Origin of the sequence: Halomicrobium zhouii (assembly GCF_900114435.1) — an archaeon.
GTDB classification, from domain to species: domain Archaea; phylum Halobacteriota; class Halobacteria; order Halobacteriales; family Haloarculaceae; genus Halomicrobium; species Halomicrobium zhouii.
Genome location: NZ_FOZK01000001.1, coordinates 221455 through 333987, shown reverse-complemented (window position 1 = coordinate 333987; position 112533 = coordinate 221455). Strand labels below are relative to the sequence as shown.

Annotated in this window: 105 protein-coding genes (2 of these 105 cut by a window edge); 44 read left to right on the top strand and 61 right to left on the bottom strand. The window is 69.0% G+C overall.

Going from position 1 to position 112533, the window contains the following annotated elements; all coding sequences use genetic code 11:
* The 27 genes from BM337_RS01660 to nikR form a co-directional block, all read right to left on the bottom strand.
* On the bottom strand, nucleotides 1-425 hold the 5' portion of the coding sequence (locus BM337_RS01660; RefSeq protein WP_089813288.1) for a DoxX family protein. Its footprint begins 130 nt before the window's first position; the window shows 425 of its 555 coding nt (coding positions 1-425); the start codon lies at nucleotides 423-425; its stop codon lies off the left edge, out of view.
* A gap of 249 nt (nucleotides 426-674) precedes the next feature.
* The gene (locus BM337_RS01655) at nucleotides 675-3437 is read right to left on the bottom strand and encodes an aconitate hydratase (RefSeq protein WP_394327761.1); all 2763 of its coding nucleotides are present in this window, start codon (nucleotides 3435-3437) and stop codon (nucleotides 675-677) included.
* Between the two features lie 184 nt (nucleotides 3438-3621).
* Nucleotides 3622-4242 (bottom strand): universal stress protein, encoded by a 621-nt coding sequence (locus BM337_RS01650; protein ID WP_089813286.1) that lies wholly within the window; start codon nucleotides 4240-4242, stop codon nucleotides 3622-3624.
* Between the two features lie 81 nt (nucleotides 4243-4323).
* A complete protein-coding gene (locus BM337_RS01645) occupies nucleotides 4324-6618 on the bottom strand; it encodes a heavy metal translocating P-type ATPase (protein ID WP_089813283.1) in 2295 nt (764 codons plus the stop codon).
* A 129-nt stretch (nucleotides 6619-6747) separates the two neighbouring features.
* Nucleotides 6748-7761 (bottom strand): potassium channel family protein, encoded by a 1014-nt coding sequence (locus tag BM337_RS01640; protein ID WP_089813281.1) that lies wholly within the window; start codon nucleotides 7759-7761, stop codon nucleotides 6748-6750.
* Nucleotides 7762-8060: 299 nt separating this feature from the next.
* Nucleotides 8061-9080, bottom strand: coding sequence for an SGNH/GDSL hydrolase family protein (locus BM337_RS01635; RefSeq protein WP_089813279.1), 1020 nt, complete (start codon nucleotides 9078-9080; stop codon nucleotides 8061-8063).
* Nucleotides 9081-9532: 452 nt separating this feature from the next.
* Nucleotides 9533-10183, bottom strand: coding sequence for a molybdenum cofactor guanylyltransferase (mobA, locus tag BM337_RS01630; protein WP_177227103.1), 651 nt, complete (start codon nucleotides 10181-10183; stop codon nucleotides 9533-9535).
* Nucleotides 10180-11433 (bottom strand): P-loop NTPase, encoded by a 1254-nt coding sequence (locus tag BM337_RS01625; RefSeq protein WP_089813275.1) that lies wholly within the window; start codon nucleotides 11431-11433, stop codon nucleotides 10180-10182. The genes mobA and BM337_RS01625 overlap by 4 nt, the downstream gene beginning before the upstream one ends.
* A gap of 1 nt (nucleotide 11434) precedes the next feature.
* Nucleotides 11435-12289 (bottom strand): HEAT repeat domain-containing protein, encoded by an 855-nt coding sequence (locus BM337_RS01620; protein WP_089813272.1) that lies wholly within the window; start codon nucleotides 12287-12289, stop codon nucleotides 11435-11437.
* Complete coding sequence (locus BM337_RS01615) at nucleotides 12279-13163, bottom strand: DUF8068 family protein (protein ID WP_089813270.1); 885 nt, start codon at nucleotides 13161-13163, stop codon at nucleotides 12279-12281. Before BM337_RS01615 ends, BM337_RS01620 begins: the two co-directional genes overlap by 11 nt.
* 1 nt (nucleotide 13164) lies before the next feature.
* The gene (locus tag BM337_RS01610; RefSeq protein WP_089813268.1) at nucleotides 13165-13923 is read right to left on the bottom strand and encodes a molecular chaperone TorD family protein; all 759 of its coding nucleotides are present in this window, start codon (nucleotides 13921-13923) and stop codon (nucleotides 13165-13167) included.
* Between the two features lie 14 nt (nucleotides 13924-13937).
* Nucleotides 13938-14783, bottom strand: coding sequence for an ethylbenzene dehydrogenase-related protein (locus tag BM337_RS01605; protein WP_089813266.1), 846 nt, complete (start codon nucleotides 14781-14783; stop codon nucleotides 13938-13940).
* 238 nt (nucleotides 14784-15021) lie between these two features.
* The gene (gene narH / locus BM337_RS01600) at nucleotides 15022-16128 is read right to left on the bottom strand and encodes a nitrate reductase subunit beta (protein WP_394327757.1); all 1107 of its coding nucleotides are present in this window, start codon (nucleotides 16126-16128) and stop codon (nucleotides 15022-15024) included.
* Nucleotides 16125-19436: a molybdopterin-dependent oxidoreductase gene (locus BM337_RS01590; RefSeq protein WP_245778580.1), complete on the bottom strand. Its 3312-nt coding sequence runs from the start codon at nucleotides 19434-19436 to the stop codon at nucleotides 16125-16127. Before BM337_RS01590 ends, narH begins: the two co-directional genes overlap by 4 nt.
* Nucleotides 19429-19638 (bottom strand): DUF8120 family protein, encoded by a 210-nt coding sequence (locus tag BM337_RS01585; RefSeq protein WP_089815495.1) that lies wholly within the window; start codon nucleotides 19636-19638, stop codon nucleotides 19429-19431. The genes BM337_RS01590 and BM337_RS01585 overlap by 8 nt, the downstream gene beginning before the upstream one ends.
* Nucleotides 19631-21100: a cytochrome b gene (locus BM337_RS01580; RefSeq protein WP_089813264.1), complete on the bottom strand. Its 1470-nt coding sequence runs from the start codon at nucleotides 21098-21100 to the stop codon at nucleotides 19631-19633. Before BM337_RS01580 ends, BM337_RS01585 begins: the two co-directional genes overlap by 8 nt.
* A 2-nt stretch (nucleotides 21101-21102) precedes the next feature.
* Entirely contained in the window at nucleotides 21103-21882 is a 780-nt protein-coding gene (locus BM337_RS01575) for a Rieske (2Fe-2S) protein (protein WP_143117612.1), read from the bottom strand.
* Nucleotides 21879-22457 carry a hypothetical protein gene (locus BM337_RS01570; RefSeq protein ID WP_089813262.1) on the bottom strand — a complete coding sequence of 193 codons (579 nt, stop codon included), beginning with the start codon at nucleotides 22455-22457 and terminating at the stop codon, nucleotides 21879-21881. The genes BM337_RS01575 and BM337_RS01570 overlap by 4 nt, the downstream gene beginning before the upstream one ends.
* Before the next feature lie 271 nt (nucleotides 22458-22728).
* Nucleotides 22729-23958, bottom strand: coding sequence for an ABC transporter permease (locus tag BM337_RS01565; protein WP_089813260.1), 1230 nt, complete (start codon nucleotides 23956-23958; stop codon nucleotides 22729-22731).
* Nucleotides 23955-25199 carry an FtsX-like permease family protein gene (locus tag BM337_RS01560; RefSeq protein ID WP_089813258.1) on the bottom strand — a complete coding sequence of 415 codons (1245 nt, stop codon included), beginning with the start codon at nucleotides 25197-25199 and terminating at the stop codon, nucleotides 23955-23957. Before BM337_RS01560 ends, BM337_RS01565 begins: the two co-directional genes overlap by 4 nt.
* Nucleotides 25196-25954 carry an ABC transporter ATP-binding protein gene (locus tag BM337_RS01555; RefSeq protein ID WP_089813256.1) on the bottom strand — a complete coding sequence of 253 codons (759 nt, stop codon included), beginning with the start codon at nucleotides 25952-25954 and terminating at the stop codon, nucleotides 25196-25198. The genes BM337_RS01560 and BM337_RS01555 overlap by 4 nt, the downstream gene beginning before the upstream one ends.
* Before the next feature lie 108 nt (nucleotides 25955-26062).
* On the bottom strand, nucleotides 26063-26767 hold the full coding sequence (locus BM337_RS01550) for an ABC transporter ATP-binding protein (protein ID WP_089813254.1): 705 nt from the start codon (nucleotides 26765-26767) through the stop codon (nucleotides 26063-26065).
* Nucleotides 26764-27582 carry an ABC transporter ATP-binding protein gene (locus BM337_RS01545; protein ID WP_089813252.1) on the bottom strand — a complete coding sequence of 273 codons (819 nt, stop codon included), beginning with the start codon at nucleotides 27580-27582 and terminating at the stop codon, nucleotides 26764-26766. Before BM337_RS01545 ends, BM337_RS01550 begins: the two co-directional genes overlap by 4 nt.
* Nucleotides 27579-28874 (bottom strand): ABC transporter permease subunit, encoded by a 1296-nt coding sequence (locus tag BM337_RS01540; RefSeq protein ID WP_089813250.1) that lies wholly within the window; start codon nucleotides 28872-28874, stop codon nucleotides 27579-27581. Before BM337_RS01540 ends, BM337_RS01545 begins: the two co-directional genes overlap by 4 nt.
* A complete protein-coding gene (urtB, locus tag BM337_RS01535) occupies nucleotides 28875-29876 on the bottom strand; it encodes an urea ABC transporter, permease protein UrtB (protein WP_245778579.1) in 1002 nt (333 codons plus the stop codon).
* A 96-nt stretch (nucleotides 29877-29972) separates the two neighbouring features.
* Nucleotides 29973-31286, bottom strand: coding sequence for an urea ABC transporter substrate-binding protein (locus BM337_RS01530; RefSeq protein ID WP_089813248.1), 1314 nt, complete (start codon nucleotides 31284-31286; stop codon nucleotides 29973-29975).
* 388 nt (nucleotides 31287-31674) lie between these two features.
* Nucleotides 31675-32085, bottom strand: coding sequence for a nickel-responsive transcriptional regulator NikR (gene nikR / locus BM337_RS01525; protein WP_089813247.1), 411 nt, complete (start codon nucleotides 32083-32085; stop codon nucleotides 31675-31677).
* A 99-nt stretch (nucleotides 32086-32184) separates the two neighbouring features.
* On the opposite strand from nikR, the gene BM337_RS01520 reads away from it, so the two are divergent.
* The 12 genes from BM337_RS01520 (at nucleotide 32185) to sod (ending at nucleotide 41162) form a co-directional block, all read left to right on the top strand.
* Nucleotides 32185-32826 carry an energy-coupling factor ABC transporter permease gene (locus BM337_RS01520; RefSeq protein ID WP_089813245.1) on the top strand — a complete coding sequence of 214 codons (642 nt, stop codon included), beginning with the start codon at nucleotides 32185-32187 and terminating at the stop codon, nucleotides 32824-32826.
* On the top strand, nucleotides 32823-33119 hold the full coding sequence (locus tag BM337_RS01515) for a PDGLE domain-containing protein (RefSeq protein ID WP_089813243.1): 297 nt from the start codon (nucleotides 32823-32825) through the stop codon (nucleotides 33117-33119). The genes BM337_RS01520 and BM337_RS01515 overlap by 4 nt, the downstream gene beginning before the upstream one ends.
* Nucleotide 33120: 1 nt before the next feature.
* Nucleotides 33121-33936, top strand: a complete 816-nt coding sequence (cbiQ, locus tag BM337_RS01510; RefSeq protein ID WP_089813241.1) for a cobalt ECF transporter T component CbiQ — start codon at nucleotides 33121-33123, stop codon at nucleotides 33934-33936.
* A complete protein-coding gene (locus tag BM337_RS01505) occupies nucleotides 33933-34736 on the top strand; it encodes an energy-coupling factor ABC transporter ATP-binding protein (RefSeq protein WP_089813239.1) in 804 nt (267 codons plus the stop codon). The genes cbiQ and BM337_RS01505 overlap by 4 nt, the downstream gene beginning before the upstream one ends.
* Nucleotides 34737-34875: 139 nt before the next feature.
* The gene (locus BM337_RS01500; RefSeq protein WP_089813237.1) at nucleotides 34876-35364 is read left to right on the top strand and encodes an urease subunit beta; all 489 of its coding nucleotides are present in this window, start codon (nucleotides 34876-34878) and stop codon (nucleotides 35362-35364) included.
* Nucleotides 35361-37079, top strand: coding sequence for an urease subunit alpha (gene ureC, locus BM337_RS01495; protein ID WP_089813235.1), 1719 nt, complete (start codon nucleotides 35361-35363; stop codon nucleotides 37077-37079). The genes BM337_RS01500 and ureC overlap by 4 nt, the downstream gene beginning before the upstream one ends.
* 12 nt (nucleotides 37080-37091) lie before the next feature.
* Nucleotides 37092-37484, top strand: coding sequence for an urease subunit gamma (locus tag BM337_RS01490; RefSeq protein WP_089813233.1), 393 nt, complete (start codon nucleotides 37092-37094; stop codon nucleotides 37482-37484).
* On the top strand, nucleotides 37481-38104 hold the full coding sequence (gene ureG, locus BM337_RS01485) for an urease accessory protein UreG (RefSeq protein ID WP_089813231.1): 624 nt from the start codon (nucleotides 37481-37483) through the stop codon (nucleotides 38102-38104). Before BM337_RS01490 ends, ureG begins: the two co-directional genes overlap by 4 nt.
* On the top strand, nucleotides 38105-39025 hold the full coding sequence (locus BM337_RS01480) for an urease accessory protein UreD (protein WP_089813228.1): 921 nt from the start codon (nucleotides 38105-38107) through the stop codon (nucleotides 39023-39025).
* Complete coding sequence (locus BM337_RS01475; protein WP_089813226.1) at nucleotides 39025-39633, top strand: urease accessory protein UreE; 609 nt, start codon at nucleotides 39025-39027, stop codon at nucleotides 39631-39633. The genes BM337_RS01480 and BM337_RS01475 overlap by 1 nt, the downstream gene beginning before the upstream one ends.
* Nucleotides 39630-40340: an urease accessory protein UreF gene (locus tag BM337_RS01470; RefSeq protein ID WP_089813224.1), complete on the top strand. Its 711-nt coding sequence runs from the start codon at nucleotides 39630-39632 to the stop codon at nucleotides 40338-40340. The genes BM337_RS01475 and BM337_RS01470 overlap by 4 nt, the downstream gene beginning before the upstream one ends.
* A 210-nt stretch (nucleotides 40341-40550) precedes the next feature.
* Nucleotides 40551-41162, top strand: coding sequence for a superoxide dismutase (gene sod / locus BM337_RS01465; protein ID WP_089815488.1), 612 nt, complete (start codon nucleotides 40551-40553; stop codon nucleotides 41160-41162).
* Between the two features lie 98 nt (nucleotides 41163-41260).
* On the opposite strand, the gene nadE is transcribed toward sod, so the two are convergent.
* The 3 genes from nadE to BM337_RS01450 form a co-directional block, all read right to left on the bottom strand.
* On the bottom strand, nucleotides 41261-42112 hold the full coding sequence (gene nadE / locus BM337_RS01460) for an NAD(+) synthase (protein WP_245778578.1): 852 nt from the start codon (nucleotides 42110-42112) through the stop codon (nucleotides 41261-41263).
* A gap of 839 nt (nucleotides 42113-42951) precedes the next feature.
* Nucleotides 42952-43251 (bottom strand): hypothetical protein, encoded by a 300-nt coding sequence (locus BM337_RS01455; RefSeq protein ID WP_089813222.1) that lies wholly within the window; start codon nucleotides 43249-43251, stop codon nucleotides 42952-42954.
* 15 nt (nucleotides 43252-43266) lie between these two features.
* Nucleotides 43267-43791: a DoxX family protein gene (locus tag BM337_RS01450; RefSeq protein ID WP_089813220.1), complete on the bottom strand. Its 525-nt coding sequence runs from the start codon at nucleotides 43789-43791 to the stop codon at nucleotides 43267-43269.
* A 339-nt stretch (nucleotides 43792-44130) separates the two neighbouring features.
* Here BM337_RS01450 and BM337_RS01445 point away from each other — a divergent pair, with 339 nt between their 5' ends.
* A complete protein-coding gene (locus tag BM337_RS01445) occupies nucleotides 44131-44433 on the top strand; it encodes a DUF7521 family protein (protein WP_089813218.1) in 303 nt (100 codons plus the stop codon).
* 111 nt (nucleotides 44434-44544) lie between these two features.
* Here the strand turns inward: BM337_RS01445 and BM337_RS01440 are convergent, their stop codons facing one another.
* Together BM337_RS01440 and BM337_RS01435 are read right to left on the bottom strand one after the other, a co-directional pair.
* A complete protein-coding gene (locus BM337_RS01440; protein WP_089813216.1) occupies nucleotides 44545-45300 on the bottom strand; it encodes a sugar phosphate isomerase/epimerase family protein in 756 nt (251 codons plus the stop codon).
* Nucleotides 45301-45407: 107 nt separating this feature from the next.
* A complete protein-coding gene (locus tag BM337_RS01435; protein ID WP_089813214.1) occupies nucleotides 45408-46544 on the bottom strand; it encodes a DUF1616 domain-containing protein in 1137 nt (378 codons plus the stop codon).
* A 362-nt stretch (nucleotides 46545-46906) separates the two neighbouring features.
* Here BM337_RS01435 and BM337_RS01430 point away from each other — a divergent pair, with 362 nt between their 5' ends.
* Together BM337_RS01430 and BM337_RS01425 are read left to right on the top strand one after the other, a co-directional pair.
* Entirely contained in the window at nucleotides 46907-48811 is a 1905-nt protein-coding gene (locus BM337_RS01430; protein ID WP_143117611.1) for a CARDB domain-containing protein, read from the top strand.
* Nucleotides 48812-48931: 120 nt separating this feature from the next.
* Nucleotides 48932-50065, top strand: a complete 1134-nt coding sequence (locus BM337_RS01425; protein WP_089813210.1) for a hypothetical protein — start codon at nucleotides 48932-48934, stop codon at nucleotides 50063-50065.
* Between the two features lie 145 nt (nucleotides 50066-50210).
* Here BM337_RS01425 and BM337_RS01420 read toward each other — a convergent pair whose 3' ends face one another.
* Both BM337_RS01420 and BM337_RS01415 read right to left on the bottom strand, forming a co-directional pair.
* The gene (locus tag BM337_RS01420) at nucleotides 50211-51470 is read right to left on the bottom strand and encodes a PGF-CTERM sorting domain-containing protein (RefSeq protein ID WP_143117610.1); all 1260 of its coding nucleotides are present in this window, start codon (nucleotides 51468-51470) and stop codon (nucleotides 50211-50213) included.
* 210 nt (nucleotides 51471-51680) lie between these two features.
* The gene (locus BM337_RS01415; RefSeq protein WP_089813206.1) at nucleotides 51681-52211 is read right to left on the bottom strand and encodes a metal-dependent hydrolase; all 531 of its coding nucleotides are present in this window, start codon (nucleotides 52209-52211) and stop codon (nucleotides 51681-51683) included.
* 124 nt (nucleotides 52212-52335) lie between these two features.
* Between BM337_RS01415 and BM337_RS01410 the strand changes: the two genes are divergently transcribed.
* Genes BM337_RS01410 through BM337_RS01400 form a run of 3 tightly spaced genes read left to right on the top strand, consistent with a single transcriptional unit; the run spans nucleotide 52336 to nucleotide 54774 of the window.
* Entirely contained in the window at nucleotides 52336-52611 is a 276-nt protein-coding gene (locus tag BM337_RS01410) for a DUF8044 family membrane protein (RefSeq protein WP_089813204.1), read from the top strand.
* Nucleotides 52612-52613: 2 nt separating this feature from the next.
* Nucleotides 52614-53726: a DUF4350 domain-containing protein gene (locus BM337_RS01405; RefSeq protein ID WP_245778577.1), complete on the top strand. Its 1113-nt coding sequence runs from the start codon at nucleotides 52614-52616 to the stop codon at nucleotides 53724-53726.
* Nucleotides 53719-54774 carry an AAA family ATPase gene (locus tag BM337_RS01400; protein ID WP_089813202.1) on the top strand — a complete coding sequence of 352 codons (1056 nt, stop codon included), beginning with the start codon at nucleotides 53719-53721 and terminating at the stop codon, nucleotides 54772-54774. The genes BM337_RS01405 and BM337_RS01400 overlap by 8 nt, the downstream gene beginning before the upstream one ends.
* Before the next feature lie 21 nt (nucleotides 54775-54795).
* Here the strand turns inward: BM337_RS01400 and BM337_RS01395 are convergent, their stop codons facing one another.
* From BM337_RS01395 to BM337_RS01385, 3 genes are read right to left on the bottom strand one after another with little or no spacing between them, the layout of a single operon-like run.
* Nucleotides 54796-55764, bottom strand: coding sequence for a DUF7982 domain-containing protein (locus tag BM337_RS01395; RefSeq protein WP_089813200.1), 969 nt, complete (start codon nucleotides 55762-55764; stop codon nucleotides 54796-54798).
* Nucleotides 55754-56224 (bottom strand): DUF8163 family membrane protein, encoded by a 471-nt coding sequence (locus BM337_RS01390; RefSeq protein WP_143117609.1) that lies wholly within the window; start codon nucleotides 56222-56224, stop codon nucleotides 55754-55756. Before BM337_RS01390 ends, BM337_RS01395 begins: the two co-directional genes overlap by 11 nt.
* Nucleotides 56221-57648, bottom strand: a complete 1428-nt coding sequence (locus tag BM337_RS01385; protein ID WP_089813196.1) for a DUF58 domain-containing protein — start codon at nucleotides 57646-57648, stop codon at nucleotides 56221-56223. The genes BM337_RS01390 and BM337_RS01385 overlap by 4 nt, the downstream gene beginning before the upstream one ends.
* 254 nt (nucleotides 57649-57902) lie before the next feature.
* Between BM337_RS01385 and BM337_RS20370 the strand changes: the two genes are divergently transcribed.
* Together BM337_RS20370 and BM337_RS01375 are read left to right on the top strand one after the other, a co-directional pair.
* Nucleotides 57903-59063, top strand: coding sequence for a zinc metalloprotease (locus BM337_RS20370; RefSeq protein WP_143117608.1), 1161 nt, complete (start codon nucleotides 57903-57905; stop codon nucleotides 59061-59063).
* A 95-nt stretch (nucleotides 59064-59158) separates the two neighbouring features.
* Nucleotides 59159-59818, top strand: a complete 660-nt coding sequence (locus tag BM337_RS01375) for a ThuA domain-containing protein (RefSeq protein ID WP_089813194.1) — start codon at nucleotides 59159-59161, stop codon at nucleotides 59816-59818.
* Nucleotides 59819-59854: 36 nt separating this feature from the next.
* Here BM337_RS01375 and BM337_RS01370 read toward each other — a convergent pair whose 3' ends face one another.
* Together BM337_RS01370 and BM337_RS01365 are read right to left on the bottom strand one after the other, a co-directional pair.
* Entirely contained in the window at nucleotides 59855-60949 is a 1095-nt protein-coding gene (locus BM337_RS01370; protein ID WP_089813192.1) for a Gfo/Idh/MocA family protein, read from the bottom strand.
* Nucleotides 60950-61029: 80 nt separating this feature from the next.
* Nucleotides 61030-61548 (bottom strand): hypothetical protein, encoded by a 519-nt coding sequence (locus tag BM337_RS01365; RefSeq protein WP_089813190.1) that lies wholly within the window; start codon nucleotides 61546-61548, stop codon nucleotides 61030-61032.
* 235 nt (nucleotides 61549-61783) lie between these two features.
* On the opposite strand from BM337_RS01365, the gene BM337_RS01360 reads away from it, so the two are divergent.
* The 7 genes from BM337_RS01360 (at nucleotide 61784) to BM337_RS01330 (ending at nucleotide 69502) form a co-directional block, all read left to right on the top strand.
* Complete coding sequence (locus tag BM337_RS01360; protein ID WP_089813189.1) at nucleotides 61784-65794, top strand: LAGLIDADG family homing endonuclease; 4011 nt, start codon at nucleotides 61784-61786, stop codon at nucleotides 65792-65794.
* A gap of 1 nt (nucleotide 65795) precedes the next feature.
* Entirely contained in the window at nucleotides 65796-66065 is a 270-nt protein-coding gene (locus tag BM337_RS01355) for a DUF7854 family protein (RefSeq protein ID WP_089813187.1), read from the top strand.
* 48 nt (nucleotides 66066-66113) lie between these two features.
* Entirely contained in the window at nucleotides 66114-66698 is a 585-nt protein-coding gene (locus tag BM337_RS01350; RefSeq protein ID WP_089813185.1) for a DUF7504 family protein, read from the top strand.
* Nucleotides 66699-66812: 114 nt separating this feature from the next.
* Nucleotides 66813-67148 carry a DUF7855 family protein gene (locus BM337_RS01345; protein ID WP_089813183.1) on the top strand — a complete coding sequence of 112 codons (336 nt, stop codon included), beginning with the start codon at nucleotides 66813-66815 and terminating at the stop codon, nucleotides 67146-67148.
* The gene (locus BM337_RS01340; protein ID WP_089813181.1) at nucleotides 67145-67978 is read left to right on the top strand and encodes a DUF7856 family protein; all 834 of its coding nucleotides are present in this window, start codon (nucleotides 67145-67147) and stop codon (nucleotides 67976-67978) included. Before BM337_RS01345 ends, BM337_RS01340 begins: the two co-directional genes overlap by 4 nt.
* Before the next feature lie 40 nt (nucleotides 67979-68018).
* On the top strand, nucleotides 68019-68840 hold the full coding sequence (locus BM337_RS01335) for a DUF7857 domain-containing protein (protein WP_089813179.1): 822 nt from the start codon (nucleotides 68019-68021) through the stop codon (nucleotides 68838-68840).
* Entirely contained in the window at nucleotides 68837-69502 is a 666-nt protein-coding gene (locus BM337_RS01330; RefSeq protein ID WP_089813177.1) for a MinD/ParA family ATP-binding protein, read from the top strand. Before BM337_RS01335 ends, BM337_RS01330 begins: the two co-directional genes overlap by 4 nt.
* On the opposite strand, the gene BM337_RS01325 is transcribed toward BM337_RS01330, so the two are convergent.
* Nucleotides 69484-70344, bottom strand: a complete 861-nt coding sequence (locus BM337_RS01325; RefSeq protein ID WP_089813174.1) for a transcription initiation factor IIB — start codon at nucleotides 70342-70344, stop codon at nucleotides 69484-69486. The two genes, BM337_RS01330 and BM337_RS01325, sit on opposite strands and share 19 nt — an antisense overlap.
* A 171-nt stretch (nucleotides 70345-70515) precedes the next feature.
* Between BM337_RS01325 and BM337_RS01320 the strand changes: the two genes are divergently transcribed.
* Entirely contained in the window at nucleotides 70516-71025 is a 510-nt protein-coding gene (locus tag BM337_RS01320) for a DUF7858 family protein (protein ID WP_089813172.1), read from the top strand.
* Nucleotide 71026: 1 nt separating this feature from the next.
* Here BM337_RS01320 and BM337_RS01315 read toward each other — a convergent pair whose 3' ends face one another.
* From BM337_RS01315 to BM337_RS01300, 4 genes are all read right to left on the bottom strand, one after another.
* A complete protein-coding gene (locus tag BM337_RS01315; RefSeq protein ID WP_089813170.1) occupies nucleotides 71027-71851 on the bottom strand; it encodes a M48 family metalloprotease in 825 nt (274 codons plus the stop codon).
* Nucleotides 71852-71972: 121 nt separating this feature from the next.
* Nucleotides 71973-72695 carry a cellulose synthase operon protein YhjQ/BcsQ gene (locus BM337_RS01310; RefSeq protein WP_089813168.1) on the bottom strand — a complete coding sequence of 241 codons (723 nt, stop codon included), beginning with the start codon at nucleotides 72693-72695 and terminating at the stop codon, nucleotides 71973-71975.
* Nucleotides 72696-72935: 240 nt separating this feature from the next.
* The gene (locus BM337_RS01305) at nucleotides 72936-73655 is read right to left on the bottom strand and encodes a profilin-fold protein (protein WP_089813166.1); all 720 of its coding nucleotides are present in this window, start codon (nucleotides 73653-73655) and stop codon (nucleotides 72936-72938) included.
* A 110-nt stretch (nucleotides 73656-73765) separates the two neighbouring features.
* Entirely contained in the window at nucleotides 73766-73957 is a 192-nt protein-coding gene (locus tag BM337_RS01300; protein ID WP_089813164.1) for a hypothetical protein, read from the bottom strand.
* A gap of 532 nt (nucleotides 73958-74489) precedes the next feature.
* On the opposite strand from BM337_RS01300, the gene BM337_RS01295 reads away from it, so the two are divergent.
* From BM337_RS01295 to BM337_RS20875, 5 genes are all read left to right on the top strand, one after another.
* A complete protein-coding gene (locus tag BM337_RS01295) occupies nucleotides 74490-76442 on the top strand; it encodes a hypothetical protein (RefSeq protein WP_089813162.1) in 1953 nt (650 codons plus the stop codon).
* Nucleotides 76443-76446: 4 nt separating this feature from the next.
* A complete protein-coding gene (locus BM337_RS01290) occupies nucleotides 76447-77424 on the top strand; it encodes a DUF1616 domain-containing protein (protein WP_089813160.1) in 978 nt (325 codons plus the stop codon).
* Between the two features lie 152 nt (nucleotides 77425-77576).
* Nucleotides 77577-78713, top strand: coding sequence for a glycosyltransferase family 2 protein (locus tag BM337_RS01285; RefSeq protein ID WP_143117607.1), 1137 nt, complete (start codon nucleotides 77577-77579; stop codon nucleotides 78711-78713).
* A gap of 196 nt (nucleotides 78714-78909) precedes the next feature.
* The gene (locus BM337_RS01280) at nucleotides 78910-80349 is read left to right on the top strand and encodes a hypothetical protein (RefSeq protein ID WP_089813156.1); all 1440 of its coding nucleotides are present in this window, start codon (nucleotides 78910-78912) and stop codon (nucleotides 80347-80349) included.
* Nucleotides 80350-80453: 104 nt separating this feature from the next.
* Nucleotides 80454-81851, top strand: coding sequence for a hypothetical protein (locus BM337_RS20875; protein WP_089813154.1), 1398 nt, complete (start codon nucleotides 80454-80456; stop codon nucleotides 81849-81851).
* Between the two features lie 63 nt (nucleotides 81852-81914).
* On the opposite strand, the gene BM337_RS01270 is transcribed toward BM337_RS20875, so the two are convergent.
* The 6 genes from BM337_RS01270 to BM337_RS01245 form a co-directional block, all read right to left on the bottom strand.
* The gene (locus tag BM337_RS01270; RefSeq protein ID WP_089813152.1) at nucleotides 81915-83786 is read right to left on the bottom strand and encodes a right-handed parallel beta-helix repeat-containing protein; all 1872 of its coding nucleotides are present in this window, start codon (nucleotides 83784-83786) and stop codon (nucleotides 81915-81917) included.
* Nucleotides 83787-84099: 313 nt separating this feature from the next.
* Nucleotides 84100-85602 (bottom strand): oligosaccharide flippase family protein, encoded by a 1503-nt coding sequence (locus BM337_RS01265; RefSeq protein WP_089813150.1) that lies wholly within the window; start codon nucleotides 85600-85602, stop codon nucleotides 84100-84102.
* 180 nt (nucleotides 85603-85782) lie between these two features.
* Nucleotides 85783-86040, bottom strand: a complete 258-nt coding sequence (locus tag BM337_RS01260) for a DdfA family disk-determining factor (RefSeq protein WP_089813148.1) — start codon at nucleotides 86038-86040, stop codon at nucleotides 85783-85785.
* 108 nt (nucleotides 86041-86148) lie between these two features.
* Nucleotides 86149-88092, bottom strand: coding sequence for an MEDS domain-containing protein (locus tag BM337_RS01255; RefSeq protein WP_089813146.1), 1944 nt, complete (start codon nucleotides 88090-88092; stop codon nucleotides 86149-86151).
* 311 nt (nucleotides 88093-88403) lie between these two features.
* Nucleotides 88404-88988 carry a HalX domain-containing protein gene (locus tag BM337_RS01250; protein ID WP_089813144.1) on the bottom strand — a complete coding sequence of 195 codons (585 nt, stop codon included), beginning with the start codon at nucleotides 88986-88988 and terminating at the stop codon, nucleotides 88404-88406.
* Between the two features lie 53 nt (nucleotides 88989-89041).
* A complete protein-coding gene (locus BM337_RS01245; protein ID WP_089813141.1) occupies nucleotides 89042-89671 on the bottom strand; it encodes a DUF7504 family protein in 630 nt (209 codons plus the stop codon).
* Nucleotides 89672-89893: 222 nt separating this feature from the next.
* Here BM337_RS01245 and BM337_RS20870 point away from each other — a divergent pair, with 222 nt between their 5' ends.
* Nucleotides 89894-90034, top strand: a complete 141-nt coding sequence (locus BM337_RS20870; RefSeq protein WP_177227102.1) for a DUF7503 family protein — start codon at nucleotides 89894-89896, stop codon at nucleotides 90032-90034.
* On the opposite strand, the gene BM337_RS01240 is transcribed toward BM337_RS20870, so the two are convergent.
* From BM337_RS01240 to BM337_RS01215, 6 genes are all read right to left on the bottom strand, one after another.
* Nucleotides 90031-92196: a hypothetical protein gene (locus BM337_RS01240; RefSeq protein WP_089813139.1), complete on the bottom strand. Its 2166-nt coding sequence runs from the start codon at nucleotides 92194-92196 to the stop codon at nucleotides 90031-90033. The genes BM337_RS20870 and BM337_RS01240 overlap by 4 nt on opposite strands.
* A 326-nt stretch (nucleotides 92197-92522) precedes the next feature.
* Nucleotides 92523-92948, bottom strand: a complete 426-nt coding sequence (locus tag BM337_RS01235; RefSeq protein ID WP_089813137.1) for an HIT family protein — start codon at nucleotides 92946-92948, stop codon at nucleotides 92523-92525.
* A gap of 768 nt (nucleotides 92949-93716) precedes the next feature.
* Nucleotides 93717-94565 (bottom strand): DUF7089 family protein, encoded by an 849-nt coding sequence (locus BM337_RS01230; protein ID WP_089813135.1) that lies wholly within the window; start codon nucleotides 94563-94565, stop codon nucleotides 93717-93719.
* On the bottom strand, nucleotides 94565-94660 hold the full coding sequence (locus BM337_RS21945; protein WP_449271691.1) for a hypothetical protein: 96 nt from the start codon (nucleotides 94658-94660) through the stop codon (nucleotides 94565-94567). The genes BM337_RS01230 and BM337_RS21945 overlap by 1 nt, the downstream gene beginning before the upstream one ends.
* 148 nt (nucleotides 94661-94808) lie before the next feature.
* A complete protein-coding gene (locus BM337_RS21360) occupies nucleotides 94809-95540 on the bottom strand; it encodes a plastocyanin/azurin family copper-binding protein (protein WP_218155501.1) in 732 nt (243 codons plus the stop codon).
* Nucleotides 95541-95632: 92 nt separating this feature from the next.
* A complete protein-coding gene (locus BM337_RS01215; protein WP_089813129.1) occupies nucleotides 95633-97105 on the bottom strand; it encodes an MATE family efflux transporter in 1473 nt (490 codons plus the stop codon).
* Nucleotides 97106-97270: 165 nt separating this feature from the next.
* Here BM337_RS01215 and BM337_RS01210 point away from each other — a divergent pair, with 165 nt between their 5' ends.
* Complete coding sequence (locus BM337_RS01210; RefSeq protein ID WP_089813127.1) at nucleotides 97271-98533, top strand: outer membrane protein assembly factor BamB family protein; 1263 nt, start codon at nucleotides 97271-97273, stop codon at nucleotides 98531-98533.
* A 291-nt stretch (nucleotides 98534-98824) separates the two neighbouring features.
* Here the strand turns inward: BM337_RS01210 and BM337_RS01205 are convergent, their stop codons facing one another.
* From BM337_RS01205 to BM337_RS01195, 3 genes are all read right to left on the bottom strand, one after another.
* On the bottom strand, nucleotides 98825-100231 hold the full coding sequence (locus BM337_RS01205; protein ID WP_089813125.1) for an FAD-dependent oxidoreductase: 1407 nt from the start codon (nucleotides 100229-100231) through the stop codon (nucleotides 98825-98827).
* Between the two features lie 244 nt (nucleotides 100232-100475).
* Nucleotides 100476-100721: a ferredoxin gene (locus BM337_RS01200; RefSeq protein WP_089813123.1), complete on the bottom strand. Its 246-nt coding sequence runs from the start codon at nucleotides 100719-100721 to the stop codon at nucleotides 100476-100478.
* Nucleotides 100722-100790: 69 nt separating this feature from the next.
* On the bottom strand, nucleotides 100791-102041 hold the full coding sequence (locus BM337_RS01195; protein ID WP_089813120.1) for a response regulator: 1251 nt from the start codon (nucleotides 102039-102041) through the stop codon (nucleotides 100791-100793).
* Nucleotides 102042-102143: 102 nt separating this feature from the next.
* On the opposite strand from BM337_RS01195, the gene BM337_RS01190 reads away from it, so the two are divergent.
* Complete coding sequence (locus tag BM337_RS01190; protein WP_089813118.1) at nucleotides 102144-104642, top strand: ATP-dependent DNA helicase; 2499 nt, start codon at nucleotides 102144-102146, stop codon at nucleotides 104640-104642.
* On the top strand, nucleotides 104642-105142 hold the full coding sequence (gene cgi121 / locus BM337_RS01185) for a KEOPS complex subunit Cgi121 (RefSeq protein WP_089813116.1): 501 nt from the start codon (nucleotides 104642-104644) through the stop codon (nucleotides 105140-105142). Before BM337_RS01190 ends, cgi121 begins: the two co-directional genes overlap by 1 nt.
* A gap of 15 nt (nucleotides 105143-105157) precedes the next feature.
* Here the strand turns inward: cgi121 and BM337_RS01180 are convergent, their stop codons facing one another.
* Nucleotides 105158-105631, bottom strand: a complete 474-nt coding sequence (locus BM337_RS01180; RefSeq protein ID WP_089813114.1) for a phosphopantetheine adenylyltransferase — start codon at nucleotides 105629-105631, stop codon at nucleotides 105158-105160.
* 355 nt (nucleotides 105632-105986) lie between these two features.
* Between BM337_RS01180 and BM337_RS01175 the strand changes: the two genes are divergently transcribed.
* Both BM337_RS01175 and BM337_RS01170 read left to right on the top strand, forming a co-directional pair.
* A complete protein-coding gene (locus BM337_RS01175) occupies nucleotides 105987-107339 on the top strand; it encodes an oxidoreductase (protein WP_089813112.1) in 1353 nt (450 codons plus the stop codon).
* 72 nt (nucleotides 107340-107411) lie between these two features.
* On the top strand, nucleotides 107412-108260 hold the full coding sequence (locus BM337_RS01170; protein WP_089813109.1) for an alpha/beta fold hydrolase: 849 nt from the start codon (nucleotides 107412-107414) through the stop codon (nucleotides 108258-108260).
* Between the two features lie 78 nt (nucleotides 108261-108338).
* Here the strand turns inward: BM337_RS01170 and BM337_RS01165 are convergent, their stop codons facing one another.
* Nucleotides 108339-108899 (bottom strand): MaoC family dehydratase, encoded by a 561-nt coding sequence (locus tag BM337_RS01165; protein WP_089813107.1) that lies wholly within the window; start codon nucleotides 108897-108899, stop codon nucleotides 108339-108341.
* Nucleotides 108900-109181: 282 nt separating this feature from the next.
* On the opposite strand from BM337_RS01165, the gene BM337_RS01160 reads away from it, so the two are divergent.
* The 5 genes from BM337_RS01160 to BM337_RS01140 form a co-directional block, all read left to right on the top strand.
* A complete protein-coding gene (locus BM337_RS01160; RefSeq protein ID WP_089813105.1) occupies nucleotides 109182-109481 on the top strand; it encodes an AbrB/MazE/SpoVT family DNA-binding domain-containing protein in 300 nt (99 codons plus the stop codon).
* Nucleotides 109482-109483: 2 nt separating this feature from the next.
* Complete coding sequence (locus tag BM337_RS01155; protein WP_089813102.1) at nucleotides 109484-110035, top strand: hypothetical protein; 552 nt, start codon at nucleotides 109484-109486, stop codon at nucleotides 110033-110035.
* Nucleotides 110036-110077: 42 nt separating this feature from the next.
* Nucleotides 110078-110623, top strand: coding sequence for a poly(R)-hydroxyalkanoic acid synthase subunit PhaE (locus tag BM337_RS01150; RefSeq protein WP_089813099.1), 546 nt, complete (start codon nucleotides 110078-110080; stop codon nucleotides 110621-110623).
* 2 nt (nucleotides 110624-110625) lie between these two features.
* Nucleotides 110626-112131 (top strand): class III poly(R)-hydroxyalkanoic acid synthase subunit PhaC, encoded by a 1506-nt coding sequence (gene phaC / locus BM337_RS01145; protein ID WP_089813097.1) that lies wholly within the window; start codon nucleotides 110626-110628, stop codon nucleotides 112129-112131.
* Nucleotides 112132-112270: 139 nt separating this feature from the next.
* Nucleotides 112271-112533: the beginning of a beta-ketoacyl-ACP reductase gene (locus BM337_RS01140; RefSeq protein WP_089813095.1), read on the top strand. The gene runs 478 nt beyond the window's last position; the window shows 263 of its 741 coding nt (coding positions 1-263); it begins with the start codon at nucleotides 112271-112273; the stop codon falls past the right edge of the window.

Genomic DNA, 112533 nt, shown 5'->3' with positions numbered 1-112533 from the left:
AGCATGTACGCGAAGTCGCCGTTGATGTAGCCGTGACTGATGTCCCAGTTGCCCAGGTAGAACATGAGCATCATGAACGCGCCCCAGAACGCCGCCAGGCGCGTCAGGGCGCCGAAGATGAGGCCGAGGCCGATGAGGACCTCACCCCACGGGACGGCGACGTTCACGAACGCGACGAACGCGTCCGACTGGCCCATCGCCAGGAACAGGTCGGCGGCCGGACTGCCGCTGTTCGGGACGGCACCGGTGAGGTAGCCGGCGGCGCTGAACTCCCCGGACAGCACCTTGCTGAACCCGCTCTGGAAGAACGCGATTCCCATCATCAGCCTGAGCGCGAGGATGAACCAGACGCTCAGCGTGTGTAACCTGCCGCTCGCAGTGAACCCGGCCACCGTGCTCTCTAGTCGGACTTCCTGTGAAGACATGGCGTGGCCAAAGACCACAGTATAGAGCCCCTTAAGTATGACCGCCAAGACGGGTTCGGAGCCGGTCTCCAGGCTCGCTATCGGCCGCCTGGTGGCGATTCCGGTACCCTCGTCGACGGGCCGGTGACGGAGAGGACGCCAGATCGCGGCCGGCCACGGCGCGTCGGCAGATTCCGACTCGCCGTGGCCGGCAGGTTCCCGCCCACCGTGACGGCCTCACTGGGTGAGCAGCCGTCCGACGTGACGGTCTTACTGGGTGAGCAGCCGTCTGAGGACGGCGTGGAGGATGCCACCGTGTTCGACGTAGCTCACGGCGGCCGGCGTGCCGACCTGCGCCGTCACCGGGAACTCCACGGTCGAGCCGTCGTCCCGCTCGGCAACGACGGTCAGCTCGTCCATCACGTCCAGGCCGTCGTCGAGGCCGTGGATCTCGAACACCTCGGACCCGTCGAGGCCGAGCGACTCCCACGAGTCGCCGTCCCGGAACTTGAGCGGCAGGACGCCCATGCCGACGAGGTTGTCCCGGTAGATGCGCTCGTAGCTCTCGGCGATGGTCGCGCGGACGCCCAGCAGGTCGGTCCCCTTCGCCGCCCAGTCGCGGCTGGACCCGGTCCCGAACTCCGCGCCGGCAAGCACCACGAGCGGCGTGCCGTCCTCGCGATAGCGCTGGCTCGCCTCGAACACCGTGGTCTGCTCGCCGGTCGGGTGGTGGATCGTCTCGCCGCCCTCGACGCCGTCGAGCATCTCGTTCTCGATGCGGACGTTGGCGAACGTGCCGCGCATCATGACCTCGTGGTTGCCGCGGCGCGAGCCGTAGGTGTTGAACTCGTGGGGTTCGACGCCGTGGTCGAGCAGCCACTGGCCGGCGGGGAGGTCCGGGCCGAACGGCCCGGCGGGGCTGATGTGGTCCGTCGTCACGGTGTCGCCCAGCGCCAGGAGACAGCGGGCGTCTGCGACGTCCGCGACGCCGGGTTTCTCCAGCGGGAAGTCCTCGAAGAACGGCGGCTCGCGGATGTACGTCGAGTCGTCGTCCCACTCGTACACGTCGCCGGTCGGCGCGTCGAGGGCCGCCCAGCGCTCGTCGCCCTCGAACACCGAGGCGTACTTCTCTGCGAACATCGCCGGCGAGACGCTGTCGTGGATGGCCGCCTGCACCTCCGCGGCGTCCGGCCAGACGTCGTCGAGATAGACTGGCTCGCCGTCGGCGTCGGTCCCCAGCGGCTCGCGTTCGAGGTCGACGTCCATCCGGCCAGCGAGGCCGTAGGCGACGACCAGCGGCGGACTCGCCAGGTAGTTCGCCCGTATCTTCGGGTGGATGCGCGCCTCGAAGTTGCGGTTCCCCGAGAGGACGCTCGTCGTCCAGAGGTCGTGGTCGTCGATGGCCGCCTCGATGGCGTCGGGGAGCGGACCCGCGTTGCCGATACAGGTCGTACAGCCGTACCCGACGACGTCGTAGCCCAGTTCTTCGAGATACGGGAGCAACTCCGACTCTTCGAGGTACTGCGTGACGACGCGGCTGCCCGGTGCGAGGCTCGTCTTCACGTAGTCGGGGACGGTGAGGCCCCGCTCGACGGCGTTACGGGCGAGCAGTCCGGCCGCGATCATCACCGACGGGTTCGAGGTGTTCGTACAGCTCGTGATGGCGCTGACGAGGACGTCACCGTGGCCGATCTCGACCGTCTCACCGTCCAGGTCGACCTCGACGCGCTTCGTGAGCGGCGGCAGTTCCCCGCCGTCGACGGCCTCGTCGGCGGTCGCGTCGGCCGTCACGCCGCCGTCGCTCTCGATACCGCCGTCGGACGCCACGTCGCTGCCAGCGCCGCCCTCACCGAGCCAGCGCTGGAGCGCGTCCTCGTCGACGGCGTCGAGGTCGTCCGCGAACTGTCCGTGGAGCAGGCCGCGGAAGCTCTCTTTCACGTCGCCCATCGGGATGCGGTCCTGCGGGCGCTTGTGTCCCGCGAGGCTGGGTTCGACGGTCGAGAGGTCGAACTCGACGACCTCGGTGTACTCGGGTTCCTGTTCTCCGAACAGCCCCTGGGCCTCAAGATACTCGCGAACGAGGTCGACGTGGTCGGGGTCCCGGCCGGTGAGTTCGAGATACGCCAGGGTCTCCTCGTCGACCGGGAACATGCTGATGGTCGAGCCCTGTTCGGGGGCCATGTTGGCGATCGTCGCCCGGTCGGGCACGGTGAGGTTCCCGACGCCGGGGCCGAAGAACTCGACGAACCGGTCGACGACGCCCACCTCGCGGAGCTGTTCGGTGATGTGGAGCACGAGGTCGGTCGCCGTCGCGCCCTCGGGGAGTTTTCCCTCGAGTCGGACGCCGACGACCTCCGGGAGCTTCATCGTGATGGGCTGGCCGAGCATCGCCGCCTCCGCCTCGATGCCGCCGACGCCCCAGCCGACGACGCCGATGCCGCCGATCATCGGGGTGTGGCTGTCCGTCCCGACGAGCGTGTCGGGCAGGAGCCACTGCTCGCCGTCCCGCTCGCGGGCGTGGACGACGCGCCCGAGGTGTTCGAGGTTGACCTGGTGGACGATGCCCGTCCCCGGCGGGACGACGTTGAAGTTCTCGAAGGCGCCCTGGGCCCACTTGATCGCCCGGTATCGCTCCGCGTTGCGCTCGTACTCCAGGTCGACGTTCTTCTCGTAGGCGTCCTCGGAGCCGAAGTAGTCGACCTGGACGCTGTGGTCGATAACCAGGTCGCAGGGGACCTCCGGTTCGACGAGCGTCGGGTCCCGGCCCTCGCGCTCGACGGCCGACCGGAGCGCCGCCAGGTCGACGACGGCCGGAACGCCGGTCAGGTCCTGCAGGACGACCCGCGACGGCCCGAACGGGAGTTCGGTGTCGGGGACGTCGGGCTCCCAGGCGGCCGCGTTCCGGACGTCGTCCTCGGTGATCGTCTCCCCGTCGGCGTTCCGGAGGACGGACTCCAGGAGGATCCGGATACTCACCGGCAGGTCGTCGAGGTCGCACAGGCCCTCGTCTTCGAGGACCGTGAGGTCCGCCATCCGGTAGGTCGTTCCGTCGACGTCGAGTTCGCGAACCGCGTCGAATGGTACTTCAGTCACAATGTGTGGAAGTTCGTACCAGGGCGATATCAATGACGCCCCCAATCTCACGCGCCGAGAACCGTTCGTGTGCGGGAGAACCGTTCGTATGCGGGCAACGAGGCGCAGGGGTCCGGGCGGTCCGCTAGTCCCGGTCGATGACGCTCGTTCGCTGGGTGACCGGGTCGACGTAGACGACGGACGACGAGTCGTCGCTCTCGGCGTCGACGACCCAGACGCTGACCTGACGCTCGACGCCGGTGACGGTCGCGTCGAGGCCGTCCCGTTCGAGCGCGGCGGCCGCGAGCTCCCGCGCCTCCTCTTTCGAGTCGACCGTGACGTCCGTCTCCCCGAGGCGGACGGTCATCACGGGACAGGTCGCGTTGCGGACGATGCGCTCGGCGACGCTGCCGATGACGCGTCGTTTGATCCCGGTCCGGCCGTGGGTCCCCGCGACGATCAGGTCGGCGTCGATATCGTCCGCGTACGCGACGATAGACTCGGCGGGGTCTCCCTCTTCGATGGCCGTGGTCACGTCGACGCCGTGGGCCTCGGCCATCTGCTCGATGCGTTCGAGGGCGCGCTTGCCCTCCGTCTCGAGTGCGTCCTCGCCGGAGAGCCCCTCGACGAGGCCGCGGAGGTCCTCGTCGACGACGTGGAGGACGTGTATCGTGGCGCCGTACTGCTGGGCGAGGTCGATCGCCTGCAGGGCGACGTGGGCCGTGCCGGCGCTCCCGTCGGTCGGGAAGAGGATCCGTTCGTACATAGAGAACTCAACGTTCTCCGGGGGTAAGAAAGCAGGCCTCCGCCGGTGGGTGGCGACGTGGCGAGCACGAGCGAACCGCGACTAGTCCCCCGGGCGGGCGTCGGTGCGCGGCGACACGCCGGGGAGACCCGGGACGGAGAGGTCGACCCGGCGGAGCAACTGCGCGTTGACGGCGACGATCACCGTCGAGAGCGACATCAACAGCGCGCCGACGGCCGGCGAGAGCAGGATCCCGATGGGCGCCAGCACGCCCGCGGCCAGCGGGATGGCGAAGACGTTGTACCCGGCAGCCCAGACGATGTTCTCCTGCATCTTCCGGTAGCTGGCCCGGCTCAGCTTGACCAGCCGGACGACGTCCATCGGGTCGTTCTGGACGAGGACGACGTCGGCCGACTGGACGGCGACGTCGGTGCCGCTCCCGATGGCGATCCCGACGTCGGCCCGGGCCAGCGCGGGCGCGTCGTTGACCCCGTCGCCGACCATCGCCACCAGTTTGCCCTGGTCCTGGAGTTCCCGAATCTTGCCGTCCTTGTCCTCCGGGAGCACCTCGGCGAACACCGTGTCGATCCCCAGTTCGTCGGCCACCGCGCTGGCCACGTCCTGCGAGTCGCCGGTGAGCATCGCCACCTCCACGCCCAGATCGTGGAGCGCGTCGACGACCCGGAAACTCGACTCGCGGACGACGTCGGCCATCGCGAACGCCGCTATCGGCTCACCCGCCCGTAGTAGATACACCACGGTCTGGGCGTTCTCGCCGGCCTCGTCGGCGAACCTCTGCAACTCGTCGGGAACGTCGCTGTCGAGCTGGTCGAGCAGGTTCGGGCCACCAACGAAGAGCTCGTCACCGTGGACAGTGGCGCGGACGCCCCGGCCCTTGATCGCCTCGAAGTCGCTCGCGTCCGGGACTTCGACCCCGCGTTCGGCGGCAGCTTCGCGGATAGCGCGGGCGATCATGTGCTCCGAGTCGCCCTCGACGGCGGCGGCCAGCGCGAACGCCTCGTCCTCGTCGACGCCGTCGACGGTCGCCGTCCCGACGACGCCGTGTTCGCCCTCGGTCAGCGTCCCGGTCTTGTCGAAGACGACGGTGTCGAGGTTGCGGGCCTGCTCCATGGCGGCCCGGTCGCGGACGAGCATCCCGTTGCGGGCCGCCAGCGAGGTGTTGATGGCGACGACGAGCGGGATGGCCAGCCCCAGCGCGTGCGGGCAGGCGATGACGAGGACGGTGACCACGCGCTCGACGACGGCGGCGTCGAACGACGTCGCGACGGTCCAGCCGACGGCGGTGACGGCCGCGGCCCCCAGCGCGACGTAGAACAGCCACCCCGCGGCCCGGTCGGCCAGGACCTGCGTCTTGGACTCGCTGCCCTGGGCCTCCTCGACGAGGCGCACGATGCCAGCGAGCGTCGAGTCGTCGCCGACCGCGTCGACCCGCACCCGGAGGCTCCCGTCGCCGTTGGTCGTGCCCCCGATGACCTCGTCGCCTGGCTCCTTCGAGACTGGCCTCGACTCGCCGGTGATCATCGCCTCGTTCACGTCGGAGTCGCCCTCCTCGACGACGCCGTCTGCGGGCACGTTCGCGCCGGGGCGGACGAGCACCAGGTCCCCTTCAGAGAGGTCGCTCACGGGCACCTCCTCCGTCTCGCCCGACCCGGTGATCCGCTCGGCGGTGTCGGGCAGCAGCTTCGCGAGTTCGTCGAGCGCGCTGGAGGCCCTGCGGACCGAGCGCATCTCGATCCAGTGGCCCAGCAACATGATGTCGATCAGCGTCACGAGTTCCCAGAAGAACGCCGACTGGGTCGGGTAGACCACGCTCGCCAGGCTGTAGGCGAAGGCGACGAGGATGGCCATCGAGATGAGCGTCATCATCCCCGGCGACCGGTCCTTCAGCTCGGGCGCCGCCATCCGGAGGAACGGGACGCCACCGTACGCGAAGACGACCACTGCGAAGACCGGATTGATCCACTCGCTGCCGGGGAACGCCGGGACGGAGAAGCCGAGCCACGCCTGCAGGGTCTCGCTGTACAACAGGACGGGGATGGACAGCAGCGTCGAGACGAAGAAGCGCCGGCGGAACAGCTGTTCGTGGCCCTCGTGCATGCCGCCGTGGCCATCGCCGTGGCCGTCGTGGTCCGCGTGGTCGCCGTAGCGCTCACCGTGACCGTCGTGCTCCGCGTGGTCGCCGTCTCCGCCGTGGCCCATCGCGTGGGCTGACCGCTCGTGGACTTCCCGCCCGGCCTCGTCGGCGTCCGCCTCGTCTTCGAGCATCGACTGTTCGACCCTGGATTCGGCGTCTCGTCCGTCGGCGGTCTCGCCAGGGTCGTGCCGATGGGAGTCGTCCGGTGGCGAGTCTCCGTCGTCGGCAGAACGGTCGTCCATACTGTCTCTTGCCTGACCGTACGGTGTCGAGAGTGATGGATGTATGGGCGAGGAGGTCTCCCCGGCCCCACTGAGAGCCGAGGCGCGGGTGCGGACCGTCACCGAGACGCGAGGCGGAAGCCCGCAGCGTCAGTCGCTGGAGGACCCCGACGCACCACCCGGCCACTGCCGTTCGTCGGACGTGACGAGCCCCAGCAGCATCCGTCGACGGTCGTCGAGCGCGTCGACCGACCGCCTGAATTCCTGGTCGGAGACCGTCGGGATGCCCGCGTCGCGCAGGGCGGAGATCTCCGGGTCGGGCGGGGCCTGGTCCGCCGGTTCGACGAAGGCGCTGTCGAGCGTGTCCAGGTAGCTCTGCACGCTCGATCTCGCCCCGGCGAGAGCCAGCGGAGCACGTCGGTGCCGTTCGGGGACGCCGAACCGGAGGAGCGTGAGCGCCTCGTCGAAGACGGCGATGCTCCGGGCCGGTGCCCGGCTGGCCTGTGGACTGTAGAAGTAGTGGAGAACCGGGTACGCCTTGTGGTTCGACACGAGGGTGTCGAGCTCCGAGGAAAGCGCGTTCAACGTGACCCCCAGGCCCCGGAACTCGTCGCCGTCCCAGCTCGTCTCGAGGATATCGGTACTCCGGTCACCGAGACCGCTGATACCGCTCGCGAACGCGCGCTTCTGGGTGACGGCGCCGAGGACGGAGAGGACGTAGGTGACGCTCAGGGTGACAAAGAGCATTCCGCTCCCGGTGGTCAGGGCCGTCACGACCTGCCAGACCCCGTCCCGCGGCGTGAAATCGCCGTTGCCCATCGTGAACACCGAGTAGCCGACGAAGTAGAACCGCTCGACCCAGGAGATCGGCCCTGCGTCGCGCGTGTCGAAGAGGGCGTTCTCACCGCCGGCGAAGAGAACGGTCCAGCCGGCCCAGAGGAGCGCGATCCACGTCGCGAGACTGGCGACGAGGACGAGGGGCCCAGCGAGGGAGAGTACCCGCGGCCTGTCGGCTGCAACCGCCCGGATCGCCTTCCAGGTCCACGACATCAGTCGCGTCGTGAGCGGGCCGGCCCCGCCCTCCACCCACAGCGTCGTCCACAGCAGATCCGCCGTGACGACCGTGAGGACGAGCACACCGAGAACGAGATACGTGGCCTCCATGCGGCTACCTCCGGCGGTGTGAGCCGCGCTGGCGGTCAGGCGTCGTCGTGACTCCTCGCTCGCTCGCGGGACTGGTCGGGGCGGTCGACGCCAGTGATGACACGGGCATAGTATCCTGTTGGATCGCCAACCAGAAGTCCCCGGCGGTGGAGGGACCGGGAGCCCGGTCACGGTCGGGGCCACCTACGGGGAACCGCCACGGAACCGTCCGACGACGACGGCGGGATCGCCGTCCCGCGCCGGCGACGCGAGACGGTTCGACCGCGTTCGATCCGCGCCAGGTCGGCGTCCAGCGAAACTCACTCCACTCGTTCGTCGAGGTGGCGGGCCAGGCCACGGCCGATGGCCTCCATCCCGGCGTCGCCCGGGTGGAGGAGGTCAGCGGCCAGCCCGGATATCTCCATCAGTTCGGGCCCCTCGACGATGGAGAGGTTGTCGTGGGGCGACTCGGCGACGATGGAGCGCAGCGACTCGCGGTAGGCCGCGGCGTGGTCGGCGTCGCCCGAGTCGACGAGGTCGTCGAAGTAGGGGAACAGCGTCACGCAGGCGATCGGCTTCTCCGGGTGCGCCGCTGCGATGGTGTTCACGAACGTCTCGGCGCGGTCGTGGAACACCGCGGGGTCGAAGCCGCCGGTGTTGGCCATGTTGACCGAGAGCGCGAGCGTCGCGACGTCCCAGTCCCCGCGACTGGCGATGTACTCGGCCATCGCCGCCTCGCAGTAGGCGGACCCGGAACTCCCGAAGTTCAGCGCGTCGAAGCCACAGTCGCGGGCGACGTGGGTGACGTAGTCCGTGTGGGGCGCCGACGCCGCGGCGCCCTCGGTGATCGACGTCCCGTAGGCGAGGTACCGGTGGGCGGGCAGTTCGTCGGCCGTCGGCGGGCGACAGGCGCCCGCGACGTCGTGAATCGCCGCGGCCGTCCGGCGATCGAAGCGGATCCGGCAGACGCGAGGGTCGAACCAGCCCGTCCCGTCGCTCGCGGGGAGTTCCCGGAGTCGCTCGGGGACGGTGAACGTGAGCGTCTGCGGTTCGGGGCCGATCTCGGTCGGCTCCCACGGCTGGAACTCGCCCCAGAACTCGCGGACGTGCGTGGGCTCGACCGCAGAGATGGTGACCTCGATCTCTGCCGCCTCCTCGGTGGGGACGAACCGGACCTCGCTCCCGGTGGGGTGGCGAACTCGGTCGCTGGCCATCTCGTTCAGTTCCGCGCCGACGTCGGCCGGGACGCGACAGAGCCTGTCACCGGCCGCGTCCCACTCGGCGGGCACTGTCTCCGCGACGTTGTGCAACGAAACCGACGGATACACCTCCCCCGTCATCTAAATCGGATTACCAGTCGGGGACCGCCCACATGGTTCTGTTGGAAACAGGCCGTCTCGCACTTGCTGAAGTCGACCTGGCGTCGGCTCACACCGGTCCCGTGCCGGGAATTCTTTCGGAGGGGTTATCTGTTACAACACCAAGTGTAAAACGCTGGTACACGCACAAGTACTGGCATGGGACGCCCCGGCCGTCGATAGCCACCCACCCCCAATCCACCCCACAGGCCATCGTACCGGGGCCTTTTCGACGCTCACAACCGCGACGTGTTCGTGAGCGCGTGGTCGACACTGTTTGCCCGGCCAGCCACGGTGACGACGGGAGATCACAGGGACCGTTTTCCGACCCAGAAGTTCGGCATCGGCGTTCTTTACCACGGACGTTCCAGGGTCACACGCCAGCACAACTGGCAATGGGCCCCCTGGGAGTCCCCGCATAGCCTCTGACACTGCTATCGTCGGTCTCTTCCCGGGGTTTTTCGGCGACGGCATCGAGCAGCCAGCACGTCCCGCGTGTTCACGTCGACGAGACTCCGCTCGAACCCGCGCGACGTGATCGCTTCCTCGTCGATACTGACCGTCTCGAGCCGGTCGTAGAGCGACTGGAGGCTCGTTTGTCCAGCGGCGATCGCCGCTCGCACTGCTCGACGGGCACGGCGAGTCCCCAGAACCGCCTGCGCCGGCTGGATATCCTCACCCTGGGAGGGCACGGCCGCGTCGGCGTCGCGGGCCGCGCGCTCCTCGCGGAGGAAGGAGAGGAACGCCGGGTCGACGAACGGCATGTCGCAGGCGACGAGGACGGTCTCGGGTGCGTCGTGGACGGCGAGGGCGCCGGCGAGGCCGACGAGCGGTCCCTCGTCGGGGACGGCGTCGACGGCGAACGCGACCGGGACGTCGCAGTCGGCCAGCACCGTCGCGAACTCCTCTCGCTGGCCGGCGCGGCAGTTCACGACGACGGCGTCGGTGACCCGGCCGACCCGGTCGACGACCCGGCGGAGCATCGGCGTGCCGTCGACGGGAGCCAGCGCCTTGTCCCGCTCGCCGAATCGCGTCGAGTAGCCGCCGGCGAGGACGACGCCGGCGGCCGGGGAGCGGTCGGTCACTGGTGGACGGCCCGGAGGACCCACTGGTCGACGCCGTGGCGCTGGACGTCGAAGGCCGAGAACACGTCGGCCGGCTCACCCGTTCCGTCGACGAGTTCGACGAGAAACTCGCCCGCCGGCGCCGGGTCCCTGTCGCTCACCAGGACGAAGGGCTCACCGGGCGCTCGTTCCTCGAAACCCTCGCGGACCAGGTCGAACCGGCGTTCCGGCGGCTGTCCCCGGAGGTCGACGGCGTCGTCCGGGACGTCGATGCGGTCGTACTCGGCGACGGCCTCGCGGACCTCGCGGGCCAGGTCGACGAACGCGTCGGGGGCGTCGCCGGGCGTCGGCCGGCGCTGGAGGTCGTGGGAGAAGGGGAGTTCGGCGAGTATCGGCACGTCGAGGGCCTCGGCGACGTCGCCCCGCGGGAACAGGTCGTGTTCGCGGCCACACTCGCAGGCGAAGTGGTCCATGTTCACGACGGCGCCCAGCACCGGGACGCCGTTCTCCTCGAAGAGTGAGAGACTGCGGCGGGTGTCCTCGACGCTCGTGTGGAACGGCGTCGTGACGAAGACGACGCCGTCGACGGGCACCTCCTGGAGCGTCGTCAGCGCGACGTCGCCGGTGCCGGGGGGCAGGTCGACGACCAGCACCTCGGGGTCGTCCCAGGCAGTCGTCTCGAACAGCTCCGTCAGCGCGTCGTGGACCATCGCACCGCGCCAGGCCAGCGGCCCCTCGCCCTCGGTCATGAGGCCGACGCTCATCACCTGCAGCGGCCCGGCGGTGACCGGGACGGCGCGGTCGTCCGCGTCGGCGCGGATCGGTCCCTCGACGCCGAGCAGCGACGGGACGTTCGGCCCGTACACGTCGGCGTCGAACAGCGCGGCGTCCGTCTCGCCGGCCAGCGCACAGGCCAGCTGGGTCGCGACGGTGGACTTGCCGACGCCGCCCTTCGTGCTCGCCACCGCGACGACGGTGTCCACCTCGGCCATTCCGACCGGGTCGTCCAGCGAGGGGGTCGACGCCGGCTCGACGTGGGCGCCCTCGACGCCGTCGACGTCCGAGACGGCGGCCAGGACGGCCCGGGTGACGCCGGTGCCGGCCTCCGGGCCGAACTCCTCCAGTGCCACCTCGACGACGACGTCCCCGTCGTCCACGTCGATGGCCTCGACGAGACCGGCCTCGAACACATTCATCTCCATCCGCGGGTCCTCGACCCGGCGGAGCGCCGATTCGACCTGTTCGGACAGCTGTGTGTCTGGGACTGACATCTCAGAGGTCGGGGGTTCGGTTGAGGAGCGACTCGCCCGGCAGCGACGCCGTCTCCTCGGAGAGGGCGCCGCGGAACGACCGCCGGAAGCGGGCCGGGTCCTCGTCGAGGGCGTTGCCCGCGGTGATCCGGACGACGTCGCTGTCGTCCTCGACCGCGACGCGGCGGAGCGTCTCGCGGGCGGCGTCGCCGTCGATCCCGGCGAGCATGTGGGCCGCCCACTCGCGGACTCGCTCGCTGGGGTCCTCGACGGCGTCGGTCAGGACGTCCTCGGCGTCCTGGCCGCGGTGTTTGAACAGCGATATCAGCGCGTTCCGACGGACCGCGTGGTGGTCGTCGTCGAGCGCCTCGACCATCCGCTCGGCGTGGGCCGCGCGGTCGAGGCGGTCCAGCGTCACGACCGCTTCGGCGCGGACCCAAGGGTCGTCGTCCCTGGTGACCGCCAGCGCGCCCCGCTCGGCGATCTCGCCGCCGACCTTGCCCAGCGACTCGACGGCGAACTGCCGGACGTCTTCGTCCTCGTCGGTTTGAGCGACGCCGGCCAGCGTCTCGGCCACGCGGTCGCCCGGGGTCTCGGTCTCCCCAAGCGCGAGCGCCGCCCGTCGGCGCTCGACGTGGTCGCCGTCGAGCAACTGGTCCAGGAGGTCGGCCTGCGGGTGGTCCTCGACCGGGTCGGTGTCGCTGGCCATCAGCTCCTCCGGCGTCGCCTCGCCGATGGTGACCCCCGGGCGGCTCACCTCGATGTCCGCGAGGCCGTCCGGGTCGACGCCGAACCCCGGGCTCTTCTCGGGGTCGAGTTGCGGGTCCGGCGGCCCGTCCTCGTGGTCGTGGCCGTCGCCGCCGCCGTCACATGGCATCGGCGTCACCCCCGGTAGTCCGTGAATCGACCGCGTCGAGCACCAGGCTCGCGCCCAGCACGACGGCCAGCGCGCGCGGGACGGTCGCGGGGACGCCCGCAGCGAGCAGGAGAGCACCACCGACCGCGACGGCCGTCCGCCCGGTCGAGACGCCGCTGGCGACGGTCGCGACGGCGCCGCCGACGCCCGCAGCCAGGAGCACGAGTGGCGGGTCGATGGCGGCGCCGACGACGAGGACGCTCGCGCTCGTGACGAATGGCGCCGACAGCGTCACGGCGACGACTCCGAGGGCTGCGGCGGCACCGACCAGCAGCGACCCGAGAGACGGCCGGACGACGAGCGGCGTCGCGGCGAGGGCGCCCAGCGTCACGACCGTCCCGAACGTGCGCGCGCTCGCGTGGAGGACGCCCATGCCCCCACCGAGCGAGAGCGCGAGCGCGACGACGAACCCACCGGCGACGATAGTGGGCCCCGGAGTCAGGTCCGCCCACGGAACCAGCGCCAGGACGCCTGCGGCGAGGACGACGCCCGCGGCGGGGACCGACACCGCGCCCGTGACGGCCGTCAGCAGGGTGAACGTCCCCGCGACGACGAGCGCGACCCACTCCCGGTCGGTCGGGGCGGCGACGCCCATCGCGACGGCGGCGAGTGCGGGCGCGACGATCGCGAGAGTGGTCGCCAGTTCGAACGCCGTCGGGCCCGCGAGCACCGCGGCGTCGATCGGGGCGTTGCGAACGAGGCGCACCAGCGCTATCGAGGCGCCCCCGAGCAGAGCGACGATGCCGGCGGCCTGCCGTACCTCACTCCGGCTCCGGCCGGCGACCTCTCGCGACGTGCGGGCGTGGCCCCGGGCCCGTTCGGCGTTCCCCGCCATCTCACTCGCCCTCCACGCGGTCGGCCAGGTCCCGCCGGTCCGCGGCCGTGAAGGCGTCGAGCAGTTTCACGAGCGGCCCGTAGGCGCCGATCTCCGGCTCGTCGGCCATCGCGTCGGCCATGCCCTCCGTGATAACCCGGAGGTGCCTGTCGAGCAGGTCCAGCCGCGCCGCGGGGGCACCGTCGTCGGCGACCGCGGCACGGCGGGCCAGGTAGCCCGCGAATTCCAGCTGGTACCGGAGGTGGTCGTGGTGGTCCCGGACCGACTGGTCGACCTCCAGCCCGTAGAAGTCGTAGGCGCGCAGCAGGTCCAGGTTGACGTCGGTCCAGGAGACGTCCGAGCGGTAGGAGGACTCGTACAGCGGGACCGGCGGCGCCGTCGAGGACTCGGTGCCGTCGGTCCGGTCCTCGACCTCGGTGAAGCTCACCACGAACAGGTCGTTGTACCGGGCACAGAGGGTATCGTAGTCGTCCTCTGTCCGGAGGGCGGCCGGGCCGGAGTCGGCCGCGTCGTCATCGTCGACCGCGTCGCTCTCGTCCGGATCGAACCCGTCCACGTCCAGCGTCGTCCGGTCGAGCAGCGACGCGACGGAGTCGGCGAACTCCCCGGTCGCGAGCGCGTCGTACAGGTCGTCGTCCGGGTGGGTGAACGCCCGCGCGAGCAGGGCGTACAGCGTCCCCCGGGCGCCGCTGTCGACGTCCAGGTCGTCCCGGTCGATGGTCGGTGCCAGGTCGGCGTCGTCGGCTGTGTTGGCTGTCATCGGTGAGTCCTCCGTCAGGTTCGGCGCACCCCGAGCGTCGTCGCGACGATGACCGTGGCGATGGCGAGACCGGCGATCACCCAGAGGATGGTCTCGTAGGGCGGGCCCTGCGCGCCCGGGCCGAAGGGGAAGTACTGCCACTCGCTGACGGCCTTCTGGCCCGAGCGCTCCGCGTTCGACCCGTTCCAGACCGCGATGGCCACGTCGACGTCGCGCTCGCCCTCGATCGTCGTGCGATTCGCCCCCGCGTCGTCGACCCGCAGGTCGCGGTCGAACACGACGTGCCAGGTGCCGTTCTCGTAGCTCGCGTTCGTGTCGAGCGCCGTGTCGGGGATGGTCGTCGTCGTCCCCGGGCCGGCGGCCTGCAGTTCCTGGGTCGTGTTCGGCGCCGACCAGTACCAGACGTTCACCTGCGAGCGCTCGCTCCCCATCGCGATGCCCGGGTGGGTGCTCGTGTCCGCGGGCAACTGGAGCGCCGCGGCGTCCCAGAACGTGTTGACCCCCGGCGTCCGGTTCTCGGCCTGTGGCGTGACGGCGTCGGCGGTCGCGTCGTCCCACGAGAGCCGGACGATCAGCGACCCGTCCGTGCGCGCGGCGCGGACCGACACCTCGTCGACGGACGTGTCGTTGGCGTTCGGGACGGAGCTCGGCGCGCTCGCCATCGCGACGTCGACCTCGGGGACCTCCTCCCACGCGTTGGCGGTCGGGGCCGACAGCGACGCGGCGTCGGGCGGGTCGTCCTCGACCGGAATCTCGTTCGCCGGGCGGGCGGTGCCGAACGTCGGCGCTATCGCGGCGACCACGACGAGCGCCAGGGCGAACAGCACGGTGCGGCTGACCGGGCCGTCGTCGCCCGTCACGGCCCGGTCACCTCCGTCGCCGGCCAGCGCGTTCGGGAGCGGTCAGCCATTAAACACCGGGAGACTCGCGCCGCTCGACTCCCGGGCTCGACTTCGCTCGCTATCGCTCGCATCAGTCGAACGCCGTCACTTCGCTCCGCTCGTGACGAGCTCGAATTCGCTCCCCCGCGGTCGCTCATTCGAACGCCGTCACTTCGCTCCGCTCGTGACGAGCTCGAATTCGCTCCCCCGCGGTCGCTCATTCGAACACCTCCAGCCGGTACTGCTCGGCCATGTCCTTCGTGGTGAGCAGCTCCATCAGTTCGCTCTCGCCGCCGCGCTCGACGCGGGCGCGCTCGCGCTCGATGGTGTCCAGGGCCTCGTGGACCTGCTCGCCGAACAGCTCCTCCAGGTACGGCCGGGGGATGCGCTCGACGTCGACCGTCTCGCCCTCGTCGTCGTGCTGGGGCGGGGCGAAGGGCGGGATGTAGTAGACGTTCGGCTGGGTGTGGAACTCGGGGTGGAGCCGCAGGGCCACCTCCCACTCCTCGACGAGCTTGTAGATGGGGCCGTCCTCGTCGTCGAGGAACCCGACCAGCCGGAGCTGTGGCGGGCACTCGGTGGCGCAGGCGGGGGGTCGAACCTCGTCGTCGGGCCCCTGGCCCTCTTTGCGCGGGAAGCAGAAGATGCACTTCTCCGATTTCTTGCTGAGGACGTTGAAGTGGACCTTGTTGTAGGGGCACCCCTCGACGCAGTAGCGGTAGCCCCGGCACCGTTCCTGGTCGACGAGGACGATGCCGTCCTCCTCGCGCTTGTACAGCGCCTTCCGGGGGCAGGCCTCGGCACAGGAGGGATGGGTGCAGTGGTTGCAGATCCGGGGGAGGTAGAAGTAGTAGGAGTTGGGGAACTCGCCGGCGCCCTGGTCCTCGTCCCAGTTGGGCCCCCACTCGGGCTCGGGCCCCTGGGGCCGCAGTGACTCGTCGCTGCCGTCGTACATGATCTCCTGGTGGTTGAACTCCCACGGGCGACCCCAGTCCTCGGCCGAGGGGAGTTCGCCCACCTCGCGCTCGCCGTGGACGTCCTCCTGGTCGGCCTGTTCGGCCGACTCGAAGCCGCCGCCCTTCTCCTCCCAGTCCCGGGGGTAGCCCCGTCCGGGCTTGGTCTCGACGTTGTTCCAGTACATGTACTCCCGGCCGCCACCCTCCGTCCAGAGGGTCTTGCACGCGACCGTGCAGGTCTGGCAGCCGATGCACTTGTTGAGGTCCATCACCATCGCGACCTGGTGCTCGACGCCGTCGGCCAGCTGGACCGTCGCGCCACCACCCGACTCCGTGCCGGTCTCGGTCTCCTGGGAGTCGGAGCTCACTGGCCCTCACCTCCGTCAGTGACGGTGGCGTCCCCGTCCGTCTCGGTCGCCGTCCCGTTCTCGGTGGCCGTTTCGGTCTCCGTCCGGACGTCCAGCGGCCCCTCGTCCCCCTCGATATCGTCGTCCGTGTCGCCGCTGACGTTGTCGGTGCCGCCGGGGCCGCGCCAGCTACGGTCCATCGACTCGGCGAGTTTCACCTCGACGCGGACGTCGCTGTTGACGCCGGTGGGCCCCCAGTAGTTGGGGCGAAAGGAGAGGTGTTCGCCGCTGTCCTCCGGGTACTGCACGAGCTGTGTGGGTTTCATGTACATGCCGACGAGGGTGTTGAAGTTGCCGCGGCTCTCGAACTGGAACCGCTCCCAGGCGAAGAACATCCGCGCCGTCCCGGGCTCGCTGCTCGGGTACACCTTCACCTGGACCGCCAGTTCGTCGTGGTCGTTGTAGAGTCGGACCACGTCGCCGTCCTCGATGCCCCGCTCCGCGGCGTCGTCGGGGTGGAGGTAGACGAGCGGTTCGCCCCGCTGGAGTCGCAGCATCGTCTCGTTGTCCCGCCACGTCGAGTGGATGGACCAGCGCGGGTGTGGCGTGTTGTACCGCAGCGGGTACTCCTCGGGGTCCTGCAGGTCCAGCGGCGTCTTGTGGGTCGGGAGTTCCTCGCCCAGCTCGAGGAACCAGTCGTGGTCGATGTAGTACTGCTGGCGGCCGGTGAACGTCGGCCAGGGCTCCTTGTCCTGGACGAACCGCTTCCAGGGCGTGTAGGCCTCGCCCTCCTCCAGCGGCGAGGTCCAGTGGTCGCCCGCGGCCTGGAACCGCCGGGGTTGCTCGTCGATGTCGTCCATCGTTATCTGTCCGGTCGGGCCGGGCTGTCCGCGCCGGTAGCGGGAGTCGGCGTCGCCGTCGCTAGCGCCGGTCTCGCTTCCACGGCTCTCGCCGCCACCGCCGCCGTCGCTAGCACCACCGCCATCGTCGCCAGCGCCACCGCCGCCCTCGCCGGGGTCGGGGGCGTCCTGGGCGGCGCCGAGGTTGGTCTCCGTCGAGTGTTCGAGGATGAACTCGCAGGCGGCCCGGTCCTCCGTCAGGGCGCCGGCCTCGCCGGACAGCTGGTCGCGGACGTAGTCGTCGTGGACCGTCGTCAGGTCGATCTGGCGGTCGAACGACCGGTCGTCGACGGGATTCAGGTCGCGCTCGCTGGCGAGTTCCTGGATCTTCGCGGCGAGTTCCCGGAAGATCTGCCAGTCGGTCTTGGACTCGGCCAGCGGTTCGATCGCCGGCGTGAACGGGTGGACGTAGCTGTGCATGTCCGTCATGTTCAGGTCGTACTTCTCGTAGTGGCTCGCGGCCGGCAGGACGATGTCCGAGTACAGCGCCGAGGAGTCCATCCGGAAGTTGACGTCCACGATAAGATCCAGCTTGGGCCAGAGCCGTTCCTCGACGGCGACCCCGCCCTTGGACTGGTTGAAGTAGTTGCCGCGCCAGATGAACATCACCGACGGGTCGGGCCGGGAGCCGTCCGGCCGTTCCTCCGGGAACAGCGGCATCCAGTCGCGGTCGACGGCCTCCTGGATGCGCTGGCGGGTGTCGTCGTCGACGTTCCCCATGATGCCGGCGTGGTAGTAGGTCCACAGCGCCGTCGCGACCGACCGACCCTCCACCGGGAAGGACAGCTCCGACCACCCCTCGTAGGTCCAGATCTTCTCCTGGCCGACGTAGTGGTCGAAGCCGGTGCCCTGCCGGCCGAGGTTGCCGGTGAGCGTCAACAGTAACTGGATGGCGCGGTTGCCCAGGTCGTTGTGGTACCAGTCGTTGACGCCCTTGCCGTGGATGATCTTGGCCCGTTCGGCCTGGCCGAACTCGCGGGCGATGCGCTGGTAGGTCTGGCGACCGACGCCGGTCTCCTCGTAGACGAAGTCGGGCCCGTACTGGCCGAGTTCGTCCAGCAAGTGGTTCCACACCGACCGGACCGACGTCCCGCCGACGCTCCGGTCGACGGCCAGTTGCGGCTGGAACCCGGTCTCGATGCTCGCGTCGGGGTCGTACTCGCCGGCGCGGTTGCCCAGCGACCCGGGCGCCTCCCGGAGGTTCCCGTTGCCGTCGACCATCACGAACACCTTCGAGGGGTCGTCGGCGCCGCCACCGAGGCCCGACACCTCGCTCGCCCGGAGGAACTTCCCGGTATCCTGCCGGACGAGCAGCGGCATGTCGGTCTGCTCGCGGAGGTGCGCCGGGTCGTACAGGCCCTCGTCGACGATGGTGCGGGCCATCCCGAGCGCGAGTGCGATGTCCGAGCCGGGCTCGGGCGAGAGCCACTCGTCGCAGTGGATGGCCGTCTGGGAGTAGTCCGGGAAGACCCCGACGCGCTTGGTCCCCTCGTAGGCGGCCTCGAGGAAGTACTTCGCGTCGGGGATGCGGGTGACGTTGACGTTGGACCCCCAGGCCATCAGGTAGTCGGCGTTGTACCAGTCGGCCGACTCGGCGTTGTCGGTCTGGACGCCCCAGGTCAGGGGCTCGCCCGGCGGCAGGTCGGAGTACCAGTCGTAGAAGGAGTGGCTGACGCCGCCGAGCAACCGGATCAGCCTGCTTCCCGAGGCAAAGGACACCGGGCTCATCGCCGGGATGGGCGTGAACCCGCTGATGGCGTCGTAGCGGCCGGCCTGGACCTCCTCGATCACTTTCTCCGCGATTTCGGTGAGCGCCTCGTCCCAGGAGATCCGCTGCCACTGGCCCTCGCCGCGTTCGCCCGTGCGACGGAGCGGGTACTTCACCCGGTGGTCGGCGTTGACGTAGTCCGTGTAGCAGGCCCCTTTCTGGCAGCCCCGGGGGTTGGGGTCAGGGACGTCCTCGTCGAACTGCGGGTAATCGGCGGCCTGTTCCTCGCGCCACACCTGGCCGTTCTTGACGTAGACGTTCCACGAACAGCTCCCGGTGCAGTTGACGCCGTGGGTGCTCCGGGCGACGGAGTCCCAGTCCCACTGCTCGCGGTAGAAGTCCTCCCAGTCGCGGTAGGGGTAGCTTCCGAGGTAGTTCGTCCCCTCGACGGCCCGGATCCCGTCGAGTTCCTGCCCGAGGCCGACGCCGCTGACCCCGACCGCCGCGGCCGCGCCGATTCCCTGGAGGAACGCGCGCCGATCGATCTCGCCGGCGGATCCGGTATCGGTCCCACCGGGAGAGTCGCCCGCCGTCTCGTCGGCGGGGTCACCGTCGATCGGTCGCCCGAGTCGCTCGTGGTCCGCGGGCGAGGCGCCCGCGTCCTCGTCCGCGTGGTCTGGCTCGCTGTACCGGTCGTCGTCTGTCTCGTCGTACTCACTCATTGGTAGCCTCGCTGGAGTCGGTCGTCAGGAAGACGGTACTCACCGCGAGCGCCGCGCCGCAGCAGCCGAGCACCGCCCCCGTCGCGGTCCCGCCGCCGGCCTCCAGTCCCGCCGCGACGAGCGCGACGCCGCCGAGCTTGGTCAACCGGTCCAGCCAGCGGTAGGCCCGCGGCCGGACCGACATCAGGGCGCGCTCACGCATCGCGACCACCGTCCGGTGGGCCCGCATCGGGGTCGTCGGGCGGGTCGACCGCGGCGTCCGTCGCGTTCGCCGCGGGACCGGCGGCCTCCCTGGCACCGCCGTCGGCCGTCGTCGGTCGCCGGCCCCCGTCGGTCGGGTCGTCGGCGTCGTAGCGGTCGAGCACGACGTACGTGACGCCGCCTGCCAGGAGCGGGCCGAGGATCATCGCCCCCAGCAAGAGTGGATTGAGGACCCCCGTCGAGAGCCCGGTGATGTCGGCGGCGATGGTGTTCATCCCCGCGATGGAGGCGATCATGACGAACACGACGCCCGTGACGCCGACGGCGGTCTGCCAGGGGCGCGCGAGCGGGTCCATCGAGAAGTGGCGTTGCTCGTCGTAGGAGTCGATAAACGGCCAGGCGAACAGCAGGGCGAAGACGATGCCAGGCAGCACCATCCCGCTCAGGAACTCCGTGCTGACGTGGATGTCCGTGCCCGGGACGGTGAAGCTCATCCACGACGGCATCACCTTCAGGAAGCCGAACACCCACATGAGGAACCAGTCGGGCATGATGAGCGACGGCGTGCTCGCCGGGTCGTTGGGCCCGTACTCGGCGACGTTGTGCACCGGCAGGAACCCCGCCAGCAGCGACAGCACGCCGAGGGTGAGGAAGAAGACGACGGCGCTGATGGCGGCCTGGTTCGGGAACGCCGGGAGCCCGACGACGACGCTTCCGTCGTCCCGGTCGACCGGTAGCCGGCCGCCGGTGACGTCCGCCTCCCGGGGCGCCTCGGTGTGTTTCTGGCGGACGAGGATCGCCATGTGGACGGCGATCAGCCCCGCGATGACCACCGGTAACAGGAAGACGTGGATGAAGTAGAATCGCGGGAGCGTGGCGCTGGAGGGGTACTCGCCCCCGAACACGATCTGTGAGAGGATGTCGCCGAAGATTGGGACGGACTTGGCGATGCTGTACCCGATGCCCGTCGCGGTGCTGGCGAACTCGTCGTAGGGCAACGCGTAGCCCGTGTAGGCGGCGAACATCGACGAGATGGCCAGCCCGCCGCCGACGACCCAGTTGGGCTCCCTGGGGTTGGCGTACGCGCCGTGGAAGAACACCCGCAGCATATGCAGCGACAGCGATGCGACGAACAGGTGGGCCGCCCAGTGGTGGAGGCGCCGGAGGAACATCCCGTAGGGCACCTCGTAGGTGATGTTCAGCACGCTGACGAACGCCTCCGGCAGCTCCTCGCCCTGGTACTCGTCGACGCTGCCGTCGTACTCGACGTCGGAGGTGCTGGGCTCGAAGAAGAAGCCGAGGAACATCCCCGTCAGCACGAGCATGAGGAAGCAAAACAGCGCCACCTCGCCCAGCAGGAACGAGTCCTCGGCGGGGAACGCCTTCCCGAGGTAGTCCGCCTCGGCCGAGAGGTCGAGACGCGAGTCGACCCACGCCCAGGCGCGGCGGAGTCGGTCCGCCATCGTCACTCCCCCACCCCGATGGGTTCGGGGAAGTCACCGGTGGCGATCAGGTGGCCCTCGTCGGCGAGCGCGAGCGGGAGTTGCGGGAGTGGGCGCGGCGGCGGCCCACCGACCACGCTCGCCCCGGAGAGCGGGTCGAACTTCCCGGCGTGACAGGGACAGACGAGCGTGGTGTCCTGGCGGTCCGCGACCATACAGCCCGCGTGGGTACACACCTTCGAGTACGCCGCGTAGCCGCTGACGACGAACTCCGCGGTCGTCCCGTCGGTGTACTCGCCCTCCTCGAACCGGACGAGCAGCGTCGGGGCGTCCTCGATGCCCGGGTTCGTCTCCGGGAACACGGTCATGAGTTCGCCGGGGCTGAGCCTGCCCTCCTCGATCAGCTCTCCCTCGGCGTCGACCAGGGCCACGTCGTCGGTGTAGATCGGGCCCGTGTACTCCCGCTCGAACACCTGGGTGAGGCCCGCGAGCGGGGCGGCGAGGCTGCCGACGGCCGTCAGCCCGCCCACCGTGGCGAGGAACTTCGCGACGTCGCGACGGTCGTACTCGAACCCGTCGGCCTCCCGCTCGGGCGCCGGGGTCTCGGGGCCACTCACGTCCTCGCCGCCGTCGGTCAGGTGCCGGTACGAACAGGGACAGTCGAACGACTCGACGTCCCCGGCCGTGGCCGGGTCGTCGGTCTCGATGTCGTGGTCAGTCCTGGTGTCGTGGTCAGTCCTGGTGTCGTGGTCAGTCCTGGTGTCGTGGTCAGTCCCGGAGTCGTGGTCGGTGTCGTCGGTCATCTCGCGTGCTCCCGTTCTTCGACGACCTCGACGTGGGGCACGAACCAGGCGTAGTAGGCGATGGTCAGCCCGGCCAGCGAGAAGAACATGCCCGCGGCGTACACGCCGAAGTACTGCGTCCTCGCGAGGGTGAAGTACTCGCCGGTGAACAGCGCCGCGAAGACGATGGCCAGCACCGTCAGCCCGCCCATCGCGAGGAGTCCCTCGGCCTGTTCGGAGGCGTCGTAGTACTCGACCACCCACCGGTCGTCGGTGTCGAGCCAGCCGGCCGAGGCGCTCCCGCCGTCCGCGGCCACGGCCGCGTCGTCGGGCGGCCGCACCGCCTCGTTCATGAACCGGTGTGCGGCGGAGACGACGCCGACCAGGGCCAGCAGCGCCACCCAGACGATCACCCCGACCTGGCTGGGCGAGAGCTTGTTCGGGGTGTCGAGGAAGCCGTCGAGTGGCTGGATCTCGCTGACGCCGCGGTCGATCTCGACCTCCTCGGAGGCCCCCTCGCCCTGGATGGCGATGACCCACATCGGCGCCAGGACGAGGAGGACGATGACGGCGATGACGGCAGTCGGCCACCGCATCTATCCGCTCGTGACGGCCCGTGATTTGCCGTGCCGGTCTCGACGCAACCAGTGGTGGAATAGGTAACGAGTCACACGTTCGACGACGTGTCGGTTGTACTAAAAAATCAGTTTTCAGTCAGGTAAGGCACAGATAGCTGGTACGGAGATGGTACGTACCGGCGCACAGACGGGGCCACGCGGGAAGAAGGCACAGCCCGTCCCCCGCGACGGGGCTGACGGACGGAGAGCGCCGTCCGACTCCACCGGCTGGCCGGGCGATTCCCGCCCGCTACCGCGAGATGTACTCCAGGGGCGACACCCTGGCGATCAGCGCGCTCGCCGCGAGGCCGCTCAGGAAGCTGATCACGACGCCGAGTACCAGCCCGCCGACGAGAATCTCCGGGGAGAGCTGGACGAGCCCCTCGAACCCGGCGATGGCCGCGGCCACCTCGTTGACCACCGCGACGCCCGGGTAGGTCAGGACCAGTCCCAGCCCGGCGCCCATGATCCCGACGACGAGGGCTTTCACCGTCGTCACGGCGACGAGAGTGCGGGTGCGCCAGCCGATGGCCTTGATGGCGGCCAGCCGGTCGCGGCGCTGGTACACCAGCGAGAACTGGAGGTTGGTCGTCAGCGCGACGCCGGCGGCGACGGCGAAGGCGACCAGCGAGATGCCGCTGGCGATGAGGACTGCTTGCTCGCGGAGCGTCGCCTCCAGTTGCTCCTCGTTGGTCCGGACGTCGTAGGAGGGGTACTCGGCCTGTATTTCCCGTTCGACCTGCTCGACGTCGGCGTCGTCGTGGACGTCGATGGAGACGAACGTCGCCCGGTCGGAGTCGGTCGTCCCCGTCACCTCCTGGAGTTCGCTCAGGTGCATCGTCACCGTCGCGGAGCCGACGAACGTGGAGAAGGTGTTGGAGATACCGACCACCTCGAACTCGTTCTGCCGGGCGGCGCTCAGCGTCCCGCCGACGTAGAGGCTGTCCCCCACCTCGACGCCGAGCTGGTCGGCCGTCCGCTCGTCGATCACGATTTCGTGGGACATCGGCCCGTCGTAGGTCCCGTTGGCGTAGTGAGTGTCCTTCGTCGAGAACTCGCTACCCTCGATGACGTTGACCGACGGGCCGCGGGCGGGCGCGCCGACGCCGACGACGGTCTGGAACTCCTCGCCGTCCGTGCTGGCGTACACAGTTTGAAAGCTCATCGGCACCGCCGTCTGTATCTCCTCGCGTTGCTCGATGTCGTCGGCGACGCTGTGGGAGTCGACGAGCGTGTTCTCGAAGCCGCCGACCGACCCGGGCGAGAACTTCAGCGGCCCGCCGGTCACCCACAGATCCCGGCCGGAGGTGTCGAACTTCTCCTGGCCCGTCTCGACGACGCCGTAGCCCACGCTGGCCAGGATGGTGGTGGCGAGTACAGCCAGTGCCACGGCGACGATGGCCAGTAGCGTCCGTCCGCGTTCGTGGCGCAACTGCGCCGCGGCGATGCCCAGCACGGCGCGGAAGCGCGACCCGATCATTCCGAGAGCACCTCCAGGACGTCGGTCCGGCGGCCGAGGTAGATGGGGTAGACGCTCCCGACGACGCCGACGACGGCGGCGACGGCGAGTCCGTAGGGGACCAGGAGCGGGTCGAAGACGGCCACCTCCGCGATACCGAACCGGGCGCCGACGACGCGGTTGACGAGGCCGATGCTCCCGGCGCCGACGGCCACGCCGACCAGGCCGCCGACGACGGCGACGACCAGCGTCTCACAGCCGATGAGCAGCGAGCGGGAGCGACTGGCGAAGCCCAGCGTCGCCAGGGTCCCCAGCGTCGCCCGGTCGGCGCTCACCTCCAGACCCATCAGCGTCGCGATGAACAGCACCCCGACGACCAGCGCCGACAGGAGCGCCGACAGCCCCACGGCCAGCGGGAGGTTCGACGTCGAGGCCTGCTGGGCGGAGATGCCGCGCTTGGTGACGACCGTCGTGTGCGGATACAGCGACTCGAGATCCGAGCGCACGCCCGGGTCGTTCGTGCTGACGAGGATCTGGTCGGCCTGGTCGCTGGCGGCCAGCCCCGTCGCGCTCTGGAGTTCACTCAGGTGGACGACCGCGATGGGGGCCGACCCGAACCCGAAGCCCGCCTCGCCCTGGGAGACGTTGAGTACCCGGAACGACCGGTTCGTCCCCGTCCGGGCGACCTGGAGGTCCTCACCCTCCGAGGTGTTCGTGATCGACGCGGCGGCGTCGTTGACCACGGCCTCGCCGGTCCAGGGGCCGTCGTAGCTCCCGTTCGCGTAGTGGGGGTCACCGGGCTCCAGCGGCGTGGTCGAGAGCCCGAACAGCTCCTGGCCCTCCCGCGGGACGATGCCGGCGGCCAGGACGTACTCCGTCTCCCCCGTCGTCCGGTCCGTGACGGGGACGACGCTCAGCGCCACGGGCGTCGCGTAGTCCACCCGCTCGTCGCGTTCGATGCGCTCGCTCGTGGCGTGGACGTCGCCGAGTTTGACGCCGCCGCTCGACACCGCGACGGACTCGGCGGTCGACTGCTCGGGGACGACCCAGAAGTCGGTGTCGTCGTTCTGGACGACGGACTCGGCGGTCAGGCCCAGCGCCACGCCCGTCACGGCGACCACCAGCGCGACGGCCAGCGCCACGCCGAGCACGCTCAGGACGACGCGCTGGGGACTGGAGCGCACCCGACCGACGACGCGGTGGACGGCCAGCCCCACGAGTGCCCGGCGGCGTCGCAGCCACCTGGCTCCGGGGAGAGTCATCGGTCGGCGCCCTGCACGCGGCCGTCGCGGAGGCTGATCACCCGGTCCGCGATGGCCAGGGTCGGCTGGTCGTGGGAGGCCAGGACGATGGCGTGGTTCTCGCCCAGGTCCTCGAACAGGTCGAGCACCTGCCGGCCCGTCGCCGTGTCGAGTTCCCCCGTCGGCTCGTCGGCGATCAGGAGGTCCGGTTCGGTCGCCAGCGCTCGCGCGATGGCCACCCGTTGCTGTTCCCCGCCGCTCAGCTGTCCCGGCCGGTGCGTGGCCCGCTCACCCAGGCCGACGTCCTCGAGCAGGCTCGTCGCCCGCTCGCGACGCTGCCGCTTGGACCAGCCCAGTTCCACCAGCGGCAGGGCGACGTTCGCCCGCGCCGACAGCGCCGGCAGCAGGTGAAAGCGCTGGAAGACGAGGCCGATGTGCTCCAGTCGAAGCTTCGCCCGGCCGCGCTCGGAGCGGCGCCTGACGTCCTCGCCGGCGACGGTTAGCTCGCCCGCCGTCGGCGTGTCGAGGGCCGCGAGCAGGTGCAACAGCGTCGACTTCCCGCTCCCGCTCGGCCCCTCGATCCCGACGATCTCGCCGCGACGGACCGAGAGACTCACGCCGTCGAGCGCGCGCACCGTCGGCAGGTTCCCGCTGCCGAACCACCCACCGCCCGACCCGCGCGTGTACTCCCGGACGAGCGACTCGCAGGCGGCGATGACCGCCCGCTCGCTCGCACCCTCCCGTGTCACACTCCGCCCCTGGTTCCGGGAACTCATTCCTACCCGGACACTGTAACGACAGTGTCATAACAGTTTGGCGTTGGGTGCGACGGTGTCGACGGGGCGGCAGCGATTCCAAACAGGAGCGATGGGGTCGGTCCGGCGTCAGATCGCCAGGTGGCTGGCGATGGCGTCCTCGTCGGCGATCTCCTCGCTCGTCAGTTCGTCGACGATGGTGCCCCGTTCCATCGCGTAGCACCGGTCGGCCATCTCCTGGATGACGCCCAGGTTCTGTTCGACGAAGAGGACGGTCGTCCCGAGTTCGTCGTTGATGGCGCGCATGTCCTCGCTGATCTGGTCGACGATGGAGGGCTGGACGCCCTCGCTCGGTTCGTCGAGCAGCAGGAGGTCGGGGTCACCGACGAGTGCCCGGCCGATGGCGAGCATCTGCTGTTGCCCGCCCGAGAGCGTCCCGCCGTCCTGCCCGGCGCGCTCTTCGAGCACCGGAAAGAGGTCGTACACCTCCTCGTAGCGAGTGACGGCGCCGTCCGCGTTGACGTGCTCGCCCATCCGGAGGTTCTGCTCGACCGTCAGGTCGGGGAAGATGTCCCGGCCCTGCGGGATGTAGCCGATGCCGGAGCGAGCGCGGTCGTCGGCCGCCAGCCCGGTGACGTCCCGCCCGTCGTAGGTGATCGACCCCGACGTCGGTTCGAGCAGGCCGATGACGGTCTTCATGAGGGTGGTCTTCCCGACGCCGTTCTTGCCGACGACGCCGACGATCTCGCCTCGCTCGATGGCCAGATCGATCTCCCGGAGGACGGGCGTCGGGCCGTAGCCGACGGTGACGCCGTCCAGCGAGAGCACGGTCATCGCGAATCACCGTCCGAGTCCTCGTCGGTCCCGAGGTAGATCCGCTTGACGGCCGGGTCGGACTCGATATCGCCTATCGAGCCCTCCCGGAAGATATCGCCCTTGTGGAGGACGGTCACGTTGTCGGCGATCTCGGCGACGAAGTCGGTGTCGTGTTCGATCACGACGAAGGCGATCCCCTCCTCCTCGTTGAGCGTCGTGATCCGGTCTGCGATCTCGGCGCGTTCGTCGACCGAGAGGCCGGCCACCGGCTCGTCGAGCAAGAGCAGGTCCGGTTCGAGCGAGGCGGCCATGCTGATCTCGAGTTGCTGTTGCTGACCGTGCGAGAGGGTGCTCGCGTCGACGTCCTCGGTGCCAGTGAGGCCGGCGGCGTCGATAGCCTCCTGGACGCGGCGGCGTCGCTCCTCGCCGTCGGCGAACTGCTGGATGGGGAGCCGGGCGTTCTCGCGGACCGAGAGGTCGCCGTACACCGACGGGACCTGGAACTTCATGCTGATCCCGCGGGCGACCCGCTCGTTGGGCTCCAGGTCGGTGACGTCGTGGCCGTCGTAGTAGATGCTCCCCTCAGTCGGCGCGAGGGTGCCGGTGATCAGCTTCAGCAGCGTCGACTTCCCGGCGCCGTTCGGGCCGATCAGACAGCGCAGTTCGCCTTCCTCGACCGAGAAGTCGACCTCGTCGGTCGCCGTGAACCCGCCGAAGGTCTTGACGAGGTCGTCGGTCTGGAGCAGCGTGTCGGTCCGGTCGCCGGTCGCCAGCTCGGCGGCCGTCTGGCGAACGTTCGGGTCGAGGCTCTCCTGTGTGGTCGAGTCGCTCATGATTCGGTTTCCTCCGTGTTCACCGACGGACGTGCCTTCTCCTTGATCCAGGGAATTGCGTCGTTCTTCAGCCACTGGATCGAGTCGTTCTTCAGCCACGGGATCGAGTCGTGCCTGATCCAAGGGATTGCTTCGTTCTTCAGCCACGGAATCCAGTCGTCCCAGATCCACGGGGCGCCGTCGGTCTTGATCCACGGAATCCCTCGGGAAGCTATCCACGGCACGACGCCGCCGGGCAATACCAGTATCGACAGCAGGAGCAGCGCGCCGACCGCGACCAGCGCGTACTCCCCGCCGATGGACAGTCGCAGGTACTCGACCGCGATGGTCGCGACGACAGCGCCGAGCAGGCTCTTGCGGCCGCCGACGCTCACCCAGACGACGGGCAGCGTCGCGAAGTACAGCTCGAACACCGACGGGTCGATGTAGACGTTCCGGGCCGCGTACAGCACGCCGGCGAACCCGGCGAGACCGCCGCCGAGCGTGAACGAGACGAGCTTGGCCCGCTTGACGTCGTAGCCGAACATCTCGGTCCGGTCCTCGTCCTCGCGGATGGCGACGAGCACGCGCCCGAAGTCCATGTTGACCAGGACGCGCAGGCCGAGGTAGGCGGCCACGAGCAGAGCGAGCGCCAGGTAGTAGAACGGGTCGAAGGGTCTCGTCCCGAGGAACGGGACGAACACCTCGTACTTGTTGAACACGAACTGGAAGGTGAACAGGCCCTCGACGCCGAGCGTGAGCGGTGGCATGCCGGGCATCCCGTTGAAGCCGCCAAGCGCCGCCTCGCCGATGGTCCACTCCGAACCGGCGGTCTGGGCCATGAACGTCAACGTCACCAGCGTCGAGACGAGGGTGATGATCGTCACGTAGACGTCCCTGACACCGCCGTAGAACATGAAGTAGCCCAGCAGGGCCGCGAGGACGGCGCCGGCCAGCGTGCCCGCGACGATGGCACCCGTGATACCGCCCGGCGACGGGACGTTGATCGAGACGACGCCGAACGTGTAGGCGCCGACCCCGAAGAACACCGTCTGCCCGAAGCTGAGGATACCGGTGTAGCCCCAGACGAGCGAGAGCGACAGTCCGAGCAGCCCGAGCACCAGAAACAGCGAGAACTGGTTCCCGGTGCCAGTGCCGAGGATCGGAAACGCCACGAGCGCCGCCAGGACGAGGGCGAACCCGATCCAGAACGGTCGCGAGTTCCCGATCGTGTTCGGCCCCTCCAGCCGGTTTCGGAGGCGAGTCAGGGAGCTGGGGGCGGTCCCGTCGGCCGCGGTCGATTCGGCAGCCATCTAGGATCCCCCCTCTCGCATGGCGCGAACGCGGTCGATCAGCCCGGTGATGCCGCCCGGCAGGAACCGCAGGGCGAGCATCGCCGTCACCAGCAGCGCGATGCGACCGGCGAACTCCCCGAACTCGTCGGAGAACAGCGCGTCGATGGGGCCCAGCAGCAGGCCCGACAGCGACGTCCCGACGACGACGCTCGCGCCGCCGACGACGACGGCGACGAACGCCTCGACGAGGAACTGGTCACCGATCGACGGTTGCATCGACAGCAGCGGCGCGAACAGGGCGCCGGTGAAGCCGGCCAGCCCGGAGCCGATGGCGAACGTGTACATGTAGGTCCGCTCCGTGTCGATCCCGAGCGCCTTCGCCGTCTGTTCGTCCTGCATCGTCGCACGCACGCGCGTGCCGAACAGCGTCTGCGTGAACAGGACGTAGACCAGCGCTAACACGCCGGCAGTGATACCGACGAGCGCGATCCGGTAGTCCGGGTAGCCGGCGGTGCTCCCGAACGGGACGCCGATCTGGTCGATCGAGTTGCCGAAGACGATGCGAGCGCCCTGGACCATGATCAGGCTCAGCCCGAACGTCGCCACCATCGAGTCGGCCAGCCGGTCGTAGAACGGCGTGATCAGGTCGCGCCCGACGGTCCGCTGGCCGATCCAGTTGGGGACGTACCCCGAGATGATGACTCGCTCGACCACGAGACCGAAGCCGGCGGTGACCAGCGCACCGGCCACCATCGCGACCGGCAGCGGCAGGCCGACTTTCGTGACGGCGAGCGTCGTCGCGTACGCGCCGACGAGGATGAACTCCCCGTGGGCGAGGTTGATCACGCCCATGATCCCGAAGATGATCGCGAGTCCGATCGCCGCGAGCACGACGAACGAGACCGCGTAGGCGATCCGGAACGTGAGGTTCGGGGTCGTGAGCGCGCCGACTGCGAACACCAGTCCGACCACGACGACGGCCCCGATTCCGTAGCGGGCCTGGGATAGCGCCTGCATCATCGTCTCGGCTCGCAGTGGCTGCGGGGCCGACCCCACACCGACGGTGGGGAGACCCGTCTCCCGGTTCCGCCCGGTCCGAACAGACCCGCGACCATGTTACTCCGCCTCCTCGAAGTAGTCGACCGGGGTGTACTGTTTCTGCTCGTCCTCCTGAGTGAGGTCGCAGCCGACGGTCTCCGAGAGGAACTGCTCGGGGATCTTCCGGTCGGTGATCGCCTCGACGTTGTGTTCCTCGTCGGCCTTCATGACCCACATGTGGTGGTCGACGTGGTGGGTCGCCGGGTCGAGTTCGATCGTCTCGCCCTCCGGCGCTTCGGGGGCGCGCTCGGTGCCGAGGCTGATCCCCGACTCCAGGGCCTCGATGACCTCCGGCTGTTCGAGCGTCCCGGCCTGTTCGACGGCCTCCTTGTACATGTACGTCGAGAAGTAGTTCGTCTCGGCCTCCTCGTTGAGGTAGGGCGCGTCGGGGTACTTCTCGAAGTAGCGGTCGACGAACCCGCCGTCGCTGGTGTTGCTCTCGGTGGGAACCTCCTCCATGTAGTTGACGCCGGCGTAGATGTTGGCCATCGCCGGCGGGTCGATGCGGCGGTGTTCGTACCCCTGGGCCATCGCCGTCGAGGTCCCGATGGGGACGTCCAGCCCCGAGGAGGCCTTCTGCTCGTAGAAGGCCGTGTGGTTCGCGCCGACGAGCATCGACATGACGAAGTCGGGGTCGGCGTCCTGGATGCGGCTGATCGTCGACCCGAAGCTGGACTCCGAGAGGGGGATGAACTCCTCGCCGACCACTTCGGCGTCGTTCTCGTCGGCCAGCACCTTGACCCAGTCGGCCGATAGCTGGCCGAAGTTGTAGTCCGCGGCGATGGTGTAGATCTCCGGGCCGAACTCCTCGCGCAGGTACGGGAGGACGATCCCGAGTTGCTGTCGCGCGGTCGGGCCAACGGCGAACGTCGTCGAGTCACAGACGCCGCCCTCGTACTGGGTGGTGTAGAAGTACAGCTGCTCGTTGCGGTTGATGATCGGTCGGATCGCCTCCCGCGTGGCCGAGGAGTAGCCAGCCCAGAGGACGTCGACCTCCTCCTCGTTGATGTACTCGCGCGTGAGTTCCTGGTAGCGCTGGTTGTCGGACTGGGGGTCGGCGGTGACCGGTTCGATCTGCTTCCCGTCGATGCCGCCGTCGGCGTTGATCTCCTCGATGGCGAGCATCGAGGCCTTGTACTTGGGGTCGCCGACGAGGGCGAAGTTGCCGGACTGGTCCTCCAGGACGCCGATCTTGACGACGTCGGCGCTACTGGCCGTGTCCGTCGAGGCGCCCTCGGCGCTCCCGTCGCTCTGGGAACAGCCGGCGAGTCCGGCGACCATCGCGGCGCCCCCGGCGGTGACGAAGCGGCGGCGACTGATCCGGTCGTTCATTGGCCGGCCTCCACCATTCGCGCGGCTTCTGTAACGTCAGACGATGATACTTCGTTCAATCCACTGCTTTTCCGCGAGATTGCGTGACGAACGTCCATCATATGTTTCCATCCCTTCCGTTTCGCACTTGCTAAATAAGGGTTACCAATCCAATCTTATATTCATCCAACTGACCTTGGAGGTGTATAAGGAATACATTAAACCTGGGGTCGATGACAGGCGATCGTCCAGCTAGGCGCTCGAAAGTTGACGGACGATCCGTTTTCCCGAACGCGCCGGCGCCCGAACTGTCGGCCCGTCAAGTCCAGCGATAACGTGTCGGGGAGGAGTGGTGTTCGAAAACGGGCAGTGATTCTCCCGGATCGTCAGAAAATCGGGTCGGCGGCCCTCACTCGCCGACGACGACGACCTTCACCTGCCGGACCCCCTTGACCGACCGGAGGCGGTTGGCCAGGTCGCTTATCTCGGCCCCCGGGCCCTCCACCGTGATGGTCTCCATGCAGCGGTGGTGCGAGAGGTGGACGTGCTGGACGGCGGTGATGATCTCCTCGGCGTCGTGCTGGAGTCGCTGGAGGCGGTCGGCCAGGCCGTCGACGTGGTGGTCGTGGATGACGACCAGCGTTCCGTAGTGCGTCTCGCCGTGGTCGCTCTCCCACTCGTAGGCCGTGAAGAAGTCCCGCAGGGCGTCCCGGACCGCCTCCGACCGGCTGGCGTAGTCCCAGTCCGTCGCGATGTCGTCCAGCCGGTCGGTCATCTCCGGCGGGAGGGTGAGGCTGATGCGGTCGAGGTCCTCGCTCATGCGCTCCCGTTTCGCGCCGGGCGCCAAGAGCCTGTTCCCGGCTCGAATAATACTGCGCCAAGGAAAAGTATTATCGACGGGGCACCGGTCAGTGCGGGTATGCACATCCTCGACGGGTTTCTCGACCTTGCGGTCGCGGCCGTCTGCGCCCTGGCGTCCATAGCCGTCCTCGCCTACGCGGCCCGGCGCGTCGACGGCGAGCTCTCCGACGCGCAGGCGCCACTGCTGGGCATCGTCGCGGCCGGCATCTTCGCCGCCCAGATGCTCGACTGGCCGATCGTGGGCGGTACGAGCGCTCACTTCGTCGGCGGCGCCTTCGCCGCCATCCTGCTCGGGCCCCACCTCGGTGCGCTCTGCGTCGCGACGGTGGTCACAGTCCAGGCGCTCGTCTTCGGCGACGGCGGCGTCGTCGTCCTGGGCGCGAACGTGTTCAACATGGCCATCGTCGAGGTGTACGTCGGCTACGCCGTCTACCGGGCCCTCGCGAACCACCACGAACTCGGGGCGGCCTTCGCCGCCGGCTGGCTCGGCATCACTGCGGGCGCGCTCAGCGCGGCCGTCCAGCTGGGCCTCTCGTCGGCCTTCGCCTACGAACTCGGCACGGTCGTCCTGTTAATGGGCGCCGGCCACCTCGTGCTCGGGCTGATCGAGGGCGCCATCACGGCCGTTGTCTACCGCGCCGTCGTCGACGCGCGGCCGGACGTCCTCCCCGCGTCCCCGCTCCGGGAGGTGAAGGCGTGAGCGCCCTCGACCGTTCCTGGTTTCGGACGGGGCTCGCGATACTGCTCGTCCTGGTCCTCCTCGCGCCCGTCTTCGGCTGGGCGGCCGGCCAGGTCGGCTACGCCGAGCCGCTGGACAACGCCGCCGAGGCGACCGGCGCGACGGACGCCGCAGAGACCGTCAACCCCGGGCTCATGCCGGACTACGGCGTCCCCGGGCTGGGCGCCGCGCCCGGGACGCTCCTGGCCGCGCTCGTCGGCACCGCACTGACCCTCGTCCTCGCGACGGGCATGGGCCGGGTGCTGGCCGACTGAAATGGTCGTCGACGCCCTCGACCGCACCGTTACGACCGTCAGCGACCGGGCGACGGCGTTCCTGCTGTCGGCGACTGTCCCCGAACGAGACGGGTTCCTCCAGGCGGTCCACCCCGTCGCGAAGCTCGTGGGCCTCGTCTCGCTCGTCGTCGTCGCCGTCGCCACCGACGACCTCCGCCCTCTCGCCGCGTTGCTGGGCCTCGCCGTCGCGCTCGCCCTCGCCTCGCGCGTCCCGATCAGTACCTTCGCCGAACGGCTCGCCCTGCCGACGCTCCCGTCGCTCCTGGTCGTCGCGCCGCAGGCCGTGCTGATGGAGGGACCTGCGATGGCCACCCTGCCGCTGCCACTCGTCCCCCTGATGGTCACCGAACCCGGCGTCGCCTACGTCGTGGCGTTCGCCGTCCGCGTCGCGAGCTGCGTAGGCTTCCTGTCGCTGTTGCTCCTGACGACCCGGTTCTCGGGCGTCCTGGCGGCGCTTCGTCGGCTCCGCGCGCCACCGCTCGCCGTCACCCTGATCGCCGTCACCCACCGGTACCTGCTGCTGTTCTTCCGGGAGCTGACCAGAATGACCGTGGCTCGCCGGAGCCGCCGGTTCGCGCCGGAGTCGCTGCGGTCGTCGTGGCGCCGCTCCGGGTCCTTCCTCGGCACCTTCTTCCTGCGGACGTTCGAGCGGGGCGAGCGCGTCCAGCGCGCGGCGGCCGCCCGCGGCGGAACGCAGATGACGCCCTACGCCCGTCCCCACCCGGTCGGCGTCGCCGACGTCGGCTTCGCCGCGGTCGTCGCGCTGGCCGTCGCGGGCCGGGTGGTGCTCGCGTGACCGACCCCGTCGTCGCGGCCCGGGACCTGTCCTACGCCTACCCGGACGGGACGGCAGCCGTCGAGAATCTGGACGTGGCCATCGGTGCCGGCGAACGGGTCGCCATCCTGGGCCCGAACGGTGCGGGCAAGTCCACGCTCCTCTTGCTCCTGGGCGGCCTGCTCGACCCCGACGAGGGGACGGTCCGCTTCTTCGGCGAGGACCAGCCGGCCGACGATGTCCGCGAGCGCATCGGCGTGCTCACCCAGGACCCCGGCGAGTACCTGTTCAATCCCACCGTCCGCGAGGACGTGGAGTACGGCCCCTCGCAGTTCGACCTCCCGAAGGAGACGGTCGACGAGCGAGTCAGCGCCCTCGCGGACCGCTTCGGCCTGACCCACCTGCTCGACCGCCCCCCGTTCCGCCTCTCGGGCGGCGAACAGCGCCGGGCGGCGCTCGCGAGCGTCCTCTCGTTCGATCCGGAGGTCCTCCTGCTGGACGAACCGCTCTCGAACGTCGACGGCGCGAACAGAGCGGAGCTGCTGGACCTGCTCGACGACCTGGTCGACGACGGCGTCACGCTGGTCGTCTCCACGCCCGACGCCGACCTCGTCCCCGCGGTGGCCGACCGGGTGATCCTCATGGACCGCGAGGGCGCGATCGCCGCCGACGGCCAGACTCGCGAGGTGCTGACCGACGTCGACGCGCTCAGGCGAGTGGGACTCTCCGTTCCGACAGTCGTCGACCTGTTCGACCGGCTCGGAGTCGACGATCCGCCGATTACGATCGCCGAGGCGGTCGACGAACTGGACGATCGGTAAGTTCTGTCGGGCTGGAGTGCCAATATTGCGCACAGCGTCGGTGATTTAGTCGCGACAGTGGAATCTCGGCGCAGATGACCGACGAACGAACACCAGCGGAATCGGAGTCGAACCGCGCGCCGACCGGGGGTGGGTCGCCGTGACCGAACCGGTCGTCCCCGGCGAGGTGCGGACGGGCGAGGAACCGGTGACTATCAACGAGGATCGGGAGACGGCGACGGTCCGCGTCGCCAACACGGGCGACCGGCCCGTCCAGGTCGGCTCGCACTTCCACTTCTTCGAGGCCAACGCCGCCCTCGAATTCGACCGCGAGGGCGCGTTCGGGATGCGACTGAACGTCCCCGCGGGCACGGCAGTCCGGTTCGAGCCCGGCGACGAGAAGACGGTCGACCTGGTCGCGCTCGGCGGGAAGCGCGTCGCCCACGGGATGAACGGCCTCGTGAACGGGAGCGTCGACGGCGACGCCGCTGCGGCGGTCGAACGGGCAGGACGGCAGGGCTTTGGCGGCATCCCGTCGCAGGCGGGAACGCTGGCCGAGGACGAGGGAGACGGCGCCGCCGACGGCGAGGTGGCGGACGGAACTGGCGCCGACGACGTGGACGACGACGCGACGGAGGGCAAGCGATGACCCGCGACGTCGACCGCGAGACGTACGCGGAGCTGTACGGCCCGACAGAGGGCGACCGGGTCCGCCTGGGCGACACCGAACTGTTCGTCGAGGTCGAGGAAGACCTGCGGACGCCGGGCGACGAGGCGGTGTTCGGCGGTGGGAAGACGCTCCGTGACGGCCTGGGCCAGTCGCCCGGCACAACCCAGGAGGAGGGGGCGCTCGACTGGGTGCTGACGAACGCACTCGTGCTGGACCCCGTCCAGGGCATCGTCGCCGCCGACGTCGGCATCCGCGACGGGAAGATAGCGGGGATCGGGTCGGCCGGCAATCCCGACACGATGGACGGCGTCGACATGGTCGTCGGCCCGTCGACGGACGTCTACCCCGCCGAGGGGAAGATAGTCACCCCGGGCGGGCTGGACGTCCACGTCCACTTCAACTCCGCGCAGTTGCACGAACACGCGCTGGCCTCCGGGATCACGACGATGCTCGGCGGCGGCTACGGCGGCGGCGCGACCACCTGCACGACCGGCCCCGAGAACGTCGAGCGGTTCCTCCAGGCCGCCGAGGAGTGGCCGGTGAACGTCGGCTTCTACGGGAAGGGCAACGCCTCGAAGCCCGACCCCCTGGTCGAGCAGGTCGAGGCGGGCGCCTGCGGGCTGAAACTCCACGAGGACTGGGGGTCGATGCCCGCGGCCATCGACACTTGCCTCGACGTCGCCGAAGCGGAGGACGTCCAGGTGTGCATGCACACGGACACGCTCAACGAGGCGGGGTTCGTCGAGAACACGTTCGCCGCCGTCGACGGGCGGACGATGCACCTGTTCCACATCGAGGGCGCCGGCGGCGGCCACGCCCCGGACATCATGGAGATGGTCGGCCAGCCCAACATGCTCCCCTCCTCGACGAACCCCTCGATGCCGTACACGGCCAACACGTTCGACGAGCACCTGGACATGGTGATGGTGTGTCACCACCTCAACCCCGACGTCCCCGAGGACGTCGCCTTCGCCGAGTCCCGGGTGCGCGCCGAAACCATCGGCGCCGAGGACGTCCTCCACGACGAGGGCGCCATCTCGATGATGACCTCCGACGCCCAGGCGATGGGCCGGCAGGCCGAGGTGATCAGCCGGACCTGGCAGACAGCCTCGAAGATGAAAGCCCAGCGCGGTCCCCTGCCGGAAGATGAAGCGTCCGACACCCACCCCGAGGCGGACAACTTCCGGGTCAAGCGTTACCTCGCGAAGTACACCATCAACCCGGCCATCTCTGCGGGCATCGACGAGTACGTCGGCTCGCTCGAACCCGGGAAACTCGCCGACGTGGTGCTGTGGGACCCCGCGTTCTTCGGGATCAAGCCGGCGATGACGTTCAAGGGCGGCTTCCCTACCTACTCCGAGATGGGCGAGGCCAACGGCTCGCTGATGACCTGCGAACCGATCATGCAACGGCCACGCGCCGGCGCCGCCGGGAAGGCCAAACACGCCCTCTCGCTGTCGTTCGTCAGCCAGGCCGCCGCCGACGCGGACGCGGGCGAGGAATACGGCCTCGACACGCCCGTCGTCCCCGTCTCCGACACCCGGACGCCCGGCAAGGCGGACATGCACTACAACGACTACTGCCCCGACGACGTCGAGATCGACCCCGAGACCTTCGAGGTGCGGGTCGACGGCGACGTCGTCGCCTGCGAACCGAGCGAGGAGGTCCCCCTCGCACAGCGGTACATGCTTTGAGGTACTCCAAGGATGAATCTCACGCCCAAGGAACGAGAGCGGTTGACGGTCTTCATGGCCGCAGAGCTCGCCCGGCGCCGCAAGGACCGAGGCGTCAGGCTGAACCACCCCGAGGCGGTCGCGTACATCTCGGACTGGTGCGTCGAGCGCGCCCGCGACGGCTGGGACGTCGCCGAGATCCGCGCCGAGGCCTCCCAGCTACTCGACCCGGAGGACGTCATGCCGGGCGTCCCGGAGATGGTCGACATGATCCAGGTCGAGCCCGTCTTCCCCGACGGCACCAAGCTCGTCACCGTCCACGACCCGATCCGGTCCTCGGGCGCGATGGACCCCGGCAGCGACGAGGACGACGCGGAGGCCGCGGCCGACGGCGGTCCGGCTGCGGACGCGGAGGGAGAGCCGTGAGCCTCACCCACCGCGACGTCGCCACGGTCGGCATCGGCGGCCCCGTCGGCTCCGGCAAGACGTCGCTGGTCACCGAACTCGTCCCGGAACTCGTGGAGCGAGACCTGGACGTGGGCGTCATCGCCAACGACATCCTCACGCAGGAGGACGCCGACGCGCTGCGCGAGCGCTTCGCGGGCATCGTCCCCGAGGACCTCGTGGCGGGCGTCGAGACCGGCGCCTGCCCGCACACGGGCATCCGCGAGGACCCGTCGATGAACCTCACCCAGATCGACGCGTTTCTGGCCGACCACCCCGACCTGGATCTGGTCCTGATCGAGAGCGGCGGCGACAACCTCGCGGCGACGTTCAACCCCGAACTCGCCGACTACTCGCTGTACGTCATCTCGGTGGCGGAGGGCGAGGATATCCCGCGCAAGCGCGGTCCGGGCGTCGTCGACTGCGACCTGCTGGTGATCAACAAGACCGACCTGGCGCCCCACGTCGGCGCGGACCTGGACGTGATGAAGGCGGACGCCGAATCGGTCCGGGAGGGCCCGTTCGTCACCACGAACTGCAAGACCGGGGACGGGGTCGAGTCGGTCCTGGAGCACGTCACCGAGGGGGTCCTGTTCGCGTAGATGGCCGCCGACGCCCCACACCCCGCGTTCGAACCCTACGCGGCCGAACCGGTCCCGCAGGCCCCCGTCGGCGCCCCGGGCAAGGAGGGCCGGCTGGAACTGGCCTTCGCCGCGGATGAGGACGGCCAGACCCACCTCGTCCGCGACTTCGCCCGCGTCCCCTTCCACCTGAGCGGCACGCTCGCCCACGACCCCCACCCCGACGCGGAGACGGTGTTCGTCCAGTCGCCGAACGGCGGCGTCGCCCAGGGCGACCGCCACACCATCGACGTCAGCGTGGCGAACGGCGGCATCGCCCACGTCACCACCGGGAGTTCGACGAAGGTGCTCACGATGGAGCGCAACTACGCCGCCGCGGACGTCTCGCTCTCCGTGGGTCCGGGGAGCCACCTCGACTACGTCCCCGAACCCGTGATCGTCAATCCCGACGCGCGCTACTGCCAGGAATTGCATTTGGACATCACGCCGGACGCGACGGCCGTCGTCGGCGACGTCGTCGTCCCGGGCCGACTGGCCCGCGGCGAGCGCTTCGACTTCGAACGCTTCGTCTCCCGGTTCGAGTGCCGCAGCGACGGCGACCTGCTGTTCGAGGACGCGACGCACCTCACGCCAGCCGACGGCGATCCCACCGCCCCCGGCGTGATGGGCGAGTACGCGGTGTACGGCACGCTGTACGTCGTCGCGCCCGAGAGCGACGGGAACGCCCTCTCCGACGCGCTCCACGACCGAGCCGGCGAGCAGACGGAAGACGAGACGTCGAGCGCCCGCGCCGCCGCGACGACGCTGCCCAACGGCGCCGGCGTCGTCGTCCGCGCGCTGGGCCACCGCGCCGAGGACGTCACCGGATCGCTGCACGCGGCGTGGGACGAGGCACGAACCGTACTACTCGACGTCGGCGCCCCCGACGGGAGGAAGCTCTGATGCTGGTCGCGGACTCCTACGTCGGGAACGTCGACGAGGACCCGGAGCTCGCCGACCGACTCGAAAGCGAGGACGCGCTCGCCATCACCGTCGACGAGACGGAGCGGCGGCGCTCGCGCTTTCGCACGACGGCCGACGACGGCACCGACCTCGGCGTGGTCCTCGGGCGCGAACTCCGGGCCGGCGACCTCCTCTCGGCCGACGGCCGGCTCGTCCACATCTCGCTCGAACCGGTCGCAGCGATGGTCGTCGACCTGGGCGGCGTCGACCCCGATGCGTCGGCCGTGTCGACCGCGCTCGAACTCGGCCACGCCGTCGGCAACCGCCACTGGGACCTGGCCGTCGAGGGCGAGCGGGCCTACCTCCCGCTGGCCGACGTCCGCGAGCGGATGGAAGCCGAGGTGGAGCCCCACCTCCCCGACGGCACCACCGTGGGCTACGACGAGGTGAGTCCCGCGCTGTTCGACGATGGCGACGCCGGGCACGGAAGCGATGAGGGAGGTCACGCACACAGCCACGGCGATGGCGGCCACGACCACGCGCACGGAGACGGCAGTCACACGCACAGCCACGGGGTCGGAGAGATCGACTCGGAGGGGTCGTCGTGAGCGACGAGTCGACACTGGCGTCGCTCCGGCTGGCCGACTCGGCGCTCCCGGTCGGCACCGACAGCGTCTCCTACGGGCTGGAGCAGTTCGTCGCCGAGGACCGCGTCGAGGACGCCGACGACCTCCGGACGCTCCTGGAGACGTACCTCCGCCGCCAGCTGGGCGTCGCCGACCTGGTGGCGCTCCGGGCCGCACACCGCGGCGCGACGGCGGGTGAGGGCGGCACTGAGGAAGCCGACGTCGATGCAGTCCTCGCTGCCGACCGCCGACTGACAGCGACGACGCTGACAGCGGAGTTCCGCGAGAGTTCCACGCGGACGGGCGAGCGGCTCCTCTCGCTCCAGCGCGAGTTGCGTGACGACGACTTCCTCGACGACTACGCCGCCGCGGTGGAGGCGGGCGACGCCCCCGGGAACCACGCCGTCGTCCTGGGTGCGGTCGCCGGCCGCGAGGGTATCGACGCCGACGAGGCGTGTCTGGTCGCGTATCACGGGTTCGTGACTGGGCTGCTCGGCGCCGCACAGCGGCTCCTCCGGCTCGGCCACACCGACGTCCAGCGGACCGTCGACGAGTTGCGACCGGCGATGACGGCCGCGGTCGAGGAGAGCGGCGACCGCTCGCTCGACGAGATGGAGCCGTTCGCGCCGCTCGTCGACGTGGCCTCGGCCGACCACGAACGGGCCGACCGGCGGCTGTTCGTCAGCTAATCGGCGGCTGTTACTCAGCTGAACGTCACCGATCGGCTGGACGGTTCTCGGTCCGAGAACCGCGACGTCACGACGGCGATACTCGCCTCACAGCAGCCGTGACGGCGGCGCTACGGACGTCTGGAAGCCGAGGGGGCGTCGTATCAACGGTCCTACTTAAACTGGTTTCAGCAAGCCATTATGGGGCGGGCAGCCGTCGTCTCGGCCGCTATGCCTGAACAGTCGAACCCGGAGCTTCCGGAACTGCCGTACGACTACGACGCGCTCGAACCACACATCTCCGAGCAGGTGCTGACCTGGCACCACGATACGCACCACCAGGGCTACGTCAACGGCCTGCAGTCGGCCGAGGAGACCCTGGCCGAGAACCGCTCGTCGGGCGACTTCGGCGGCTCCGCCGGCGCGCTCGGGAACGTGACCCACAACGGCAGCGGTCACTACCTCCACACGCTGTTCTGGGAGAACATGTCCCCCAACGGCGGCGGCGAGCCCGAGGGCGACCTCCGCAGCCGCATCGAGGAGGACTTCGGCTCCTACGAGGGCTGGAAGGGCGAGTTCGAGGCCGCCGCCGGCGCCGCCGGTGGCTGGGCGCTGCTCGTCTACGACCCCGTCGCCAAGCAACTGCGCAACGTCGCGGTCGACAAACACGACCAGGGCGCGCTCTGGGGCTCCCACCCCATCCTGGCCATCGACGTCTGGGAGCACTCCTACTACTACGATTACGGCCCGGACCGCGGCAGCTTCGTCGACGCCTTCTTCGAAGTCGTCGACTGGGAGAAGGCCGCCGAGGAGTACCAGAAGGTCGTCGACCACTTCGAGTAAGTCGGTACCACTGCGCTTTTTTCACGAGAGCCGGCCGTGGGCACGCGATTCGAACGCCGGCGCGCAGCGGATCGAGGTGATCGGCAGGGCCGGCCCGCTCAGTTCGCCATCGATGGTTTCGGCGGCTGGTGACGCTTGTGACGGGTCCGTGCACACCACCGCCTGGCTCGGCGAACGACGGACTCGTCGACGTCGACCCGTTCGGCGACTGCGGCGTCTGCCCGCTGCTCGTCGATCGAGAAGTGGAGGAGACCGTCCAGCGTCGTCTGCTCGACGCCGAGTTTCTCCGCGTCGGTGGGGTCCACGTTCCCGGTGCGGCGCCGGGTGCCGTCGAGGATGACCTCGGGGAGGTCCATCTCCCTCGCGAGCGCCCGAATCTCGGTCCGGTAGAGGTCGCCGAACAGCGAGAGGTCGACGCCGGTCTCCCCGTACTTCGTGACGGAGCCGAGCAGGCGCTCGGTGCGGGTGACGGTGCCGACGACGAGCCGGTTCGTGGTGTTGGCGACGTAGTACGTACAGGCCATCCGGAACCGCTCGCTGGCGTTGCCGACCGCGACGAGGTCGTCGGCGGGTTCCCCGGCCGTCCCGACGACGCGCTGGAACGCGGTGAGGAGCGGTTGCAGCGCCAGGCGCCGGTAGTCGACGTCGAGTATCGAGGCGACGGCCTCGGCGTCGCGGGCGGGCGCCTCGTCGTTCAACTGGGCGGGCATGACGAGTCCGGTCACGCGATCGGCGCCCACCGCGTCGACGGCCAGTGCGGCGGCGACAGCCGTCTCGACGCTCCCGTCGAGTCGGACGACGAGGCCGTCCGCGCCCGCCTCGGCGACGCCGTCTTCGAGAAAGGCAGGCAGCAGCTGCTGTACGCGCCTGACTGCCGGTTTAGACGTCGCCAGTCCCGTCTCCTCCCGGGGCAGTTCGAGTATCCGTGGGTGTGTCGTCGCGTCGCTCACGTCACGCCGCTCCGTTCGCCGTGGTCGGTTCGACGGCCGTCGCGACGTCGTCGGCTTCGACAGGTTCGACTAATACGTTCACGGTGAGTGTTGGGATTCCGATTCGGTATAATGGTTGCCACCAAATACCATAATCGCATTGAAGTCCCCCACAACACCTATTACATAGAAAGTGATCAGGAGTTTTTGAGAACGGACGTACATTTCAATCCCTGTCAATCGAATTTCTGTGGGAAGACGAGACTGAACGCGACGACCCGGCACGCCCGAAACAGTGTGGATCAGTGGCAGCTGTGGGCGGTCCGAGCCGTGGCTCCGGGATGCGTGTACAGTGAAGTGCAGGCAGTGCCGTCGGCCCCCTCCGGGAGAGGCGGACCGGACGGCGACTGGCCGTTCCAGACGAACACCAGTTCGGCCGAACTGGGACGAATCGGCCGGTAGATACCGGTGATGGTGACAGGTCACGTTCTCGACGATGACACGGTACGACCGGGTTCGAGCACCAGCAGCTCGCTGCTGGCGAGTGATCTCGTCTCACGCTCGGGTCGCACCACCTCCGTGAATCATGAGAGAGACTGACTTACGCAAGGGCTTGAGTGTTCCGTACGATCTCCTAGAACACATCCCCAGTGTAGCAAAGACATAACGAAGTTTGTCTATATATCCATCCATTCTAAGATTTGGGTGATGATAGATGCATACACGTCAGATTGTGTATTTCGCAGTGAAACCGCCGAGGCGGCCGGTATCACCGCCGGGCGTCTCGTCGTGTGTGCCGGGCTACCAGCGGCTACCAGCACAGTGTGCGAAGAAAAGCAGACGGCTGTCGGAATCTCGGTCTAGTCGGCCGTGCTCTCGGCCGGCGTCGTCTCCGTGTCGCCCCCGGCCATGGGCGTCGCGAGCTTGTAGAGGCCCCACAGCAGCAGGACCACTAGCCCGAGGATCACCAGCCCCGTCCGGAGGTTCGGGGCTATCAGTGGCATCGCGATCACTTCGCCCGCGTCGTTCGTCAGCGGTGCCGCCCCGTAGGGCTGGCCCGCGAGCGTCTCTACCAGTCCGAGGACGACGACGCCCAGCAGTATCAGGCCGCCGCTGACCGCCATCGCCGCCCTATCGACCGTCGATTTGATCTGTGTCATTGTTTGGTCACCTCGTCAGCCGAGCAGGTACCGAAGTTTCGGGCGCTGCTGTACGAACTGCAGCTTCTCGATGACGGCGTCCAGGCCGTAGTACCGCCCAGCGGCCAGGACCATGATCGTCACGAACAGCAGCAGGCCCATCAGGTCGCTGTTGACCAGCCCGTGGCCGAAGCCGGCGTTCCCGACCCAGAACAGCACCATGAAGAACGCCCCGCCGAAGGCCGCCAGCCTGGTCAGGACGCCGGCCATGATCGCCAGGCCGATCAGCGTCTCGAACAGCGGCACGCCCGGCGCGATCAACCACGCCAGGTTGTTCCCCATCCACACGGGGATGGGGCCGAGCGCGGTGCCCTCCATGCCCTGCATGTACATCGGCCCGTAACTGTACGCCAGGCCGTCCTCCAGCAGCTTGGTCATGCCGGCGTGGAAGAACCACCAGCCGGTGAGCACCCGGAGGATCGCCAGCCAGTACGCCGTCAGTGGCCCGTCCATGGCCAACTCGAACTCGCCCGCCAGTGGGTTGGCTGTGTTAGTAGACATCTGTGTGGCTCACATGTACGACTCCGCCCTCATAGCAGGTATAAACGGGAGGGGGTTCCCGGCGGCTGAAAATACCCGCTGGGACACTAATGGGTAGCCCTCCTCTCTGGGGGTGTAGGCCACAGACGACCATCGCTTGACAGCTGGCCTACCCTCTGCGGTTTTCGCGTCGGTCCGCCGCCCCCACGAGGTGGCACTCTTCCCGTGGCGTGAGAACGTCGTTCACGCTTGAAGGTGTGTCCAGGAGAAGTCGCTAGTAGATGCAGCGGTCGTATCACTGGGCCCGGGCGTCCCGGTCTCCGGGCCACGAACCAGGCATTCCACGCACGAGCCGACACCATGACACTCCACGCCACACTCACCCCACTGATCGCCGTCGTGACGACCGTCGCGGTCGTCATCGGCACGACGATAACGGTTCTCGCCTTTCGAGCCGCAGATAGACACACGTCCCGGGCGCTCCGACTGTTCAGCTACGGGTTCGGCGCCATCACCCTCGGGCTGCTCGTCGGCGGCGTCGGCGGCCTCGTGGTCGGTCTGGACGTCGAGCGAACCCTGCTGATCCAGGGCGCGCTGGTCGCCCCCGGATTTGTGCTGTTGCTCCGGTCGCTGTACAGCATCCCGCGGTCCGTCAGCGCGTAGTCGAGCGCGGCCACGAAAGTGGAAAAAGAACGGGGCGGAAATGGGCGCGGAAATGGGAACGGAGCAGAAACAAGTGCAAACGGCCGGTTCTCGGGTCACCTCCCGGGTTCGTCACTCGCTCCCGTCGAGAAACGCGGAAATTCGTCGCGCGGAGTCCGCCAGGAGCGGGACGTCGTCGGTGAACACCTCGACGGCGACCGTCCCGTCGAAGCCGTCGAGGTGCTCGGTGACGAGTCCGTACTCGATCTCGCCCGCGCCGATCGGGAGGTGGGTGTCGCCGCGCCCGCGGGCGTCGTGGACGTGGAGGTGGGAGACGAGGTCGGCGTACTCGCCGAGGAACCTGTCGACGCCGTCGTCGCCGTCCTCCATGTAGGCGTGGCCGACGTCGAAGCAGACGGCCGTCCCCGTCTCCCGTGCGATGTCACCGAGGACGGAGAGCTGTACCCCGCGGGGCTGGTGGCCGACGTTCTCGACGACGACCTCGACGCCGGCGTCCGCGCCGGCGGCGTCGATGGCCGAGAGCTGGTCGGCGAACACTGGGCGCTGGTCGGTATCGTGCGGGTTCCGCATCGTCGCGTGGAGGACCGCCTTTCTCGCTCCGAGCGAGCCCGCCCACTCGAGCAGTTCCGACTGGTAGTCGACGATGGCGTCGTCGATCTGTGGAATCGCCGTCGCGACGACCTGGTCGAACGGGAGGTGGACACAGAGGTCGGCGTCAATGGCCGCCAGCGCCTCGTGTATCCGTCTCTCGTCCGTCTCGGCCGGAACGAGCGCCGACTCCCCGACCGAGAGTTCGACGAACGAGAAGCCGTCGCCGGTCGCTTCCAGCCGTTCGATCGAGTCCCCCACCGTGAGTCCGACGTCCATGGTCTCACGATAGTCTCGACGGGCCTTAGTAGCCAGTGCGTCACCGGCGTGGGTCAGACCATTGCCGGACCGCGTTCCGCTGACTTGGGTCCGACGGGTTCGACCGTCTACCCCGCCGACCCGTCGGTCACGTTGACCCAGAGGTGGAGGTCGCGATACGAGTTCTCGACGCGCGGGTTCGCGGGCGCCTCGTCCGTGTAGAGCAGGAACTGCAGTCGCAGGCGCGTCCCTGTCATCGTCGGCGTCACCTCGTAGGGTTGGTGCCAGGTCTCGTTGTGGGCCAGTCTCGTCCCGAACCGGTCGAGTTCGCGCCGTTCGCGCACGCGCGTCTCGTTGTCGACGACGGCGACGTCCTGTAACTGGACCACCACCGTGTACGTCGTCGCCTCGTGCTCGTTGTTGCCGATCCCGACCACCAGCGGTTGTCCCTCGCCGCGGACGAACTCAGTGGGATAGTCGTCGGCGACGAGTTCGCCGTCCTCGCCTTCGGTGAGGAGGTAGAACTCGGAGAAGGACTCGCCCTCCTTGGGGACGGCGACGGCGTACCCGACGCTGGCGACGGCCACGAGCATGCTCAGCGCCAGCAGGACGTTCAGCGCCCCGTCGGTCCGCGTCTCGGGGGCGAACAGTTCGTCGCGAGCGGCGCGGTACCACTGCCGGTAGGGGACGCGGAAGCGCTCGTCGGCGGGCAAGGCCCACCGGCGACGGGCGGCGACGGCAGTACAGGCCAGCGTGACGCCGCTGACGGCGACGAGGATGGGGACGAGGCGGATGCCCCACGGCGTGAAGTTCAGGACCAGCCCCACCAGCGGCACCACGGCGATGCTCGTCCCGAAGGCGAGCGCGACGCGTTCGATGCCGTCGATACCGGCGTCGGCCACGCCGGACGGTCCGGTCGTCGAGCCGTCGGTGCCGGAGTGGTCGTCGTCCGCCGACGACTCGCCCCACGCCCCTGTCGCGACCCAGCCGTCTGTCTCCTCGTCGTCGGTGTCGCCGGAGTCGTCGGCTGGTTTCTCCACGCGGTCCGGTCCGGCTTCGGGGAACAGCGCGGCGACGAGCGCGTAGCCGGGCAGGAAGAGCACGTACGGCAGGCCGAGGACGACCCGCAGCGGCGTCTCCGCGACCACGGGAAGCGTCGCGGCGAGGACGGTGGCGAGCGTCAGGACGACGACCGTCGCCAGGTCCGCGGGCAGGTTCCTGAGCTGTGGCGGCAAGAGTGCCCACAACCACCGGCGATTCTCCATTGGCGTAACATGTGTGAGTGACCTAAAAGAAACCCGTGGAAGGCGTCCCACGACGCCGGTCCGGATCAGCGGTTGCGGACGGTGGTCGAGGCGACCGGCTCGAGCACGGCGCCGACTGCCAGCAGCCCCTTCACGACAGTCGGGAGCGTGCAGCCGAATCGAGTTCGCAACTGCGACCTGCATCCGAACGTAAATTACTGCCACCGCGGCGACTGGTCCATAAATTGATTGTTTTCCACGGGCATACTCCTAACAAAGTTGTATTAACCACCGATAAGGAGGTTCCTAATCCCGGCCAGGGCTTCAAATTATCTTATCATATCAGCAAGTATTATGCCACTGTCGTTTGTCCAACCGATCAAATGGTGGGATCCAGACTACCCCAGACGGTGGTGGCGACGGTACTGGTGGGTATCGTGGTCGCCTCCGTCTCGACGATGGCGCTCGCCGGCGGGGCGACCGGAATCGCCCAGGCCGGTGACACACCCCCGAGTGGCGAAGTGTTTCAGCAGGGCGACATGGGCGTCTGGGAGCGGTCGATCGTGACGCTCCGCGCGGACGACGACGACGCGGCCTACGCCCTCCCGAACGCGGCCTGGCAGATCGAGAGTACCAGCGGCGACCAGGCGTCGCTGAACCGGGACCCCGTTCCGGTGTACGACGACGGCCAGGAGGTCAGGCTGACGTTCGATCCGAACCGGGCCCAGAAGGCAGACGACTACCTCGCGGGCCAGAAGACGCAGCTGATCGCCGCCCACCTCGAGGAGACCGGCAACGGCGACGTCCCGCGCACGACCGGCGAAGCGTTCGACCTGCTCGACACAGACAGCGCAGACGACGCGAACGAGAACGCCTCGTTCTCCGTCGCCGAGAAGAAGAAACTCGCCACCGGCGAAAACGAGTACTTCGATTCGGTCGAGGCTGGTCACACCGTCTACTTCCTCGTGACCGTGAAAGACGGGGACGGCGTCACCGTCTCCGACGACGGCGACGTCACCGGCGTCGACGGCGAGGTGACGGTCGTCGGGCTGGAACACGTCGTCGCCCGCGCGGGCGCGGGGTCGGTCGACGCTCCCAGCAAGGTCAAACCCGGCGAGACCGCCTCCTTCGACGTCGACGCGTCGGAGCTCGAGGCGGCCGACGCGGGGGAGACCATCAACCAGGGCGTCGTCGTGTACGACGAGGAGACGTACGTGAACCAGCGCTTCCTGATCGAACTGAACGACGACGTGAGCACGGACTTCGACGTCGACGAGGACGCGACGTTCCACTCCGACATCGACGAGGTCAACGGCGTCGCTCGCCTCGACGACCGGGTCAGTATCTTCGGTCGCCAGGTCGGTGACAACCGGGTGACCGGCAGCGCCGGCCTCGGGTTCCTCTTCGACTTCGTCGGCGAGCAGGCCGGCACTGACATGGGGAGCATCGAGGACGACTCGGCGGACACCGTCGTCCTCGACGCGTCGACGACGTTCGTCAGCGGGTCGAGCGCCGACCGAACCGTCGAGGTCGAGACGTTCAAGAACTGGTCGACCGGCGAGTACCGCTGGGTGTACGTCGGCATGGGCCAGGACAGCGCCGACATGGTCACCCAGACCGGGACGATACACGTGAAGAAGAAGTCGACGGGCGGTAGCTCCGGCGGTGATCCGGGCGGCGACCCCGGTGGTGACGACGATGACGATGGCAGCGGCGGCGACCCCGGCGCTGGCACCGGTGGTGACCCCGGTGGTGACGACGGCGCAGGCACCGGCGGCACGGGCGCGCCCGACGCCGGCAACGAGACGGAGACCGAGAAGGACGCCGGCACCGGCGGCGACGACGATGACGACGACGACGAGACCGACGAGCCCGAGCCGGCATCCATCGAGATCACGGACGCCACACTGAGCGCCGACGAGATTACGGCCGGCGACTCGGTGAACGTCTCCGTGACCCTCGAGAACGACGGCGGGAAGGAGGGGTCCGCGACGATTCGCATCCGCGCGAACGAATCGGTCGTCGCGACCGAGCAGGTCACCGTCGGCGCGGGCGAGACGGTCACCGAGACCGTCTCGGTCACCTTCGACGAAGCGGGCACCTACGAGATCTCCGCCAGCGGCACCTCGGCCGGGACGCTGACCGTCACCGAGGCCGGCGGCGGTGACGACACGCCCGGCGGTGCGGAGCCGCCCGAGGACGGCGGCGGACTGCCGGTCGTCGCCATCGGCGTCGTGGTCGTGTTCGCGGGCGGCGCGGGCGCGTTCTACGTCTTCTGGATCCGGTAGCCGCCCCGTCGTTTGGCGCCCACTACCAGCATTTTTCCAGTTCGGTTCGGATGTTAGCAGGTTGCTTAATCCCTGAAGAAACCCGTCGTTTCATCAGGGTTGCACGTTCCCTGTAGAAGTATGAACGCGCGAACCCTGACAGCCCTCCTCGCAGTCGTCGTCGTGGTGAGCCTCGCCCCGGCGGCCGGTGCCCAGTCCGGCTTCGAGATATCGTCCGCTGATACGACACCCGTGCCCGAGCGGACGGAAACCGTCGGCGGGAACACATTCACGATCGACTCGACGATCCGCGCCGACGAGGGCGACACCGTCACGCTGGACGTGACCGCACCGAACGACGATAACTACCGCCTCCACGTGCGCAACAGCGAAAACCAGATCATCGATCAGCCAAAGGGGACCGGCGACGAGTCGTTCACCTTCGACCTCTCGAACTACGAGTACGGCTCCTACGCATTCGCAGTGTATGACCTCCAGACCGGGGACTACCAGAAAGTCCAGCCGCTGCTCGTCAGCGGCTACGACGTCTCCGTGGACGCGCCCGGATCGGTTAGTAGCGACGGGAGCGCCGAGGTGACCGTCGACCTCACCGAGACGGCGGCGAGTGGCGACCCGGCGAACGTCCAGGTGATCGCCGCCCAGGGCGACACCACCGAGACGTTCGACGCCTCGGGCGGTGACGGCGAGTACACCGCGACCGTCGACGGCGGCGCGCTGGAGGAAGGCGACTACACCGTCTACGCCGTCGCCCAGGGCGACGAGGAGGCCTTCGGCCGGAGCGAACTCCTCGGGCTCAGCGACGGGCACGCGCTCGCCGTCGAGTCCGGGTCCGGCGGCGACGGCGATTCGGGCGGCTCCGGCGGCGACGGGACTGACGGCTCGGAGTCCACCGAGGAGTCGGAGACGACCGACGGAGACGACGCGAACGAGTCCGACGGCTCGGACGGCGGCGGGTCGGACGGCGACGGGGCGAACGACGGCGGCGACTCCGACGACGAGTCGACGGACGACGGCGCGGCGAACCCGCCGGCCAACGAGACGACCGAGACGGAGACGACGACCGAACCCCCGACCACGACCGTGGCGATGACCGAGACGGCGACCGACACCGACGACGGCGTCGTCACGCCGGCCGACGACACCGAGACGGAGACAGAGACGGAGGCCACGGGCCTGGCCGGGCCCGGGTTCACCGCCGCCGGTGCGCTGGCAGCGCTCGTGCTGGTCGGGCTGCTGGGCCGACGCCGACTGTAGGAGAACGGCGTCACCCGACTGTAGGAAAGCGGCGTCGCTCGTCGGACGAGCGCACGCGAAAAATGATCGAGTTGAGTCAGGACGGGTCAGTTCGGGTAGAGTCAGTTCGGATCGCGGTCGATGCTATCGCCGACCGTCGCCGAATTCACTTGTCCGAGCCCTGTCCGTTCCCGCTCTGGCCGCTGGGGTTCACGGTGATACGGCCGTCGCTCGTGCTGATCTGGGAGCCGTTCTCGGCGGTGGCGACGTGGACGACGCGGTAGTTCCCGTTGGGCCAGTCCTCGCCGGTTTCGACCGCCAGGACGCCGCTCGGGCCGCCCTCGACGACGGTCATCGACGCGTGGAGGACGTTCTCCTGGCCCTGCCCCTGTCCGGAGCGCGATTCCGTGACGACGACGTCGAACAGTCCGTCGAGGGTCAGCGGGAGCGCGAACCGCTCGTCGGTGAGGTCGACGCCGAGCAGGGTGGCGTTCTCGCTGGTGGTCGTGGTCCCCTCGACCCGGTCGAGCGTCGTCTCGACGGTGAGCTGGTCAGTCGAGAGGTTCCGGTCGAGGTCGCCCTCGAGGGTAGCCGTCGCGCGCTGGCTGACCAGTTCTGACTGCCGGTAGACGACGATGCCGTGGGTGACCTCCTCCGTCTCGAGGTTCGAGTCGACGTGGAAGGTGGCCTCCTCGCCGGGCGCGACGCGGTCGGAGACCGGTTCGACGGTAGAGGACGTGTCGTGGACGAGCGCGCCGTCCATGCCGACGACGGTCACGTCGCCGTCGGCCCGGAGGTTGTCACCGTCGGTGGCGAAGCCGTCGCCCGAGTCGACCGTCGCGAGCATGAAGAGGTAGCCCCCGGACTCGTTGGGCGTGTAGCTCACGTTCAGCCGGCCGTCCTGGTCGATGGACCCGACGCCGTCCTCGTCGTCGAGCACCTCGACGAAGACGGACTCGGAGTCGTTCTGCACGAGGTCGCGGACTTCGGTGACGGTGAACCCGTCGGTGAACCGCTGCATGCTGGACTCGTTCTCCAGCTGGACGGCGACGAGCTGGGCGTCGTCACCGGCGAAGGACTCCGTCCCCGCGCCCAGCGAGGACTCGAAGTTCATCGTGATCGGCTCGCCCTTGTCGTACACCGAGAGGGTGGGTTTGTTCAGCGGCACGTCGCCGGTGTTCTGCTGTGGGACGTTGAAGAAGAGACTCATCCCCTGTACCTGCGTCGGTCCGCCCGGATCCGTCCGCAAGGGAAGGGGTGCTCGCTCCCACACGGAGACGTTGTCCGTGACCGAGACCGTCCCGACCGACGAGTCGCTGTCGACCTGCGGCGCGGATGTGGACACGGCGCCGGTCACGGGCGCGGCCATCGATAGCAAAACCAGGCTACACACCGCTCCAACAGCCAGTTCTTGGAGTGTTGGCATGGGAATAACGACCAATCCGACACCATTAGTACTTGTTATATTTCCAACCAGTTATGGACGTTCGTCGCTTGCCAGCAGCAGGCCGCCTACTCACGGGACACGGCAAATTACTCGGCACTGGCAGCCGACTGGGTACAGGATACTCCGCAGGTTCTCGGCGTCGGAACCCGCTGGAGGCGCCTGGCCGCGTGGTGCGACGCCGGCCTGGCCTCAGCCGAACTGGGCCCGGAGCCGCGCGGTACCGGGCGCCCCGTCCCGGACCCAGCACGCGAGCGCGACGGCGACAAGGGCGAACTCGAAGAGGAGGAACGGCGTCAGCTCCATCCCGAGAAAGTGGCCGACGAAGCTTCCGGGACCGTCGTAGACGACCGGCGGCAGGACCGGCCAGGCGAGGAAGGCCAGGTCGGCGACGTTCCCGGCGAGGGCGGGCTGCAGCGCGTCGCCGGCGAGGTGGAACGCGTAGCCGACGACGAACGCGGCCCCGACCTCACGCTGCCCGAGGCGACGCGCGACGGCGAGGACGACGATCCAGACCAGGCCGGCGATCAGGACCGAGTGTGCGAGCGACCGGCCGTTCGGCAGGAGGGCGAACCACCACGCCAGGGGCTTGTCGACCAGGTCCGGCGCCTGCGTCCCGAACGCGAGGGCGACGGTGCCGTGCTCGGTCGGATAGTCGCCCGACCGGCGCCGGAGGAGGGCGTAGGCGAGATAGCCGACGGCGAGGTGTCCCCAGGGCCACATCGTATCTATCGCTCCGCGGGCCGGGTAAAATAGCCTGTCCGTTCGGCCCAGCGGTGCCGCCCGGGCGACCGCTCGTTCCGAAATCCCGACAGCTTCTAACGGATCGCGTGAGACGGTCCTGTCAATGACAACTCGCCGACGCCAGCGCTTCGTCATCGGGCAGGTCGCCTGGATGCTCGGGGCGATTCTCGTGCTCGCGCTGCTGGGGTCGCTGTCGCTGGAACTGTTCTTCGTCGTCTCGCTCGTCGGCCTGCTGATCGTCGTCGAACTGACGGCGTCGTTCAGCGTCACGCCGACCTGGCGGTCGCGCCTGAAGTGGCTGATACTGCTGGGGCTGGTCGGGTTCACGTACGTCGTCGTCAGACGGATCCTGGAGATACTGCCGCCGGGGGTGATCTGAGCGTGGCGCCGGACTACCCCCGGCTGGCCCTCGCCGGCTTCGCCCTCACGGTCGTACTCGCGCTGACCGTCGCCGGGAGCACTTCGGGGGCGGCCTTCGGGACGTACAACCCCTCCTGGGACGGCACGGCGGAGTTCCGGTCGCTGGCGGAGGGGACCGGCACGGACCAGGAGATCGCCCGGAACGCGAGCGTCTACCGGACGAGTCAGCCGAACGGGACGCTCGCCGTCGTCCTCTCGCCAGCGGAGGCCTACGACGAGCGGGAGAGCGCGGCCGTTCGAGCGTTCGTCCGGGACGGCGGGACGCTGCTGGTCGCCGAGGACTTCGGCCCGAACGGGAACCGGCTCCTGCGCGACGTGGGCGCGCGGGCCCGCTTCGACGGCGACCGCCTCCGCGACGAACGCAACTACGAGAACTCGCCAGCGCTGCCCACCGCCTCGGCCGTCGGCACGCACCCCTACACCCGGGACGTCGACTCGCTCGGGCTAAACCACGCGACGGCCGTCGCCGGCAACGTGACCGCGAACGGGACGGCCGGTGCGGCGGCGAACGGGACGGCGAACGAGACGAACGCGACCGTGCTCGTCGAGAGTTCGTCGTACGCCTACCTCGATTCGAACGGGAACGACCAGCTCGACGACGACGAGACGCTGGCGAGTTCGCCCGTCGTGACCGTCGAGTCCGTCGGCGAGGGGCGGGTCGTCGCGGTGAGCGACCCGAGCCTGTTCATCAACACGATGCTCGAGCGGGCGGACAACCGCGCGTTCGCGCGGAACCTCTACGAGACCCACGACCGGGTCGTCCTGGACGTCTCCCACGCCGGGTCGGTGCCGCCGCTCCAGGCCGCAGTGCTGACGCTCAGGGAGTCGCCGCTCCTGCAGGCGGCGGTCGGCGGGGCAGCGCTGGCGCTCGTCGCCGGCTCGACCGCCCTGGTCGGTGCGGGAACGGCCCTCAGGCGGCGGCTCGGCGGGGACTCGCCGGCGATCGGTCGGCTCGGTCGCGAGGAGGTCGTCGCGGGCGTCCGCGAACGTCACCCCGACTGGGACGAGGCGCGGATCGGGCGAGTAACGCAAGCAATTATGGACCGACCGCCGGAAGGGACGAACGATGAGTGAGCCTGCCGCCCTGTACGAGGCCATCGAAGCAGAGGTGTCGACGGTGCTCGTCGGCCACGACGAACTGGTCGAGCAGATCACCGTCGCGCTGCTCAGCCGCGGCCACGTCCTCCTCGAAGGGGTCCCCGGCGTCGCCAAGACGACGCTCGCGAACGTCTTCGCCCGCGCCAGTGGTCTCGCCTACAACCGCATCCAGATGACGCCCGACCTGCTGCCGGCCGACATCACCGGGACCACCGTCTACCGCAGCGGCACCGGCGAGTTCGAACTCCAGAAAGGACCAGTGTTCGCCAACGTCGTCGTCGCCGACGAGATCAACCGCGCGACGCCCAAGACCCAGTCGGCGCTGCTGGAGGCCATGGAGGAGAGCGCCGTCACCATCGAGGGGGAGACGCTCGCGCTGCCCGAGCCGTTCATCGTCATCGCGACGCAGAACCCCATCGAGATGGAGGGGACCTTCGAGCTGCCCGAGGCCCAGCGCGACCGCTTCATGCTGAAGCTGACCGTCGACGTCCCTGACCGCGACGACGAGCGCCGGATCCTCGACCGGTTCGCCGCAAACCCGGACCTGGCCGCCGAGGACGTCGAGCAGGTCGTCAGCCCGCGAGAGCTTCAGCGTGCCCGCGAGTCGATCACCGACGTCCACGTCGCCGACAGCGTCCGCGAGTACGTCCTCGACCTCGTCGAGGGGACGCGGACCCACCCCGACGTCGAACACGGGGCGTCCGTCCGCGCCTCGCTCGCGCTGCTGTACACGGCCAAGGCCCGCGCGGCGATCCACGGCCGCGAGTACGTCATCCCCGACGACGTGAAGGCGATGGCCCGACCCGTCCTGATCCACCGGCTCGTGTTGAACACCGACGCAGAACTGGGCGACGTCGACCCGGGCGGCGTCGTCGCCGACGTCCTCGACGACGTGACGCCGCCCGGGGGCGACCCCGAGGCCGAACTCGACGCGGCGGAGACGATGGCCGAGGGTGCCACCGACGGCGGCCGAACCGGGACGGATTTCGCCCCCGACGGGGCCGAGTCCGGAGGCGAGCGGTAGCGTCGCCGTCGAGGACCGTTTCTATTCGGTCTCGTCGCCGTTCTCCGTACCGTCGCTGTCCGCTGACCGTTCGACGTCCCACCGGAGCGTCGCGACCGCCTCGCCGTCCGCGTCGTCGAGTTCGACCGTGACCGGCCGGTTCAGCCCGCGCGCCAGGGCGACGGCGACGGTCGAGACGACCGGATGGTCGAAGCGAGCGATGGACCCGTAGGCGCCGTCGGTCACGTCCAGTGTGAGGCGGCCGCCCTCGAGGTCGAGGTCGGTCCGGAGGGCACCCGCGATCTCGAACTGCTCGACGACGGCCTCGCGGACCTGGCCAACCAGTTCAGGGGGGTCGCTGGCGAGCGGGCCGCCCAGCGCGGCCTCGAACTCGCGGAACAGCGTCTCGCCAGTGGGTTCGAGGGAGACGCCGCGGGTCGCCGCGTCGCCGGTGACGACGAACAGCGACTCCAGCGCGTCGGCGCCGGGGAGCGTCCACTTCTCTCGCTGGGGGACGTACAGTCGGACGCCGATAGACTCACTCCGTTCGTCTATCGAGCCCGTCGGGACGTACACCCGCTCCTCGGAGAGGCCGAGGACGAGACAGAGCCGTTCCTGGTTCCGGGCCAGCGCCTCGTAGACGGCGTCGCCGACGTCGGCCGAGACGAAGCGCTCGGGCGTGACGAACCAGGTCAGGAGGGCGGCGAACAGCCCGGTCCCGCCCAGCGCCAGCAGGACGGTTCGCGTCTCGGGGAAGAGGACGCCGCCGGCCGTGGCGAGCGCGCCGAGGACGGCGAACCCCAGCGCCGTCCGCCGGTACTGGCTCCGGCGGGCGCGGACGTAGGACTCGCGGAGGCGGTCGGCCTCCGCCCGCTGGCGTTCCAGTTCGGCCAGCAGCGTCTCCCGGTCCGGTTCCTCGGGCGAGGCGTCGTCGGCCGACGGTTCGTCCGCTGACGCTGGTGGCTCGTTGGGCTGGGCCTCGGGGTCGGTGGCGGGTGTTTCAGAACTCATCGGTGATCTCCACGGTGACGACTGTGTATCGGTGCAACCCGTAGGCGACGACGGCGGCGACGGGGACCAGGAGCGCCGCAGTCTGCCAGAGCCGGCCGAACCAGACCAGACCGGCGACCGCGAGTCCGGCGAAGGCGGCGAGGGCGACGACGGCGCCGGCCAGGGTGCCGACCGGGGCCCGCCAGTCGGTGAGGTCGACGAGCAGCATCGCGGCCAGCGGGGCCTCGACGAGCGCGATGGTCGCGAGCGACGCGTCGGCCGGGAGCAGCGGTGCGAACAGCACCTGGCCGAGGGCGACGACGACGACCGGCGGTGCGAGGAGCCAGGCGACGACCAGCGCCGCGCCGGCGAGGACGCCCGGGACGCCGGCGACGAGGAAGCCCACGGCGACGGCCCCGAGGGTCGCGAGGCCAGTGAGGGCCGCCGTAAGTCGGTCGTCGGTGCGGAGTGCGCCCATCATACCCTGGCCCTCCGTCGGCGGCGGTCGCGGCCGACCGACAGCACGGCCGCCAGTTTGTCTGCCGGCCCGACCTCGTAGGCCGAGACGCCCTCGAGGTTGGCCAGTTCGCGCCGGAACGCCTCGAACTCGCTGTAGCGGTCGTAGGCCGCGTCCAGGTCAGCGACGTCGCCGTCGGCGAACAGCGCCGTCGGCGTCAGGAAGACGGTGACCTGGTCGGACTCGCCGCGGGCGTAGGTGACCGCCTCGCGCAGGGCGGCCCGGTCCGCGTCGTCGGTGACGATGACGGTCCAGACAGCCGTCGCCGCGCCGAACTCGGCGTTCCTGACCGTCCGATAGAGCGGGCGCGAGTCGAACCGGCGCCGGTAGGCGTCCCGAGCCGCGAAGTAGGGAGCCAGCGTCCGGCCGAACGCGGAGTCGTCGGAATCGAGGTGTGCGCTCGCGGCGCGGGCCGCGGTCGGCCGGACCGGGTCGGACGCGGCCGGCGCGCCGCGCGTCGGTTCGACCTCGAACAGGTGGTTCCTCACCGGGCGCCAGGTCTCGGTCCTGGTTCCCGGGTCGATCAGCGCCGTGGTCCCGCCGTCGCCGACGGCGTAGTAGCCCAGTTTGTCGTCCGACCGGCCGACCTGGTCGACGAGGGCGACCGCGAGCTGACGGGCGTAGTCGATCTTTCGCGTCCCGGGCCGGCCGTCGGCCATGGTGGCCCGGTGGTCGAAAAACAGCAGCGTCTCCCGGTCGGTGTTGCCCTCGAACTCGCGGACGTGGGGCTGGTCGAGGCGGGCGGTCGACTTCCAGTCGATCTGGCGGACGGCGTCGCCGGGGACGTACTCGCGGACCTCGACGGGTTCGACGTCGCCGCCGGGCCGGCCCGCCTCGTGTTCGCCGAAGCCGGCCGCGATGCGGTCCCCGCCCTCGCCGACGTGGACGTCACTCGGTGCGCGCGGGTCCACCGCGACGTCGACGCCGACGTCCAGGACGGCGGTCTGGCCGAACAGGCCGGTGTCGTCGGTAATCCGCGCCGTGACGTCGTCGACCCGGAACGACCCGGCGACGGGCCACGTGAGCGTCGCGTGGTCGACGGCCGCGCGCTCCCCGGAGTCGAGCGTGACCGCCACGGGCCCGCCCCTCGCGCCGGGCGGCGGTGTCACCGTGACGGCGACCGTGACCGGGAGCGCGCGGGCCAGTTCGGCGTCGACGGAGAGCTGTGCGGACTCCTCGGCCATGAGACGGGGCGCCGTCGTCACCGAGACGTCGAGCGTGGCGGGCACCCGGCCGACGGCCCGGGCGAACGTGAACTGCCTGGCGACCAGCCAGGCGGCGACACCGGCGGCGCCGAGCAGGGCCAGCGGCTGTGCGACGACGACCCCCCAGCACGCCAGGAACAGGCCGACGGCGACGAGTGTCCAGTACCGGCGGGTCACCTCCATAGCTGGTGAGTGCCGCGGGGCGCCATTGAAGCTACTGGTCTAGTCAGTCAGGTTGATCGTTCCGACCGCGGCGATCAGCTCCACGCCCGGCGCCGCGTTCGAATATCGATCTCAGTTTTGATACCGGCACGGCACGTTTATGGCCCAGAACAGATCTCCTATTCTAGCAGGTAGAGCAGATTTGAAGGCGATCTTGAGATTGAGTAAATGCCAGCCAGCCTCTGAAACTCGAAATCGATACTGATTCCAGCCACATGACGACCGAACCAGCCGAACCGAACGGAGAGTCGCCGACAGCGACGCGCGAGTGCCGACAGCGCGTCCGGTCGGCGCTGCCGGTCGTCTTCGTCGTGGCCCTCGCCGTCCTCACGACGGGATTTCTCGTGGCGGGTGGGCCGGTCCCGGACCAGGACGACGCCGCGGAGCGAGCGGCCGAGGGAACGCCGGGTGCCGAAGCCGACCGGCAGGACGGCGCCGGGAAGGGCGACGGGCCGACGTCGGCGCCGTTCGCGACGCTCCGCTCGGCGGGGGCAGAGACCGATGCGACAGACGGAACCGGTGACAGCGACGGGGCGAGCGCCGCCCAGCCCCCCAGAGGAATCGTCGGGCCGAACGAGAGCGGGGTGAACGACACCGACGGCGACGGCATCACGGACGCGGCCGAGCGGGATATCTACGGCACCGACCCCACGGACCCCGACACGGACGGCGACGGCTACGCTGACGGGATGGAGGTTGCCTGCAGCGGTTCGCTGCCCGGGGCAGACCCGCGCCACCACGACGTCTTCGTGGAGGTCGACACCGTCCGCGGGACGCACCTGGACCCGGCCGCCGTCGGTCGCCTCCGGGCTGCCTTCGCCGACGCGCCGGTCGACAACCCGGACGGCGAGTCGGGCATCGCGCTCCACGTCAGGCGGAGCGACACCGACCTGCCCGTGAACGGGTCGGTCGACAGCAGCCCGCGACCCGGCGACCACAACGACCTCCGGGACTACCGGGACCGCTACGTCGACCACGGCGACGCGGGCTACTACTACGTCCTCGTGACGACGGAAGCCGCCTTCCGGGGCGACGACTACTACGCCGGGTCGGGCGTGAACGGCGCCGCAGTCGTGGAGTCGTTCGACTCGCCGAAGATCACGAGTTCACTGTTGATGCACGAACTCGGCCACGCATTCGGGCTCGGACCCGGCGAGGTCGGCGTCGACGAGGAACGGTTCGAGACAGCGGAGTACCGCAGCGTGATGAACTACAACGCTCTCTACGAGGTCGAGACGTACTCGGACGGCTCGGGCGAGGTGGGCCGCGACGAGTGGTCTTTCGTCGCCGAGGACCGCTACCGACCCCCGGTCGAGTGCGAAGACGACGACGGGACGGGCGGCGCCTGCGCGGCCGCCTGCGTCGCCGGCCAGTGATCACGGACGGACGCGCCGTTCCGGTCTCGCTCCGGCCTCGCTCCGGCTTCGCCCCGTGCCAGTCAATTAATGGTGACCGCCGCCCTCCACCCGGTATGAGCCAGCTCACCGCACTCGTCATCGGCGAGCGCACGTTCCCGTTCCACAGCTTCGACGAGATGGGGCCCCACGTCGAGGCGGCCCTCGGCGACGGCGTCGACGCCACCCTCACCGAGGACCGCGACGACCTGCTGGATCTCTCGGGCTACGACCTCGTCGTCGACTACCTCACCGACAGCACGCTCACCGACGACCAGCAGGCGAGCCTCCTCTCGTTCGTCGAGGACGGCGGCGGCTACCTGGGCGTCCACTGCGCGTCGGACATCACCAGCACCCACGACGGCGAGGGCGGAATCGACGCGCGGGACGAACCCATCCCCGAACTCCACGACCTCATCGGCGGCTACTTCCTCACCCACCCCGAGCAGTCCACCTTCGACGTGACCGTCGTCGACGACGACCACCCCGTCACCGCGGGCGTCTCGGACTTCTCGGTGTTCGACGAGCCCTACCAGGTCGACTACGACGCCGACCGCGTGCGAGTGCTCGCGCGGATGGACCACCCCGACCTGGAAGACTACCCCGTCGTCTGGGTCCGCGACCACGGCGCGGGGCGCGTCTGCTACGCCTCGCTGGGCCACACCGAAGAATCGCTGGAGAATCCGCAGTACCGTCGCATCCTGCAGAACGCCGCCGGCTGGGTCGCCGGCGCGTAGGTCGGCAGCGCGGTCGCTTCTTCTGAAAACGAGGGTTCAGTACTCCGCGGGCCACGCACCAGGCAGCGGCTCGGGCCGGTCCAGGTCGGCGTCGAAGGACAGGTGCTCGCCCGTCTCCGAGGACTCCCGGATCCCTGCGAGGACGTCGAGGACGTGGGCGGCCAGGTCACCGCTCGTCCGGTGGCTCCAGTCGGTCCGGACCGCGGCGGCCAGGTCGGCGACGCCCGCGCCGCGACCGGCGGTGTACTCGTGCGTGAGTTCGACTTCCTCGAACTCGCGCTCGCCCCGTTTCTGGACGCGGACCGGCCCCTCGAAGTGGTTCGGGTCGGGCAGCGCCAGGGTCCCCTCGGTGCCGTAGAGTTCGAACGCCGGCATGGGGAACGTCGACCCCTGGACGTCGAAGCTGGTCAAGAGGTTCGCAGTGGCGCCCCCGGCGAAGTCGACGATGCCCGACTCGTGGGTCGGCACCTCGACGTCGATGGTCTCGCCGTCGCGCGGTTCGCTCGTGATCGTACGCTCGTCGCTGGCCCGGGTGACCGAGCCAGTGACCCGCGTCGCCGGGCCGAGCAGGGAGACCAGCGCCGTCACGTAGTAGGGCCCCATGTCGAACAGCGGCCCGCCGCCCTCCTGGTAGTACAGGTCCGGGTTCGGGTGCCAGACCTCGTGGCCCGGACTCGTCCAGATGGCCGTCGCACCGACGGGCTCGCCGATCAGCCCGTCGTCGATGACCTGCCGGCAGGTCTGCAGTCCCGCGCCGAGGAAGGTGTCCGGTGCGGACCCGACCAGCAGCCCCTCGCGCTCGGCGACGTCGAGGATGGACCGGGCGCCAGCGACGGTCGACGCCAGCGGCTTCTCGACGTAGACGTGGTTGCCCGCCTCCAGCGCCTGCGTGCAGGTCGCCTCGTGGACCGACGGCGGCGTGAGGTTGATGACGATCTCGATGTCGGGGTCGGCGAGCATCTCCTCGGGGGCCATTGCGGTGACGCCGTACTCGTCGGCCGCCTGTTCGGCGCGTTCCGTATCGAGGTCGGCGCACGCGGTGATCTCGTAGGCGTCGAAGCGGTCGCCAGCCGAGAGGTAGGCGTCGCTGATAGTTCCACAGCCGAGCACGCCGGCGTTGACAACGTCCATAGTCCCCCAAACCGGCGGCCGGAAATAGAGGTGTTGGCTCGGGTGCTGCAAAACGGACTACCAGTCGCCAGTTTCGCGGGTTACTCGTTGGTCCCCTCCCGGATCAGCGAGTTCTCGTCGACGTAGTAGACGTACGTCAGGGTGGACCAGTCGGCGATAAGTTCGGTGACAGCCTCCGTTCCTTCAGCCGGGCCGCCGGTGTTCGATGAGCCGGAACAGCTCACCGTCGCCTCGAACCAGCCGTCGCGCTCGGTGACGCCGTGGAGCGTGCAATCGAGTGTCACCTCGCTGTGCTCGCTGTACCACAGACCGTTGTACGCGTACCGGTACTCGTGAGTCTTCACGAACTCGCCGACGGAGTCCTCGGTGAGCGTCTCTGGCCGCTCGGGCCGTTCCTTGGGGCCCTCTGGGAGTTCGACCGTCCGATTGGGCGGCGGGGTCTGGACGTCGGTGGGGGTGTCGGTCGGCGACTGGACGCTCTCGGGGGGCGTGTCGGTCGGTGTCGCCGTCGGCGAACCGGCGAGGCTCTGGACGCAACCCGCCGTGAGAAGGGCCAGCGCGATAAGGGCGATCAGATGGAGGGGTGATTTCGCCGTCACGTGCCGGTCTACCGACGGGTCTGGTAAATGCTTTTTACCGGCGTGGAGATTTGGGGCGCGAGGACCACCGAGCGTCGCACGAAGCCACCACAGAGACCCAAAGGAGATGCTACAGCGACCCTACAGAACTCCGCAGAAGCCATCCAGCGCCAGATACTGATCACTTCGCCACAACCACTTCCGCTACGGATGGCGAACCTTCTTGAGCGAGGACGCAGTACCTTCCCTCGATCGAATGGCCACTGCCGAGAACACCGAACTCACCGACGCGTTCGAGGAGTTCTACCGCAACTACTACCGGAACGAGATCGGTGAGCTCGCCCAGAAGTACCCGACGGACCAGAAGTCGCTGTGGATCGACTGGCAGGACCTGTACCGCTTCGACCCCGACCTGGCCGACGACTTCAGGAACAAGCCGGCCCAGCTCCAGGACTACGCCGAAGAGGCGCTGCGGCTGTACGACCTGCCGGTGGACGTCAAGCTCGGCCAGGCCCACGTCCGCGTGCACAACCTCCCGCAGTCGGAGGACATCCGCGCCATCCGGCACGAGCACCACGGCAACCTCATCTCCGTCCAGGGCATCGTCCGCAAGGCCACCGACGTCCGCCCCAAGGTCACCAACGCCGCCTTCGAGTGCCAGCGCTGTGGCACCCTGACCAGGATTCCCCAGGTCGCCGGCGACTTCCAGGAGCCCCACGAGTGCCAGGGGTGTGAGCGACAGGGCCCCTTCCGGCTCAACATGGACCAGTCGGAGTTCGTCGACGCCCAGAAGCTCCGCGTTCAGGAGTCCCCCGAGGGCCTGCGCGGCGGCGAGACGCCCCAGGCCATCGACGTCAGCATCGAAGACGACATCTGCGGCGAGGTGACGGCGGGCGACCACGTCAACGTCACCGGCGTCCTCAAACTCGACCAGCAGGGCAACGACCGCGAGAAGTCGCCCATGTTCGACCTCTACATGGACGGCGTCGACGTCTCCATCGAGGACCAGCAGTTCGAGGACATGGACATCACCGACGAGGACAAGAAGGACATCGTCGAGCTCTCGAACGAGGACGGCCTCTACGAGAAGATGGTCGGCGCCATCGCCCCCTCCATCTACGGCTACGACCAGGAGAAGCTCGCGATGATCCTCCAGCTCTTCTCCGGCGTCACCAAACACCTCCCCGACGAGTCCCGCATCCGCGGCGACCTCCACATGCTGATGATCGGGGATCCCGGTACTGGTAAGTCGCAGATGCTATCCTACGTCGAGAACATCGCGCCCCGATCCGTCTACACCTCCGGCAAAGGGTCGTCCTCGGCCGGTCTGACGGCCGCTGCGGTCCGCGACGACTTCGGCGAGGGTCAGCAATGGACCCTCGAAGCGGGCGCGCTCGTCCTCGCCGACCAGGGCATCGCCGCTATCGACGAACTCGACAAGATGCGGTGTGTCACCGGCGACACGCTCGTCCATCTCGGCGACCGCGTAACACGAATCCGTGATTTCGCGCACGAGGCCGCAGAGTCGGGTTCGATCGAGGAACTTCCGAACGGCCGGACGATCCGCGACTTCGGTGCCCAGGCGTGGACGATGACAGAGGAGGGACGGTTGGAGAAACGTTCCGTCACCGCGATTCACGAGTACGATGCACCGGAGGCGCTTACGCAGGTAACGCTTCGAACAGGTGAGCGGCTAACCTCGACGGCCGACCATCCCTTCTTCGTCTTCGACGACGGTGAACGGATCGAGAGAGGGGCCGCGGAACTTGAGCAGGACGACTGGGTGTTCGTTCCACGGTCGCTTACGGAGGCGGCGACTGATGGTGGTGTCGCAGCTACTCGCCCCTCAGAGACGCCAAACCCGACCGACGGTCTTTCTCCGTCTCTCGGCGCTGTACTCGGATACCTGGCCGGTGACGGAAACCTCTACTACGACCGCGAGGAGGGAGTCTACGGCATTCGATTTACGAACATCGAGGAACAGCTGTTGACCGACTTCGAGCAATGCTGTCGCGACGCGTTCGATAGCGAGCCTGTACGACCACCGAGCGAGCAGCGGGGCGATGGGGTCCAAACCGTCCGGTTAGCTGGCCGGGACGTCGCAGACGCCGTAATCGATGCCGGGATGAACCAGGAGATCTACGACGGAAAGCGACTTCCCGAGGAGGTCACGGCTTCGTCTCGAACGGCGAAAGCTGCCTTCCTTCGTGCTCTGGCAGACAGTGAAGGGTCCGTCGGCGAACGGAACGTGAAGATTCACTCCGCCAGCTACGAACTCCTCATGGGAGCGAAGCATCTCCTTCTGGAATTCGACATCTCGAGCCAGATACAGACCCGTGAGCGCGATGGCAGGCGTGATTTGTACATACTCGCCATCACTGACGCGGACTCGTTGGCCTCGTTCGACCGTCACGTCGGATTCACGCTCGACCGAAAGCAGTCGTCGCTCTCCGACGTAGTCGCATCGGTTAGTGGCGACCGGACGATTCTAGACGTGCTCCCCGACTGCGGTGATTTGCTGGCCGAATGTCGTGACTCACTCCGCCTGTATCAAGCCGAGTGTGGCCTCAACGATGCAACGTACTGCAATTTCGAGAATGGCGACGCAAACATCTCACTGAGGCTCGTTAAGCAAGTGCTGGAGGCCTTCGAACAACGAAAGCACGAAGCACGGGATCGTCTCGACGACCTGAACGATGCCGACTGGGCGACATTGGAGTCGATACGGACGGAATTCCACGTCTCACAGGCAGAACTCGCAAAAGGTACCAAGTATCGCCAGGACCAGATTTCGACCGAGTGGGGAGAAGATCCAGAGATGCGTGCGGCTATCGAGGGATACCTCCTCGATGTCCTCGGACAGGTCGGTGCAGCTGACATCTCCACATTGACGGAACTCGTCCACGCTGACGTCAAGTGGCGTCGCGTCGAGTCGGTCGATCAGGTAGCTCCCGACGAGACTGATGACCACGTTAGGATCCTCGAAGGCGAGCTCGCGGATCTGATTAGCTGTTCACCGGAGGATGCAACCGAGACTGCTCACGAGCTACTGGCTGAACGACCCTCACCCGACGACTGGTCCGAGCTTCGCGAAACGCTGGAAACGTACGGTATCTCGATGACGGCCATCGGTACCGACGTCGGTGTCGACCAGGCGACCATCTCACGCTGGTCCCGGGGCGTCGTCTCGAATAACCGGTTCGAAGAAGTCCGCGATGCCACGATCGAACGCGTCGATGCCATCCGCGACAGGGCAGCCGAGATCTTACGGGAAATTGAATCCCGGAGCGGGCCTTCCGTCTACGACCTCACGGTCGACGGGACGCACAACTTCGTCGCGAACGGAATGATCGTCCACAACTCCGAGGACCGCTCCGCGATGCACCAGGCCCTGGAGCAACAGGAGATCAGCATCAACAAGGCCGGCATCAACGCGACGCTCAAGAGCCGGTGTTCGCTGCTGGGCGCGGCGAACCCGAAGTACGGTCGCTTCGACCAGTTCGAGCCCATCGGCGAACAGATAGACCTCGAACCCGCCCTGATATCCCGGTTCGACCTCATCTTCACCGTCACCGACCAGCCCGACGAGGAGGAGGACGCCAACCTCGCCGACCACATCATCCAGACCAACTACGCCGGCGAGTTGAACACCCACCGCGAGCAGAACGCCACGTCGGACTACAGCGAGGAGGAGGTCGCGAACGTCACCGACGAGGTCGCCCCGACCATCGAACCTGAACTCCTTCGGAAGTACATCGCCTACGCCAAGCGGAACTGCTACCCGACGATGACGGAGGAGGCCAAGGAGGCCATCCGGGACTTCTACGTCGACCTGCGGGCGAAGGGGCAGGACGACGACGCCCCGGTCCCGGTCACGGCCCGAAAGCTCGAGGCGCTGGTCCGCCTGGCCGAGGCGTCGGCGCGCATCCGCCTCTCCGATACCGTCGAGGAGGAGGACTCCGAACGGGTCATCCAGATCGTCCGGTCCTCGATGGAGGACATCGGCGTCGACCCGGAGACCGGCGAGTTCGACGCCGACGTCGTCGAGACGGGGACCTCCAAGACCCAGCGCGACCGCATCCAGAACATCAAGGGCATCATCAACGACATCGAGTCCGAGTACGACGAGGGCGCGCCCATCGACGTCGTCGTCGAGCGCGCCGAGGAGGTCGGCGTCGACCAGTCCAAGGCCGAACACGAGATCGAGCAGCTCAAACAGAAGGGCGAGGTGTACGAGCCCCGCACCGACCACCTGCGAACGACGTAGGATGGACCGGATATCGGCGCTGCGCAACGTGGAGGAATCGCTGGCTCGCTTCGAGGCGGGCGAGTGCTCGCTGGCGGAGCTGGAACGGGACGTCCGCGGCGTGCTCCGGACCTACGCCACCGACTTCGACGGGGAGTTGCGGGCCTTCGAGGCGTCGGGCGAGGCCCTGGGAACGCTCACCGTCCTGGCGTCGTCCCGCGACGAGGCCCGCGAGCGCGTCGCGGACCTGGTCGAGGACCCGGGCCGCTTCGCCGTCGAATCTGTCGAATGAGGGGAAAATGGGAACAAATATGTTGTGGTATCGACAACTGATGGGACGATGACTGGGGTCGCCGAGGTGGTCGACGGTGTCACCACGACGCTGCTGTGCGGGGCGTCGCTGGGCGGCGAGACGCGGGAGTGCTGTGAAGCGTTGCTCAGGGCGGGCGCAGACGATGGGCGAGAGGTGCTGTGGGTGACCTACACGCGGCCGCCGGCAGACTGCCTCGCGTCGGTGCCCGACGACGTGTCCGTCCGCGGCGTCCTCGCCGTCGGCGACGCGCCCCACTGGGAGACGTCCATCGACGGCGTCGACGTCGAGGTGGTCGCGACGCCCGGCGACATCACCGCGCTCGGGATCAAGCTGAGCCGGTTCCTCTCGGGGGGCGACGACGACCTGACCGTCTGTTTCGACTCCGTGACGGCGATGTGCCAGTACGTCGAACCGGAGACGGCCTACGGCTTCCTCCACACCATCGCCGTCCAGCTGTACGCCGCCGACGCGACGGCTCACTTCCACATCGACCCCGCGGCCCACGACGCGTCGACGGTCGACCTGTTCGCGTCGCTGTGTGACGCCGTGGTGAACGTCGGCGACGACGGCGACGACGACCCCGCCGTCCGGACGCGTCCCGTGCTCGACTAGACGGGCTCGTCGGACCATCAGCCGGCCGACTCCATCGGGAAGCGCTGGATACCGAGAGTTTTCGTCTGTTCAATTTTAGTTAATTTTATACTAAGCCAGGCGGCAACGAGATGCATGCTCCTCGTGATAACCTACTCGCAGGCGGCCCGGCAGTCACTCCGGAACGTCTGCCGGGCCCACGAGGACAGCGTCGTCCGCCGGTTCGGTCGTGCCGCCCTGCTGGAGGCTACGGGGTTCGGCGCGTTCCAGGCGCTCAGGCTGCAGGCGAAACACGGCCTCGACGTCCAGGTCGAACGCGTCGAACCGTTCGTCGAGAGCGACGTGCCCGAGCGTGTTCGCGAGGCCGCCACCGCCTACGAGAACCGCGACCAGTCGTCGGTTCCCTACCGGCAGTTCGCGTCGGGGACCGACTACCCGTCGCCGGAGTCGCTCCGGGAGACCGACGTGTGATCCTCCGCGTCGACGGGCGGACCTTCTGCGGTGCCGTCGTCGATCTGCGGGACGCCGACGTCGACGCCACCAGCGATGGAGCGGCGATCGCGGCCGCCATCCGGGGCGAGGAATCCTGCTGTGGCGTGCACTGTCCACCGGCGTCGCCGGTCCACGCCCGGGCGGGGTACGTCAGGCCGGGGATGGGACTGTCGACGCGGACCGCACTCGCCGCCGCCGGGCGGTCGCGCGGACTCGATACGCCGTCCGACGACGAACTGGCCGCGGTCCGCTCGGAACTGGCGACGCTCGACGGCGACGAGACCGAGTGTCCGTCCGCGCCGACGACGGCCCCCGACGCCGACCGGGAACGCTTGCGCGAGCGCGTCGCGGAGCTACGGGGTCGCGTCCAGGCGCTCGAATCGACCGACCGCGACGCCAGCGACGCCCGGTCGAAACTCCGGGACGCCGCCCGCCGACTCTCTGAACTGGAGACCGAACGCGTGGCCGCCGTCGAGACGCGCGAGCGATCGCGTGCGCTGCGGGACCGGCGAGAACGTCGACTCAAACTCCAGGACCGGGCGGCGAACCTCGAACGCGACGCGCGCGCTCAGCTCGTCGCCGACCTCCGCGAGGAGTTCGCCGCGGCGGTCGGCTCGCTGCAGGCGGTGAGTGCCGGGGGCGCCACGGCGAACGACCGCGACGACCCGTTCGACGTCGACCCGGTCACGGCGGCCCTGGCAATCCTGCGGATCGCAGCGGTTCGCGCCCCGGTCGTCCTCACCGTCGACCGGTTCGAGCACCCCGCAGCGGCCGCCCGGTGGCTGGCGGCGCCGGTCGTCCGTCTGTGAGTTCCATGCGTTTATACCGGAGGACGGGACCAGCCCCGCCATGGTTTCACTCACCTGTGACGCCGACCACCGGGACGGGGTCACGCTGGTCACCGTCCGCCTCGACGGGGCGGGCGTCGCCCAGCGCGTCCGGTTGACGAACCGACTCGACGGGCCGGTCTGGCCGCCGCGCCGGCACGGGGTTCCGGCGGCGGGCTGGAACGACGACGGCTTCGAGACGGTCGTGCCGGCCGACGGAGTCGTCGCCGTCGGCTACGCCTCACCCGCACCGGCCGTCGACGCGCCGGTCGCCGTCGTCGACCGCGAAATCGTCGAGGACGGAGCGGACGAGGAGCCTGCAACGGCGGCTGACGCGCTCCGCGACCTGGGCGACCCGTCGCCGCCCCGAGACGCGGTGCCGGTGCCGGTCGACGACGCTGTGGACCAGACAGAACGGGCGAATCAGTCGTCGACCGACCAGACGACAGTCGGTCACTCGCCGCCACCAGCGAGAGACGAGGCGTCCGTTCCGGAGCCGGAACCGTCGGATCGGCCTGGTCGGCCCGATCAGCACTCCGCCGCCCAAGCGGACCAGAACGCCGGTGAGCAGTCGGCAGACGGCGTTCCGGCAGCGGCCGCGACGTGGCTCGACGACGTCGAGGAACGGGTCGTGACGGCCGAACGACTCGCAGCGGCCGAGACGGTCCCCGAGGCGACGGCCGCGATGCGGGCGACTGGCGGGCTGGACGACGCCGAAGCACTGGTCGAACGGCTCCAGCAGGAGCGGGCGGCCCTGGAATCGGTCGCCGAACGGGCCGACGAACTGGCCGAGCGAACGGCGGCCGCGGACGTGCCCCTGGAGACACTGGAGCGACTCGCGTGATCCTGGCCGTCACGGGCGGGAAGGGCGGCGTCGGCAAGTCCACCGTCGCCTTCAACCTCGCCGCCGAACTGAGGGGTGTCGTCGTCGACGCAGACCTCGGGATGGCCGACCTGCCCGCCTCGCGCGGGCCGGACCTGCACGACGTGCTCGCCGGTCGTGCCGCGCCGCTGGAGGCCGTCCGCGAATCGGGCCCCGTCGCGATCCTTCCCTGCGGGCGCTCGCTCGCGGGCGCACGCGCCGCGGACCCGGCCCGACTCTGTGACGCCGTCGAGGCGGTCGAACGGGCCTACGGGACCGTCGTCGTCGACTGTCCGGCCGGCCTGCGGGCCGACGCGGGCCTGCCGCTGGTCGTCGCCTCGGCCTGCGTCGTCGTGACGACGCCCTCGGAGGCCGCCATCGCGGACGCGATGCGGGCCCGCGAACTCGCCCGGGAGTTCGACGCCGGGCTGGTCCGCGTGGCCGTCAACCGCGCCGGCGCGAACCCCCCGACCGCCCGGGTCGCCGACCTGTTCGGCGCGCCGGCGGTCCCCATCCCCGATTCGGAACGGCTCGGACGGGCCCAGTCCTCGGGCCAGCCCGTCCGCTCGCTGGCGCCGGCGTCGGCACGGGTCGTCGAACAGTTCGAAACCCTCGCGCGAGCGGTTCAGTCCTGCAGGGCCTGATACGTCGACCGAAGCGTGACCGGACTGACGTCCGCGGCGTCGGCAGCCGCCACCTGCGTGAGGTCGTGTCCCAGTTCCCTGGCGGCGGTGTACAGACAGCCCGCGGCGACGCCGCCGGGGTTCCGGCCGGCGACCACGCCCTCGTCGTGGGCGCGCTCGACCAGTTCCGTGCCTCTGCGCTCCACCTCGTGGGGGACGTCGAGGTCACTGGCGAACCGCGGCAGGTACTCGGCGGGGTCGATGGGACCCGTCGGGAGCCCGAGTTCCCGGTTCAGCGCGTCGTAGGCGACGCGCAACTCGTCCTCGGTGGCCTGTGCCGCGCCAGCGACCTCGTGGAGCGTCCGGGACACCCCCGACGTCCGGCAGTTCGCGTACACCGCGGCGGCGGCGAACCCCTCGATGGAGCGGCCGACCAGCAGGTCCTCGCTCTGGGCGGACTCGAACAGCACGCACGCCCGGTCGCGGATCGTCCTGGAGAGGTCCAGGCCGCTGACGACGCGGCGGACCTCGATGAACCCGAGCATCCTGTTTCGGTCGCGCTTCGACTCTGTCTGGGCGCGCCGGTGCTGCCGACGCAGGCGGCGCATCCGACGGCGCTTGCGTCCCTTGAGTCGGGTCGACCGACCGATCTCCGTCGAGAGGCCCCGGTCGTGGCGCGACCGGGTGAGCGGGGCGCCAGTTCTGGCCTTCTCCTCGTCGTCGTCCTGGAACGACCGCCACTCCGGGCCGCGGTCGATGACGTCCTCGGCCACCACCAGCCCGCAGCTCGCACACACTGTCTCGCAGTCCGACGCTTCCAGCACCCCGTCACACTCGGGGCACCCCTGAGATGTGATACTCATTACAGTTCGAAGTTCGTCTCGAAGGGGAATGTAAAGACCGGGGGAATCGCCGGTCAGACGCCGGACGGCGCCGTATCTACCGACCGGTAACCGGTAGGTAGATGCGACCAGTCGACGCTCGTGACGCCGCAGCCGACAGGCTTACGTTCTGTCAATCGAATGGTGGAACGGATGGCGCTGTCGGACATCGCCGCGGGGATCGAGGTCACCACCGAGCAGCGCGACCGCGGCGTCGCGAGCGTCGACCGGACCGACGAGGCGCTGGCCGACCGACTGGCCGGCGCCGCCGACGACCTGCCGTGCGACGCCGGGACCGCGGCGACGCTGGTCGAACGCTACGCCGCGGGCGAGTCCATCGGCGACGCGGGCCGGGCCGCCGGCGTCGCACCGATCACCGCCGCGAAGACGCTGCATCACGTCGGTGAGCACGTCTCGCCGCTCTCGCCGACCGCCCGCGACGTCGTCCGAGACTGGCTCGACGGGCGGGTCTCGCGGAGCGAGGCGCTCGCGCTCACCGGCGCGAGCGAACGGGAGTTCTCGCTCGGCGTCTACGTCGAGACCCACGAACCCTCGGCCGACGCCCAGGCTGCCACAGAAGGGTATCTGACGAGCGACGACGCCACCGGCGAGAAACAGGCGTCGCTCGGCGAGTCAGTGGAAGCCGGCGACGGACTGCGGTAGTCTACGAGCGGAGCCGCTGGATGCGCTTCTCCGTCGGCGGGTGCGTCGAGAACACTCGCTGGAGGAGACCCCCGTCGGCGTTGAAGATACAGAGGGCGTTCACGCTGTCCTCGACGGTCGACTCGCGGCCCTCCGCGCCGCGGGATATCTTCTCGAGCGCGCGTGCCAGCGGGTCGCCAGTGCCGATGGCGTCGCGCGCGTCGGCGTCGGCGACGTACTCCCGGTACCGCGAGATGGCCATGACGAACACCATCACGAGCGCGTTCGCCAGCGACGAGGCGACCATCGCCAGGATCCACGAGCCCATATTCCGCTCGCCGCCGAACAGCACCGCGAAGTAGGCGACGTAGCCCACGATCATCCCGATGGACTGCCCGACGACCATCGTGATCACGTCCCGGTTCTTGATGTGGGCCAGTTCGTGGGCGACGACGCCCTCGAGTTCGTCGTCGTCGAGCAGTTGCATGAGCTCGGTCGAGACGACGACCACGCCGGCGCCCTTCCGCCCGACGGCGAAGGCGTTGGGGACGCCCATCTCCATCGTCATCAGCCGCGGTTCCTGCAGGTCCATGTCGCGACAGAGGCGCCCGACCAGCTGGTGGACGTGCCCGTACTGGCCGTCCTCGGGCATGTCCCGCGCGCCCCGGAGCGCCATCCACTTCCCGAGTTTGTACTGTACGGCCGGCACGACGAGGATGCCGAGGAGCAGGACCGGCACCAGCGGAAGCCCGAGAAGGGCCGACAGTGCGGTCCCGGCGAAGAGGTAGAACGCGAACAGTATCGCGCCGACGACGAGCATCCGCAGTTGCAGTCCCGTGTCTGTCATACGGCGGATGGAAGGCCGTCTGGCGGTAAAAGCCTCTTGGTGACCAGCTGGGTTCGGGCCACGTACCAGCCGGCTCTCGCTCGGCAGGTGGCCGGTGGTTGCGGCTGGTGACGGCGGGCGCTCACCCGAGGAGGCCGCCGGATTCGACGTCGACCTCGATGTCGCGGTCGAACAGCGACGAGGAGAGGTCGGCGACGGCGACGGCGAACGCCGTGTTCGCGGTGGCACAGGTCGGCGTCACGACGCCGTCCTCCCCCGTCGGGACGACGTGGTCGGCCTCGGGGAGGTGGGTCGGTTCCCCGCCTCCGGCGCGGTTGGCGACCAGCGCGTCGGACTCGGAACCGAGGTCGACGAGTCGGCCCCGCATCCGGGGGAGCAGGTCCGCGCCGCGGCGGGCGTCGGGCGCGACGAGGACGCGCCGGTCCACGCCCGTGACGGCGGCGACCGACTGGTTGTCGGCCACCGGCGGGACGTCGACGACGACGTGGTCGAACTGGCGGGCCGCGTGGTCGACGCAGGTCTCGAACTGCCGGGCGGCGTCGGGCGCTTTCGCGCGGGCGACGCGCTCGAAGGGCGCGTGAACCGGCGCGATCGCGGCGCGACCCTCCAGGTCCGGCCAGACGTCCACGAGAGCGTCGCCGAAGGCGGCCTCGTCGGTGAGGACGCGGGTCAGGTCCGGGTCGATGCGCCCCTCGACGTGGGTGGCCAGGCCCTGGGTGGCGAACGCGGCGTCGAGGACGGCCACGGAGTGGCCGGCGCGGGCGAGCGTCGCCCCGGCCTCGACGCTGAGGCGCGTCGTCCCCGCTCCGCCGGTCACCCCGACGAACGCGACAGTCGTGCTCATTGTAAATTCACTGTGTCGTCACCCGATAAAAAGTGTCGGACGGCCGCGTCCGTCGGCCAGGACCGATAGCGACCGGGCGAAGGCGGTCACTACCAGTTGCGTCCGGGCCGCCGTCGCAACCACAAAACATATTCCCCCCGTCTCGCATGTACGTGGTACGAAGTGGGCAGCGGGTAGGGGTACTCGTGCGTTCTGCCCACCATTATCTCACTCCCGAGAGCCTTCTCCGTCCGGCGCGCACTACAGCGAGACGGTGGAGAGTTCCTCGGAGATCTCCTGGACGTGGTCGTTGTACGCCTCCACGAAGGCCGGAACGTCCTCGACGTGGCGACGCAGGTCTTTCGGCGAGGGTGGTTCGTACTGCGAGAGGAGGTAGACGCCGCCTTCGCCGCCGACCCGGAGGTACTGCGCCCGGCCGTCCTCCCACTTGAGTTCCCAGCGGCTCCCGCCGACGCGGGTGTCGAAGGTGCCGTAGTTCGACCCCGCGACGCGGTGGAGTTCGCCGGCCATCCGGTCGGCACACTCCCGGATCCGGCTCAGGATCCGCTCGCGCTCGGCGACGATGTCCTCCGTCGATTCCACCTCGGGGAAGTCGGTCTCGACCTGGTCGAGCACGCCGTCGAGCGACCGGACGTGGTCGGCGAACGCCCGCACGAACGCCCCGTAGTCTTCCATCGCCTGGGCGAGCGCCTCCGGTTCGGGCTGTTGCTTCGAGGAGACGACGTACGTCTCCGTGCCGCCGTCCTCGAACCGGAGGTACTGGACGGTGCCGGCCTCGTACTTCAGCGTCCAGGTGCCGTTGCTGGTGTCGAACTCGGCCTGGCCGTAGTCCCCGCCCTGGAGAATCGAGAGTTCCCGGGCGACCAGGCTGGCGTGTTCGGTGACCTCGGCGACGACCTCGTCGCGGCGTTCCGTGGCGGCTTCGACGCCGGCGACGTCGGCGTCCAGTCCCTCGATCATGGTTGTAGAGAAGAGGGGATCGAGGGGGATAACGGCGTCGCATCGCCGCCACGAGGCGGTCCCGAGACTGCCGTCACACCCGGAGAGACGGACTCGTGGCCCGGATCGACTCAGCCGGTCGGGGCGTCCCACTGGTCGGGTTCGTCGGGGTAGACGAACAGGTCGACGAGGTGGTCCTCGTGACAGCCCCGGCAGACGTAGTAGTCGTCGACCCCCTCGGCGTAGCTCGGGTTGAGCATGACGTGGACGGTAGCGTCGAAGGACGTCGCGGACCCGCAGATGGCGCAGTGTTCGGTCGGCATCGCTGGTTCCCCAGTGTAGATAGTTCACACCCCACGCACGTAAGTTGTCGTGTCCGGTCCGATCCACCACGGGAGCGGACGGTCGAGGGGCATCGGTCGTTTCCAGACCGCACACTGCCGAAAACAGGGAGAACGGATCGCTGCTCGACAGTTACGTACCACAAAACCTATTACACACTTCACGAACCCACCGAGTACGAAGGTGGGCAGCGGGTAGGGGTACTCGTATTCTGCCCACCGGAATCCCGTTTCGTGAGCGACGGCGCCGTCCGTCGCGATCGACTGGAGCGAGTCCCCTATTGGTAGGTGCTCTATAGCGCTGATGTCAGGCACTCTCTCCCGGTAGCCCTCGAGTGAGAGGAGGCGTCAGTCGGCGCGTAACAATGGCCGGAGACCGCAAGGGCCGATCCATGACTTCGAGCGAGGGACCGAGACGAACGGGCAGACAGACGTCGCGTCGACGGGCGAGGGGTGACTGGTGGCCCGCGGACCGCGCCGGCGCGCGAGCAACTGGCCGCGAGGTCGATAGCGAATGAGCAACCGGGCAGTCAGGACCGACGGCTGGCTGGACGGCCGGATAGACCAGATCGGTGCGGTCGCCGGTCTGCTGCTGGCGGCCGCCCTCTTCCCGCTGCGCTTCCTGACCGAGAACATCTTCATCCAGGTGATCCCCGTCCTCGTCGGCATCGCGAGCGGGCTCTACCTGGTGACGGCCCACTTCGGGCGCGAGGACGTCGCGGCCGTCCGGTGGCGCCTCTCCGACCTGGCGGGTCGGAGCCTCGGCGGCGTGACGCTGCTGGGCGTCGGTTCGCTGGGGCTCGTCGCGACGACGACCGGCGGTCGGAGCCTCCCCTTCTTCGGCCTGGCGTCAGTCGTTGGCGCGCTGATCTTCGTCCAGGTCCTGTTCGTCCGGGACTCGGCGTTACGTCCCGGGTCGATCATCCTGCAAGTGGTCGCCTTCGCCCTCGTGGTGCGGTTCGCGGCGCTGGCGACGACGCCGGGGCTGATCGGGGTCGACAGCTGGACCCACGTCACCGAGTACGCGCAGGCGATCCGCGAGGGCGGGTCACTCGCGGCCATCGCGGACGTGAAGTACGTCGCCGCGCCGCTGTACCACCTGCTGGGCGTCGTCGCCGCCGAGGCGTTCAACACCTCGATCCGGCTGGCCGTCTACGCGACGCTCGGGCTGGTGATGCCCCTCTCCGTCGTGCTCGTCTACCTGACGACCCGGCACTTCCTCCCCGTCCGCTGGTCGCTGTTCGCGATGGCCACCTACGCCGTCGCCGACCACGTCGTCCGGTGGGGTGTCCACCTCATTCCGACGAGCCTGGGGCTGGTGTTCTTCCTGGTGGTCGTCTACGGCATCACGAAGCTGTTCTTCGTCGACCGCGAGGGGCCCGTCTTCGGGCTGACGATACTGGTCGGCGTCGCCGTCGTGCTCACGCACCAGATATCCGCGTTCGTCACGCTCTGCTTCCTGGCCGCGGCCGTGGCCGCCCAGTGGGTCCTCTGGCTCGCCGACAGGCACGGCTCGCTCGGCCGGGTCACGGCCGGCCGCGAGACGACGAACGTGACGCCGGTGTTCGCGATGGTCTGCGGACTCACCGTCGTCAACTGGGCGTTCACGCCCTACGGGTCGGGGACGTTCATCGAGACGATGGTCGGCAGCCTCCAGCGGGCCCTCGACGGCTCGGTCGGCTTCCTCCAGCTGATGGGGTCAGAGCCGGCCGCGGGCGGCGCCCTCGCGGCCGTCGTGACGGACGTCCCGAAGTGGGTCGAGTTCGTCGACGCGCTGGGCTTCTTCCTGCTGTTGACCGCCGTCGTCCTCGGCTCGCTGGCGCTCGTCCGGAGCGAGCGGTTCTCACAGCTCTCGCTCACCTACGTCATCGCGGCCGCGGGGATGCTCGTCGTGGTGCTGGGGCTGCCGCTGTTCGGCCTGAACCTCTTCCTCCCGGGACGGTGGTACGCGTTCATGTACGCGCCGATGGCCATCATCGCGGCCATCGGGGTGCGATACCTCTCGACGCGGCTCTCCTCGCGGGCCGTCGTCGCCGGCCTGCTCGTCTTCGCACTGGTGTTCCCCGGCGCGATGCTGGTCTCGAACAAGGCGGCGCCGGGCGACCCGATGTTCGACGAGCACTACCCGCGCTACTCCGGGACGAGTGCCGAACTGGCCGCCGTCGAGACGGTGAGCACCATCCACCCCGACGGCGCCCCAGCGCTCCAGACCGACCACCCCTACCGAACGCTGTTCACCCGCTGGCAGGGCGAGGAGGTAGAGGGACTGGCGCTCGGTGACGACGGCACCGTCGGCGCCGACGCGGCCGTCTACCGGGAGTACCAGACCCACGGCGCGGCCTCCGCGAGATATCAGGACGACTGGGTCCAGGTCCAGCTGCGGGAATCGACCGTCTGCGGTGGCGAAACGGCCGTCCTCTACGCCAACGAGGAGGTCCGCTACTGCCAGTCACCCGCCACAGTCTAGAACGATGTCAGGAACCACCACACTCTCCGGACGCGTCGCATCGCACACCGACCTGGCCGTCGCCGCCGGCTACGTCGTCGCAGTGACCGCCGTGCTGGCGCTGGTCGGCGACCTGCCGACTGCCGTCGCCGTCCCGCTGGCCCTGCCCGTCCTGCTGTTCGCGCCGGGGTACGCCGTCGTGACGGCAATCGCGCCCGCCACGGGCCACCCCGCGAGCGCCGACGGGCCCGGCGACCGTCTCGGCGTGCGCCAGAGCCACGACGGGCTCTCGCGACTCGAACGGCTGACGCTGTCCGTCGTCGCGAGCGTCGCCGTCGTCCCGCTCGTCGCGCTCGTGCTCGACTTCGTCGTCGGCGTCGCCCTGGTGCCCGTACTGGCCGGCGTCGCCGCCGTCACCGTCCTCGCGGCGGTCGTCGCCGCACACCGGCGCGACTCCGGTGGCGCACACGTCGCGGGAGCGGCGGGCGGCCCGGCGACCGGCCCGTCGCTGCTGGCCGGCGTCCCCACCGACGGGATCACCCTCGGCTGTGCGACCATCGCGGTCCTCATGCTGGTCGGCAGCGCGACGATGGCCGTCACCGGCGACCAGGCCGCCGAGACGGAGTTCTACCTGGTCACGGAGACGGCCGACGGCGAGTACGAGGCCAGCGGCTACACGACCGACATCGCCGACGGCGAGACGGCCGAGTACACGCTGGGCATCGAACAGCACAGTGCACAGCCCAGGGAGTACACCGTGGTCGCCCAGCTACAGGAACGGTCGGGCGCGGGCGCGAACGCGACGGTCGAGGAGCGCGAAGAGCTCGACCGGTTCTCGACCACCGTCCGACCCGGAAACGCCACCATCGAGACGTCCGCGGTGACCCCGACGACCACCGGCGACCGCACGCTGGCCTTCCTCCTCTACGAGGGGGAGGCGCCCGCAGAGCCCGACCGGGAGTCTGCCCACCGCGTCGTCCACCTGCCGGTCGAGATAACGTAGTCGGCGGATCACCGGACTCCGGTCGGCCAGAGTTCGGGAGTACACGATACATAACTAACGAACGCCGCGGTGACGCTCCGGACGAGATCGGAGACAAACGAGTGAGTAACTGATGCTACCAGACACGACGCGCCGACACGCAGGTGACGCGGATGGCGAGTGACGTCGGATCCGACGCCGGGAACGGGCGACCGTCCCGGGACCGGCGCAGCGACCCGTCCGACGAACCGAACGACGTCCAGTGGTCGCGCCGCCGCACGGAGACCCGGTCAGGGCGGGCGACAGCCGAATCGAGCACTCGCCCGTCACTGTCCGTCGTCGTCCCGACGTACAACGAGGAAGACCGGATCGAGACCTGCCTGGAGTCGGTCCTGGCGGCCGTCGCGGACGACCCGTCGACCGAGGTGATCGTCGTCGACTCGAACTCGACGGACCGGACGGTCGAACTCGCCCGCGAGTACCCGGTGACGGTACTGCGGATCCCCGACGACGACCTTACGACTCCGGGTGCGGGCCGCTACGTCGGCCACCAGCGCGCCACCGGCGACCAGTTGCTGTTCGTCGACGGCGACATGCGCATCTCGGGAGAGTGGCTCGACCGCGCCCGGCGCGTCCTCGACCAGCGCGACGACGTCGCCGGCCTCGACGGCCACCTCAACACCGCCGAGGCCACCGACCCCGAGCCGGTCGAGGCGCTACGCGGCGTCGCCATCTACGACGCCGACGTGCTCGACCAGGTCGACGGGTTCGACCCGTTCCTGCGGGCGCTCGAAGACGTCGAACTGGGCTACCGGATAACGGAGGCGGGCTACGACGTCCGACGCCTCCCGATCGTCGCGGCCTCCCACCCCTGCTCGCCCGGGGCGGCCGAACTGTGCCGCCGGTGGCGCAACGGCTACTACTTCGGCCTCGGCCAGGCCGTCCGGAAGAGCGTCCACTCGCCGCGGACGGTGTGGAAGTTCGTCGACCGGTACCGCTACCGGGCGGTCTTCTACGGCTGGCTCGCCGCCGGGGCGACGAGCCTGCTCGTCCAGCCCGCACTGGCGGTGGCGTGGCTCGCCGTCTCGCTCGTCACGTTCGCCGCCGACGTCGCCTGGGAGGGTCACGCCGACGCGACCCAGCGGCTGGGGACGTACGTCCTCAGCAGCGCCGGGTTCGTCCGGGGCTTCTTCATGCCGCCGCCCGAGCACTCCGCGTTCCCCGTGGAGGTCGCCGAGCGCGTCGCGGAACCGGACGCTGTCGCGGAATCGGACGGCCCCAAGAGCCGGACGCCGTCGAGGGCGGAGTGACGGCCCAGTCGACGCTGGCAACCCCCCGGTAGGCGACGGCTGCCCGGCGCCGGACGACGCGACGGAGACACAGCGACTGCGTAACTAACCCGCACGCGAGGAACCCACACCACATGATCACCGACGACGCCGCGCCCGCTCGGTCGCTCCAGAGCGGGCCACCCGCCCACGCAGAAGCGGCGCCCGCGAATCAGCCATGACCGGCGACCGTTCCTCCAGGCGGGCGTTCCTCCGCCGCGGGGCCGCCGTCACCCTCCCGGCCGCCGTCGCGGGCTGCCAGTTCCGCGACGAAACGCCCGAGACGACGACTCCGGACCGAGACCAGACCACGGACTCCCCCACGCCGACGACGCCGACATCGCGGGAGCGCCTCGCGGCGGCGTACGACGACCGGTTCGACGAGTACGTGGACGTCGTCGCCGCCGGCGCCAGCCCGGACGGATCCGAGCCCATCGACGACGTCCTGGAGCGGGTCGTCGCCGACGACACCCTGGCGTACGTCCCGGCGGGCACCTACCGGGTCAACTCGCTCCGCGTGGAGGACGTCTCGAACGCGGGGCTGGTCGCCGAGTCGCCCGCCGAGACGAGCCTCGTCCCCGGCCGGCCCGCCGTCGACATCGGGCACCAGTTCCTGCAGTTCCACGGCGTCAGCGACTTTCTGTTCGAGGGGTTCACGCTGGACTACCGCGCGTCCGGCGCCGGCGGCGCGACGCAGGTCTTCTCCCGGGGCGACTTCGCGGTGCGAGACCTCCGCGTGCGCGGGACGATGCCCGACGAGTCGTTGCCGGGCAACCCCGCCGCCTTCCGGTTCGACGTCCGCGAGGAGTCCGCGACCGGCACCGTCGAGCACGTCGTCGCCCGCGACGGCGGCCACGACGGGGGCAACGCCGTCGGCCTCTACGTCGGCGCGGCCCACGCGGGTACCCTCGAGTTCGTCGACTGCGAGGTGCGCAACTTCCCGAACAACGGGCTGTACGCCTCCGCGCCGGGCCGGGACGACGAGGCCCTGCGAGGCCGCGACGGCACGGTCCACGTCCGCGGCGGGCGCTACGCGAACAACAACATCGCCAACGTCCGCCTCGGCTCGACCGACTCGACGGCGCGGGACGTCACCGTCGTCGTCGACGAGCGCCCGCCCTCCCACGCCGGCGCGATGAACGCCCGCGGCCTCCGAATCCGCAACCGAAGCGGCATCGTGGTCGAGGACTGCGAGATCCGGATCGGCGAAGACGCTGGCGAGGGGTTCGGCGGCCTCGTCTTCCACCCGAACGCCGGGACGTCGACGATCCGGGACACGACCATCCGCGTCGACCGCGACGACACCCCCGCCGTCCGGGCCCTCGACGACGACGCGGCGGACCCGTCCCCGGGCCCGACCTTCGAGAACGTCACAGTCACCGGGTCGGCCGCCGGCGGGTGGGCCGTCGAGATCGCCGGCCGCGCGGACGTCGCCTTCGAGGACTGCACCGTCAGCGGGACCGGCCCGGGCCGCAACGGCCTCTCCTTCACGGCCTGCGAGAACTGCGTCGTCGACGGCGGCGAGATCGACGTGCCAGGGATTCCGGTCCGGGGACGACGGTCGACAGTGGAGACGCTCGACGTTCGAACGGGCGACGCGCTGGATAGCGAGCAGTGAGGAGAGACCAGGACCAGTGTGGGTGCGCGGCCGTAGGTTGCTTCTACGACCCCTCAGCCGCGAAATAACAATCGGTCGGGGGACGGACGGTCCACTCGAGACCGATGACATCGCTACGACGACGGACGCTGCTGCAGCTGGCGGGGGCCGCCTCGGCCGCCGTCGCCGGCTGTCAGGGTGTGGATCTGGACGCGGGGCAGGGTGCCGCGAAGACCGACCAGCAGGCCCCGAACGGGGAGGTGACGACCCGGGAGGCCATCGAGACGGGACTGTTGAACGGCATTCCGCAGGTCCGCGCGCAGGCCGACGATGGCTCGGGCACGCGTGAGGATCCCTACCAGGTGCCGGCGGACCTGTTCGCCGACTACCACGGCACCGTCGAGTTCGGGAGCGGCTGGTTCGAGACAGACGGCGTCGAGACCGACCCCGACTTCGACTACAGCGACACGTCGACGTACCTCCAGGGCGAGGGCGTCCGGACGACGACGCTGCGCCACGCCGCGGACGAACCGTCGACGCCGACGGTCAGGTTGGCGGGGAAAGCCGGCAACTTCGGCGGCGTCCGCAACATGACCGTCTACGGGGCCGGCGAGGGCGACCGGAGCGGCGACGCGAACATCGTCGAGACGGACGGCAACGTCATCGACTACACCTTCGAGAACGTCATCTTCCGCTGGGGCGGCGGCGACGCGCTCCACCTCGCGGCCAGCGCCAGCGGCTGTCGCGTCCAGAACGCCTGGGTCGAGAACGTGAACGGCCACGCGCTCTACCTGGGCGGGGGCAACCGGCTGAAGGTGGACAACGTCCACGCCATCGGTTCCGGCTTCCTAATAGAGGGCGCCGAGAGCCACTTCACGAACGTCACCATCTTCTCCGCCGGCGGCAACGATGGCATCGTCAACACGACGCCTGGCAACCAGTACGCCGACGTCATCCTGAAGGAGGGGCTGAACGCCGGCTTCCGGGGGACCTCGCGCTTTTCCATCTCGAACATGCACGTCGAGGGCGCCAAGCAGAGCGCCATCGTCGACGGCACCGGCAACTCGCCCATCTCGAACGTCTTCGCCCGGAACTGGGGGCGAGCGGACGGCTGGCGGCCGCTGTTGCGGGCCAGCGGATCGTCGGTGCGCGCCAGCGGCGTCTGGGGCGAGCGCACCAGCGAGGAGTACTCGACCACCCTGCTCCGCGTCGAGGACGACGACTGTTACGTGAACGGCATCGGCGGCACCGCCGGCGAGCCCTGGAAGATCACTATCGAAGGCGGTACCGAGAGCGTCCTCGACAACGTCGCCAACGTCGACTACGAGCACGTCACCGACGAGGGGGTCCGGACGCTGATCAACCGCTGGGGGACCAACGACGGCGACCCGGCCGTCGAGGGCGAGTGGAACGGCCACGCCGACTACGCCGGGGCGACCGGCGCCACCGTCTGGGACACGTCGACCGAGCCCTGGACGGCCTACCGCGCCCAGCCGGACGGCCGTAACTGGGTCGCGCTGTAGCGGTATCCGGTGCGAATCGCCGCTGGACGGACCGCGGAGTCGAGCGCGTGACGGTCGGCCGCGTCAGGGACAGCCGACGTCGTCCGACGACGGCTCGGAGGAGCCGTAGTGGTTGTTCTCGAACTCGACGTTCTCCCAGGAGTCGACGTGGACCTGGATGATGGCCTCGTCGGTCCAGCCGTCGGGGGTGCTCCGGGGTTCTTCGGGGTTGTAGAACCAGTTGTCGTGGATGTAGGCGCCGTCCGAGGGGACGCCACGGATGGCCACCGCCGGCGCGTTCTTGTCCTTCCGGTCCTGGTCGACGACCTCGACGGTGTTGTTGTAGATCTCGATCCGGTCGCCACCGGGCTCGTGCTGGTCGAAGACGTGAGAGATAGCCTTGCCGGTGACGTGGTTGTAGCGGGCCGTGTAGTCGCCGCCCGTCGATTCGACGCTGTGACGGTTGTCGTAGAAGTGGTTGTACTCGACGAGGACGTCGTTCGCGCTCGTCGTCGCCACGCCGTAGCCCGAGCCGTCCTCGGTGTTGGTGTGGAGTTCGCTGTGGTGGACGTGGGCCGACTGCTGGCACCGGACCGCCGCCCAGCCCCAGCCGTAGGCCTCCACGTTGTCGACCTCACAGCCGCTGCCGGAAAGCGTCAGGCCCTGTTCGAGGACGCCCCGGTCGTACCAGTCGCTCCGGGGCCCCTCGATCCGGAGGCCGGTGACGCGGACGTCGTCGGCCGCTTCGAGCATCGGCCACGGGTGGCGGTCGGTGTAGAGGCGGCCGCCGGCCGCGCCGTCGATGCCCCGGTCCGAGGCGAGCGTGACGCCGCTCGGGATGGAGAACTCGCTTTCCCCCATGTAGATGTCGGCGTCGCCGCTGACGTAGACGACGTCGCCGGCGGAGGCGCTCTGGAGCGCGTCGTTCAGCTGGGCCTTCGTCGAGACGACGACGTCGGCCGCGGACTCGGGGACGGTGTGTTCGTACCCCTCACCGCCGCCGATAACGGGGCCGTCCTCGGCCGACTCGTCCTCGGCCGGCGGTTCCTCGCCGGTGAGCTCGTAGGCCGAAACCTCCTCGCCGTCGAGGGTGAGCGTGAACTCGCCCTCCATGGGGGAGAAGGCGGTGACGTCGCCCGTCAGGTCGAAGGTGTCGCCGTAGCCGTTCCCGGTGAGTCCACTGACCTGGTAGGTGCCGTCGGCGTTCTGCTCGATGGTGTCGTTGTTGGTCTCGGCCTCGTACTTGCTGCCGTCCTCGACGCGCACGGCGCCGCCCGTGACGGTGAAGGTGTAGTCGATCTCCGTGGGCGAGACGATGCGCAGGCGCTTCGACTGTTCGGGCTCCTGGCCGGTGAGTTCGTAGGCCGTCGTCTCCTGGCCGTCGACGGTGATCGTGTAGTCACCCTCGAGCGGGGTGAACTCGGTGACGTCGCCGTAGACGGTGAAGGAGTCGCCGTAGCCGTTGCCGGTGAAGCCGTCGGCGGTGACCGTCCCGTCGTCGTTCTCGGTGATCGAGTCGTTCTGCGTCTCGGCGGCGTTCCGGCTCCCGTCCTCGACGCGCTCGATGTCCCCGGTCGCCGTGAACTGGTAGTCGACCTCGGTCGGCGAGGTGACGACGACCTTCCGGCCCGTGTCGGGGAACAGCTTCTCGGCCGAATCACCGAAGCGGACGTAGGCCCGGCCGTCGATCTCGATGGTCGAGATCCAGCCGTCGTACCTGAGAGCGACGTAGCCCTGGTCGACGTCGCCCTCGACGCGGGTGTCGGTCGCGGTCGAGACGGTGTTCCCGTCGGTCGGGACGACCTCGATGGCCTCCGAGGCCTCGACGACGTAGTGGCAGACCTCCTCGGTGTCGGTCGTGTCCAGCAGCATGTGCTTCGAGGGCGTGGGCTGGGCGCTGGCACTCCCGACGCCGAGTAGCGTCGCGGCCGCGGCCGAGCCAGTCAGCGTCAGCATACTTCGCCTATCGATTAATCGCTCCTTACCAGCAGTAGCGTCGTCTTTCTCTGTCACTGTACCCGGCTTTCTCTGGAGTTTTAGGTTAAGTGTTGTCGCGAGTAACTGGCTGAAACCTCCCTGATTGGCGTCGGTTACGTTCCGGGAGGGACCAGTTACAGCGAGATAGTTACCAGGTAGAGGCGAACTCCTCGTCCGAAAGGGCGGATAAAGAGCCACTCTGATAACAAGAAGAGGGTAGTACGGTCCGCTTACCCGGCCGTAACGCTTCAATACTGGCCACGCGCGTCCCGGACGGTAGCCCGTTGAGAGCCTACGGGACGATCAGCCGGACGCCGCGTTCGACCGGATCCGGTAACAGTTCGGCCGCCTCCAGCAGTTCCTCGGCGTCGAGGGCACCGGTGCCGAGCGCGGCGGCGGCGAACGCGAGGAAGCCGACGGCGGGGACGACGGCGAACGCGACGAGCGTGCTCGAGACGAGCGCGTCGAGCCCGACGATCAGCGGCGCACCGACGGCGACCGTCGCGAGGAGTCTGACCGGTCGCAGCCCCGAGAGCGGGTCGTAGCCGAGGTGGCGAGCGCAGGCGACCTGGAGGACGAACATCGACCCGTAGCCGACGCTCGTCGCGGCGGCGGCCCCTGACATGCCGTACAGGGGGATCAGGGCGTAGTTCAGGCCGGCGTTGACGGCGGCCGCCCCGCCGGTGGCGACGATGAGTGGCCGGAGGTTCCCGTTGGCCTGGTTGATCCCGTACAGCGGCCGGGCGAGCGCGAAGCCGAGCGCGCCCGGCAACAGCAGCGTCAGTGGCTCCAGCAGGACGACGAACGCCTGGCCGTAGTAGAACGGGACGAACCGGTCGGCCAGCGCGTAGACGCCGATGGCCAGCAGCGCCGTCAGCAGGAACGCGTAGCGCGTGACCCTCGTGGCCAGGTCCGAAATCGCTTCACGCCGGTCGTTCGACCAGAGGTTCGACGTCGAGTGGAGCAACAGCGTCTGGAGCGATATCGGGACGAGCCACATGTACTCGGCCAGCGCCAGCGCCGCCTTGTAGTAGCCCGTCTGCGCGCTGTCGCCCAGGAGCCGGAGCATCACGATGTCGACGTGGAACAGCGACATGAGCAGGAGGACCAGCACGATGTTGAGCCCGTTGAACGACAGCAGCTCCCGCCGCGGAAAGGAGGGCCCACTCGGCCGGAGGACGCGGGGGATCGAGACGTGTCGCGAGAGGACGAACCCGCCGACGACGGCCGTGAGCGCCGAGGCGGCGATCTTGCCGACCAGGAAACCCGCGACGCCGTAGCCGACCCACGCCAGTCCCAGGCTGACGCCGAGCCAGGTGAGCTTCCCGGTCACGACCAGCGACTCGGAGTACTTCTCGAGACCGACGCCCATCAGCGACCGCCGGACGAACGCCCGGAGCTGTGCCGCGACCACCAGCCCAGCCAGCAGGTAGAAGTAAATCCGGAACCGGGGCGAGAGCAGGCCGTCGACCAGCCCGAGCCAGGTGGCGCCCGCCACGAGGACGCTCCCGACCAGCGCCAGCCCGACGGCGAGCTTTCCGTAGAAGCCCAGCACCTGTTCGCGCCAGCCCGCGAGGTCCCGTTCCTCGGCGACGAACTTCTGGACGCCCTCGGTGACCCCGGAACTCACCAGGATCATCAGCATGGAGAACGTCGACATGAGGAAGGCGTAGTTCCCGTAGCCGTCGGCGCCCAGCGCGCGGACGACCAGGGGCAGGGAGAGTACGCCGACGAACGAGACCAGTATCTTGGCGTTCAGGATCGAGAGGAAGCCGCTGGTCAGTTTGCGGTTCATCGCCGTCTGCGCCCCGCTCGGTCCCGTATCGATCCGACGCTGTCCTGCCCGGTGAGGCCGGGTGCACGCGCTCGCGAGGCGACCGCTGGTAGCCCCGTCGAGACGATCGGCAGTCCCATCGCTCCGATCCGTGCACGGCCCGGGCAAGGTAATACGGCGTCTACCAGTGAGAGACGCGTCTCATTCCGGCTCGACGGTCGCCGTGATCGCGACGGCGTCTGCGTCCGACCGCTCGACGGAGACGCGACAGCCGGCGTACTCGAAGCTGAGCGTCAGCGGTTCGGCCCGCCCAGACGGGCGGGGCGCGAGGAGCGCGTCGACGGCCTCCGGGTCGATCGTCCGGAACAGCGGCGGCAGGTCAGTCTCCTCGCGCGACGTCGCGTCGGCGACCGTCTCGATCACGGCCCGGCTGATCGCCTGTTCGTCCCCCAGTGTCATCACCGTTCGTCGTCGCTCGCTCACGGTGCTATCACGACAGTGTGTTGCGCGTCGTCCCGGATAGCGGCTGTTTGTACGTCTGTAGAACCGGGTCACACCAGGGGGGTGCTATCGCCGACGGGCCCCGTCGCCGTCGTCGAATATCGGCGTCAGGAGTTTGCGGAGGCTGTCCCGGAGGTGCCGGTTGAACGTCGGCTGGCTGACGTCGAGGCGTTCGCCGACCTCCTGGCCGGAGCGCTCCCGGGGCCACTCGAAGTAGCCGCTCAGGTAGGCCATCTGGAGCGCGTCCCACTGGCGGTCGGTGAGCCGTTCGCGCAGCGCCGCCCGGAAGTCCGCCCGGGTCGTCGACTCGGTCTCGACCTCGCGACGGGCCACCAGGTCGGTCCCGGGGTATCGGTCCCGGACCATGCCGACGAACGAGGCGACGTCGGTCCCCGGGGGGAGTCGGACGACGGCGCGGCCGCCCTCGCCGTCGGGCGCCACCGACTTCGGGACGACCGCGTGGTCGAGCAGCGTGCCGAGCAGTCCCGCGCCGTCGACGACCGCGTCGTAGGTCACCTCGCCGTCCCCGTCGGCGACCAGGGAGAGCGAGGTGAACGCATCGGCGGCCGCCGCGGCCGTCTCGACCCGTTCGCGTGTCGCCCCCTCGACGGTGAGAAACACGCCCAGTCGATCGCCGGCCTCGCCGTCCGCGTCCGGTTCCGGCACGACGCCGTCCACCTGGACCGTCTCGCCCGTCCGGACGGCGAAGTCGACGAAGGAGTCGCCGTCGGGGAGGGCGAGTGCGAGTTCGGTCGCCCGGCCGCTGACGAGGGCCCGGCGCCGGTCCATCGCGTTGCAGGCGAAGGCGACCGCCCGCCCGACGTCGGCGAGCACCGACTGCGCCCGGTCGTCGAAGGCCCCCGGTTCGTCGCCGTAGACGGACACCACCCCGTAGGAGACGCCCTCGTAGACGAGGGGCACCGCGACGACGGCGTCGAACCCGCGGTCGCGGGCCGCCCCTCGCCAGTCGGCGTCGTCGGTCGCCGCGTCGACGTCGTCGACGACCTGCACCGAACCGGTTGCCGCCGCGCGGCCAGCCGGTTCCGCCGCCAGATCGGCAGTCGCGGCGACGGGCACGTCGTCCGGGTACGACGCAGACTCCCCGGCCGTCGCTCTCGGGGTGAGTCGGTCGCTCGTCGCGTTCGTCTCCCCGACCCAGGCGAAGCGCCAGCCCGGGACGTCGGTCAGGGCGTCGCAGACCCCGCGGTCGACCGCCTCGCGGGCCGACGCCGTCACCAGGGCCGCGATTACGTCCCCGACGAGTTGCCGGTACGACCGGGCGCTGACCCGACGCTCGTGGTGGGCGCGGACGGCGTCGAGCTGGCGGTCCACGGTCGCCTCGGTCGGGCCGTCGGCCAGGAACTCGTCCGGGGGGACGTAGAACGCGTTCGGACAGACCGCCCCGTCGGCGACCAGGCTGGGATGGGTCCGGACGACGTCCCGCAACACGGCCGGCGGAAACCGGTCGCGGTCGTACTGGCAGAGGCCGGTCATCGGCACGTCCGACCAGAACTCGTTGAGCGTCGCCTCGTACTCGACGAGCGCGTCGGCGACCGCGCCGCGCTCGCCACCGGCCGCCCACGTCATCTCGGCGGTGAACCTGACGTGGTCGTACCCCCCGTCCTCGACGGCGTCGGACACCGTCTCGTCCAGGAACGCGATCGTCGCCGCCGGGTCGAACGACCCGCCGGAGCGGTAGACGTCGTCCGTCGAGTGAACGGTGAGTTGTCCCGTCTCTCGGGCCGCCGCGACGGCGAGGCCCGCCCGTTCCATCGCCGCGACGACGTCGGCCGTCGCGGTGTCGTCGACGACGTAGAGGCACCGGTCGCCGCGTTCCAGGCCCGCCCGAATGAACGGGACGACAGCCCCGAACTGCTCGTCCCGGCTCTCGTAAAGCAGGGCCGCGTGGTTGGCCGGGCCACCGTGGTCGAACGCGGCGTCGATCCGCCGCTGCTCGGCGCCCAGGAGGTCACCACCGCCGCTGGCGTTGGATCCGAGAGGGTGTTGCATTGGAGAGTCGCTCGTCGTCCCGGTCGCGCTCGATGGTCGGTGACGGCCGTTCCGTTCCTCCCCGCCTCGGGCCACCGATCCCACCGGCGACGACCGACAACGCGCGTACGAAGGGCGTATGCGATACGAAGTGAAGGGGGCATGGCCTAGCTCTTTAGGTACCTCAGTCGGCAGCGGTCGGGACCGAGCGCCAGCAGACGACGGTCACCGTTCGCCGCATCGTACGCACTCGACGGCGACCGAGATCCCGCCGGTGCGACGACCCGTCCGGCCACTCGCCGAACGTCGGAGAAACGTCACAATGACTACTATCAGTCCCGGGACAGTGCGACCTCGAAGGCGTCGCCGTCTTCCAGCGAGTCGCCGACGTCGTCGAGTTCCTCGCGAAGCCGGGCGAGTTGCTCCTCGACGGAGGCCAGTTCGTCGGCGGTCGCGTCAGTACCCGTCACGAGTTCGGCGTAGCGTTCCGAGAGCGCGTAGTACGTCGCGAGCGTCCGGTCGTACCGGCCGCGACGGTGGAGCCACCGGACCGTGGTCCGGAGCGTCTGGTCGTCGATCGGTTTCTCGACGACCCCGTCACACCGGTCGCGGAGCGACTCGGCGACGGGCGCGTCGGCGATAGCCGCGACCTGGAAGCGACAGTCGCGCTCCGTGCCCGTCTCGACCAGGTGGTCGAGGGTGAATTCGTCGCTCGTCTCGTCGACGACGAGGACGGTGACGTTGCCGTCCAGACTGGCGAGCGCGTCGGACTCGGAGTCGGCCGTCCGGACCGGGTAGTCCTGCCTGAGCACCGACGCCAGCCGTGCCCGCTCGGTCCCGTCGGTCACACACACCAGCACCGCGTCGTTCCTCGTACCGATACCGACTTCGGCGTCGTCTAGATATGTCCTATCCATAGTCACTCACTCCAGCCTGGGGCCGCCGCTCGAACCGGTACCAGCAGCCCCGCTCACGTCGGACCCCCTGTGGGAGTCCCGGTACCACCAGGGGGCCGGTTCCGGTCGAACTGGACGACGAGGTCGAACAGCGTCGACAGCTTGACGAGCGTCGCCGGGTCGTGGACGTCGGCGTCGACGTGGTAGACGCCGCGGGCGCCGTTGCGTCGCACGCGCGAGAGGACGACGTGGAGGAAGTCGAAGGCCGTCTCCACGTCGACGTACTCCAGCAGGTCGGTCAGCGAGTAGAAACACATCGCCGTGCCGGCGCCGTGGTCGGCCACCTCGTCGGCGACGGTCTGACCGAACGCCTCGACGGGGAGGACGTCGTCGACGTGCGTGACGTCCGAACCCGTCCCGGCGTCGTCGCTGGTGTCCGCGGCGGCCACCGACCGCGAGATACCGTCGGTCGAGACGAACGAGAACGACGTCGACCCGCGCGGGAACGACCGTCGCCACGGCTCCAGGAAGTCCCACGGGGACTTCGACATCGTCACGCCGACGACGTGGTCCGGCGGTGATTCGAGCGATACCAGCAGTTCGGCGAAGAGCGACTCGACGGACTGGCCGACTTCCGGTGCGACGAGGAGGATGTTCGTCGCGTCGTCGAGGGCCGCCTGGTCGAGGTGGGGGAAGCCGGTCATTCGCCGGGCCACCTGCGTTCGCCCAGTTGGGGCATAATCGTTGTTAGGTATAGCATTCTACACCCTCTTAAGTATTTTCTCGGCCGGAAAATCGCACCACTGCAGGGTATTTTATCGTTCAGTGACTGTTTCGATTCGTATTCTTACAGTTATTTTTACGGTTAAAATATTGCATATCTTTAGATAAATTGAATGCAGTTGGCAGCCATTGCCTACATGGATATGAGCCAGACAGAATCCAAAACGGCCGCGTTCCTCGAATCGCACCCCAAGCTCCTCGGCGCGCTGTTCATGGCGCTCGTCCTGCTGACCCAGGCCGGCGCGGCGGCAGGTGCCATCGCCGGCGCGACCGCGGGACCCTAGTCTAGTTGCGACGCAGAAATCTCGTTACTCCAGTACAGATCGCCGTCGATAGTCACCGGGAACTCCTGCATGCCCAGGATCTCGTCGAGGTCTTCTCGACCGACGGAGAACGTATCCAGCACGCCGGGATTGACGTACCGGACGTTCTCGTCGTTGACGTACGGCGTGACGAGTGTACCGAGCTGATAGTTCCGCGAGGCGTACCCGAACAGTTCCATCTCGAATCGACCGTCGCCCGATCGCTCGATGGACGCCGACATCGGCGTCCCTGACTCGCTCTGGACGATCGAAACGTTCCCGTCACCGACGACCATGTAGCGCTGGGCCAGGCGATGGCTCTCCTCCAGGAGGTCGAGCATCGAGAGCAGGGAAAAGCCCTGATTCAGGAGGTGTGAGACCGTCCGCCCGATCTCCGTCGCGGTCCGGTTGAGCACCTCGGTCAGCGTGACGACGCCGCCGAGCGCGCCGGCGTCGACGAGCCCCTGGCCCTGGTCGTAGGACTGGCAGGCGTTCAGCAGGAAGGCGCCGACGTTCACCTCGGTCAGCGAGCGGGCGTCGAGGTGGCCGTCGGCACAGCGTATCCCGTCGTCGTCGACGTGGCCGATGTAGTGGAGGAAGTCGTAGTGCTCCCGGAGCAGGTCGGTGAGTTCGTCGGTGGTGACCCCCTCGCGCGTGGTGATGTCGAACTCGATCCACTCGCGCATGCCGTAGACGTCGCCGACGGCGTTCTCCTCGCGCATCGCGGGGTCGTTACACACCACGAGCACGCGGATGCGCTCGTCGGCCGTGGGCTCGACCGCCAGTCGGCGGTAGAGCTGGTCGACGGTTATCTTGCTGGCGCCGAGCGGGACGCCCGGGCCGATGTAGGTCTGCTCGATGCTGTCGGCCGGCGGCGGTTCGAACACCAGTTCGTCGGTCGTCGACTCGTCGTCGTTCCGCTCGGGGCCACTGGAGCGGGTGGCCGACCCGTGGACCAGGCTCGACCGGGCGGTAGCACCTCCCAACCGGGCGGCGTCGACCCCCGGCGGGCCGCGGAAGAACGAACGCACCTCGGGCGTCGAGTCGTCGAGTGAGCGGGACTGCAGGGTCGCCGCCGCCGGACAGCGGATCGCCGCGAGTTCGTTCGCGAGGAACGGGAGGGCGGAGACGTGCTCGGCGTCCGGGACGACGTCGGCGGTGAGCTTCCACGCCGGGACGGCCCCGGCGACGGCCTCGTAGGGGACCGCGAGGTACTCGCGGAGCTGGGCGGCCAGCGGCTCGTCGTACAGCGCCGCGAAGTCCAGGTCGACCGCGTCCTCGACGAGGCCACGCTCGTGAAGGTCGACGTCGTAGTACCCCTCCGTGCGTGTGACACAGTCCAGCAGGAACACCTGCCGGAGGGTCCGGGTCACCGTCGCCTCGAAGTCGCCGTCGGCATCCAGCGGGAAGGATGCCCCGTCGGCCCGTAGCACCGGTTTCTCGCCGATTTCGACGGTCGCGCCGAGGTAGTACGCCAGCGAGGCAACCGGGAAGAGATGGCCCAGGTCCGGCGGCACCTCGATGGTGACGCCGGTGTCGGGCGCCTCGATAGCCTCGGGGACGTCCAGTTCCGGGCCGAGTTCGATCAGCGGCGGGTGCCCCCGGAGCGTCGGGAACGAGCGCTCGCAACTGAGCGTCTTCAGTGCCGACCCGAGGTGGGACAGCGCCGTCGCGACGTCCGCGGGGTCGGTCGTCGTCTGGATCGTGGCCGCGGGCTGTTCGTGGAACGAGCGCGCGCCGACGGTCACCGACGCGGCGTCGGGGAACGTCAGCCGGACCCGACCGTCGCGCGGTTCGACGTCGACGCCCCCCTCGACGCCGAGGTAGAGCTTCATCTTCGCCGAGGACAGTTCCACGTAGTACTCGCCGGGGGGCAGCGACACCGACTCGCCGCTGGTACACTGGGCGACGAGGTTCACGTCCGCGTCGCGGACCCAGACGTCGACGAGGTGGGGCGTCTCCAGTTCGGTCACGGTGACGGTCGCCGCGGTGTCGACGGGCAGCGCGAACGCGTCGGTGTCCGCGCGAGTCGGATGGACCGGGACGGGCGTGAGGAGCGTGAACTGGGCGCTCTCGATGGGGTCGGAGATCCGGATCCCGGTGGGACCAGTGATCGGCTCGACGTCCGGTGTCGTGTCCCTCATGAGCGGTCGTCGGTGTCCATCATATGCGGTCCGCGACAGGCAACAGCGTCCCGTCCGGGACGCCAGCCGTCGTCGTTCGTGCCGTGTCAAGATCCTACCCGGAGAAAAGCCTTCCTCACAGCGCGTTCGAATCCGTCGCCCGCTTGCTATTTCCCACGTCGGATCCGGTGCGGTGCGGATGGCAGCGCAACGCCGACGCAGTGTCGATGCCAGCGCACCGCCGATGCAAGCGTGCCGCCGGCACGGCGCCGACGGGCCGTGTCCGGTCAGCGGGTGCCCTCGATAGTCACGACCTGGCCTTGCCCGTCACCACTTGGCTATGCCTGTCACCGCTCGGCCTGGATGGCCGCGGCGATCTCGTTCATCTCCTCGTCGCCGACGCCCGGCCGGTCTTCGAAGAGGGCGTGGATCGGCCGCTGGCCGTCGTCGCCGGACCGCGGGACGATGTGCCCGTGAACGTGAGGCACCTCCTGGCCGGCCTCCTCGCCGTTGTTGAACGCCACCGTCGTCGCGGGCGCGTCGACCGCCGCCTCGACGGCCGGGACGACCTCGTGGACCAGCCCCAGCACCTCGGCCGCGACGTCGTCGGGCACGTCGTTCAGTCGGTGGTAGTGCTCTTTCGGGATGACCAGGGTGTGCCCCGGCGCCAGCGGGTTGGCGTCGAGGAAGGCGATCGCGTCGTCCGTCTCGGCCACGACGTTGGCCGGGATGTCGCCGGCCACGATCTGACAGAAGATGCAGTCCGAGTCCATGTGCAGGGTTGCGAGCGGCCCGGCTATGAAAGTTGGTGTGAGAGGGACTTCTCGGCCGGGTTGTCGAAGCGTACGTTTCGGATGGAGATCGATCGGGCTGTTCGTTCAGAGTCGATGACGATACCGCAAACGCCTCGAAAGCCCTCGGCCCGCTCTCTGGAGTCGGCGTCGATACTGCAATCGCCTCGAAAGCCCTCGGCCCGCTCTCTGGAGTCGGCGTCGATACTGCAAACGCCTCGAAAGCCCTCGGCCCGCTCGACTCGTCCGAACCCGCTGTGCGCGCTCGTTCCTCGCGTGCTTGCGGGTTCGGACTTCGCCGACCGTGCCTCGCCCTTTCAGTCCTCCAGGGACAGCATAGCTCGCGCACGGAGGCGCTCGCGAATGGGTCCACCACTCCTCCCCGGATTCGCGCCGTCCGGCGCGAATCACGCATCCTGACCGCTCCGCAACCGCTCGGCCGAGAGCGGCGTTTATGCCGCGACCAGGGGGAGGGCAGGGCTGCGGTGTTGTGCCATCCCTGGAGGACTGAAAGGGCGAGGGGCGCTCCGGGAACCCGGGCGTAGCAAGCACCGTGGTTCGAGAGAGCGAAGCTCTCTCGTCATCACGAAAGACGCGAAGCGTCTTTCGAACGACAGCGTAGCGAGGAGCGCAGCAAGCCCCGGGACTGGAGCGCGCCGAGGGCTTTCTGGCTGTTGGCATCGGTACTCGTCCTCCAACTCCTGAAGATGAGATCGAAAACCACTCGATGACGACCAGCCCCAACGGATCCTAGTCCAGCGAATCGACGGTCTTCTCGGCCCAGGTGACGGCGTACTCGGCGCCGTACTCGCGGTAGGCCTGCGTGTCGAGCGCGGCGAAGGGAGTCGGCAGTTCGATATCGTGCTTCACCGCCGAACAGGCCAGTTCCGCCGCGGCGGCGAAGTCGGTGCGGCCCATCGCGACCTCCTCGCTCAGGTCCGAGAGCCGGGGTTCGAGTCGCTGCCCGGCGTCGACCCAGGCGGCGTGGAGGCGGGGGAGGTCGCCTTCCCAGTCGGCGAAGACCTCCCTGGTATGGAGGCCGACGTAGGCGTCGAACAGCGCGGCGGCGAGCTGGTAGGTCCCGGCGGGGTCGAGCCGGTCGCCGACGGCGTCGGCGAGGTCGGCGTAGCGGTCCTCGAAGAACCCCAGGAAGTGCTCGGGGAGGCCCAGACCCACCTCGACGAACGCCTCGGCCAGCAGGAAGTCCACGAAGTCCTCCGGCGAGCCTTCGAGGCGGGGCTTGACCAGGACGACGGGCGGGGTCGTCTGGCCGTGCCTCGCGGGTCGTCCCTCCCCGCTCGCCGTATGCTCGTCCTCTCCGCCGTCGGACGAGCCAGCCCAGGCGACGCCGCCGTCGCCGGGCATGCCGACGGTGAACTGGGTCGAGGCCAGCCGGTGGAGCGGTTCGGGGGCGTCGGCGGGCACCCAGTGGTCGGGGTAGGAGAGCGGGTCGACCGAGTCGGTCAGGAGGAGGAGGTCCTCGGCGACCGCAGGGTCGAGCGTCTCGAAGTCGCGCTCGCAGTCGAGGACGACCGCATCCGGGGCGTGGCGCTCCCGGACCGTCGCCACCTCGCCGTCGAGGGGACGCTCGGTGAACATCACGCCGGGACGAGGACGAAGCTGGCGACGACGAGGAGCGAGAGGAGTGCGGAGATGCCGACCGTGCCGACGACGATCTTCGTTGCCGTGCTCATACGTTCAGTTTCGAAAGGGGCCGACATTAAAGCTTCAGTTCTCGGCGGCGACGACGAGCATCCCTGGTGGTGGCGACGACCAGCATCGACAGCGGCGACCAGCATCGACCGCCGCCGGCCTGCCGTCGTCAGTCCGTGCCAGTCCGCCTCAATCCGCGTCCTCCAGGAGCGTCCGCGTTCGCTCGTTCAGCTTCGTGATCGACTCGCTGGCGGCGTCGAGCAGTTCGTCCTGGGGGTCGGCGAGGCCGGGCTGCCCGTCCGGGTCCGGCCGGCCGACGACGACCGTCCCGACCATGCCGTTGGCCCGGTGGGGCTCGCAGTAGTAGTCGTAGACGCCGGGCGTCTCGAACGTGTGCTCGAAGGTCGGGTTCGACTCCGCCAGCACCCCGCTGTCGAAGGACGACGCGTCCTCGGGGATCCGCTGCGGGCGGTCGTTGTCGGGGTGGTAGGCCGTCGCCGAGTGATTCCCGCTCTCGAGGCCCCAGGTGACCGTGCCGCCAGTCTCCACCCAGACCAGCGGCGGGTCGAACTGGAGTTTCGTGCCGTCTTCGCCCGCCACCATCGAGACCGTGAGACTGTCCCTGGGTTCCGACTGCAGCGGGATGGTCTCGGTTTCCGTTGCGTCGGAGCCGTCGGTGTTGTCGCCGCCGCTCCCCGAATCGGACCCGTCACCGCCACCGCCGCTCCCGTCGTCACCGGCGCCAGTCTCGTCGTCGGCGCCGTCACTCCCTGCGCCGCCACTCCCGTCGCCACCGCTTCCGGCGTCGGTCGCCTCCTCGGGCGACGAGTCGTTCAGTATCCCGCTACAGCCGGCCAGCGACGCGGCGGAGGCACCGGCCAGGGCGGCCATCCGGCGTCGCGTCAGCGTCGGGTCGGACATCGTTCGAGATACCAGAGGAGTGCCCCCACCATTACTAGCGACGTACTACGTAGCGGCCTTAGAGAGGTGGTACGGGCCCATCCTCGCGGCCGTCAGTCGTCACCGGCGCCCGCGCCGACGCCAGAGGCCCGGGCCACGTCGCGCCACTTCCCCGACCAGAACCGGCCGGTGTTGACGGCGGCCTTGAGGTAGAAGTCGCCGACGATGGCGGCGTAGACGGCGGGCAGGCCCCAGCCGAGTCCGGGGGCCAGCGTGACGCCGACGAGGGGGACGGTCACGGCGAAGCCGGCCGGGAGCGCGAGGAAGGCCACGGGGAGGCGGTAGACGTAGGCCCCCAGGACGGTCCCGTAGAGCGGCCAGCGGGTGTCGCCTGCGCCGCGCAGGCTCCCGCGCATCGTCCGCGAGACGCTGAAGCCGGCGACGCCCAGCGCGAACGCCCGGACGAACTGCACCGTCAGGTCGGGGTTCTCGGTGCCGAAGGCGGCGGCGATGGGGCGGGCGAGCGTCACCACGACGACGGCGATGATCAGCTGGGTCACCAGCGCGATGCGCAGGGTCTGCCAGCCGTAGTCCGTCGCCGACCGGTCGTCGCCGGAGCCGACGTGCTGGCCGACGAGCGTGCTCGCCGCCGTCGAGTAGCCCCAGGCGGGCATCAGCGCGAGTTGCATCACCCGGTTGCCGATGGCGTAAGCCGCGACGACGGGCGTCCCGAGCGTCCCCAGCACGAACAGGAAGGGGAAGCGGGCGAACGTCTGGAGCAGGCGCATCCCGGTCAGCGGCAGCGCGACGCGGACGATTTCGGTGAGGAGTCCGAGGTCGAACTGCCGCCCGCCGAGGTCGAGGGTGACCACGTAGCGCCCGGAGACCAGCAGCGCGAAGAAGACCGCCCCGGCGAGCGCGTTGGCGACGACGGTGCCGATGGCCGCGCCGGCGATGCCGAGCGCGGGAGCGGGGCCCAGCCCGAAGATGAGTACCGCGTTGAGCGCGATGTTGGTGGGAAGGGTGAGCAGGCGGACGTACATCGGCGTGCGCGTGTCCGCGCTGCCGGCCAGCGCTCGCGCGGCGATCATGCTCCAGAAGCGCGGGACGAGCGCGATCATCACGATAGAGAGGTAGGTCGCGCCGTTCCGGATGGCGTCCGGGTCGTCGGTGAGCACGCCGACCAGCGCCGGCGCGTGGAACCACGAGACGAGCGTGAGCGGGACGGAGATGGCGAGGCCGAGCCACAGCGACTGCTTGACCGCCAGGTTGGCCCGGGCCGATTCGCCCGCGCCCTGGAGCCGGGAGACGACGCTGATCGTCCCCGACGTGATCGCAAGCGAGAGCCCGAAGCCGACGAAGTAGTACTGGAACCCGAGTTCGAGGCCGGCGATCGCGGCGTCGCCGAGTGCCAGCCCCACCATCGCGAAGTCGGCGATGCGCAGGAGGATCCGGAGTCCGCCGGTGACCATCACCGGCGCGGCGAGATCCAGCGCTTCGGTGGCCTTCTCTCGCTCTACGAGGCCGAGGCGCGCGAGGAGCGCGGGAAATCCTTCGACGAGCCGACGCGGGACGTCGCGGACCATCTACTCGGAGTGTGCGCGGGAGGGTCCTGTCGTTTTCGGACGAACGGGCGAACCCGGTGGAATCCGCCGCGGGACGGCATTCGTCTTTTGTCGCTTGACGGGATTCGGTGTGGTCTAGCGGGTCGTTAAGTAAATCCCCGTCCCCCGAGGTGGCGAATCGAAGTCATGCCCACACGAAGGACATTCATCGGAACGATCGGTGCGGCGATCGGCGCGACCGGCTTCGCCACGGCGGTGTCAGGACAGACGAGCAACGGCTCGAGCCAACGGAACGGTGCGACTTCGGCGGCCGACCCCACCGACTGGCCCCGGTTCAAGTTCGACAGCGGCAACACCGGCTACAATCCGGCGGGGACGGCACCCCAGACGGCACCGGAAACGCTGTGGACCGCCGAAAACGGGCTATACGGGGATCAAACCCAGGACCCCTGCGTCGCCGGCGGGCTGGTGTACGACGCCCGCCAGAGCGCCAACGACCAGACCCCCGGAGTCTGGGCGTTCGACGCCGAGTCGGGTGAGGAAGTCTGGAGCGCCGAACTCACCCAGACCCCCCGAACGATCGTCGCGGCGGACGGATCGCTCCACGTCGCAACGGGCATGCGCCTGATAAAGCTCGACGCCGAGACGGGCGAGCGACTCGGACAGCGACTGACGGCCGACGAAATCGATGCCACGCCGCCCGTCGTCGCCCCACCGGCAGTCGCCGACGGAACGCTCTACGTCCTCAACAACGACCGGAACACGATCACCGCAGTCGACGTAGAGAGCTACGACCAGCTGTGGCAGACCGACCGGAACGTGGACGAGACACCACCGGCCGTCGCCGGCGGGTCCGTGTTCTTCGAATCAGACCACCGCGTCGCGGAACTCGACGCCACGGACGGCAGCGAGCAGCGCGTCTTCGAATTCGATCTCGTCACGGCCCCGGTCGTGTCCGACGGGGTGCTCTACGCGGCCACCGAAGGGGCGCTCGACGCGTACGACCTCGACTCGGGCGACCGCATCTGGCGCTACGTGTCTGACGAAGTACGCCGCTACTATCCGACCTCGCCGGTCGTCGACGACGACCGCGTCTACGTGTCAGACAGCCATCCCAACACGCCACTCGTCGCACTCGACGCCGCCACCGGGTCCGTCGAGTGGCGCTTCACGGACGATGCGGCCTGCGGAAGGCGGGACTGGGAGCCCGGTGTCGCTCGCGTCGGTGACCTCCTCGTCGCGGCGAACAGCAAGGGGACGTTCTACGGTATCGACCCGTCGTCCGGCGAGATGCGCTGGCGGTACCATACCGACGCTGTCGACCCGTGGTCGAGCCGCACCCTCGTCGATTTCGCCGTCGCAGACGGCCACATCTACGCCCAGTTCCACGGCGAGAACGGCACGTACGACGAGATCCACGCCATCGGGGTGGCGGAGGGAAGCGAGTAAACGAGCTACTCGGCCCAGTGCAGCGGCGGGCGGAACTCCCTGTCGCAGGTCTGCTCTCGCAGGAAGAAGGCGTCCGGACGACAGCGACCCGGAGTACGCACGGGTTCAGGCGACTGGGAAACGACGGGAGACTGGGTAGGCGCCCCCCTCGGACGGAATCGACGGCCTCGATCGACGGCTCCGCCGGTGAACTGGCCGGGTACACCGGGTCGCCGTCGCACTCGCTCCGCTCGACGCCCGCGAAGCAGTCGAGCGACCCCCGGCGAGTCGTCGAAGAAGAGACCGGAGCGGTCAGTCGTCGGCGGCGGCCGCGTCGGCCTCGTCGACGGTCGCGTCACTCGCACCGTCCGCCGTGGCCCCGTCGGCACGCGGGAAGTTGCCGATGGTGGCCTCGCGGAACGACTCCTCGTCGAACTCGATCTCGCCCTCGAAGAACTCGACGAGCGTGTGCGTGTCCTTCATCGCGTTCTTCAGGCAGGTCGAGGCCCCCGGCGAGGGCGTGATGTTGAAGATGACGCCGTCGCCGACGATCTTCGCCTCGCCCATGTCCAGCGACTTCTCGGAGGTGTCGACGATCTGCGGGCGGACGCCGCCGTAGCCCTCGGCGCGCTCGATGTCCTCCAGGTCGACGTTCGGGACGACCTTCTGGACGTGGGGGAGGAACGCTCGCGCGCCGGCCTCCGGGACGTCGTAGACGAGGTTGCGGAGGACGTAGGGCAGCAGGATGCGGTCGGCGAGGATGTTCCCGTAGCTGAGGAACGAATCGGGGTTGAGGCCGAACACGTCGAGGAAGTCCTGGACGGTCTCGTACTCGCCGCGTTCGAGCGTCGGGACGACCTTCGCCGTCGGGCCGAACCGGGTGATGGAGCCGTCGTGGACGTCGGCGTCGCCGTGGACCGCGGCGAAGGGGAGCTTCTTCATCTGGAGGGTGTACACCTTCCCGTTCAGCAGGTCGTCGGCCAGGAAGAAGCTGCCAGCGACGGGGAGCAGGGACAGATCCTCGCCGTAGCCCATCTCCTGGGCGATCTGGAGGCTGTGGGAGCCGGCGGCGACGACCGTCGCGTCGGCCTCGATGAGGGCCTCCTCGGTGTCGATGGTGAACCCGTCGGCGGTCTCCCGGATGTCGCGGACTTCGGTCCCCGTCAGTACGTCGACGCCGTCCTGGGCGCGGGCGGCCTCGACGAAGGAGTTCGAGACCATGCCGTAGTCGACGACGTAGCCGTCGGGCGTCTGCAGCGCCAGCATCGGGACGTCGGGGTCCCGGCCCTCGACGACGGCGGGTTCGATCTCGGCGATCTCCTCGCGCTCGATCGGTTCGAGCTTCGGGAACAGGTCGCCGAAGCCCTCCTCGTGGTAGCGCTCTTCCAGTTCGGCGACCTCCTCCTCGCCGACCGCGAGCACCATCTTCGAGCGCTTGCTGTGCATCTCGCGGTCCGCGTCGACGCTCTCGAGGTAGCCGGCCAGCAACTCGGCACCCTCCTTGACGTCCTCGGCCTTCTCCAGGGTGTAGTTCGTCTCGATGTCCCCGAAGTGCAGCGTCTGAGAGTTGTTCGTGTGGTGGGAGTTGATCGCCGCGATCTCCTCTTCCTTTTCGAGTAGTGCGACGCGCTCGACGTCGGTGAACTTCGCGACGGTGTAGAGCAGCGACGCGCCACTGATGCCTCCGCCGACGATGACGAGGTCGTAAGTGTCAACCATAGATCGTGGATTGTTCGGCGATATCGCAGTCGCTCGATGGTATCACAGTGCGTCTCATACTTAATCCACACTATCTGACATTCTGTTAGAAGGCGTGAAAATGCGAGAGTGTGTCACCCAAAGCCGACGGTGCCGGCGTGCGATCGACGGCGTGGACGGGTGCTGGACGTGGACGGGTGCTGGACGTGAACGGGTGCGGAACGTGGACGGGTTCGTGGCGACCGGGCGGACTCTGGCAGCCGCCTCAGGGGACGATCTGTTCGCCGTCGTCGTCGTAGACGGTGATGGCCTCGACCGGACAGGCCCGCGCCGCGAACTTGGCGTCGAGTTCCGATCCCTCGGGCACCTCGCGGACGAACAGGCCGTCCTCGGTCTCCTCGCTATCCGCAAGCACTGCTTTGCCGGCGTCCTCGTCCCGCTCGAAGGCGTCCCACTCGGCGACGCACTGGAACATCCCGATGCAGGTGTCGCGGTCGTACTCGATTCGCATTAGTGGGTAGTTCGTCCGGACGGTCCTTAGCGTTCGGGATGCGGGCCGACCTAGCGGATCCAGAAGATCCTACTCTCCACTCTCCAGCCGGTCGAACGTGGCGGCGACGGAGCGGGCGAGGATGCCCACCAGGTCGCGCTCGGCGTCGTCGAACGTCCGCGGGTCGGTCGAGCCGATGGCGAGCAGGCCATGCTCGCCGAGCGGATACATGAAAACGGTCTCGAAGGCGTCGGTGACGGCGTCGTCGCGGTCGCCGTACTCCTCGACGACGCGGGAATCGCCCGCTTCGAAGACGGTCATCTCGACGGCCCAGTCGGGGAGCGGCGAGACGCCGGCTTCGAGGCCCGCTTTCTCGGCGATGCGAGTGGCGTTCTCGGTGGCGGCGAGCGGGGCGAGGCTATCGTCGCCGGAGTCGTACTCCCAGACCACGGCGACGGACTCGTCGAAGACGTTCTCGACGACGTCGAGCGCGACGTCGGCGACGGTTCCGCGGTCCCCCGCGACGAGCAGGCGCCTGGTCGCGTCGTGAAGCGCTTCCAGGCGCTGTTCCCGGCAGTAGCGGTCGGTGACGTCCCGGAGGACGACCTGGGAGGCGCGGACGCCCTCGAAGACGACCGGGGCGGCCCGGCTCTCTACCCTGCGAATCCCGCCGTCGAACCGGCGGAGGCGCCAGGAGAGCCAGCCGGCGGACTCCCGGTCCCGGAGCACGCGGTCGACCCGGTCGGCCAGGCGCTCGCGGTCCTCGGGGTGGACCAGCGAGACGGGGTCACAGCCGAACACCTCGTCAGCGTCGGCGGCGCCGGCGAGTTCGACGAGTCGCTCGTTCGCGTACCGGATCGCCTCGCCGTCGTGGACGAGGATGGCGTTCGGCGAGCTCTCGACCAGCGTCTGGTAGCGGGACTCCGTCTCGGCGGCGGCCTCGGCCGAGCGCCGGTGGGCGACGGCGTTGCGGATCCGGTTGGCGAGGACGGCGTACTGGTCGGTCCCGGTCCCTTTCTGGAGGTAGTCGGTGACGCCGGCCGAGATGGCCTCGCTGGCGATCTCCTCGCTGCCGCGGCCGGTGAAGAGGACGAACGGCACCGTCGCGTCGTACTCGCGGACCTCGCGGAGCAGGTCCAGGCCGTCCTGCTCGGGCATCTCGTAGTCGCTGACGACGCAGTCGACGTCGCCGTCGAGGACGTCCAGCGCCTCGGCGGCGGAGTGGGTGACCTGCGTCTCGAAGGCGTCGTCCTGGCGTTCGAGATGCATGCTGGTGACGGCCCCGAGGTCGGGGTCGTCGTCGACGAGGAGAACCCTGATCGGCTCCTCGACAGTAGCCATGGCATCGGAGTAAGGCCGTGGCGGGTTAATTTCTTGTGGCCGACTAGCACACGCCGCGCGCGGGCGACAGTTTAAACGGCGGGAGGGGCAAAGGTCGCCCTAATGGACGTCGCGGACCTGCCGAGCGTGCCCGACTGGTTACCCGACCACCTCAGGAACGAGGGGATCGAGTCGCTGTATCCGCCCCAGGCCGAGGCGGTCGAGGCCGGCGTCACGCGGGGACAGAACCTCGTCGCGAGCATCCCCACCGCCAGCGGGAAGACGCTCATCGCGCAGTTAGCGATGCTATCTGCGATCGCTGGGGGGCCTGCCGAAGACGCTGCCGAGGCCGACAAGGACGACGAAAGAGCCGCCGGCGGGACCGCCCTCTACATCGTCCCCCTGCGCGCGCTCGCGAGCGAGAAGAAAGCCGAGTTCGAGGAGTTCGAGCAGTACGGCCTCGACGTCGGCGTCTCGACTGGCAACTACGAGTCCGAGGGCGGGTGGCTCGCCAGCAAGGACATCGTCGTCGCGACCAGCGAGAAGGTGGACTCCCTGGTCCGCAACGACGCGCCGTGGCTCGAAGACCTCTCCTGCGTCGTCACCGACGAGGTCCACCTCGTCGACGATGGCGAACGAGGCCCCACGCTCGAAGTCACGCTCGCGAAACTCCGCCGTATCAACCCGGACATGCAGACCGTCGCGCTCTCGGCGACCATCGGCAACGCCGCCGAACTCGCCGAGTGGCTCGACGCCCACCTCGTGGACTCGGACTGGCGCCCCATCGAGTTGCAGAAGGGGGTCCACTACGGCCAGGCGCTCCACCTGGAGGACGGGAGCCAGAGCGAACTCCCGGTCCGTGGCAACGAGAAGCCCACCGCGGCCATCGTCCGCGACACGCTCGAAGACGAGGGGTCGACGCTCGTCTTCGTCAACTCCCGCCGGAACGCCGAGGCCGCGGCCCGGCGGCTCGCAAACACCGTCGAACCCTTCCTCTCCGGCGAGGAACGGGAGAAGCTCCAGGGCGTCGCCAGCGAGATCCGGGACGTCAGCGACACCGAGACGAGCGACGACCTGGCCGACGCCGTCGCGGGCGGAGCGGCTTTTCACCATGCTGGGCTTGCGCCCGAACACAGAGAACTCGTCGAGGACGCCTTCCGCGACCGCCTGCTGAAGGTGGTCAGCGCCACGCCCACGCTCGCGGCTGGCGTCAACACGCCGAGCCGCCGCGTCGTCGTCCGCGACTGGCGCCGCTACGACGGCACCGCCGGCGGCATGCAGCCCCTCTCCGTCCTGGAGGTCCACCAGATGATGGGGCGAGCGGGCCGCCCGGGGCTGGACCCCTACGGGGAGGCCGTCCTGCTGGCCAACAGCCACGACGAACTGGACGAACTGTTCGAACGCTACGTCTGGGCCGACCCCGAACCAGTCCGCTCCAAGCTCGCCGCAGAGCCAGCGCTCCGCACACACCTGCTGGCCACCGTCGCCAGCGGCTTCGCCCGGTCGCGCGAGGGGCTGCTCGACTTCCTCGACCGAACGCTCTATGCCACCCAGACCACCGAGAGCGGCCGGCTGGAGGCAGTCGTCGACGACGTGCTCGCCTACCTCCAGGTCAACGACTTCCTCGAACGCGAGGGTGACGAACTCTCTGCCACCTCGCTGGGCCACACCGTCTCCCGGCTCTACCTCGACCCGATGAGCGCCGCCGAGATAATCGACGGCCTGCGGGAGTGGGAGCGAACCGCTGGACAGCAGGACACGCAGTCGCCCCACGACGGACGGGAAGCCGCGGACGCAGACGGCGAGCCGCCTGGCTTCACGACGGCGAGCGACCTGGTCTCCGACGACGATGGGGGAGCAGAGGAAGGCGGCGAGGAGCGCAACGTCGAGGACGACGAGATTCCGGACCCGACGGCGATGGGACTGTACCACCTCGTCTCGCGCACGCCGGACATGTACCAGCTCTACCTCCGTTCGGGCGACCAGGAGGAGTACTCGATGGTCGCCTACGAGCGGGAAGCGGAGTTCCTCGGCGCGATGCCCTCGGAGTACGAAGACAACCGCTTCGACGACTGGCTCTCCGCCCTGAAGACGGCGCGCCTCCTCGAAGACTGGGCCAGCGAGGTCGACGAGGACCAGATCACCGAGCGCTACGGCGTCGGCCCGGGCGACATCCGCGGGAAGGTCGAGACGGCCCAGTGGCTGCTGGGCGCCGCCGAGTCGCTAGCCAGCGAACTGGACCTCGCGGCGACGCCGGGCGTTCGCAAGGCCCGCACGCGCGTCGAACACGGCGTCCGCGAGGAACTGGTCGACCTGGCCGGCATCCGCGGCGTCGGTCGCAAGCGCGCCCGCCGGCTGTTCGACGCCGGCATCGAGACCCGCGCCGACCTCCGGGACGCCGACAAGTCCGTCGTCCTCGCCGCGCTGCGTGGCCGGGAGAAGACCGCCGAGACCGTCCTGGAGAACGCCGGCCACCGCGACCCGTCGATGGAGGATGTGGAACCAAGCGACGACGTCTCCTACGAGCGGCGAGAGCGAAGCGCAGCCAGCGGCGACGGCGGAGGAATCCCGTCGGAGAGTGCCGAAGACGACGAAGACCAGTCCAGCCTGGGTGACTTCTGATGGAGCTCGTCGAGGGAGTTGCGACCGTGGACGACGTCGACGACTTCGTCGAGTGGCTGGGTACGATCGGCGAGGAACACGGCGTCGCCGTCCAGGCGTTCGACGCGCGCTACGTCGTCGACCGCGAACACCTCGAACGCGCCGTCGAACTGGCCGACCGCGCGTTCGCCCGTGACGACGCCATCGCCCGCGACCGGAGCGTCGAAATTCTGCTCTACGCCGCCGGTCGGCGCCAGATCAACCGCGCACTGGAGATGGGCGTCGGCGAGGGCGAGACGCCCGTCGCCGTGGTCGTGCACGCACCGGACGAGGACGGTGACGAATCGGGGGCCGTGGCCGCTGTGGCCGATTTGCTGGAACCGGCCGACACGCTTGGCGAGTACGACGAGGCGCTCGTCCGCAAGTTCTTCGACGTCGGCGAGCGGGAACTGGCGGCGACGGACGGCACCCTCGCCGACCTCGTCCGCGAACGGGTGGCGTTGCTGACCGTGGAGAAGTAGCCGCGAGGAGCTGCTTCAGTTCTCTTCGCCGCCGAGGAGCCGACCGTGTTCGTCGATCTCGCCGGCGACCACGCGGGTCGACGAGATGCGCTCGCCGTCGTCGGCCAGGACGTAGGGGACGAGGATTCCCTCGATCGGTTCGAGGTCGTTCACCCGGCGGTTCGCATTGATGTCGGCCAGCTTCTCGGCCGTCTCGGGCGAGGTGACGAGCGCGTCGATGGAGGGGTCGGTCGAGGCGATGCCGTGCTCGTCGTTCAGCGTGCGAATCTCGACGTCCCGGTCCCACTCGTTGAGATTTTCGACCTCCTCCCGGACCGCCGCTTTGCGGTCTTCGAGTGACGGGACCTCGCGCGTGCGCGAGGACGTGGCCATCTCCTGGCTCGTCACCGCGACCAGGACGCCCTCGTCGCCGTACTGCAGCGCGTGTTCGAACAGGTTCCGGTGTCCGTCGTGGATGGGACCGAACGTCCCCGCGACTGCGACTTTCATTCCTGATCTGACGTTCGCGCGTGTCGTGGTTAAGTATCGGGGCGGTTCCCTGGAACAGGAGTAGCGGGCCAGAGTGCTACCAATCACGCAGATGTGAACAACAAGAAAGCCCCGCCCCTTTCAGTCCCACCCCGTGGATCATCCGACCGGGCGGGACTGAAAGGGGCCGGGCGCTCGATCGGCGAGACGAAGCAAGCAGCGTAGCGAGGAGCACAGCGAGTCGCAGCCATCGAGCGCCCGGGGGCTTTCTTGTTGTTGGTAGTTGTGCCGTTTCCGTCGCACACGGCTGCTGGCTCTACTGGAACCTCCCAAAGCCCACCAGCCTTACCACCGGAGCGGGCCGTATCGAAAGTCAATGGCGAGCCTGGAGGAATCGGTCGAAATAGGCGGCCTCACGGTCCCGAGCCGCCTCTACCGCGCCCCATTGCTCGAATGCGCGGGCAACGGGCCCGACGCCATCGACCGGTTCGTCTCGGAACTCGAACCCACGGCGGCCTCGGGCGTCGGCCTCGTCTTCCAGGGCGCGAGCATCGTCACCGCCGAGAGCGGGTGTGCGGCGCCGAACATGACGCGGGTCCACGACCCCGAGTTCGTCGCCCGACTCCAGCGGCTCACAGACGCGGTTCATGCACACGAGGGCAAGATATTCATCCAGCTCGGCCACGGCGGGCTACGGAGCCTGGAGGTGTGGCACGCCGAACACCGCCGGCGGAACCCCGGCGTCTCCCAATTGGCGGTTTCCCGACCGCCGTGGCAGCTCCGGGCGCTGGACCACGCCGGGCTGATCGACCTCGATCCGCACGTTCTCTCGACCGCGGAGGTGTACGACCTCGCCGAGCAGTTCGGGCGGTGTGCGGGGTACGCCGTCGACGCAGGGTACGACGGCATTCACCTCTCCGGGGCGAACATGGGCATCGTCCAGCAGTTCTGCTCGCCGTTCTACAACCGTCGGGACGACGAGTTCGGGACCGGCCCGGACGGCCGCGGCGGGGTCCGCTTTCTGGAGGTCGTTCACGACGCCGTGCGCAGGCACGCGGGCGACGTCCCGCTCGCGACGAAGGTGCCGGCGGAGACCGCTGCGCCCCCGTTCGTCCGGCGACACCTCTCCCGGAGCGACGGCGTGGCCATCGCCGAGCGACTCGCGGCGGTTGGCTACGACGCGCTCGTCCCGGTCGAGGTCTCGACGTTCTGGGACATGAGCGTCGTCCGGGGGGCGTTTCCCGACCGGGCCTGGGACGCGGCGGACCTGCAGAGCGACTACGCAGCGGCCTTCGGCGGGCCGCTCCGGGCCCGGGCAGTCGAACTGCTCAATCGGTTGCAGGCGACCCAGTTCGGTGACGAACCGGGCTGGAACGCCGATTTCTGCCATGCCGTGCGCAAGCGGGTCGACGTACCGGTCCTCTGCGAGGGCGGAATCCGCGAGCGGGAGACCTGTGAGCGGCTGCTCGGTGACGACGGCGGCAGCGGTGCCGATGGCGACCAGACCGGTAGAAGCCACGAGCCCGCCGCCGATCTGGTCGGGATGGGCCGGCCGTTCTACGCCGAGCCGCGGCTGGGAGCGCGGCTGCTGGACGGCGCGGACGCCCTGTGCGAGAGCTGTAACAACTGTACGATTCCGCAGGTGGCCGGCGAGCCGGGCCGATGTCGGACGCCGTCGGTCGTCCGCGAGCGGGCGCGACTGGAGCGAGCAGGGGAGTACGACGAGTGACTCCCGCGCGCCCGGTTCGAGACCGACAGCGACCCGAAGCGGTCATCGGTGTCGAGACACTACGCAGGGTCGATGAACTCCCCCACGATCAGTTCTTCCCGCGCGTCCCTCGCCGTCGACGGCGACGACGTCGACGTGCGCTATCTCCACGGCGGCGACGGGCCGCCGCTCGTCTTCCTCCACGGCATCGGCCTCGACGCGGCGGCGGTCTCCTGGCGTCACGCCCTCCCGGCGCTAGCCGGGGAGTTCTCGGTGTACGCCCTCGACCTGCCGGGCCACGGCGAGAGCGACGGCCCCGACCGGACGTATACGACCGACTACTACGTAGACGTGCTGGGGTCCTTCCTCGAAGCGATGGGGATTCGGGGTGCGGGGCTGGTGGGCATCTCGATGGGCGGCGCCGTCGCGCTGGGCCACGCACTCGACGGGGGCTCGCCGGAGCGCCTCGTCCTCGTCGACAGCTACGGGCTGGGCGCAGACGCCTACTGGCGCCAGGCCGCGAGCGCGGCGCTCCGCATCCCCTTCGCGAGTAGCTTCCTCTGGGGCAGCGTCTCCTCACGCGCGGGCGTGCGGACCAACCTCCAGGGACTGCTCGGGTCGTCGGTGCCCGAAGAACTGGTCGACGACGTCCACGGCGCGGTGAGCGGCCGGTCGATGGACGCGCTCCGGAGCTGGCAGCGCCACGAGTTCCGGCCCGACGGCCTGCGGACGGACTACCGGTCCCGGCTGGGCGACCTGTCCACGCCGACGCTGCTGGTCCACGGCGAGCACGACCCGCTGTTCCCGGTGTCGTGGTCGCGTGAGGCGAGCGAGCGGCTGAGTGCCGGAGAGTTACGGGTGTTCGACCGGTGCGGTCACTGGGTGCCTCGCGAGTGTCCCGAAGCGTTCAACGGGCTGGTGCGGGACTTCTGTCTGGCGTAGAATCGCTACGCTCGGGAGCGGAAACGGTCGGAGACAGAGAAGGGAGAGAAGCGAAAGCGAGTCGCGGCCGTCCGCTACTCAGTCGTCGGCTTCGGGCAGGTCGTCGATCAGGACGACGGCCTCGCCGTCGATGACGACGTCGCCCGCGTCGGTGACGCGGGTGGTGAGCCGGAACTGGTCGTTGCCGAGATCCTCGACGATCTCGACCTCGGCCGTGACGGCGTCACCGATGTGGACCGGGTTGTGAAACTCGAGATCCTGGGAGAGGTAGATAGTGAGCCCGGGCAGGCGCGCCAGCGCGGAGCTGATGAGCCCGCCGACGAGCCCGCCGTGGGCGATCCGGCTCTTGAACCGGGTCTCGCTCGCGAACTCGTCGTCGAGGTGGAGCGGGTTGGTGTCCCCGCTGGCGGCGGCGAACTTGCGCACGTCGTCGTCCGAGATGGTCTTCGTGAACTCGACGCGGTCGCCCACGCCCAGCCGGTCCGGGTGGTCTTCGCTCAGTTCGACGTGCCACTCCGGCAGGTCCTCGTCGGCCTCGATCCGCTCCGTGGGATCGGCAACGACGCCGTCCTCCTCGGAGGGATTGACGCCGAACGCGGCGAACGCGGCCCGGTTGGCCGCGACGACGCTGTTGAACATGTGCGTGGAGGTCTCCGTCCAGGTATCCAACAGCGTACTCCGGTGCGATTCAGAACTCATCGACAGCCGTGTTTGGGACTGGTGCTATTAAAGCATGGTGGTGGTCCGGATCCGGGCGCGCTGGTGGGTTCTCGGGACCGTAAACAGGACATTCGGCTGTCGTAGACGGGCGGCTGTGGGCCGATTTCGGCGGTCGCATCTGGACTGTATTGGTACGAGATGGTAGCAGATGGTAACGAGCGCAATCTTTATCCCTGCGAAGGATGTAGACTCTGTTGACAGATGACCGACGAGGACGACGCCCTGCCGTGGACGCCCCCGATGTTCAAAGGGATGCAGGAGATGAGCGAGCAAGCGATCGAACGCCAGCAAGAGATGATGCAGCAGATGCTGGGCGCCGGGATGTCCGGCATGGACATGAACCAGCTCGGCGCGATGAGCCAGACGGCTGCGTTCAAGACCCGCGTGCAGAGCGGCGGCCGGATATCTATCCCGGACGCCGAACGCGAGGCCCTGGATATCGAGGAAGGCGACATCGTGCAGGCGTTCGTCCTCCCGGTCAAACGTTCCCGAAACGAGTAATCATGACCGAGTACACCACCCCCGTCACCACCGCGTTCCAGATGCAGCGACAGTCGATCGAACAGAGCCAGAAGGTCTTCGAGCAGAGCGTCGCGTTCCAGAAGAACGTCACCGACGCCGTCGTCGACAGCCTCGACAGCCAGGAGTCGGCCCAGCGCCGCGGCGTCGAACTGGCCCAGACCGCTTTCCACAGCTACCTCGACACCGTCGAGGCGACCGTCCCGGGCGTCACGCCCACGGTCGAGGAGGTCCGCGCCACCGTCGACGAGCAGTACGAGTTCCTGCTCGAGAACCACGCCGAGACGTTCGAGAACGTCGAGGCCGAACTCGTCGAGCAAACCGACGCCTACGACGAGCTCACCGAGGACGTCCTCACCGCGATGAACGAGCAGGTCGGCCTGCTCGTCGAGGCCCACGAGGACCTCGAGGCCCAGTCCGTCGAGGCCGCCGAGCAGTGGGGCGAACAGATCGAAGAGCTCCAGGACCAGGTCGAGGAAGTGCAGGACCAGGTCCGCGAGGTCCAGGAACAGGCAGCCGACGCCGTCGAGGCGTAAGCGCTCGCAGCTTTTTGTACCGCGGCCGCGATGTGATTCCCAATGAGTAACTCAAACCAGATGCAACAGGAGTGGGCCGAGATGGTCGAACAGATGAACGAGGCGGTTTCGGAATCCGTCGAACAGAACATGAAGGCCCAGGCGGCCTTCGTCGAGTCCTGGGCCGACGCCGTCGAGGACTCCATCCCCGAGGACGAGGAGTTCGCCGAGGGCATCCAGGGGTACAACCAGGCCTACGAGGAGTGGATGAACGCGGCCGAGCAGATGCTCGAACGCACGACCGACGCCGCACAGGGCGAGGAGGTCGACCCGACGGAGTTCCGCGACATCTGGCTCCAGTCCGCCAACGAGGCGTTCAAACACGTCATGGGCACGAGCGCCTTCGCCGCCGCGAACGGCCAGCTCGTCGAGGCGATGATGGAGATGCAACAGGAGGCCGACGACATCAGCCAGGACACCGTCGCCCAGCTCGGGTTCCCGACGCGGGACGACGTCGACGAGGTCGGCGAACGCCTCGTCGAACTGGAACGGCGCCAGCACGCCGTCGAACAGAAGCTCGACCGCATCATCGACGAACTCGAGGACTAGCCATGGCGAGCAACCCCGCCAACCCGTGGGCCGCCGCGTTCAACTGGCAGCGCCAGACCATCGAGGCGATGACGGAGGCCGTCGACAGTTCGCAGGCGGTCCCCGACAGCGTCGAGACGATGCAGGACGTCGAGGTGGGCCAGACCCCCAGCGACGTCGTCTACGAGGAGAACAAGCTGGAACTGCTCCACTACGACGCGGAGGCGGCCGGCATCGACGTGCCAGAAGAGGAGAAGGAGGAGATTCCCATCCTCATCGTCTACGCGCTGATCAACCGGCCGTACATCCTCGACCTGCAGCCCGACCGCTCCGTGGTACGTCGCCTGCTCGAAGGCGGCCACGACGTCTACCTCATCAAGTGGAACGAACCCTCGCGGCTCGACCAGCACCTGACGCTCGACGACTACGTCAACCGGTACGTCGAGAACTGCGTCGACGAGGTCCGCGAGCGCTCCGGCCAGGACGCCATCAACCTGCTGGGCTACTGCATGGGCGGCACCATGTCGGTGATGTACAGCGCGCTCCACCCCGAGAAAGTCAACGCGCTGGGTCTGATGGCCGCCGGCCTCTGTTTCGAGGACTCGGGCGGCGTCCTCGAGGAGTGGGGCTCCGACGAGTACTACGACCCGGAGACGATTACCGAGACGTTCGGGAACGTCCCCGCGGAGTACCTCGACATCGGCTTCGCGCTGATGGACCCGGTCGACAACTACGTCTCGAAGTACGTCCGCTTCGCCGAGAACCTCGAGAACGAGGGGTTCGTCGAGAACTTCGGCCGGATGGAGCGGTGGCTCTCCGAGGGCGTCGACGTCGCCGGCGACACGTACGTCGAGTTCCTGGAGAAGATCTACCAGAACAACGATCTGTACCACAACCGCCTCGAAATCGGCGGCGAGCGCGTCGACCTGGACGAGATCACCATGCCAGTCCTCCAGCTCATGGGCGAGTACGACCACCTCGTGCCCGCCTCGGCCTCGAAGCCGTTCAACGACGTGATCGCCAGCGACGACGTCGAGACCATCGAGTACGCCACCGGCCACATCGGCCTCTCGGTGTCTTCCTCGTCCCACGAGGACGTCTGGCCCCGTGCCAGCGACTGGTTCTCGGAGCGCAACCGGGCGGCCGAACAGCGTGCAGCCGCCGAAAGCGCGAGCGGGGCGGCCGAGCAGCGCGCAGCCGACGACGGCGCCGTCGACATCGAGATCGAATCGCCCGAAGAGGCAGCCGCCGAGGCCGTCGAATCGGTCGAGGAGCAGACCGACGAGGCCGACCAGGACGTCAGCGTCGGCGAGGACGAGGCCGACGTCGCTCAGGAAGCAGGCGGCGAGGCCGAAGCCGAATCGCCGCCCGTCTCCTCGGTCTCGGGCATCGGCCCGACGTACGCCGACCGCCTGCGTGAGGCCGGCGTCGAGACCGTCGCCGACCTCGCGGGGTACTCGGCCGCCGAACTGGCCGAGATCGCCCAGACCAGCGAGACGCGCGCACAGGACTGGCTCGACCAGGCCTGAACGCGGGTCGACGTCGGGAACGTTCCTACTGAGAGTCACCCTGTTGCAGCGACGGCCACGGCCCGCCGTCGGTCAGTCGCGCCTTCGAGGGCACGAGCCCGACGCGTACCTTTTTGTCGCGGCGTGCGATTGTCAGCCCATGTTGGACGGACAGACCTGTCTGGTCACGGGGTCGTCTCGCGGCATCGGGCGCGGGATCGCCGAGGACCTGGGCGAACACGGGGCCGAGGTCGTGGTGAACTACCGGTCCTCGGAGGAGGCGGCCCACGACGTCGTCGACGCCATCGAGGAGTCGGGCGGCACAGCGATCGCCGCCCAGGGCGACATCTCGAAGTACGAGGACATGGAGGCGCTGGCCGAGCGAGTACACGACGCGTTCGGGCCACTCGACGTGCTCGTCAA

What these genes read in the sequence shown, in the direction of transcription:
- BM337_RS01655 (WP_394327761.1), bottom strand. Translation starts at nt 3,437, where the DNA reads ATGGCGGACCTCACGGTCCTCGAAGACGAGGGCCTGTGCGACCTCGAC.
- BM337_RS01650 (WP_089813286.1), bottom strand. Translation starts at nt 4,242, where the DNA reads ATGTACGAACGGATCCTCTTCCCGACCGACGGGAGCGCCGGCACGGCC.
- BM337_RS01645 (WP_089813283.1), bottom strand. Translation starts at nt 6,618, where the DNA reads ATGGACGACCGTTCTGCCGACGACGGAGACTCGCCACCGGACGACTCC.
- BM337_RS01640 (WP_089813281.1), bottom strand. Translation starts at nt 7,761, where the DNA reads ATGGAGGCCACGTATCTCGTTCTCGGTGTGCTCGTCCTCACGGTCGTC.
- BM337_RS01635 (WP_089813279.1), bottom strand. Translation starts at nt 9,080, where the DNA reads ATGACGGGGGAGGTGTATCCGTCGGTTTCGTTGCACAACGTCGCGGAG.
- BM337_RS01625 (WP_089813275.1), bottom strand. Translation starts at nt 11,433, where the DNA reads ATGTCAGTCCCAGACACACAGCTGTCCGAACAGGTCGAATCGGCGCTC.
- BM337_RS01620 (WP_089813272.1), bottom strand. Translation starts at nt 12,289, where the DNA reads ATGCCATGTGACGGCGGCGGCGACGGCCACGACCACGAGGACGGGCCG.
- BM337_RS01615 (WP_089813270.1), bottom strand. Translation starts at nt 13,163, where the DNA reads ATGGCGGGGAACGCCGAACGGGCCCGGGGCCACGCCCGCACGTCGCGA.
- BM337_RS01610 (WP_089813268.1), bottom strand. Translation starts at nt 13,923, where the DNA reads ATGACAGCCAACACAGCCGACGACGCCGACCTGGCACCGACCATCGAC.
- BM337_RS01590 (WP_245778580.1), bottom strand. Translation starts at nt 19,436, where the DNA reads ATGAGTGAGTACGACGAGACAGACGACGACCGGTACAGCGAGCCAGAC.
- BM337_RS01585 (WP_089815495.1), bottom strand. Translation starts at nt 19,638, where the DNA reads ATGCGTGAGCGCGCCCTGATGTCGGTCCGGCCGCGGGCCTACCGCTGG.
- BM337_RS01580 (WP_089813264.1), bottom strand. Translation starts at nt 21,100, where the DNA reads ATGGCGGACCGACTCCGCCGCGCCTGGGCGTGGGTCGACTCGCGTCTC.
- BM337_RS01575 (WP_143117612.1), bottom strand. Translation starts at nt 21,882, where the DNA reads ATGACCGACGACACCGACCACGACTCCGGGACTGACCACGACACCAGG.
- BM337_RS01570 (WP_089813262.1), bottom strand. Translation starts at nt 22,457, where the DNA reads ATGCGGTGGCCGACTGCCGTCATCGCCGTCATCGTCCTCCTCGTCCTG.
- BM337_RS01565 (WP_089813260.1), bottom strand. Translation starts at nt 23,958, where the DNA reads ATGATCGGGTCGCGCTTCCGCGCCGTGCTGGGCATCGCCGCGGCGCAG.
- BM337_RS01560 (WP_089813258.1), bottom strand. Translation starts at nt 25,199, where the DNA reads ATGACTCTCCCCGGAGCCAGGTGGCTGCGACGCCGCCGGGCACTCGTG.
- BM337_RS01555 (WP_089813256.1), bottom strand. Translation starts at nt 25,954, where the DNA reads ATGAGTTCCCGGAACCAGGGGCGGAGTGTGACACGGGAGGGTGCGAGC.
- BM337_RS01550 (WP_089813254.1), bottom strand. Translation starts at nt 26,767, where the DNA reads ATGACCGTGCTCTCGCTGGACGGCGTCACCGTCGGCTACGGCCCGACG.
- BM337_RS01545 (WP_089813252.1), bottom strand. Translation starts at nt 27,582, where the DNA reads ATGAGCGACTCGACCACACAGGAGAGCCTCGACCCGAACGTTCGCCAG.
- BM337_RS01540 (WP_089813250.1), bottom strand. Translation starts at nt 28,874, where the DNA reads ATGGCTGCCGAATCGACCGCGGCCGACGGGACCGCCCCCAGCTCCCTG.
- urtB (WP_245778579.1), bottom strand. Translation starts at nt 29,876, where the DNA reads ATGATGCAGGCGCTATCCCAGGCCCGCTACGGAATCGGGGCCGTCGTC.
- BM337_RS01530 (WP_089813248.1), bottom strand. Translation starts at nt 31,286, where the DNA reads ATGAACGACCGGATCAGTCGCCGCCGCTTCGTCACCGCCGGGGGCGCC.
- nikR (WP_089813247.1), bottom strand. Translation starts at nt 32,085, where the DNA reads ATGAGCGAGGACCTCGACCGCATCAGCCTCACCCTCCCGCCGGAGATG.
- BM337_RS01520 (WP_089813245.1), top strand. Translation starts at nt 32,185, where the DNA reads ATGCACATCCTCGACGGGTTTCTCGACCTTGCGGTCGCGGCCGTCTGC.
- cbiQ (WP_089813241.1), top strand. Translation starts at nt 33,121, where the DNA reads ATGGTCGTCGACGCCCTCGACCGCACCGTTACGACCGTCAGCGACCGG.
- ureC (WP_089813235.1), top strand. Translation starts at nt 35,361, where the DNA reads ATGACCCGCGACGTCGACCGCGAGACGTACGCGGAGCTGTACGGCCCG.
- BM337_RS01490 (WP_089813233.1), top strand. Translation starts at nt 37,092, where the DNA reads ATGAATCTCACGCCCAAGGAACGAGAGCGGTTGACGGTCTTCATGGCC.
- BM337_RS01480 (WP_089813228.1), top strand. Translation starts at nt 38,105, where the DNA reads ATGGCCGCCGACGCCCCACACCCCGCGTTCGAACCCTACGCGGCCGAA.
- BM337_RS01475 (WP_089813226.1), top strand. Translation starts at nt 39,025, where the DNA reads ATGCTGGTCGCGGACTCCTACGTCGGGAACGTCGACGAGGACCCGGAG.
- sod (WP_089815488.1), top strand. Translation starts at nt 40,551, where the DNA reads ATGCCTGAACAGTCGAACCCGGAGCTTCCGGAACTGCCGTACGACTAC.
- BM337_RS01455 (WP_089813222.1), bottom strand. Translation starts at nt 43,251, where the DNA reads ATGACACAGATCAAATCGACGGTCGATAGGGCGGCGATGGCGGTCAGC.
- BM337_RS01450 (WP_089813220.1), bottom strand. Translation starts at nt 43,791, where the DNA reads ATGTCTACTAACACAGCCAACCCACTGGCGGGCGAGTTCGAGTTGGCC.
- BM337_RS01445 (WP_089813218.1), top strand. Translation starts at nt 44,131, where the DNA reads ATGACACTCCACGCCACACTCACCCCACTGATCGCCGTCGTGACGACC.
- BM337_RS01440 (WP_089813216.1), bottom strand. Translation starts at nt 45,300, where the DNA reads ATGGACGTCGGACTCACGGTGGGGGACTCGATCGAACGGCTGGAAGCG.
- BM337_RS01435 (WP_089813214.1), bottom strand. Translation starts at nt 46,544, where the DNA reads ATGGAGAATCGCCGGTGGTTGTGGGCACTCTTGCCGCCACAGCTCAGG.
- BM337_RS01430 (WP_143117611.1), top strand. Translation starts at nt 46,907, where the DNA reads ATGGTGGGATCCAGACTACCCCAGACGGTGGTGGCGACGGTACTGGTG.
- BM337_RS01425 (WP_089813210.1), top strand. Translation starts at nt 48,932, where the DNA reads ATGAACGCGCGAACCCTGACAGCCCTCCTCGCAGTCGTCGTCGTGGTG.
- BM337_RS01420 (WP_143117610.1), bottom strand. Translation starts at nt 51,470, where the DNA reads ATGCCAACACTCCAAGAACTGGCTGTTGGAGCGGTGTGTAGCCTGGTT.
- BM337_RS01415 (WP_089813206.1), bottom strand. Translation starts at nt 52,211, where the DNA reads ATGTGGCCCTGGGGACACCTCGCCGTCGGCTATCTCGCCTACGCCCTC.
- BM337_RS01410 (WP_089813204.1), top strand. Translation starts at nt 52,336, where the DNA reads ATGACAACTCGCCGACGCCAGCGCTTCGTCATCGGGCAGGTCGCCTGG.
- BM337_RS01400 (WP_089813202.1), top strand. Translation starts at nt 53,719, where the DNA reads ATGAGTGAGCCTGCCGCCCTGTACGAGGCCATCGAAGCAGAGGTGTCG.
- BM337_RS01395 (WP_089813200.1), bottom strand. Translation starts at nt 55,764, where the DNA reads ATGAGTTCTGAAACACCCGCCACCGACCCCGAGGCCCAGCCCAACGAG.
- BM337_RS01390 (WP_143117609.1), bottom strand. Translation starts at nt 56,224, where the DNA reads ATGATGGGCGCACTCCGCACCGACGACCGACTTACGGCGGCCCTCACT.
- BM337_RS01385 (WP_089813196.1), bottom strand. Translation starts at nt 57,648, where the DNA reads ATGGAGGTGACCCGCCGGTACTGGACACTCGTCGCCGTCGGCCTGTTC.
- BM337_RS20370 (WP_143117608.1), top strand. Translation starts at nt 57,903, where the DNA reads ATGACGACCGAACCAGCCGAACCGAACGGAGAGTCGCCGACAGCGACG.
- BM337_RS01375 (WP_089813194.1), top strand. Translation starts at nt 59,159, where the DNA reads ATGAGCCAGCTCACCGCACTCGTCATCGGCGAGCGCACGTTCCCGTTC.
- BM337_RS01370 (WP_089813192.1), bottom strand. Translation starts at nt 60,949, where the DNA reads ATGGACGTTGTCAACGCCGGCGTGCTCGGCTGTGGAACTATCAGCGAC.
- BM337_RS01360 (WP_089813189.1), top strand. Translation starts at nt 61,784, where the DNA reads ATGGCCACTGCCGAGAACACCGAACTCACCGACGCGTTCGAGGAGTTC.
- BM337_RS01355 (WP_089813187.1), top strand. Translation starts at nt 65,796, where the DNA reads ATGGACCGGATATCGGCGCTGCGCAACGTGGAGGAATCGCTGGCTCGC.
- BM337_RS01350 (WP_089813185.1), top strand. Translation starts at nt 66,114, where the DNA reads ATGACTGGGGTCGCCGAGGTGGTCGACGGTGTCACCACGACGCTGCTG.
- BM337_RS01345 (WP_089813183.1), top strand. Translation starts at nt 66,813, where the DNA reads ATGCTCCTCGTGATAACCTACTCGCAGGCGGCCCGGCAGTCACTCCGG.
- BM337_RS01335 (WP_089813179.1), top strand. Translation starts at nt 68,019, where the DNA reads ATGGTTTCACTCACCTGTGACGCCGACCACCGGGACGGGGTCACGCTG.
- BM337_RS01325 (WP_089813174.1), bottom strand. Translation starts at nt 70,344, where the DNA reads ATGAGTATCACATCTCAGGGGTGCCCCGAGTGTGACGGGGTGCTGGAA.
- BM337_RS01320 (WP_089813172.1), top strand. Translation starts at nt 70,516, where the DNA reads ATGGCGCTGTCGGACATCGCCGCGGGGATCGAGGTCACCACCGAGCAG.
- BM337_RS01315 (WP_089813170.1), bottom strand. Translation starts at nt 71,851, where the DNA reads ATGACAGACACGGGACTGCAACTGCGGATGCTCGTCGTCGGCGCGATA.
- BM337_RS01310 (WP_089813168.1), bottom strand. Translation starts at nt 72,695, where the DNA reads ATGAGCACGACTGTCGCGTTCGTCGGGGTGACCGGCGGAGCGGGGACG.
- BM337_RS01305 (WP_089813166.1), bottom strand. Translation starts at nt 73,655, where the DNA reads ATGATCGAGGGACTGGACGCCGACGTCGCCGGCGTCGAAGCCGCCACG.
- BM337_RS01300 (WP_089813164.1), bottom strand. Translation starts at nt 73,957, where the DNA reads ATGCCGACCGAACACTGCGCCATCTGCGGGTCCGCGACGTCCTTCGAC.
- BM337_RS01295 (WP_089813162.1), top strand. Translation starts at nt 74,490, where the DNA reads ATGAGCAACCGGGCAGTCAGGACCGACGGCTGGCTGGACGGCCGGATA.
- BM337_RS01290 (WP_089813160.1), top strand. Translation starts at nt 76,447, where the DNA reads ATGTCAGGAACCACCACACTCTCCGGACGCGTCGCATCGCACACCGAC.
- BM337_RS01285 (WP_143117607.1), top strand. Translation starts at nt 77,577, where the DNA reads ATGGCGAGTGACGTCGGATCCGACGCCGGGAACGGGCGACCGTCCCGG.
- BM337_RS01280 (WP_089813156.1), top strand. Translation starts at nt 78,910, where the DNA reads ATGACCGGCGACCGTTCCTCCAGGCGGGCGTTCCTCCGCCGCGGGGCC.
- BM337_RS20875 (WP_089813154.1), top strand. Translation starts at nt 80,454, where the DNA reads ATGACATCGCTACGACGACGGACGCTGCTGCAGCTGGCGGGGGCCGCC.
- BM337_RS01270 (WP_089813152.1), bottom strand. Translation starts at nt 83,786, where the DNA reads ATGCTGACGCTGACTGGCTCGGCCGCGGCCGCGACGCTACTCGGCGTC.
- BM337_RS01265 (WP_089813150.1), bottom strand. Translation starts at nt 85,602, where the DNA reads ATGAACCGCAAACTGACCAGCGGCTTCCTCTCGATCCTGAACGCCAAG.
- BM337_RS01260 (WP_089813148.1), bottom strand. Translation starts at nt 86,040, where the DNA reads ATGACACTGGGGGACGAACAGGCGATCAGCCGGGCCGTGATCGAGACG.
- BM337_RS01255 (WP_089813146.1), bottom strand. Translation starts at nt 88,092, where the DNA reads ATGCAACACCCTCTCGGATCCAACGCCAGCGGCGGTGGTGACCTCCTG.
- BM337_RS01250 (WP_089813144.1), bottom strand. Translation starts at nt 88,988, where the DNA reads ATGGATAGGACATATCTAGACGACGCCGAAGTCGGTATCGGTACGAGG.
- BM337_RS01245 (WP_089813141.1), bottom strand. Translation starts at nt 89,671, where the DNA reads ATGACCGGCTTCCCCCACCTCGACCAGGCGGCCCTCGACGACGCGACG.
- BM337_RS20870 (WP_177227102.1), top strand. Translation starts at nt 89,894, where the DNA reads ATGAGCCAGACAGAATCCAAAACGGCCGCGTTCCTCGAATCGCACCCC.
- BM337_RS01240 (WP_089813139.1), bottom strand. Translation starts at nt 92,196, where the DNA reads ATGAGGGACACGACACCGGACGTCGAGCCGATCACTGGTCCCACCGGG.
- BM337_RS01235 (WP_089813137.1), bottom strand. Translation starts at nt 92,948, where the DNA reads ATGGACTCGGACTGCATCTTCTGTCAGATCGTGGCCGGCGACATCCCG.
- BM337_RS01230 (WP_089813135.1), bottom strand. Translation starts at nt 94,565, where the DNA reads ATGTTCACCGAGCGTCCCCTCGACGGCGAGGTGGCGACGGTCCGGGAG.
- BM337_RS21945 (WP_449271691.1), bottom strand. Translation starts at nt 94,660, where the DNA reads ATGAGCACGGCAACGAAGATCGTCGTCGGCACGGTCGGCATCTCCGCA.
- BM337_RS21360 (WP_218155501.1), bottom strand. Translation starts at nt 95,540, where the DNA reads ATGTCCGACCCGACGCTGACGCGACGCCGGATGGCCGCCCTGGCCGGT.
- BM337_RS01215 (WP_089813129.1), bottom strand. Translation starts at nt 97,105, where the DNA reads ATGGTCCGCGACGTCCCGCGTCGGCTCGTCGAAGGATTTCCCGCGCTC.
- BM337_RS01210 (WP_089813127.1), top strand. Translation starts at nt 97,271, where the DNA reads ATGCCCACACGAAGGACATTCATCGGAACGATCGGTGCGGCGATCGGC.
- BM337_RS01205 (WP_089813125.1), bottom strand. Translation starts at nt 100,231, where the DNA reads ATGGTTGACACTTACGACCTCGTCATCGTCGGCGGAGGCATCAGTGGC.
- BM337_RS01200 (WP_089813123.1), bottom strand. Translation starts at nt 100,721, where the DNA reads ATGCGAATCGAGTACGACCGCGACACCTGCATCGGGATGTTCCAGTGC.
- BM337_RS01195 (WP_089813120.1), bottom strand. Translation starts at nt 102,041, where the DNA reads ATGGCTACTGTCGAGGAGCCGATCAGGGTTCTCCTCGTCGACGACGAC.
- BM337_RS01190 (WP_089813118.1), top strand. Translation starts at nt 102,144, where the DNA reads ATGGACGTCGCGGACCTGCCGAGCGTGCCCGACTGGTTACCCGACCAC.
- cgi121 (WP_089813116.1), top strand. Translation starts at nt 104,642, where the DNA reads ATGGAGCTCGTCGAGGGAGTTGCGACCGTGGACGACGTCGACGACTTC.
- BM337_RS01180 (WP_089813114.1), bottom strand. Translation starts at nt 105,631, where the DNA reads ATGAAAGTCGCAGTCGCGGGGACGTTCGGTCCCATCCACGACGGACAC.
- BM337_RS01175 (WP_089813112.1), top strand. Translation starts at nt 105,987, where the DNA reads ATGGCGAGCCTGGAGGAATCGGTCGAAATAGGCGGCCTCACGGTCCCG.
- BM337_RS01170 (WP_089813109.1), top strand. Translation starts at nt 107,412, where the DNA reads ATGAACTCCCCCACGATCAGTTCTTCCCGCGCGTCCCTCGCCGTCGAC.
- BM337_RS01165 (WP_089813107.1), bottom strand. Translation starts at nt 108,899, where the DNA reads ATGTTCAACAGCGTCGTCGCGGCCAACCGGGCCGCGTTCGCCGCGTTC.
- BM337_RS01160 (WP_089813105.1), top strand. Translation starts at nt 109,182, where the DNA reads ATGACCGACGAGGACGACGCCCTGCCGTGGACGCCCCCGATGTTCAAA.
- BM337_RS01155 (WP_089813102.1), top strand. Translation starts at nt 109,484, where the DNA reads ATGACCGAGTACACCACCCCCGTCACCACCGCGTTCCAGATGCAGCGA.
- BM337_RS01150 (WP_089813099.1), top strand. Translation starts at nt 110,078, where the DNA reads ATGAGTAACTCAAACCAGATGCAACAGGAGTGGGCCGAGATGGTCGAA.
- phaC (WP_089813097.1), top strand. Translation starts at nt 110,626, where the DNA reads ATGGCGAGCAACCCCGCCAACCCGTGGGCCGCCGCGTTCAACTGGCAG.